Annotated in this window: 95 protein-coding genes and 2 pseudogenes (2 of these 97 running past the window's edge); 33 read left to right on the forward strand and 64 right to left on the reverse strand. The window is 74.7% G+C overall.

Going from position 1 to position 115,343, the window contains the following annotated elements; translation table 11 throughout:
* On the reverse strand, positions 1-1,617 hold the 5' portion of the coding sequence (locus OC439_RS18320) for an FAD-dependent oxidoreductase (protein WP_262014479.1). 108 nt of this gene lie to the left of the window's left edge; 1,617 of the gene's 1,725 nt are visible here — the first part of the coding sequence; the start codon lies at positions 1,615-1,617; its stop codon lies off the left edge, out of view.
* A gap of 73 nt (positions 1,618-1,690) precedes the next feature.
* On the opposite strand from OC439_RS18320, the gene OC439_RS18325 reads away from it, so the two are divergent.
* Positions 1,691-2,992, forward strand: coding sequence for a condensation domain-containing protein (locus OC439_RS18325; protein ID WP_262014480.1), 1,302 nt, complete (start codon positions 1,691-1,693; stop codon positions 2,990-2,992).
* A gap of 161 nt (positions 2,993-3,153) precedes the next feature.
* Here the strand turns inward: OC439_RS18325 and OC439_RS18330 are convergent, their stop codons facing one another.
* On the reverse strand, positions 3,154-4,533 hold the full coding sequence (locus OC439_RS18330; RefSeq protein ID WP_262014481.1) for a cytochrome P450: 1,380 nt from the start codon (positions 4,531-4,533) through the stop codon (positions 3,154-3,156).
* A gap of 267 nt (positions 4,534-4,800) precedes the next feature.
* Between OC439_RS18330 and OC439_RS18335 the strand changes: the two genes are divergently transcribed.
* Complete coding sequence (locus tag OC439_RS18335) at positions 4,801-6,258, forward strand: amidase (RefSeq protein WP_262014482.1); 1,458 nt, start codon at positions 4,801-4,803, stop codon at positions 6,256-6,258.
* On the opposite strand, the gene OC439_RS18340 is transcribed toward OC439_RS18335, so the two are convergent.
* The 16 genes from OC439_RS18340 to OC439_RS18415 form a co-directional block, all read right to left on the reverse strand.
* Positions 6,252-6,635, reverse strand: a complete 384-nt coding sequence (locus OC439_RS18340) for a hypothetical protein (RefSeq protein ID WP_262014483.1) — start codon at positions 6,633-6,635, stop codon at positions 6,252-6,254. The genes OC439_RS18335 and OC439_RS18340 overlap by 7 nt on opposite strands.
* Positions 6,632-9,046 (reverse strand): hypothetical protein, encoded by a 2,415-nt coding sequence (locus tag OC439_RS18345; protein WP_262014484.1) that lies wholly within the window; start codon positions 9,044-9,046, stop codon positions 6,632-6,634. The genes OC439_RS18340 and OC439_RS18345 overlap by 4 nt, the downstream gene beginning before the upstream one ends.
* Entirely contained in the window at positions 9,034-10,203 is a 1,170-nt protein-coding gene (locus OC439_RS18350; RefSeq protein ID WP_262014485.1) for an acyl-CoA dehydrogenase family protein, read from the reverse strand. Before OC439_RS18350 ends, OC439_RS18345 begins: the two co-directional genes overlap by 13 nt.
* A gap of 48 nt (positions 10,204-10,251) precedes the next feature.
* Complete coding sequence (locus OC439_RS18355) at positions 10,252-11,187, reverse strand: TIGR03560 family F420-dependent LLM class oxidoreductase (protein WP_262014486.1); 936 nt, start codon at positions 11,185-11,187, stop codon at positions 10,252-10,254.
* A 46-nt stretch (positions 11,188-11,233) separates the two neighbouring features.
* Positions 11,234-12,382 carry a steroid 3-ketoacyl-CoA thiolase gene (locus OC439_RS18360; RefSeq protein WP_262014487.1) on the reverse strand — a complete coding sequence of 383 codons (1,149 nt, stop codon included), beginning with the start codon at positions 12,380-12,382 and terminating at the stop codon, positions 11,234-11,236.
* Positions 12,379-13,602, reverse strand: coding sequence for a cytochrome P450 (locus tag OC439_RS18365; RefSeq protein WP_135239710.1), 1,224 nt, complete (start codon positions 13,600-13,602; stop codon positions 12,379-12,381). The genes OC439_RS18360 and OC439_RS18365 overlap by 4 nt, the downstream gene beginning before the upstream one ends.
* Entirely contained in the window at positions 13,599-14,297 is a 699-nt protein-coding gene (locus tag OC439_RS18370) for a 2-hydroxychromene-2-carboxylate isomerase (protein WP_262014488.1), read from the reverse strand. The genes OC439_RS18365 and OC439_RS18370 overlap by 4 nt, the downstream gene beginning before the upstream one ends.
* Complete coding sequence (locus OC439_RS18375; protein WP_135239708.1) at positions 14,294-15,103, reverse strand: alpha/beta fold hydrolase; 810 nt, start codon at positions 15,101-15,103, stop codon at positions 14,294-14,296. Before OC439_RS18375 ends, OC439_RS18370 begins: the two co-directional genes overlap by 4 nt.
* Entirely contained in the window at positions 15,100-16,173 is a 1,074-nt protein-coding gene (locus tag OC439_RS18380) for a beta-ketoacyl synthase N-terminal-like domain-containing protein (RefSeq protein WP_262014489.1), read from the reverse strand. Before OC439_RS18380 ends, OC439_RS18375 begins: the two co-directional genes overlap by 4 nt.
* Positions 16,170-17,387: a beta-ketoacyl-[acyl-carrier-protein] synthase family protein gene (locus tag OC439_RS18385; protein ID WP_262014490.1), complete on the reverse strand. Its 1,218-nt coding sequence runs from the start codon at positions 17,385-17,387 to the stop codon at positions 16,170-16,172. Before OC439_RS18385 ends, OC439_RS18380 begins: the two co-directional genes overlap by 4 nt.
* A gap of 4 nt (positions 17,388-17,391) precedes the next feature.
* On the reverse strand, positions 17,392-17,646 hold the full coding sequence (locus tag OC439_RS18390) for an acyl carrier protein (protein ID WP_135239705.1): 255 nt from the start codon (positions 17,644-17,646) through the stop codon (positions 17,392-17,394).
* 49 nt (positions 17,647-17,695) lie between these two features.
* Positions 17,696-18,445 carry a 3-oxoacyl-[acyl-carrier-protein] reductase gene (gene fabG / locus OC439_RS18395; RefSeq protein WP_262014491.1) on the reverse strand — a complete coding sequence of 250 codons (750 nt, stop codon included), beginning with the start codon at positions 18,443-18,445 and terminating at the stop codon, positions 17,696-17,698.
* Positions 18,442-19,464: a methyltransferase gene (locus OC439_RS18400; RefSeq protein WP_262014492.1), complete on the reverse strand. Its 1,023-nt coding sequence runs from the start codon at positions 19,462-19,464 to the stop codon at positions 18,442-18,444. Before OC439_RS18400 ends, fabG begins: the two co-directional genes overlap by 4 nt.
* A gap of 2 nt (positions 19,465-19,466) precedes the next feature.
* On the reverse strand, positions 19,467-21,170 hold the full coding sequence (locus OC439_RS18405) for a carbamoyltransferase N-terminal domain-containing protein (RefSeq protein ID WP_262014493.1): 1,704 nt from the start codon (positions 21,168-21,170) through the stop codon (positions 19,467-19,469).
* Between the two features lie 52 nt (positions 21,171-21,222).
* Positions 21,223-21,513 (reverse strand): phosphopantetheine-binding protein, encoded by a 291-nt coding sequence (locus OC439_RS18410; RefSeq protein WP_216933389.1) that lies wholly within the window; start codon positions 21,511-21,513, stop codon positions 21,223-21,225.
* A gap of 77 nt (positions 21,514-21,590) precedes the next feature.
* Positions 21,591-23,270 carry a carbamoyltransferase N-terminal domain-containing protein gene (locus OC439_RS18415; RefSeq protein WP_262014494.1) on the reverse strand — a complete coding sequence of 560 codons (1,680 nt, stop codon included), beginning with the start codon at positions 23,268-23,270 and terminating at the stop codon, positions 21,591-21,593.
* 226 nt (positions 23,271-23,496) lie between these two features.
* Between OC439_RS18415 and OC439_RS18420 the strand changes: the two genes are divergently transcribed.
* From OC439_RS18420 to OC439_RS18430, 3 genes are read left to right on the forward strand one after another with little or no spacing between them, the layout of a single operon-like run.
* Positions 23,497-25,167, forward strand: a complete 1,671-nt coding sequence (locus OC439_RS18420; protein ID WP_262014495.1) for an AMP-binding protein — start codon at positions 23,497-23,499, stop codon at positions 25,165-25,167.
* Complete coding sequence (locus OC439_RS18425; RefSeq protein ID WP_262014496.1) at positions 25,164-26,129, forward strand: FAD-dependent oxidoreductase; 966 nt, start codon at positions 25,164-25,166, stop codon at positions 26,127-26,129. The genes OC439_RS18420 and OC439_RS18425 overlap by 4 nt, the downstream gene beginning before the upstream one ends.
* A 39-nt stretch (positions 26,130-26,168) precedes the next feature.
* Positions 26,169-27,224 (forward strand): hypothetical protein, encoded by a 1,056-nt coding sequence (locus OC439_RS18430; protein WP_262014497.1) that lies wholly within the window; start codon positions 26,169-26,171, stop codon positions 27,222-27,224.
* Positions 27,225-27,266: 42 nt separating this feature from the next.
* Here OC439_RS18430 and OC439_RS18435 read toward each other — a convergent pair whose 3' ends face one another.
* The 3 genes from OC439_RS18435 to OC439_RS18445 all read right to left on the reverse strand — a co-directional run bounded on the left by OC439_RS18435 (position 27,267) and on the right by OC439_RS18445 (position 30,827).
* Entirely contained in the window at positions 27,267-28,685 is a 1,419-nt protein-coding gene (locus tag OC439_RS18435) for an aldehyde dehydrogenase family protein (protein ID WP_209310267.1), read from the reverse strand.
* A 14-nt stretch (positions 28,686-28,699) separates the two neighbouring features.
* Complete coding sequence (locus OC439_RS18440; protein ID WP_135239697.1) at positions 28,700-29,584, reverse strand: NAD-dependent epimerase/dehydratase family protein; 885 nt, start codon at positions 29,582-29,584, stop codon at positions 28,700-28,702.
* Positions 29,585-29,648: 64 nt separating this feature from the next.
* The gene (locus OC439_RS18445) at positions 29,649-30,827 is read right to left on the reverse strand and encodes a glycosyltransferase (RefSeq protein ID WP_135239696.1); all 1,179 of its coding nucleotides are present in this window, start codon (positions 30,825-30,827) and stop codon (positions 29,649-29,651) included.
* A gap of 97 nt (positions 30,828-30,924) precedes the next feature.
* Here OC439_RS18445 and OC439_RS30305 point away from each other — a divergent pair, with 97 nt between their 5' ends.
* Entirely contained in the window at positions 30,925-32,175 is a 1,251-nt protein-coding gene (locus OC439_RS30305) for a cytochrome P450 (protein WP_135239695.1), read from the forward strand.
* 80 nt (positions 32,176-32,255) lie between these two features.
* On the opposite strand, the pseudogene glyA reads toward OC439_RS30305, so the two are convergent.
* The 7 genes and pseudogenes from glyA to OC439_RS18485 form a co-directional block, all read right to left on the reverse strand.
* A pseudogene (glyA, locus tag OC439_RS18455) lies at positions 32,256-33,551 on the reverse strand (serine hydroxymethyltransferase); the annotation flags it as partial.
* Positions 33,509-34,264: a thioesterase II family protein gene (locus OC439_RS18460; protein ID WP_262014499.1), complete on the reverse strand. Its 756-nt coding sequence runs from the start codon at positions 34,262-34,264 to the stop codon at positions 33,509-33,511. The gene OC439_RS18460 and the pseudogene glyA, both read right to left, overlap by 43 nt.
* Complete coding sequence (locus tag OC439_RS18465) at positions 34,261-35,352, reverse strand: Gfo/Idh/MocA family oxidoreductase (protein WP_262014500.1); 1,092 nt, start codon at positions 35,350-35,352, stop codon at positions 34,261-34,263. The genes OC439_RS18460 and OC439_RS18465 overlap by 4 nt, the downstream gene beginning before the upstream one ends.
* On the reverse strand, positions 35,349-36,494 hold the full coding sequence (locus OC439_RS18470) for a saccharopine dehydrogenase NADP-binding domain-containing protein (RefSeq protein ID WP_262014501.1): 1,146 nt from the start codon (positions 36,492-36,494) through the stop codon (positions 35,349-35,351). The genes OC439_RS18465 and OC439_RS18470 overlap by 4 nt, the downstream gene beginning before the upstream one ends.
* Entirely contained in the window at positions 36,491-41,842 is a 5,352-nt protein-coding gene (locus tag OC439_RS18475) for a non-ribosomal peptide synthetase (RefSeq protein WP_262014502.1), read from the reverse strand. Before OC439_RS18475 ends, OC439_RS18470 begins: the two co-directional genes overlap by 4 nt.
* Positions 41,839-48,417 (reverse strand): non-ribosomal peptide synthetase, encoded by a 6,579-nt coding sequence (locus OC439_RS18480; protein ID WP_262014503.1) that lies wholly within the window; start codon positions 48,415-48,417, stop codon positions 41,839-41,841. Before OC439_RS18480 ends, OC439_RS18475 begins: the two co-directional genes overlap by 4 nt.
* 27 nt (positions 48,418-48,444) lie before the next feature.
* On the reverse strand, positions 48,445-49,416 hold the full coding sequence (locus OC439_RS18485) for a ParB/RepB/Spo0J family partition protein (protein ID WP_135243907.1): 972 nt from the start codon (positions 49,414-49,416) through the stop codon (positions 48,445-48,447).
* Between the two features lie 208 nt (positions 49,417-49,624).
* On the opposite strand from OC439_RS18485, the gene OC439_RS18490 reads away from it, so the two are divergent.
* Positions 49,625-50,827 (forward strand): cytochrome P450, encoded by a 1,203-nt coding sequence (locus OC439_RS18490; protein ID WP_262014504.1) that lies wholly within the window; start codon positions 49,625-49,627, stop codon positions 50,825-50,827.
* Between the two features lie 9 nt (positions 50,828-50,836).
* On the opposite strand, the gene OC439_RS18495 is transcribed toward OC439_RS18490, so the two are convergent.
* Both OC439_RS18495 and OC439_RS18500 read right to left on the reverse strand, forming a co-directional pair.
* Positions 50,837-52,117 (reverse strand): cytochrome P450, encoded by a 1,281-nt coding sequence (locus OC439_RS18495; RefSeq protein ID WP_262014505.1) that lies wholly within the window; start codon positions 52,115-52,117, stop codon positions 50,837-50,839.
* Positions 52,114-53,205: an LLM class flavin-dependent oxidoreductase gene (locus OC439_RS18500; protein WP_262014506.1), complete on the reverse strand. Its 1,092-nt coding sequence runs from the start codon at positions 53,203-53,205 to the stop codon at positions 52,114-52,116. Before OC439_RS18500 ends, OC439_RS18495 begins: the two co-directional genes overlap by 4 nt.
* Before the next feature lie 136 nt (positions 53,206-53,341).
* Between OC439_RS18500 and OC439_RS18505 the strand changes: the two genes are divergently transcribed.
* The 8 genes from OC439_RS18505 to OC439_RS18540 are packed head-to-tail and all read left to right on the forward strand — an operon-like array spanning position 53,342 to position 60,582.
* Entirely contained in the window at positions 53,342-54,901 is a 1,560-nt protein-coding gene (locus OC439_RS18505; protein ID WP_262014507.1) for an AMP-binding protein, read from the forward strand.
* Position 54,902: 1 nt separating this feature from the next.
* A complete protein-coding gene (locus OC439_RS18510; protein WP_262014508.1) occupies positions 54,903-56,159 on the forward strand; it encodes a CaiB/BaiF CoA transferase family protein in 1,257 nt (418 codons plus the stop codon).
* Positions 56,141-56,527, forward strand: a complete 387-nt coding sequence (locus OC439_RS18515) for a hypothetical protein (RefSeq protein ID WP_167796877.1) — start codon at positions 56,141-56,143, stop codon at positions 56,525-56,527. Before OC439_RS18510 ends, OC439_RS18515 begins: the two co-directional genes overlap by 19 nt.
* The gene (locus tag OC439_RS18520) at positions 56,524-57,012 is read left to right on the forward strand and encodes a 3-hydroxyacyl-ACP dehydratase FabZ family protein (RefSeq protein ID WP_262014509.1); all 489 of its coding nucleotides are present in this window, start codon (positions 56,524-56,526) and stop codon (positions 57,010-57,012) included. Before OC439_RS18515 ends, OC439_RS18520 begins: the two co-directional genes overlap by 4 nt.
* 6 nt (positions 57,013-57,018) lie before the next feature.
* Positions 57,019-58,125, forward strand: coding sequence for a beta-ketoacyl synthase N-terminal-like domain-containing protein (locus tag OC439_RS18525; protein WP_262014510.1), 1,107 nt, complete (start codon positions 57,019-57,021; stop codon positions 58,123-58,125).
* Positions 58,122-58,985 (forward strand): beta-ketoacyl synthase N-terminal-like domain-containing protein, encoded by an 864-nt coding sequence (locus tag OC439_RS18530; RefSeq protein WP_262014511.1) that lies wholly within the window; start codon positions 58,122-58,124, stop codon positions 58,983-58,985. The genes OC439_RS18525 and OC439_RS18530 overlap by 4 nt, the downstream gene beginning before the upstream one ends.
* A complete protein-coding gene (locus OC439_RS18535) occupies positions 58,982-59,848 on the forward strand; it encodes an acyl-CoA thioesterase (RefSeq protein WP_262014512.1) in 867 nt (288 codons plus the stop codon). The genes OC439_RS18530 and OC439_RS18535 overlap by 4 nt, the downstream gene beginning before the upstream one ends.
* Positions 59,848-60,582, forward strand: a complete 735-nt coding sequence (locus OC439_RS18540; protein WP_262014513.1) for a class II aldolase/adducin family protein — start codon at positions 59,848-59,850, stop codon at positions 60,580-60,582. The genes OC439_RS18535 and OC439_RS18540 overlap by 1 nt, the downstream gene beginning before the upstream one ends.
* Here the strand turns inward: OC439_RS18540 and OC439_RS18545 are convergent.
* Positions 60,579-61,994, reverse strand: a complete 1,416-nt coding sequence (locus tag OC439_RS18545) for an aldehyde dehydrogenase family protein (RefSeq protein ID WP_262014514.1) — start codon at positions 61,992-61,994, stop codon at positions 60,579-60,581. The genes OC439_RS18540 and OC439_RS18545 overlap by 4 nt on opposite strands.
* Positions 61,995-62,251: 257 nt before the next feature.
* On the opposite strand from OC439_RS18545, the gene OC439_RS18550 reads away from it, so the two are divergent.
* Positions 62,252-62,422, forward strand: a complete 171-nt coding sequence (locus OC439_RS18550; RefSeq protein WP_262014515.1) for a hypothetical protein — start codon at positions 62,252-62,254, stop codon at positions 62,420-62,422.
* A gap of 89 nt (positions 62,423-62,511) precedes the next feature.
* Here OC439_RS18550 and OC439_RS18555 read toward each other — a convergent pair whose 3' ends face one another.
* Together OC439_RS18555 and OC439_RS18560 are read right to left on the reverse strand one after the other, a co-directional pair.
* Positions 62,512-62,772, reverse strand: coding sequence for a hypothetical protein (locus OC439_RS18555; protein ID WP_135239679.1), 261 nt, complete (start codon positions 62,770-62,772; stop codon positions 62,512-62,514).
* Between the two features lie 19 nt (positions 62,773-62,791).
* Complete coding sequence (locus OC439_RS18560) at positions 62,792-64,576, reverse strand: N-acetylglutaminylglutamine amidotransferase (protein ID WP_262014566.1); 1,785 nt, start codon at positions 64,574-64,576, stop codon at positions 62,792-62,794.
* Between the two features lie 233 nt (positions 64,577-64,809).
* Between OC439_RS18560 and glnA the strand changes: the two genes are divergently transcribed.
* Together glnA and OC439_RS18570 are read left to right on the forward strand one after the other, a co-directional pair.
* Positions 64,810-66,234: a type I glutamate--ammonia ligase gene (gene glnA, locus OC439_RS18565; protein WP_262014516.1), complete on the forward strand. Its 1,425-nt coding sequence runs from the start codon at positions 64,810-64,812 to the stop codon at positions 66,232-66,234.
* A gap of 141 nt (positions 66,235-66,375) precedes the next feature.
* Complete coding sequence (locus OC439_RS18570) at positions 66,376-67,515, forward strand: glutamate--cysteine ligase (RefSeq protein ID WP_262014517.1); 1,140 nt, start codon at positions 66,376-66,378, stop codon at positions 67,513-67,515.
* A gap of 46 nt (positions 67,516-67,561) precedes the next feature.
* On the opposite strand, the gene OC439_RS18575 is transcribed toward OC439_RS18570, so the two are convergent.
* A complete protein-coding gene (locus tag OC439_RS18575) occupies positions 67,562-68,389 on the reverse strand; it encodes a PIG-L family deacetylase (protein ID WP_262014518.1) in 828 nt (275 codons plus the stop codon).
* 73 nt (positions 68,390-68,462) lie between these two features.
* Between OC439_RS18575 and OC439_RS18580 the strand changes: the two genes are divergently transcribed.
* Positions 68,463-69,176 (forward strand): hypothetical protein, encoded by a 714-nt coding sequence (locus tag OC439_RS18580; protein ID WP_091328560.1) that lies wholly within the window; start codon positions 68,463-68,465, stop codon positions 69,174-69,176.
* A 52-nt stretch (positions 69,177-69,228) separates the two neighbouring features.
* On the opposite strand, the gene OC439_RS18585 is transcribed toward OC439_RS18580, so the two are convergent.
* From OC439_RS18585 to OC439_RS18605, 6 genes and pseudogenes are all read right to left on the reverse strand, one after another.
* Positions 69,229-71,241, reverse strand: coding sequence for a glycosyl hydrolase family 95 catalytic domain-containing protein (locus OC439_RS18585; RefSeq protein ID WP_410054934.1), 2,013 nt, complete (start codon positions 71,239-71,241; stop codon positions 69,229-69,231).
* 124 nt (positions 71,242-71,365) lie between these two features.
* A pseudogene (locus OC439_RS30380) lies at positions 71,366-71,611 on the reverse strand (glycoside hydrolase N-terminal domain-containing protein); the annotation flags it as partial.
* Between the two features lie 152 nt (positions 71,612-71,763).
* Entirely contained in the window at positions 71,764-72,780 is a 1,017-nt protein-coding gene (locus OC439_RS18590; protein ID WP_262014519.1) for a nitroreductase, read from the reverse strand.
* Positions 72,781-72,782: 2 nt separating this feature from the next.
* Positions 72,783-73,865, reverse strand: a complete 1,083-nt coding sequence (locus OC439_RS18595) for a hypothetical protein (RefSeq protein WP_262014520.1) — start codon at positions 73,863-73,865, stop codon at positions 72,783-72,785.
* Positions 73,862-74,302, reverse strand: coding sequence for a hypothetical protein (locus OC439_RS18600; protein WP_013285846.1), 441 nt, complete (start codon positions 74,300-74,302; stop codon positions 73,862-73,864). Before OC439_RS18600 ends, OC439_RS18595 begins: the two co-directional genes overlap by 4 nt.
* 3 nt (positions 74,303-74,305) lie before the next feature.
* Positions 74,306-75,868, reverse strand: coding sequence for a phenylacetate--CoA ligase family protein (locus OC439_RS18605; RefSeq protein WP_262014521.1), 1,563 nt, complete (start codon positions 75,866-75,868; stop codon positions 74,306-74,308).
* 160 nt (positions 75,869-76,028) lie between these two features.
* Here OC439_RS18605 and OC439_RS18610 point away from each other — a divergent pair, with 160 nt between their 5' ends.
* Together OC439_RS18610 and OC439_RS18615 are read left to right on the forward strand one after the other, a co-directional pair.
* On the forward strand, positions 76,029-76,439 hold the full coding sequence (locus OC439_RS18610) for a hypothetical protein (RefSeq protein WP_262014522.1): 411 nt from the start codon (positions 76,029-76,031) through the stop codon (positions 76,437-76,439).
* A 7-nt stretch (positions 76,440-76,446) separates the two neighbouring features.
* Positions 76,447-77,490 carry a polyprenyl synthetase family protein gene (locus tag OC439_RS18615; protein ID WP_262014523.1) on the forward strand — a complete coding sequence of 348 codons (1,044 nt, stop codon included), beginning with the start codon at positions 76,447-76,449 and terminating at the stop codon, positions 77,488-77,490.
* On the opposite strand, the gene OC439_RS18620 is transcribed toward OC439_RS18615, so the two are convergent.
* From OC439_RS18620 to OC439_RS18655, 8 genes are all read right to left on the reverse strand, one after another.
* Entirely contained in the window at positions 77,487-78,458 is a 972-nt protein-coding gene (locus tag OC439_RS18620; RefSeq protein ID WP_262014524.1) for an acetylxylan esterase, read from the reverse strand. The genes OC439_RS18615 and OC439_RS18620 overlap by 4 nt on opposite strands.
* Complete coding sequence (locus OC439_RS18625; protein ID WP_262014525.1) at positions 78,449-79,138, reverse strand: N-acetylmannosamine-6-phosphate 2-epimerase; 690 nt, start codon at positions 79,136-79,138, stop codon at positions 78,449-78,451. Before OC439_RS18625 ends, OC439_RS18620 begins: the two co-directional genes overlap by 10 nt.
* A complete protein-coding gene (locus OC439_RS18630; RefSeq protein ID WP_262014526.1) occupies positions 79,135-80,064 on the reverse strand; it encodes an ROK family protein in 930 nt (309 codons plus the stop codon). Before OC439_RS18630 ends, OC439_RS18625 begins: the two co-directional genes overlap by 4 nt.
* Before the next feature lie 2 nt (positions 80,065-80,066).
* Positions 80,067-81,005, reverse strand: a complete 939-nt coding sequence (locus OC439_RS18635; RefSeq protein ID WP_262014527.1) for a dihydrodipicolinate synthase family protein — start codon at positions 81,003-81,005, stop codon at positions 80,067-80,069.
* Positions 81,002-82,069, reverse strand: coding sequence for an ABC transporter ATP-binding protein (locus tag OC439_RS18640; protein WP_262014528.1), 1,068 nt, complete (start codon positions 82,067-82,069; stop codon positions 81,002-81,004). Before OC439_RS18640 ends, OC439_RS18635 begins: the two co-directional genes overlap by 4 nt.
* Positions 82,066-84,024, reverse strand: a complete 1,959-nt coding sequence (locus tag OC439_RS18645) for a dipeptide/oligopeptide/nickel ABC transporter permease/ATP-binding protein (RefSeq protein ID WP_262014529.1) — start codon at positions 84,022-84,024, stop codon at positions 82,066-82,068. Before OC439_RS18645 ends, OC439_RS18640 begins: the two co-directional genes overlap by 4 nt.
* Positions 84,024-84,980, reverse strand: coding sequence for an ABC transporter permease (locus tag OC439_RS18650; protein WP_262014530.1), 957 nt, complete (start codon positions 84,978-84,980; stop codon positions 84,024-84,026). Before OC439_RS18650 ends, OC439_RS18645 begins: the two co-directional genes overlap by 1 nt.
* Positions 84,981-85,082: 102 nt before the next feature.
* The gene (locus OC439_RS18655; RefSeq protein ID WP_262014531.1) at positions 85,083-86,708 is read right to left on the reverse strand and encodes an ABC transporter substrate-binding protein; all 1,626 of its coding nucleotides are present in this window, start codon (positions 86,706-86,708) and stop codon (positions 85,083-85,085) included.
* Between the two features lie 138 nt (positions 86,709-86,846).
* Between OC439_RS18655 and OC439_RS18660 the strand changes: the two genes are divergently transcribed.
* From OC439_RS18660 to OC439_RS18680, 5 genes are all read left to right on the forward strand, one after another.
* Positions 86,847-87,578 carry a FadR/GntR family transcriptional regulator gene (locus OC439_RS18660; protein WP_262014532.1) on the forward strand — a complete coding sequence of 244 codons (732 nt, stop codon included), beginning with the start codon at positions 86,847-86,849 and terminating at the stop codon, positions 87,576-87,578.
* 123 nt (positions 87,579-87,701) lie between these two features.
* Positions 87,702-88,652 carry a hypothetical protein gene (locus OC439_RS18665; RefSeq protein ID WP_262014533.1) on the forward strand — a complete coding sequence of 317 codons (951 nt, stop codon included), beginning with the start codon at positions 87,702-87,704 and terminating at the stop codon, positions 88,650-88,652.
* Between the two features lie 60 nt (positions 88,653-88,712).
* Positions 88,713-89,207 (forward strand): hypothetical protein, encoded by a 495-nt coding sequence (locus tag OC439_RS18670; protein WP_262014534.1) that lies wholly within the window; start codon positions 88,713-88,715, stop codon positions 89,205-89,207.
* 120 nt (positions 89,208-89,327) lie between these two features.
* A complete protein-coding gene (locus OC439_RS18675; RefSeq protein WP_262014535.1) occupies positions 89,328-90,326 on the forward strand; it encodes an ArsR/SmtB family transcription factor in 999 nt (332 codons plus the stop codon).
* 141 nt (positions 90,327-90,467) lie between these two features.
* The gene (locus OC439_RS18680) at positions 90,468-92,222 is read left to right on the forward strand and encodes an exo-alpha-sialidase (protein ID WP_262014536.1); all 1,755 of its coding nucleotides are present in this window, start codon (positions 90,468-90,470) and stop codon (positions 92,220-92,222) included.
* 43 nt (positions 92,223-92,265) lie between these two features.
* On the opposite strand, the gene OC439_RS18685 is transcribed toward OC439_RS18680, so the two are convergent.
* From OC439_RS18685 to OC439_RS18715, 7 genes are read right to left on the reverse strand one after another with little or no spacing between them, the layout of a single operon-like run.
* Entirely contained in the window at positions 92,266-93,858 is a 1,593-nt protein-coding gene (locus tag OC439_RS18685) for an amidohydrolase (protein WP_262014537.1), read from the reverse strand.
* Positions 93,859-93,890: 32 nt separating this feature from the next.
* The gene (mnhG, locus tag OC439_RS18690; RefSeq protein ID WP_262014538.1) at positions 93,891-94,289 is read right to left on the reverse strand and encodes a monovalent cation/H(+) antiporter subunit G; all 399 of its coding nucleotides are present in this window, start codon (positions 94,287-94,289) and stop codon (positions 93,891-93,893) included.
* On the reverse strand, positions 94,286-94,549 hold the full coding sequence (locus tag OC439_RS18695; protein WP_135239653.1) for a monovalent cation/H+ antiporter complex subunit F: 264 nt from the start codon (positions 94,547-94,549) through the stop codon (positions 94,286-94,288). Before OC439_RS18695 ends, mnhG begins: the two co-directional genes overlap by 4 nt.
* Complete coding sequence (locus tag OC439_RS18700; RefSeq protein WP_262014539.1) at positions 94,546-95,145, reverse strand: Na+/H+ antiporter subunit E; 600 nt, start codon at positions 95,143-95,145, stop codon at positions 94,546-94,548. Before OC439_RS18700 ends, OC439_RS18695 begins: the two co-directional genes overlap by 4 nt.
* The gene (locus OC439_RS18705; RefSeq protein ID WP_262014540.1) at positions 95,142-96,713 is read right to left on the reverse strand and encodes a Na+/H+ antiporter subunit D; all 1,572 of its coding nucleotides are present in this window, start codon (positions 96,711-96,713) and stop codon (positions 95,142-95,144) included. The genes OC439_RS18700 and OC439_RS18705 overlap by 4 nt, the downstream gene beginning before the upstream one ends.
* Positions 96,710-97,177 (reverse strand): Na(+)/H(+) antiporter subunit C, encoded by a 468-nt coding sequence (locus OC439_RS18710; protein ID WP_262014541.1) that lies wholly within the window; start codon positions 97,175-97,177, stop codon positions 96,710-96,712. Before OC439_RS18710 ends, OC439_RS18705 begins: the two co-directional genes overlap by 4 nt.
* The gene (locus tag OC439_RS18715) at positions 97,174-100,008 is read right to left on the reverse strand and encodes a Na+/H+ antiporter subunit A (RefSeq protein WP_262014542.1); all 2,835 of its coding nucleotides are present in this window, start codon (positions 100,006-100,008) and stop codon (positions 97,174-97,176) included. Before OC439_RS18715 ends, OC439_RS18710 begins: the two co-directional genes overlap by 4 nt.
* 191 nt (positions 100,009-100,199) lie before the next feature.
* Here OC439_RS18715 and OC439_RS18720 point away from each other — a divergent pair, with 191 nt between their 5' ends.
* Positions 100,200-101,144, forward strand: a complete 945-nt coding sequence (locus tag OC439_RS18720; protein ID WP_262014567.1) for a hypothetical protein — start codon at positions 100,200-100,202, stop codon at positions 101,142-101,144.
* Positions 101,145-101,238: 94 nt separating this feature from the next.
* On the forward strand, positions 101,239-102,465 hold the full coding sequence (locus OC439_RS18725) for a PucR family transcriptional regulator (RefSeq protein ID WP_262014543.1): 1,227 nt from the start codon (positions 101,239-101,241) through the stop codon (positions 102,463-102,465).
* A 42-nt stretch (positions 102,466-102,507) separates the two neighbouring features.
* Here OC439_RS18725 and OC439_RS18730 read toward each other — a convergent pair whose 3' ends face one another.
* Positions 102,508-102,738 (reverse strand): potassium transporter TrkA, encoded by a 231-nt coding sequence (locus OC439_RS18730; RefSeq protein WP_135239647.1) that lies wholly within the window; start codon positions 102,736-102,738, stop codon positions 102,508-102,510.
* Between the two features lie 448 nt (positions 102,739-103,186).
* On the opposite strand from OC439_RS18730, the gene OC439_RS18735 reads away from it, so the two are divergent.
* Genes OC439_RS18735 through OC439_RS18745 form a run of 3 tightly spaced genes read left to right on the forward strand, consistent with a single transcriptional unit; the run spans position 103,187 to position 105,354 of the window.
* Positions 103,187-104,026, forward strand: a complete 840-nt coding sequence (locus OC439_RS18735; RefSeq protein ID WP_262014544.1) for a rod shape-determining protein — start codon at positions 103,187-103,189, stop codon at positions 104,024-104,026.
* 2 nt (positions 104,027-104,028) lie between these two features.
* Entirely contained in the window at positions 104,029-104,340 is a 312-nt protein-coding gene (locus OC439_RS18740; protein ID WP_135239645.1) for a TraR/DksA family transcriptional regulator, read from the forward strand.
* 48 nt (positions 104,341-104,388) lie between these two features.
* Positions 104,389-105,354 (forward strand): acyltransferase domain-containing protein, encoded by a 966-nt coding sequence (locus tag OC439_RS18745; protein ID WP_262014545.1) that lies wholly within the window; start codon positions 104,389-104,391, stop codon positions 105,352-105,354.
* 43 nt (positions 105,355-105,397) lie between these two features.
* Here the strand turns inward: OC439_RS18745 and OC439_RS18750 are convergent, their stop codons facing one another.
* Positions 105,398-106,009 (reverse strand): CGNR zinc finger domain-containing protein, encoded by a 612-nt coding sequence (locus tag OC439_RS18750; RefSeq protein ID WP_262014546.1) that lies wholly within the window; start codon positions 106,007-106,009, stop codon positions 105,398-105,400.
* 123 nt (positions 106,010-106,132) lie between these two features.
* Here OC439_RS18750 and OC439_RS18755 point away from each other — a divergent pair, with 123 nt between their 5' ends.
* Positions 106,133-106,669, forward strand: a complete 537-nt coding sequence (locus OC439_RS18755; protein WP_262014547.1) for a hypothetical protein — start codon at positions 106,133-106,135, stop codon at positions 106,667-106,669.
* A 29-nt stretch (positions 106,670-106,698) separates the two neighbouring features.
* Complete coding sequence (locus OC439_RS18760) at positions 106,699-108,783, forward strand: cupin-like domain-containing protein (protein WP_262014548.1); 2,085 nt, start codon at positions 106,699-106,701, stop codon at positions 108,781-108,783.
* A 48-nt stretch (positions 108,784-108,831) separates the two neighbouring features.
* Here the strand turns inward: OC439_RS18760 and OC439_RS18765 are convergent, their stop codons facing one another.
* The 7 genes from OC439_RS18765 to OC439_RS18795 all read right to left on the reverse strand — a co-directional run.
* Positions 108,832-109,017 (reverse strand): hypothetical protein, encoded by a 186-nt coding sequence (locus OC439_RS18765; RefSeq protein ID WP_262014549.1) that lies wholly within the window; start codon positions 109,015-109,017, stop codon positions 108,832-108,834.
* Between the two features lie 107 nt (positions 109,018-109,124).
* Entirely contained in the window at positions 109,125-109,670 is a 546-nt protein-coding gene (locus tag OC439_RS18770) for an adenylate kinase (RefSeq protein WP_262014550.1), read from the reverse strand.
* A gap of 49 nt (positions 109,671-109,719) precedes the next feature.
* Positions 109,720-110,943, reverse strand: a complete 1,224-nt coding sequence (locus OC439_RS18775; protein WP_262014568.1) for a multidrug effflux MFS transporter — start codon at positions 110,941-110,943, stop codon at positions 109,720-109,722.
* Between the two features lie 249 nt (positions 110,944-111,192).
* The gene (locus OC439_RS18780) at positions 111,193-112,119 is read right to left on the reverse strand and encodes a hypothetical protein (RefSeq protein ID WP_262014551.1); all 927 of its coding nucleotides are present in this window, start codon (positions 112,117-112,119) and stop codon (positions 111,193-111,195) included.
* A gap of 24 nt (positions 112,120-112,143) precedes the next feature.
* Positions 112,144-112,818, reverse strand: coding sequence for an NADPH-dependent F420 reductase (locus OC439_RS18785; protein WP_262014552.1), 675 nt, complete (start codon positions 112,816-112,818; stop codon positions 112,144-112,146).
* Positions 112,815-113,273: an acyl-CoA thioesterase gene (locus OC439_RS18790; RefSeq protein ID WP_262014553.1), complete on the reverse strand. Its 459-nt coding sequence runs from the start codon at positions 113,271-113,273 to the stop codon at positions 112,815-112,817. Before OC439_RS18790 ends, OC439_RS18785 begins: the two co-directional genes overlap by 4 nt.
* A protein-coding gene (locus OC439_RS18795) for a type I polyketide synthase (RefSeq protein WP_262014554.1) crosses the window boundary here: on the reverse strand, positions 113,270-115,343 show its final stretch. It continues 3,632 nt past the right edge of the window; the window shows 2,074 of its 5,706 coding nt (coding positions 3,633-5,706); its start codon lies beyond the right edge, outside the window; the stop codon is at positions 113,270-113,272. The genes OC439_RS18790 and OC439_RS18795 overlap by 4 nt, the downstream gene beginning before the upstream one ends.

A 115,343-nucleotide genomic window follows, 5' to 3' on the forward strand; every position in this document is an offset into this window, starting at 1 on the left:
GGCGTCGCGCAGCGCCCGTTCCGGGTCGTCGGGCCGGGACAGGGCCCGCCACACCACGTAGCCGTCCGGCCGGACCAGGACGGCGGTGTCCGGGCCGAGGTCGTAGCGGCGTGCCGCCTCGCCGGTGTGGTCGGTCAGGTCGGCGCCGAAGGCGTACACCGGCAGTGGCACGCCCAGCGCGGCGGCCTGCTTCTCGGCGGCGGCCCGCCACGGCGTGCCGGGCGAGCCGAGCAGCAGCACGTGGTCGCGGCCGAACAGGTCCAGCAGCGAGATCTCCCGGTCGCCGTGCCGGACCGGCACGTGCGGCGCGCGGCTGCCCGGCCGGGCCTGCGCCAGCTCCGGGTCCTCCAGCAGGTCGCCGTCGTCGTCGGGCTCGGTGCTGACGAACGGCGAGTGGACCCGGTAGCCCAGGTGCTCCCAGACCGGGCTCACCTCCTCGGCGAACTGCAACGTCTTGAGCTGCGGCGCCATCCGCTCGGAGAGGCGGTGCAGCTGCCGGTTGGCGGTCGACTCCCCCACCGGCCGCCGCTCGGCGTCGTAGCCGGTGAGCAGGTTCGGCCCGGCGTATCCGGCGACGACGGCGGCGATGCGCCAGGCGATGTCGTAGCCGTCCTGGATCGCCGTGGCGCCGCCCAGGCCGCCGGTCTGCGGCATGACGTGCGCGCTGTCGCCGGCCAGGAACACCCGGCCCTCGCGCATCCGGTCGGCGACCCGGTGGGCGATGACGAACGTGGACTGGTCGGTGATGGTCACCTCCAGGTCCGGCTCCACCATGGCCTTGCGGACCAGCTCCACGCAGCGCTCGTCGGTGAAGTCGTCGTCGCTCTCGCCGCGCTCGATGAAGTAGTTGATGCCGAGCAGGTGGGCGCCGGAGACACCGAACACCTCGCGGGCGTTCTCCAGGTACGCGTACAGGCCGGTGAACTCGTCGTTCTTGAAGTACGTCAGCAGCGCCTTGCGCCCGGCCAGCAGCTCGGTCAGGTCGGCGTCGAAGAGGATGGTCCGGCACCGCCACAGCTCGCCGACGCCGTGCGTGGGCAGTTCCAGCCACTCGCGGACCGGCGCCTGCCAGCCGTCGGCGGCCACCAGGTAATCGGCGGCCACCCGGTAGCGGCGCCCGGTGGGCAGGTCGACGAGGGTGGCCACCACGCCGTCGTCGTCCTCGTCGAAGGACTCAAGCCGGGTGGAGAAGCGCAGGTCGCCGCCGAGTTCCTCGGCGGTGCGGCGCAGGATCGCCTCGATCTTGGACTGCGGCAGAGCGCCGAACCCGGCCGGGGTCAGCCGGATCAGCCGCGACATGGTGTCGTCGTTGCCGGCCAGCAGGACCTCCGGGTCCGGGTCCTTCATGTCGGTGGCGATGGTGATGTGGGCCTCGTTGACGAAGTCGATGACGTCGGCGGCGAGGATCTTCTCCTCCAGGCCGGGGATCTGGCGCAGCAGCTCCATGCTGCGGTGCACGATGCCGAAGGCCTTCGGCTGCACCGAGGTGCTCGGATGGCGTTCGACGAGGGTCACCGGCACACCGCGCCAGGCCAGGAAGAGCGCCGCGGTGAGCCCGGCGTAGCCGGCGCCGACGACGATGACCCGGGTCCGGTGTTCGATCGCATCCTCAGACATGGGTTAGGACTACCACGAGTGTCCGGACCGGCAGTAGAGCGCAGATAGCAGATACGCCCATAGACTCCTCGCCATGTCGTACACGGAGATCCCGGCCTCCATCGGTCAGCGGCTGATGTGGTTCCTGGCGCACTACCGAGCCGAGACGGCGTCGGTCAACTGCCCGGCCGGCTTCCGCATCCGCGGGCCGCTCGACCCCGGCAAGCTGGCCGGCACCGTCGACATCCTGATGCGGCGGCACGAGTCGCTGCGCACCACGCTGCACCGGCGCGGGCGCGACCTGGTCCAGCGCGTCCACGAGCCCGGCCCGACCCGGGTCGAGTGGACCGAGCTGCCGGCCGGCGCGGAGGCGGAGGTCCAGCGGCAGTACGCCGAGGAGCTGCGCGCCCCGATCGCCGTCGAGCAGGCCCCGGTGCGCTGGCACGCCTGGCGGATCGGCGCCGACGACCACGTGCTCTGCGCCAACATGCACCACCTGGTCTCCGACGCCTGGTCCTGCGGGGTGCTGATCAACGACGTGATCGCGCTGCTCGGCGACGGCGCGCCGCCGGCACCGGTCGGGTGGCAGTACCGGCAGTTCTCCGCCTGGCAGCACGAGCAGAGCGCCTCCGGGCAGCTGCGCGCCGACCACGACTACTGGGCCGCCAAGCTCGACGGGATGCGGGTGCCCGACCTGCCCGCGCGGCGCCCCGGTCAGGGCGCGCCGCGCCCCGGGCTGGCGCTGCACGAGTTCGGCGACGCGGACGCGGCGGCGCTGCGCGCGTTCGCCAAGGCCGAGCGGACCACGCTGTTCCCGGTGATGCTCGGCCTCTACTACCTGCTGCTGCACACCGAGACCGGCGCCGACGATCTGGCGGTGGCCTCGCTGTTCGCCAACCGCACCCGGCCGGAGGTGCAGCTGACCGTCGGCTTCTTCGCCAACATGCTGGTGCTGCGCACCCGGCTGGCCGACGGCGGCTCGTTCCGCGACCTGCTCGCCGCGACCCGCCGTACCGTCCTGGACGCCGTCGTGCACCAGGGCGTGCCCTACCAGACGGTGCCGGTGCCGGCGCTGCGCGAGGCCGGCGGCCGGGTCAACGACGTGGTCTTCCAGATGCTGCCGGACCGGGCGCCGGACTCCTGGTCGCCGACCGCGGTGCGCAACGGGCTGGAGATCGACACGTTCCGGCCCAGCCAGGGGCTGAGCCGCTTCGGCCTGAGCCTGACCGTCATCCCCCGCGCCGACCGGTTCGACGCCCGGCTGTCCTACGCCGAGGACCAGTTCGAGCCGGCCTGGGCGCAGGACTTCGTCCGCCGCTACGCGGAGCTGGCCGGGCGCGTCCTGGCCGACCCGGACGCGCCGCTGCGCCGCCTGGTCGCCGCCGCCGGCCGCTGAGCCGCCGCCGGCCGCTGAGCCTTCGACCGCATCCGGCCGCGCCGTCGGGCGCACGGTCGCGCCGTCAGGCGCGCCCCGGGCCGTCGGGCGCGTTCCCGGGCCGACCGCCGACAGGGACGGGCCGGCCCTCGTCGAGGGCCGGCCCGGTCGATCGGTACGCCTCAGGCGCTCGCCGCCTGCCTACGCGGCTCGGCCACGACAGTCGCCCCCTCGGACGGGGTGAGCAGCACGTGCGAGGTCTTCTGCGCCTCCGGACCGGCGCCGTCGGGGCGGCGCAGGTCCATCCGCTTGATCACCTCGGGGATGACCGCCTTCATCTCGATCATGGCGAACTGCGCGCCCAGGCAGTGCCGCCGGCCGCCGCCGAACGGCAGGAACGCCGCCTTCGGCACGTCCTCGCCGAGGAAGCGGTCCGGCCGGAACTCCTCCGGCGACTCGAACGACTCCTCCCGGCCGTGCAGCAGCGGCACCGACGGCGCGACCCACCAGCCGCCCGGCACCGTGTAGCCGCCGATCTCCAGCGGGCCGGACAGCGCCCGCGGCATCACCGGCACGATCGGCCGGGTCCGCATGGTCTCCTTGATGACGGCCTCCAGGTACGTCTCGTCGCCGTCCTTGGTCTCCTCCAGCAGTCGCCGGTAGACGTCGGGGTGACGGACGAGCCGCTCGAAGACCCAGGCCATCGCCGCGGCGGTCGTCTCGTATCCCGCCTCCAGCAGCGTCATGAGCGCGTCGCGCAGCTCCAGGTCGGTCATCGGCGTGCCCTGGTCGTCCGCGGCGCGCAGCAGCTGGGACATGATGTCCTTGCGCTCGGCGTTGTCCGGCTCGGCCCGCCGCCGCCGGATCTCGTCGTAGAGGATCGCGTCGCAGTCCGCGCGCGCCTGGGTGAACCGGGCCGCCGCGCTGCCCGGGATCTTGCGGAAGATCGGCTCGATGCCGGCCCACGCCGAGCGGGACAGCACGAACGCCAGCGTCTCCATGCTGGATGCCGACGCGGTCAGCCGGGGCAGCATCTCCCGCAGCTGGGCGACCCGTTCGAGGTCGCGGATGCCGAACACGACGCGCAGGAGCACGTCCAACGCGATGGTCTGCATCTTGGGCCGGACCGGGAACGGCGTGCCGACCGGCCAGGTGGCGACCGACTCGACCGCGATGCGGCGGATCTCCTCCTGGTAGCTCTGCAGGTAGCGGGTGTGGAACGCCGACCCGATCATCTTGCGTTGCCGCAGCCACTCGTCGCCGTCGAGCACCAGGATGGAGTAGTCGCCCACCATCCGCTGCAGGAAGTCCTGCCGGGTACGGCCGGCGTTGCCGACGCTGCGGTCGGTGGCGAACACCTGGCGGGCGAGGTCCGGGTTGGCGACGTACACGATCGGCGGCATGCCGATCAGCGACACCGTGAAGATGTCGCCGTACTTGCGGTGGTTCTGGTCGAGGTAGTCGATCGGACCCCGGACGAACGACGCGGTCTGTACGAACCGCGGCGCGTTCGACCCCGGTGGAGTCTTCGAGGTGGTCGACCTGGTCGGAGCGGAAGTCATGCCAGTCTCCCCTGTGGGCAGGCGACGATCGCCACGGATGCACGCGTGGACGCTGCGGCGGCCGCCCCGTAACGAGGCCCGTTGCCCGCCCGGAGCACGCTCGCGGTGTCCCCGGCAGCGTCGCCCGCCGCGCCGCCGCCGCACAAGCGTTCAGGACGCCGCGCAACTGCGACCGGTCCGCAGTCGACCGGCCGGGCGGTACGGTGCCACGACCGTACCCAGCCCGTGCGGCCGGCGCAGTCGGCGCGGGTGCGGCCGGGAGGTGCGATGGAGGACCTGGCCACGGTGAGCGCGACCGCGTTGCTGCGCGCCCTCGACGCCGGCGCCGTGTCCAGCGCCGACCTGGTCCGGGCCCACCTGGACCGGATCGAGCGGCTCAACCCGGCCGTCAACGCGGTGGTGGCGGTGGACCGGGACCGGGCGCTCGCGGCAGCGGCAGCCGCCGACCGGGCACGCGCCGCCGGGGAGCCCCGCGGCCCGCTGCACGGCCTGCCGATGACGGTGAAGGACGTGTTCGAGACCGCCGGTCTGGTGACCACCGCGGGCGCGCCCGAGCTGGCCGGGCACCGGCCGGACCGCGACGCCGAGGCGGTCGCCCGGCTGCGCGCCGCCGGCGCCGTCGTGGTCGGCAAGACCAACGTGCCGCCGTACGCGGGCGACTTCCAGACCGACAACCCGGTGTACGGGCTGACCCGTAACCCGTGGGATCCCGGGCGTACCGCCGGCGGGTCCTCGGGCGGCTCCGCCGCCGCGCTCGCGGCCGGCCTCACCCCGCTGGAGCTGGGCAGCGACATCGCCGGGTCGATCCGGCTGCCGAGCCACTTCTGCGGCGTGTACGGGCACCTGCCGACCTTCTCGGCGGTGCCGACCCGGGGGCACATCCCCGGGCCGCCCGGCACGCTCGGCGCGTCGCCGCTGGGCGCTGTCGGCCCGATGGCCCGGCACCCGGCCGACCTCGACCTGGCGCTGGGCGTGCTGGTGGGCGACGACGCGGGCGGCGTACCGGGCGGGACGCTGCCCCCGGCGCCCCCGGCGACGCGGCGGATCAGCGGCTGCCGGATCGCGGTCTGGCTGGACAACCCGCTGATGCGCACCGACCGGGAGACGCTGCGGGTGCTCCGGGAGTTCGTGGCCCGCCTGGCCGGCGCGGGCGCGCTGGTCGAGGACCGGCTCCGGCCGCCCCGGCCGTTCTACGAGTCCTACGAGATCTACCTGGAACTGCTGCTGGGTGTGCTCAGCACCGACTTCTCCGACGCCGACTTCGCCAAGCTGGCCCGGATCGCCCGCCGGGCCCGCCCCGACGACGACCGCCCGGTGGTGCGGCTCGCCCGGGGCCTCGCCCAGCCGTACCGGGCCTGGCACCGCAGCGCCGAGCGGCAGGCGCGGTCGGCCGCCGCGTGGCAGGCGGTCTTCGAGCGGGTGGACCTGGTGATCACCCCGTCCGCGCCGCTTCCGGCGTACCCGCACCAGACCGACGCTCCCCCGCTGGCCCGGCAGCTCACAGTGGACGGCCGACCGGCGCCGTACGCCGGGCAGCTGGTGTGGGCGAGCCTGGCGAGCCTGGCCCGGCTGCCCGCCACCGCCGTGCCGGTGGGCCGTACCGCGGCCGGGCTGCCGGTCGGGGTGCAGGTGATCGGGCCGCGCTGGGGTGACCGGGGCACGCTGGCCTTCGCCGCGGCGGTGCACGAGCTGACCGGCGGCTACACGGCCCCGCCCGGCTACTGAGCCGGACGGCCGCCGTCCGCGCGGCGGACCTGGTCGCCCACCTCGACCACCGCGTACCAGCAGACGCTGCACGCGGCGCGGGCGCTGCCGTGGGCCTGCCGGAGGCGCTCGTGCGACTCGGCCCCCGGGGTGGAGCCGGCCGGCCACCGGGCCGCCACCTCGACGAGGTCGCGGGCCGCGTCGAGCACCGCCGCGAGCGCGTCGCCGAGCGGGTCGGCGCGCGGTCCGACCAGGTCGGCGACGGCGGACAGCAGCGCGTCGGCCCGTTCCACGGGGACGGGACGCGCGGCCGGGGCGGCGTCGGTGGCCGGCCGCCGGCCGTTGGCGACGGTCAGCCGGGTGCCGTTGGCCCGCGCGCCCGCCGGTTCGCCGGTCATGCCGTCACCGCGGCGCCGGGGCGGTCCGGGTCGTGTTCCCGTCCCGCCGGGACCGTCCACCGGCCGGGCGGCCGGTGGTGCCGGACGCCGCCCACGTCGATCTCCACCGGCACCGGGGACTCCACCGTCACCTCCGTGCCCACGTCGACAGTGAGCGGGCCGTGCGGCGTCGGCACCGCCCCGCGCGCCCAGTCCAGGTCACCCAGGCGCGGCGCGACCCGGGCCCGGGCGAAGCCGGGTGCCGCCGGGCCCGCGCCGAGCGTGTACAGCGGCAGGTCCCGGCTCGGCGTGGCGGACCAGCCGTGGCAGAGCGAGCCGCCCGACCAGGTCTCCGGCCAGGTGTCCGTCTCCTCCGTCAGCAGCGCCCGCCAGTCCCGGCACAGCCGGGCCACGTGCTCCGCGCCGCCGAGCGCGGCGACCGCGTCGTGCACCACGTACCGGAAGAACGGTTGTGCCGCGACCACCTGGCGGTCCACGTCCCAGTCCGGTGGCGGCGGGCCCATCGCGGCCCGCAGCGGCATGACGCCGAAGGACCACGCGCTGGTCACCCGGTCCTCCCGCGCGAGCAGGAACCGCAGCACCGCGGCCCGCGACGCGGCCGGGACGAGGCCGCCGACGACTGCCGCCGCGGCGGCGTGGTCGCTGAGGCCCGGACCGGCCACGCCGTCGTGCGCCCAGTCCCGGTAGCCGCCGCGCGCGGGGTCGAAGAAGATCCGGTACGCCTCGGCGAGGCGGCGGTGCTGCGCGCGCGCCCAGCGGGCCCGGCCGTGGTCGCCGAGCCACGCGGCCATCTCGGCGAAGTCGGTCAGGGCACGTCCCCACAGCCCGTTGAGCACCGCGCCGGCGCCGCGTCCCTGCACGCTGGCCCAGTCCAGCAGCACCCAGCCGGTGACGTCGGTGAGCAGCCCGTCGCGGGCGAACTCGGCGAACCAGCGCAGCACGCCCTCGGCCACCGGCAGCAGCGCGGCCACCTCGTCCCGGTCGCCGGCCCACCACCACAGGTTGCGTACCGACCGGATCCAGTGCAGCGACCAGTCCGGGATGGTGGTGGTGGCGCGGTGCTCGAAGTCGCAGGCCACCGCCATCGGCAGCAGCCCGTCCGGGCCGGGGACGGCGGCCAGGCGCGGATGCCAGCGGGCCAGCCGCCAGTCCGGGTTGGTGACCAGGTCCACGGCCTGGTGCACCACCGAGTCGCCGGTCCAGGCGCGCTGCTCCCGGGTCGGGCAGTCGATGTACGCGTCCTGCGCGGTCAGGTCGACGGTCCGCAGGCCGACCCGGTGGATCTCGTCCAGCAGCGGGTCGCTGCACGTGAAGAACGGGCCGGCCGGCCGTGGGCGCAGCCGTTCGGACACGGTGACGGCGTCCACCGTGACCCGGCCGGACCCGGTCAGGCGCAGCACCGCGTACCGGCCGCCGCCCGGGTCGGCGGTCTCGAACGTGTCGGCGTGCCCGCGCAGCGTGTAGGAGAACGCGGCGCTCGGCGGTGCCGGCGCGCCCTCGCCGTCCAGGCGTTCGCCGAGCGAGCCGTCTGCGACCACGCCGGCCGGGCCGGTCAGCCGCAGCGCCAGCGTGCCGGCGACGACGCGGCCGAAGTCGGCGGTGAGCACCTCCGGCGATCCGGCGTCCAGGTCGACGGTCAGGGGCAGCGTCACCGGCTCACCGGGCGTGCCGGGCCGGTGCCGCCGCAGCCCCGCCGGGGTCCTCGGCGTCACGGCCGGCGGCGCGGTGACACGCGGCGGCATCGGCCCGTACGGGTCGGTGGGCGGGACCGCCCGGCCGATGCCACCGAGGTGCAGGGCGGTGACCACGCGGGGCGCCGACCAGCCCTCGTCCGGGTGGCCGGGCCGCAGCCAGTCCGGGTCGAGCCGGCGGCCGTCGAGCACCTCCGGGCGGGCCTGGCCGAGACCGGACGGGCGCTGGCGCGTCCACGCGTCACTCACCCGGCAGCGCCAGGTCCGGTCGGTGCCGAGGACGCCGCCGGGCAGGTCGACCTCGGCGACGAGCACCCCGGCGCCGTGGCTGAACGTCGGCACCGCCGGCATCCACCAGGCGGTCGGTTCGCCGTAGAACCGCACCAGCACCCCGACGACGTTGACGCCGGGCCGCAGCGCGGGGGCCACGTCGACGGTGTCGTGGAGCAGGCGGCGCGGATGGCTGCGGGCCGGGCCGCGGGCCAGTTCCACCCCGTTGACCCACAGCACGTACCGGGAGTCGGCGGTGATCCGCATGGGCGCCCGCCCGGGCACCCGGTCGAGCGTGAACTCGCGCCGGAACAGCACCCGCCGGTCGTGGACCCGCTCGTCGACCTCCGGGATGCTCTGGAACTCGCCGGTGCGGCGGATGCCGGTGTCCTGGCACCAGATCCACCGGCCGGTCCACGGCCGGCGCCCGTCCGTCGTCACATCATCCATGGGTCCGGCACCGGCACGCCGAGCAGCGCCCGACCCACGCGGGTCTCGTGGTACTCGGAGAAGTAGCCGTGGTGGCTGCCGGCGTTGATGTCGCGCCAGCAGCGTTGCAGCGGCGACCGGTTGTAGAGGGCGCTGCCCCCGGCCAGCCGGAAGATCGAGTCGACGGCGGCGGTCCCGGCGCGCATGGCGTTGCCGGTGGCCAGCCGCACCGCGACCCGGTCGTCCATGGTCATCTCGTCGCCGGCGAGCGTACGGTCCCACGCCCGGCCCAGCGTGTCCTGCACGTACGCGTGCGCGGAGCGCAACTGCCCCTCGGCCCGCGCGACGGTCAGCTGGACCGACTGCTCCTCGGCCAGCGGGCGGCTGCCCCGCGACTTGTGCGGCGCCACGGTGACGAACTCGTCGATCGCGCGGCGGGCGATGCCCAGCGGGAACCCGGCGAACAGCACGCCCATGAGCGCGAAGAAGGACCAGCGGAAGATGGTCCCGTCCAGCTTGGCCGACTCGAAGATCGGGTTCGCGGTGTACTCCGGCGGCACCCGTACGCCGGTCATGCGCACGTCGTTGCTGCCGGTGCCGCGCAGCCCGGCGACGTCCCAGGTGTCGAGCACCTCGACGTCCGCGGCCGGGACGAAGACCAGCCGCCAGTCGGGGCGCCCGGGCGGGACGACGGCCGGCTTGTCGCCGTCCATCACCATCACGCCGTTGGCGAACCAGGAGGCGTTGCGGCAGCCGCTGTTGAACGGCCAGCGGCCGTCCACGACCAGCCCGCCGCCCGGATCCGGCGTCGCCTTGCCCAGCGGCGCGAACACGGTGGCGATGGCGCGCGGCCGGTCGGCCAGCACCGAGCGGGCGACATCCGGCTCCAGCCAGGCGACGAAGAACGTGGCGTTGAGGCTGAGGATGGTGAAGCCGACCGAGCCGTCCGCGCGGGACAGCTCGGTGATGACGTCCACCACGGCCATCGGGTCGAGTTCGAGGCCGCCGAACGCCTGCGGCAGCATCAGGTCGATCAGCCCGGCCCGGGAGATCCGGTCCAGCAGATCGGGGGGTACGCAGCCGAGGCGTTCGCCTTCGGCGGCCCGGTCCGCGATCGTCGGCGCCAGTTCCCGGGCCGCCTTGAGGGCGTCGATCGTCACGGGGGTGGTCGAGGTCATTTGACGTTCCTCCACATTCGACACGCGTGCGGATCGGCCGTCGCCGGGTCAGTCTGCCAACGCCGGTACGGCCGGAACAACGATGTGCGCCGGCACAGCGGCCGGCTGGGTGCGGCCGAGCGGCGCGACCGCCTCGGCCAGCGCCGCGAACAGCTCGAACCGGCGCTCGTCGGCGTCCGCGCCCAGGTCCACGACGGCCACGTCGACACCGAGTTCCGCGAGGTCCTGGAACCGCCGGTGCGCCGCCCGCGGGTCGGCCACGTCCTCGGCGCGCAGCGCGCCGAACGTGGTCCGCAGGATGTCGTCGTAGGGACGGCCGGCCTGCTCGCAGTTGCGCCGCAGCAGGTCCAGCTTGAGCCGCAGCATCGGCAGCCCGCCCGCCTCGAACAGGTTGCAGGCGTCGGCGTAGCGGGCGACGAGCCGCAGCACCCGCCGCTCGTGCGCGCCGCCGACCAGGATCGGCGGGCGGCGCAGCGGCGGCGGGCACAGCCGGGGCCGGTCGAGCCGGTAGTGCTCGCCGGTGAACGGGGCGGTGTCGCCGTCCCACACCTGCCGGGTCAGCCGCAGGATCTCCTCCAGCCGGGCGAAGCGCTCCGGCCACGACCCGACCGGGATGCCCATGTCCCGCTGCTCCCGCTCGTGCCAGGGCGGCCCGATGCCGAGCCAGGCCCGCCCCCCGCTGAGCACGTCCAGCGTGGCGACGGTCTTGAGCAGCACGCCCGGGTGCCGGTACGTCGCCGAGGTGGTGAGCGTGCCCAGCTCGATGCGGCTGGTCCGGGCCGCGACGAACGCCAGCGCCGTCCAGGACTCCGGCACCGGGTCGTCCTCGCCGCCGAACATGGGGATCTGGAACAGGTGGTCGTTGAGCCAGAGGCTCGCCGCGCCGGCCCGCTCGGCCCGTACGGCGAACGCGGCGAGCCGCTCGCCCAGCGCCGCCGTCCCGCCGGGACCGGTGAAGTCGCCGACGAACACTCCCATCCGCATCCTGGTGCTCCCTCCACTGCGGTCCGGCCGGGTACGTGTGTGCCCGTCAGCAGCGCTGCAGGATCGAGGCGGTGCCCTGCGAGCCGCCGCAGCACATGGTGATCAGGGCCAGCTCCGTGCCGGTGCGTTCCAGCTCGTGCAGCGCGGTCGTGACCAGCCGTGCGCCGGTGGCGCCCATCGGGTGCCCGAGCGCGATGGCCCCGCCGTTGACGTTGACCCGGTCCAGGTCCGCGCCGAGGCGCCCGGCCCAGGACAGCACCACGGCGGCGAACGCCTCGTTGACCTCGTACCTGTCGATGTCGCCGAGGCTCATCCCGGCCCGGGCGAGGATCCGGCCGGTGGCCTCCACCGGGCCGTCGAGCAGGTAGTACGGGTCGGCGCCGGTCACCACCTGGTGGGTCAGCCGGGCGCGGGCCGGCAGGCCGAGCGCCCGGGCCCGGCCGGCCGACATCCACAGCACCGCCGCGGCGCCGTCGGAGACCTGCGAGGTGGTGCCGGCGGTGTGCAGGCCGCCGTCGACAGTGGGGCGCAGCGCGGCCAGCCCTTCCGGGGTGGAGGCGCGCAGCCCTTCGTCGACTGCGACCGGTGGGCCGCCGGGCACCGGCACCGGCACGACCTCGCGGTCGAAGTGCCCGGCGGCCCAGGCCGCGGCGGCCCGCCGCTGCGAGCGCAGGCCGTACGCGTCGAGCTGGTCACGGGTGAGTCCCTGCCGTGCGGCGATCCGCTCGGCCCCGCCGAACTGCAGCCGGGGCGGGTCGTCCCACGGGTAGTCCTCGGTGCGGAAGTCGGCCGCGCCGGTGAAGTTGCTGCCCACCGGCACCCGGCTCATCGACTCCACCCCGCAGGCGATGCCGACGTCGATGGCCCCGGCGTGGATGAGCGCTGCGACCAGGTGGTTGGCCTGCTGGGCCGAGCCGCAGCTCACGTCCACCGTGGTCGCCGCGACCCGGTGGTCCAGGCCGGTGGACAGCCACGCGTTGCGGGTCACGTTGAGGCCCTGCTCGCCGACCTGGGTCACGCAGCCGCCGATGATCTGGTCGACGTCCGCGGGCGCGACGCCGGTGCGCTCCAGCACGGCCAGCAGCACGTGGCGCAGCAGGACCGCGGCGTGGACGCCGCTGAGCGCGCCCCGGCGGCGGCCGATCGGGGTGCGGACCGCCTCGACGACGACCGGGTCGCGGTCGGGCGGGGTCACCGGGGCACCAACCGCACCGGCAGGCTGGTCCGGCCGCGCAGCACGAGGCTGCGGGTCAGCACCGGCTCCCCGGCCGGCTCCACCCGGATCGCGGCGGCGAACAGCTCGTGCAGCACCGCCGCGACCTCGGCGGTGGCCAGCCGCGCGCCGAGGCAGAAGTGCGGGCCCGCGCCGAAGCCGACGTGGTCGTTGGGGCGGCGGTCCGGCCGGAACTCGTCCGGCTGGTCGAACCGGCGGCCGTCTCTGTTGGCCGCGCCCCAGACCAGCAGCACCCGGGCGTCGGCGGGCAGCGTACGTCCGTGCAGCTCCACCGGCTCGCGGGTGCCCCGCCACAGCGCCTGGACGGGGGTGTCGTAGCGGATCGCCTCGTCCACGGCGGTCGGCACCAGGCCCGGGTCGTCGCGGATGCGGTCCTGCAGCCCGGGGAAGCGCAGCAGCGCGGCCATCAGGTTGGTCAGCAGGTTCGTGGTGGTCTCGATGCCGGCGACGAGCAGGAACGCGCAGAACGCCAGCAGCTCCTGCTCGGACACCCCGGCGGAGCGGGCCGTGGCGATCGCGTCGAACAGGTTGGCCCGGCCCGGCGTGGCGCGGCGGAGCTGACGGCTGAAGTAGCGGAACATCTCGATCCCCCGGCCCACCCGGGGCGGCCCGGACGCCTGGTCGAGGTCCTTGGTGATGACTGTGGACCAGTCCCGGAACTCCTCGTGCATGTCCGCCGGAACGCCGAGCAGGTCGGCGAGCACGAGCACCGGCAGCGGCTCGGCCAGGTCGGTGAAGAAGTCGCCGCACCCGGCCTCGCTGCGTTCCCGCAGCACCCGTACGCGTTCGCGGGCCAGCGCGCGGATCCGGGGCGTCGCCGCGGTCACCGAGGCGGGGGTGAAGGCGCCCGCCACGGCGCGCCGGAAGATCTGGTGCTCGGGCGGATCGGTGGCGATGAGCACCCGCACCGACGGCGCGCCGATGCGGTAGCTGACGCCGGTCTGCGGGCCACCGGCGACCGCGAAGTCCGGGCTCATGCCGATCTTCGAGGAGAACCGGGCCGGGTCGCGGGCGATGGCGACCACGTCGTCGTACCGGGTCACCATCCACACGTCGTACTCGGGCAGGTAGCTGACCGGGTCGTGGTCGCGCAGCCGCGCGTAGGCCGGGTACGGGTCGGCCAGGACGGCGGGGTCGAACGGGTCGAACAGTCGCGCCGACTCCCGTGCGCTCGCGGTCATCCGCAGCCTCCCGCCGTGTCGGTGTCGTACGCCCCGATCCGCCGGGCCGCGCCGGCCGGGGCGGGCCGCCGCACCGGGGTGGGGTGTTCCAGCTCGGCGGCGAAGTCGTCCACCCGGTCCAGTCCCCAGAACCGGTGCCGGCCGATCCGGAAGTACGGGATGCCGAAGATGTCGTCGTGGTACGCCTGTTCCAGGCAGTCGACCGCCTCGGCCCGGATCAGCGGGTCGTCGGTGGCCCGGGCCGCCGGTCCGGGATCGAGCCCGGCCTCCCGGGCGATGCGCTCGACCGCCTCGACGGTGCAGATGTCCTCGCCGCGCTCCCAGCGGGCCGCGCACGCCGCCTCGTAGAACTGCCGGGCCCGGCCGGCGCGGCGGGCAGCCAGCCAGGCCAGGTGCGGCAGCTCCCACCACGGGTCGTCGTCGATCGGCCAGCGCATCGGCACGCCGACGCGGGCCGCCTGCCGTTTGGTGTCGTGCAGGATGTAGAGGTGCTTCGCCTTGCTCATCTGGGCGTAGTGCAGCTCCGCGCCACGTTCCCGCAGCGCCGCCTCGGTGACCGCGTCCGGGTTCCAGAACGGCACGAAGGTGACCCGGTCGTCCAGGTCCGGCACCCGCCGGCGCAGGACGGTGATCGCCAGCCAGCTGAACGGGCTGCGGAAGGAGAAGTGCACGCGCGGCTGTGTCGTCGGTGTCATCGGGCCGGCCTCTCCGCGTCGGTGCCGTACCGGGCGAACCGGTCGATCGACCGGCCGAGCCGGTGGGCGTGTCGCCGGTGGCAGAAGTGGTCGTAGTCGGGTTCGCAGGCGAGCAGGCCCAGCGGCAGCCGGTCGGTGAGCGCCCGCAGGTGGTCCCGGTTGAGCCCGGGATCGCGTTCGCCGCCGACCACCAGCACCGGGATCTCCACCGTCTGCACCGGCAGGTGGCCGCTGGCCAGGTACTGCTCGAAGACCGCCAGGAACGCGCTCGGGCCGGTGCGCTCCCACGCCCGTTCGAGCATCGATTCGAGGATGTCGGGTTCCAGTGATGTCTTGCGGGCGGTCAGCCGCGAGCGCAGCCCGTCGCTGATCTGGCGCTGGAAGATCCGCCGCGACCTGTCGAACGCGCGCCAGGTCACCGGCGCGTCGTGCGGCCGGTAGAACGGCGTGGTCAGCACCGCCGAGCGGGCCGGCGGCTGCGGGCTGGTGGCCAGCAGCTCCAGGATCGCGTTGGCGCCGAAGGAGTGCCCGACCAGGACGGTCGGTGGCGCGGGCAGCTTCGACAGCCCGGCCGCCACCCACTCCCCCGGCCGCCCGGCGTACCGCCAGGAGTAGTCGTTGCCGGCGTGCCAGGGCACGCACATCGCCAGCGTCCGCCACTGCGGGCCGAGGCTGCGGGCGAGCGCGGTCCAGCCCCGGCAGTCGTCCTCCATGCCGTGCACGAACACCGCGACCGGGCCGTCGCCGTCGGCCGCAGTGGCGTCCCGGTCGTCGGCGGTGAGGCCGTGCAGTCGCGGTGGGATCATCGCCGGCTCCGGCCCCGGACCACCGCGGCGCCGACGCCGCCCTCCGGCGTCCGCGCCACGAGCAGCGCGTACGCGCCGTCGCGGCCCGGGTCGGCGCGGTGCCGGGCGAGCACCGCGGCCAGTTCCCAGGCCGCGGTCGCCGCCTGGCAGTCCCCGACCACGTCGTCGACGTGCAGCCGCTCGGCCGGCGAGCGCCCGCCGAGCCCGTCGTCCACCGCCGCCCAGACCTCGGCGTCGTCGCGCGCGTCGCCACGCCGGCCGCAGGCGACAGTGGTCACGTCCGCGCCGTCCACGCCGGCCTCGGCCAGCGTGGCCCGGACGAGTGCGGAGAGCGCGGCGGGCCGGGACTGCCCGGCCGGGCAGAAGCCGACCCGCACGGCGAGGACGGCGCCGTCGGCCGGCCCGTCCGGTTCGCGGCGCAACACGAACGCGGCGCCGCCCTCCCCGGCGACGGTCCCGCCGGTGCGCCGCACGGTCCAGGCGGCGTGCGGGGTGAACTCCTCCACCGTGGCGGCCAGCAGCACGTCGGCACGGCCCCGGCGGAACAGGTTCGCGCTGTAGCGCAGCCCGGTCAGGAACGCCAGCGGCCCTCCGGCGACGGTGGCGTTCGGCCCGTGCAGCTTGTACCAGATGGCCGACTGGCCGGCCGCGCAGTTCATCACGGTGTTCGGGAACAGCGCCGGGTTCACCAGGTACGGCGGCTGCTGGGTGAACGTCTCCGCCGCGTAGTCCACGCTCGACTTGACGCTGCCGGCGGTGGTGCCGGTGACGATGCCGATCCGGTCCCGGTTGTCGTCGGTGACCACCAGGCCGGCGTCCTCGATGGCCCGGCCGCAGGCGACCACAGTCAGCGAGGTGCGCCGGTCGAAGAAGGCGGTGCCGCGGCGGCGCAGGTGCGCCTTGACGTCGAAACCGACCAGGGCGTGCGCCCGCGCGTCAGGTAGTTCGTCGGCGTACATGCCGGTGACCGGCACCGGCTGCGGCGCGGCCCCGAGCGCCGTGGCGAGCGCCTCCGGGCTGTCCGCGGCCGGACCCACGACGCCCCAGCCGGCGATCGTCAGCGCGGTCACGACGGCGCCCCGAGCAGGACGATGGCGTTGTTGCCGCCGAACGCGAAGCCGTTGTTCTGAGCCACCCGTACCGGCGCGGGGCGGGCCCGGTTCGGGATCGGGTCGAGCCACGACATGGCCGGGTCCGGCGACGCCCAGTTCACCGTCGGCGGCAGGAACCCCCGGGCGATGGCGACGGCGGACGCGATCGCGCCGAACGCGCTCGCCGCGCCCATGGTGTGGCCGAGCATCGACTTGATCGAGCTGACCGGCGGCACCTTCCCGTCGAACGCCTCGAACAGCGCCTCCGCCTCGGTGGCGTCGTTGGCGGCGGTGCCGGTGCCGTGCGCGCAGACGTAGTCGACGTCCGACGGGCTGATCCCGGCGTTGTCGAAGGCCAGGCGCATGCACGCGGCGATGGTCGCCGCGTTCGGCGCGACCATGTGGCTGGCGTCGCAGTTCAGCGCGTAGCCGAGCACCTCGGCGTAGGGCCGGGCACCACGCGCGGCGGCGTGGTCGGCGGACTCCAGCACCAGCATCGCGCCGCCCTCCGCGGTGACCATGCCGGAGCGGTTCAGGTCGAACGGCGCGCAGGCGGTCTCGGCGACGGCACCGAGCCGCACGAACCCGGCGTGCGCCCACCGGCACACCGAGTCGGCGCCGCCGGTGAGCATCACCTCGGCGTCGCCCGCGGCGATCGCGTCGTACGCGTAGCCGATGGCGTAGTTGCTCGCCGAGCAGGCGGTCGCCAGCGTCACCGACTCACCCGTCACGCCCAGCTCCTCGTTCACGGCGAAGGCCAGCCGCCCGGCCGGCAACCCCGCCAGCAGCGCCGGATCCACGGCGGCGAACCCGGCGTCGACCACCCGCCGGCCGAACTCCTCGGTCAGCTTCGACTCACCGCTGGTGGTGCCGACCACCACGCCGACCCGGTCCGGTGCCAGCGCACCGGCGTCGAGCGCCACGTCCAGGCCGGCGTCACGCACCGCGAGCCGGGCCGCGGCGGCCGCGAACAGGGACGAGCGGCCCCACGCCGCGACGTCGAGCCGGCGCAGCAGGTCCGCCGGGACGAAGTCGCGGACCTCACCGGCCATGGTGCGCGGGAAGCCGGTGGTGTCGAAGCTGCGGATCGGCCCGACACCCACGCGCCCCTCGCGCAGCCCCTGCTCGAAGGCGCGGGCCCCGATGCCGATGTTGGAGACCGGCCCGACGCCGGTGATCACGACACGGTTCATCGCACTAGCTGTCCCAGCCCGCGTAGGTGGCGGTGATCTCGTACACCGCCTTGAGGTTTTCCATCCCGGCCAGCTCCCGCTGCGGGATCTCCACCTTGTAGCGCTTCTCGATCCGCGCCAGCATCTCGATCGCCCGCAGCGAGTCGGCCTCGTACTCGTCCTGGAAGTCGGCGGTGTCCGTCAGCTCCGACGGCTCGACCTCGAGCACCTCCGCGACCAGCTCGCGCAGCTCCTCGAGGTGGGTTTGCTTGTCCGACATGACACTGTTCCTCTCCTGGTACGACGGTCGGTGGGGCACGGCACGGGCGTCACAGGACGATCCCGCCGTCGACGTGGAAGACCTGGGCGGTGATGTACGACGCGGCGGGCGACAGCAGGAAGGCCACCAGCGGCGCCACGTCGTCCGGTACGCCGAAGCGCCCCAGCGGGATGGCGGCGAGCGCCTTGGCGCGCGACTTCGACGGCAGCGCCGAGGTCATGTCGGTGTCGATGAACCCGGGCGCGACCACGTTGGCCCGCGACCCGTAGGGCGCCATCTCCTTGGCCAGCGAGCGGGTCAGGCCGATGATGCCGGCCTTCGCCGCCGCGTAGTTGGTCTGACCGGCGTTGCCGTAGACACCGGCGACCGAGGAGATGTTGACGATGTCGCCGGCCCGCCGCTTGAGGAAGCGGAACCCGACGGTGCGGCACAGGTTCCAGGTGCCGGTGAGGTTGACGTCCAGCACGTCCCGCCACTGGTCGGCGCGCATGAGCACGGCCGGGGCGTCCCGGGTGATGCCGGCGTTGTTGACCAGCCCGGTCAGCGGGCCGATCTTCTTCTCCGCCAGCGCCACCAGCTCCTCGACCGCGTCCGGGTCGGACACGTCGCAGGACTGGAACAGGCAGCGCACGCCGTGGGCGGCGACCTCCGCCTCGGCCGCCTCGGCGTCCTCGCCGTCGCGCCGGTAGCAGCCGGTGACGTCGTAGCCCAGACCGGCCAGGTGCACCGCGACGGCGCGGCCGATGCCCCGGGAGGCGCCGGTGACCAGGACGTGCCCGGCGGACTCGGAGCCGCTCATGCCGGCGTACCCCCTTCCCCGGCGCCCGGCCGGAACTCGACGTAGGCGAACCCGCCCGGCAGCGCCACCGGCGCGGCCGGATGCACGGCCCGCAGGCCGGCCACCGCCCCCAGCGCCGCCAGTTGCGCGGCGGTGCGCTGGCGGCCGGCGAAGAGGGTCAGCATCTTCAGGTCGGCGGCGGCCGACCACCGGTCCGGTTCGCCGGCCGGGATGTCCTCCACCACGAGCACCCGGCGGCTCACCGCGGCGCAGCGGCGCAGGATCGCCGCGGCGGTCGCGTCGTCCCAGTCGTGCAGGATGTCGAACAGCAGGTGGGTGTCGCCCTCGGGCACGGCGTCGAGGAAGCTGCCGGCGACCACGTCGCACCGGTCGGCGAGGCCCGCCTCCCGCACCGCCGCGCGCGCCCCGGCCGCCGGTCCGGGCAGGTCGAACACGGTGCCGCGCAGACCGGGGTGGGCGCCCAGGACGGCGATCATCGTGGCGCCGCGACCGCCGCCCACGTCGACCAGGTGCCGGGTGCCGTCCCAGGGCACCACGGCGGCCAGGTCGGCGGCGACGCGCCGGGACTTGCCGGCCATCAGCGCGTCGAAGGCGTCACCGCGGGCCGGGTCGGCGGCCAGGTCGTCCCAGAAGGAGCGGCCGTGGACCCGGTCGTACCCGGGTTCGCCGGTGCGCACCGCGTGCAGCAGCCCGGCCAGCGCCAGGTCCATCCGCCCGCCCGGCCCGTCCAGGTCCAGCCAGGCCCGCAGGCCCGACGGGTGGGCGGTGGCGAGCATCCGGCCGGCCGGGGTGACCGCGTACGTGCCCGGCTCGGGCTCGGTGTAGAGGCCGAGCTGGACCAGGTAGCGCAGGAGCCGGCCGAGCGCGTCCGGGTCGGCGCCGCCGGCCCGGGCAAGCGCCTTGAGCCCGGTGTGACCGTCGGCGATGTGGTCGGACAGCCGCAGCGTGGCGGCGACCCGCACGGCGAAGGGCGGGAGCATCTCGAGCATCGCCGAGATGTCGGCGCGACGGGCCACCATGGTCAGCGGTCCGCCGTGTACAGCCGGCCCCGCGACCAGACCCGCGGCACGCCGCCCCAGCGCATCGCGGAGGCGGCGTCGGGGAAGAAGCCGCGTCCGGGGTGGTTGGCGCTGGTGTTGCAGAGCACCGGGATGCCGGAGTGCCGCTCGTACGCGGTGAGCAGTTCGAACAGCAGCGGATGGGCCGGGCCGACGGTCTGCAGCCGGGCGCTGCCGTCGGCGTGCACCACCGCCGGCACGCGGTCCCGCCACCCGGGCCGGATGTGGTGCTCGAAGAGCATGTACGGGTCGGGGGTGCCGGGGTCGAACACCTCCGGCGCCCGCTCCTCCAGGCAGATCGGCGCCACCGGCCGGTACGACTCGCGCAGCTTGATCTCGTTGAGCCGGTCCTTCATCGCCGGGTCGTGCGCCGGGGCGATGATGCTGCGGTGGCCCAGGGCGCGCGGGCCCAGCTCGGCCCGGCCGTCGACCACCACGACCGGCTCGCCGGTGCGGTGCAGCAGCTCCGCGAGTTCGGCGACGCTGCACGGGCGGCCGGTCCAGCCGGGCGGGACCGGCGAGTCGACGAGGTCCGGGCCGTCGAACACCGACCAGCGCAGCGCGGCGCGGCCGGTGCGGCGGAACAGCTCCGCGCAGGCGGTGCCGATGGCCGAGCCGGCGTCGTTCGGGAACGGCGGCACCCACACGTCGCTGAAGTCGCCGCTGGCCCGCAGCCCGGAGTTCCACTTGATGTTCAGCGCGCAGCCGCCGGACAGGCAGAGCGGCTCGCCGGCCCGCACGTGGGCGGCGCCCGGGCCGGTACGCAGCCCGCGCAGCAGCAGCCGGAACAGGAACTCCTGGAACGAGGCGAGGATCGCCGCGTCCGAGAGCCGCAGCGGCGCGAGCCGGCGCCGGGCCTGATGACTCCAGAGGAACGCGCCGGTGATGCCGATCGGCAGCATCGACTCGGCCAGCTCGGTCATCACCGTGATCGCCTCCTCGCTGGCCGGGGCCAGTGAGGCGTACGCCATCGCCTTGCCGGAGACCGGCAGCAGCGCCTCCAGCTGGGCGAAGTCGCCCAGCCCGCCGAGCCGGCGGCGCTCGTCGGCGGGGACGCCGAACGGCGGGAACAGCGAGGCGAAGATCGGGTAGAGGGCACCGACGATCGGGACCACCACGCCGAGCGAGTGCAGCGCGGGCGTGGCCGGGTCGAACCGGTAGAGGGTGGCGGGCATGCCGCCGTCCCACACCAGGATCAGCGCGGCCCGGTCCGCCGCCGCGTACGGGCTGGTGCTGTAACCGGCGAACGCGTGGCCGGTGGCGTGCGGGTAGCTGGAGTAGTCGAAGGTCTTCGAGCCCAGCGGCAGGCCGCTGCCGGTGGTGCGCGGGTGGGCCGGCAGCGGGTTGCCGGGCTCGGCGATGACCGCGTAGCCGGCCAGGTCGATCATCTGCCGCCCGCCGTCGGGCAGCTCGATCTCCGCCGCGGTCCGTCCGTCGCCGGACTGCACCCAGCCGTCGACGCTGATCGCGTCGATGTCGCCGATGCCCAGGCCGTGGCGTTCCAGCTCGGCCACCACGCCGCTCAGGTCGGTGAGGCGGGCGTGGCGGCGGCGGTTGCCGACCTTCTCCTCCTCGACCGACCAGAGCAGACGGTCGCCCCGGATGAGGGCGTGCGCGCCGTCGTGGGTCAGTTTCAGCCCGCAGATGACCTCGTCGTGCTCGGACAAGTCCGCACCTCCACCGATCGTTGCCAGCCCTCACACGGTCCGAAGTGGACCGTCACTCCGTCGTGGCGGCCAGCGGCTCGGCGTCCTTGCTCTCCAGCTGCCGCACCACGTGGTTCTCGATGTCGGCGGCGGTACGGATGTTCTGCACGCTCTGCTCGTCGATCGGCGGCAGGTCGAACTCGTCCTCCAGGGCGAAGGCGAGCTCCAGGAGGGCCAGGGAGTGGTACTCCAGGTCCTCGACGAGGAGCACCTCGTCCTGGTCGCCCTTCTCCGGGTTGGGGGCCAGTTCGAGGACCAGCTCCCGCACCCGCTTCCGCGTCTGCTGCTCATTCGGAATCGGCACGGGGGCACCGTAACCCCGCCCCGAGCGCCCCCGGAAGCGTGCGCGAACTCGACCGCGGACACCCTCCGGAGGCGGGCTCAGAGGCGCTCGTAGAGCACGTCGTCGGACCACACGTACCGGGTGCGGCCCCAGGACATGGCGGTGCCCGGGTCGGGGAAGAAACCGCGTCCCGGCAGGTTCGCGCTGGTGTTGCAGAGCACCGGTACGCCGCTGAGGCGCTCGTAGGCGCGCAGCAGGTCGTGGACCACCCGGTTGCCGGCGTCGACGGTCTGCAGCCGGGCGCTGCCGTCGACGTGCACCACCGCCGGGATGCGTTCCACCCAGCCGGCCCGGACGTCGTGGTCGAAGAGCATGTACGGGTCGCGGGTGCCGGGCGCGAACACCTCCGGCGCCCGCTCCTCCAGGCAGATCGGCGCCACCGGCCGGTACCACTCCCGGCCCTTGATCTCGTTGAGCCGCTGCTGCATGTCCCGGCTGGTGGCGGGCGCGATGAGGCTGCGGTGCCCGAGCGCGCGCGGGCCCAGCTCGGCCCGCCCGGTGAGCACGACGACCACCTCGCCGCGCTCGTGCAGCAGCGCGGCCAGGTCCTCGACCGGGCACGGCCGCGACGTCCAGCCCGGCGGCACCACGCCGTCCCAGCGCAGCTCCGGCCCGGCGAACTCGCTCCACTGAAGACCGGTACGGCCGGTCGTGCGGGCCATCTCGGCGCACGCGGCGCCGATCGCCGAGCCGGCGTCGTTGGGGAACGGCGGCACCCACACCCGCGGGAAGTGCCCGCTGCTCCGCAGGCCGGAGTTCCACTTGATGTTCAGCGCGCAGCCGCCGGACAGGCACAGCGGCAGCGCCCGCAGCTCCGGGTGCCGGTCGAGCATCGCCACCATGCCGGTGACCAGGGCCCGGAACAGGTACTCCTGGAACGAGGCGAGCAGCTCGGCGTCGGTGGCGCCGAGGCCCCGGGCGAGCTGGAGCACCCGCTGGCTCCACTGGAACGAGCGCATCGGCGTGTCGACCGCGCCGAACTGCGCGGTGACGGCGCCCATCACGTCGATCACCGCCTCCACCGGTTTGCCCAGCCCGGCGTACGCCATCGCCTTGCCGGAGACCGGGAGCAGCGCCTCCATCCCGAACCGGCGGTCCGGGTCGGCGCTGCGCCGGTCGACCCGGAACGGGTCGAAGTGCGAGGCGAAGATCGGGTACAGGCCGCCGATGAACTCGTTGACCCGGCCGACGCCGCGTACCCGGGGTCCGTCCGGTTCGACCAGGTAGAGGAAGGGCGGCATCCCGCCGTCCCAGACCAGGCCGAGCGCCGCCTCGCCGCGCTGCGCGAACGGGCTGGTGCAGTAGCTGGCGAACAGGTGCCCGGTGGCGTGGGTGTAGCTGGCGAAACCGGCCGGGCCGAACCGCTGCGGCAGCGGGCCGTGCCGCGCGTCCAGGGGCCGCGCCGCGTCGGTCACCGGGTCCTCGTAGCCGGCCACGTCCAGCGGGTGCGGGCGCGCGCCGTCGAGCAGCCACACGTACGAGGTGCCGTCCCGGTCCCGGGCCCAGCCGTCGACTGCCACGCCGGTCAGCTCGCCCGCCGACAGGCCGTGCCGGCGCAGTTCGTCGTGGATCACGTCGATGTCGTGCAGTTCCGAGTGGCGGTTGTGGTTGTGGAGCTTCTCCGCCTCGGTGGAGAACAGCAGCCGACCGTCGTCGATCACGGCCACCGCGCCGTCGTGCGTGACCTTCAGTCCGCAGATCAGGGATCGTCCAGGCACCTTCGCAGCCTCCTCGCCGGGTCCGTTCAACTGGGCAGAATGCCCAGTTGCCCGCACCTGACCGGGCAGGCGTGCCAGGGACATCGCGCCCACGTCACACGTCGAGCGCATGCTCGCGCCGGGCCGGCCGGCGCCGCAAGCGTGCCCGCCGGCCGGCTCGCGCGGGCCTGCCGCCGTCGCGTGGCACCGCGTTACGCTCCGCCCACCCGTGCCCAGGAGGTCCCCGATGGACGGACAGGATCGCGCCGCGGCGGCAGGCTCGCCGCTGACCGACTGGGTGCACCGGCCGCGCCCGGACGCGGCGGTCCGCTTCGCCGGGCCCGGCGACGGGTGGGACGAGTGGAGCTACGAGCGGCTCGCCGAGGGCGCCCGCCGGGTCGCCGCCGGGCTGCGCTCGGCCGGGACCGCCGACGGCGACACGGTGGTGATCGTGGAGCCCACCGGGCCCCGGTTCATCCAGCTCTACTTCGGCGCGATGGTCGCCGGCGCGGTGCCGGTGCCGACCGCGCCGCCCGCGTTCGGCCAGGACCTGACCGGGTACGCGCGGGCGCTGGCCCACCTGGTCGGCCGGGCCGCCCCGCGCATGGTGGTGACGTCCGCCGCGCTGGCCGGGCAGCTCGCCGGGCTGGTGCCGCCGCCGGTGCCGGTGCGGGTCGACGACGACGTGATCGCCACCGCCGACCCGGGCCCGTGGCCGGGCTGGGCCCCGGCCGAGCTGGCGATGCTCCAGTTCACCTCCGGCTCGACCCGGGCGCCGCGCGGGGTCCGGGTGCCGGTGCCGGCGCTGGAGGCCAACGTGGCCGCCATCGCGCGGTGGCTGCGGATGCGGCCGGAGGATCCGACCGCGTCGTGGCTGCCGATGCACCACGACATGGGGCTGATCGGCTGCCTCATCACGCCGGTGGTGCGGCAGAGCGACCTGTGGCTGCTCTCCCCCGAGCAGTTCGTCCGATCCCCGCTGCGCTACCTGCGCTGCTTCGGCGTCCACGGCGCGCGGCTCACCGCGATGCCGACGTTCGGGCTGGAACACGTCGCGCGCAAGGTACGCCCGCAGGACCTGGACGGCATGGACTTCTCCGCCTGGCGGGCGGTCATCGTCGGCGCCGAGCGGGTCGGCGCCGGCGCGGTGGAGCGCTTCGTGCGGCTGCTGGCCCCGTACGGGCTGGACCCGCGCGCCATCCTGCCCGCGTACGGGCTGGCCGAGGCGACGCTCGCCGTCACCGGTCTGCCGCTGGACGAGCTGTGGACGTCGGTGCCGCTGGACCCGCGGCGGGTGGTGCTCGACGGGCCGGTGCCGCTGGCGCCGGAGACAGGTGGCGCGCTCGTCGGCTCCGGCCGCCCGCTGGACGGGATCCGGGTCACCGTCGTGGACCGGGACGGCCGGGAACTGCCGGAGGACCACGTCGGTGAGATCGTGGTGGACGGTCCCTGCCTCACCGACGGCTACCACAACGAGCCGCCGGACGCCGACACCGGCCGCCGGGACGGGCCGCTGGTCACCGGCGACGCCGGGTTCCTGCACGACGGCGAGCTGTTCGTGCTGGGCCGCATCGGCGACAGCGTGAAGGTGCGCGGCCGTACGCTGCTGGCCGAGGACGTGGAGGCGGCGCTGGAGTCGGCTGGCCTGCCGCGTCACCGGCAGACCGTCCTGCTGGGCATGCGCGGGGACCGGCCGACCGCGGTGGTGGTGGTCGAGCAGGCCGATCCGCTGCGGCTGGAGGCGGCGCAGGGGCTCGTCGGCCGGGTGACCGAGGGCGCCGACCTGGTGTTCGTCCGGGCCGGCGTCGGCACCATCCCGCGAACCACGAGTGGCAAGCCGAAGCGGCGTGAGCTGTGGAGAATCTTCCTGACAGGACAGCTGACCACAGCCGCCGCACACTCGGAGGATCCTTCATGACCGCACGTCCGGACGTCGTCGTCCTCGGTGCCGGTGTCACCGGTCTCAGCACCGGCATCCGGCTGGCCGAGGGAGGCGCGCGGGTGCTGATCCGTACCGCGGAACCGCCCGCGCGGACGACCTCGATGCAGGCCTCGGCGCTGGTCGGCCCGAACCTGTCACCGCCGGACGACCCGCAGCGCGCCTGGACCGACGAGACGCTGCGGGTGCTGCGCGACGAGCCGATGCCGGGCGTGACGCTGCGCGAGGGCGTACTCGCCGCCCGGCCCGCCGGTGCCACCCCGCCGTTCGTGGAGCAGACCCCGGGTTTCCGGCCGCTGGACGAGCACGAGCGCCCGGCGGGCTTCGGCACCGCGTTCACCGTCCGGCTGCCGCTCGTCGACATGCCCGTCTACCTCGCGTACCTCCAGCAGCGCTTCCTGGACGCCGGCGGCGAGCTGCGCACCGAGCCGGTGGCCTCGCTCGACGAGGCGGCGACTGTTGCGCCGGTGGTGGTCAACTGCACCGGGCTAGCCGCCCGGGCGCTGACCGGCGACGACGAGCTGTACCCGGTGCGCGGCCCGAAGATCGTGGTGCGCAACCCGGGGATCGAGCGGTTCTTCCTGGAGGCGCCGATGACGCCCACCTGGGCGTCGATCTTCCCGCACGGCGACCACGTGGTGCTCGGCGGCGCGCAGCGGCGCAGCGACGACACCACGCCCGACCCGGACGAGGAGCGGGACATCGTCGCGCGGTGCGCCGCGATCGAGCCGGCCCTGGCCGGCGCCGAGGTGCTCGCGCACACCGTCGGGCTGCGCCCCGGCCGCCCGGCCCCGCGGGTGGAGTCCGAGCGCCGGGGGGACGCGCTCGTCGTGCACAACTACGGCCACGCGGGGAACGGCGTCATGCTCTCGTGGGGATGCGCCCGCGACGCCGCCGCGCTGGCGCAGGGCGGCGGGACCACCGACCGGCCTGACGAGTGAGCCGGCGCCGCCGGGCGCCGGCCTGACCGGAGGGACACCATGTCCACTGCCACCTGGGCGTCCGGCGCCGACGCGTCGGCCCTGTTCCGCACCGCCGCGGACCGGGTCCGCGCGATCGACGTGCAGCACATCCGGGACGCGCTGTACGCACCCGGCGGCTCGTACCGGTGGCCCCGGCACCGGATCAACGAGGTGGAGCTGGAGTGGCGGCGCTGGCGGCTGCGTCACCACCTCGGACTGCGCGACGAGCCGCCGGCCTCGATCCGGCTGTACGAGCGCCTGGCCGTGTCGGCCGGGGTGCCGCCGGCCGACGTGTCACCGCTGGCCGGCGGTGGCCCGCTGGTCGACGCGACGTACGACCAGATGTTCCCGCAGGGCCCGCTGATCATCAGGGCGGTGAAGTCGCGGGTGGTGCGGCGGCCCACCGACCACGAGGTGGACGAGGAGTACGCGGCGCTGCTGCGCGAGTCCAGCGGCCGGCGCAGCGACTACCTGTCCATGCTGGACCCGTCCGGCTACTACTGGCACATGCCGGACCTGATCTCGGCGGCCACCGCGCGGGAGTGCATGAAGGACGTCGAGGTGCTGCTGGCCGCCCCGCGCGGGGAGTCCTTCGCGGGCGGGCCGCAGCCGGGCTGGGACGTCGAGCACGACGCGCTGGTGAGCCGGTCGATGAACGCGTACCTGGGCGCCGGGCCGACCCTCATCAAGATCCACGAAGATCCGGCGCTGGTCGCCGAGATCAGCGCCCGGATGGGCCGGCCCATGCACCCGACCCGGTGCACGTACCTGCGCTACGAGAAGGGCGACTACCTGGGCGTGCACACCGACCAGCCGACGTGCGAGGTGTCGCTGCTGTTCACCATCGCCGGCGACCCGGGGCCGATGCGCTCGTACCTCGACGAGACCGGCCACGACCCGGCCTGGCTGGACCGGTGGGTGCGGGAGGCGGGCAACTTCCCCGACGGCGGGCTGGACTTCGTCTACCAGCCGCGCGAAGGGCTGGCGCTGACCGGCCGGGCGGTGCCGCACGCCCGCCTGCCGCAGGCGGAACGGGCCGTCATCGGCGCGTTGTTCTACAGCGGCCTGACCTGACCCGCGCTCCGGGCGCCCCGGAGAGGGCGCCCGGACGGCGGCTCACCGGGGACGGTGACGCACCTGCGCGCCGGTGTAGCCGTGCAGCCCGGCCACGCCGCCCTCCACGCCCAGCCCGCTGCACTTCAGGCCGCCGTACGGCTGGTCCGGGGTCAGTTCGGCGTGCGAGTTGACCCACACCGTGCCCGCGTCCAGCCGCGCGGCGACGTCCCAGGCGCGCTGCGGGTCCGCCGACCACACCGAGGCGCCCAGCCCGTACGGGCCGGCGTTCGCGGCCCGGACCGCGTCGTCGAGATCGGTGTACGGCACGACGGGCAGCACCGGCCCGAACTGCTCCTGCGTCACGACCGCCAGGTCGTCGGTGGCGCCGGCAAGCACGGTGGGGGCGAAGAACCGTCCCGGGCCGGGCAGCGGCGCGCCACCGGCCGCGACCCGCGCTCCCCCGGCGGTGGCCGCCTCGACCAGCGCGGTGACCCGGCGCAACTGCGCCCCGGTGGTGAGCGGCCCCAGCTCGGTGCCCTTCACCGCGCCGTCGCCGACCCGGGTGGCCCGGGCCCGGTCGGCCAGCGCGTCGACCACGCGACCGTGCCGCGACGCCGGCACGTACAGCCGTTTCACCAGCATGCACGCCTGCCCGCTGTTGGCGAACGCCTCCCAGAACAGCTTCTCGGCGATAGCGTCCGGGTCGGCGTCGTCGAGCAGGATCGCCGGGTCGTTGCCGCCGAGTTCGAGGGTGACCCGCTTGAGCCCGGCCCCGGCGGAGGCGGCGACCCGGCGCCCGGCGGCCACCGACCCGGTGAACGACACGTGCGCCGGCACCGGATGCGCGACCATCGCCGCGCCGAGGTCGTCCCCGCCGGACACGACGTTCACCACGCCGGGCGGGAACAGTGGCGCCAGCAGCCGCCCCAGTTCCAGCACGGCCAGCGGCGCGTACGGCGAGGGCTTGAGCACGACCGTGTTGCCGGCCCGCAGCGCCGGGGCCAGCTTGGCCGCGGCGATCGCGACCGGGAAGTTCCACGGGGTGATCGCGGCGACCACGCCGAGCGGACGGCGGGCCAGCTCGACGTGCCCGCGCCGGTCGTCGCGCAGCAGCTCGGCGCCGAGGTCGAGTCCGGCGTGGTAGCGCAGCGCGCCGGCCGCGCCGTACGCCTCGGCGATCGCCATCGCCGTCGGTTTGCCCTGCTCGGCGGTGACCAGGGCGCCCAGCCGGGACGCGGCCCGCGACACCTCCTTCGCGGCGGCGAGCAGCGCGGCACGCCGGGCCTCGTCGTCGGCGGCCCAGCCGCCGGCGGCGGCGAGCGCCGCGTCCATCGCCCGGTCGAGCTGCCGGCCGGAACAGACCGGGGCGGCGCCCAGCGGCGCGCCGGTGGCCGGGTTGTCGACCGGGAGGACGGCGGCCGCCTCCTCGGCCACGCCGCCGATCGTCATCGCCGGGGCGTGCTCAGCGGTCGCGGTCATGGTGGCGTCCTCCGTCACATGCGGCCCGCGCGGCGGGCGTCCTCGATCGATGGGTAGTCGGGCCGGAAGCCCAGGTCACGGCGGGCGGCGGTGGTGTCCACGACGCAGCCCAGCGGGCCGCCCTCCTCCGCGTCGCCGGCTCCGGCGCCGCGCGCGGTGAACTCCGCGGCCAGCGGGCGCAGCAACGCCGCCGAGGCCGGCTCGTCGTCGGCCAGGTTGTACGTGTGCCCGGCGGCGGCCGGGCTGCGCAGCGCGGCGAAGATGCCGGCGCGCACGTCGGCGTGGTGCACCAGGTGCAGCCGCTCGTCGTCCGGCCGGTGCGCGGCCCAGCTCAGCGCGTCGGCGAGATGCGGGTCGCCCTCGCCGTAGGTGAACGCGACACGCAGCACGCACACCTCCAGCTCCCCGCCGGTGAACTGGCGCAGCGCCGCCTCCGCGCCGAGCTTCGCGGCCGGGAACGACGACTCCGGCGACTCCAGCAGCGGGTCTTCCTCGCGTACCGGCCGGTCGCCGGCGGGCGCGTAGACCAGGTAGCTGCTCATCTGCACGAACCGGCGCACCCCGGCGTCGAGCGCGGCACGGGCCAGCGCCGCGGTCGCGGTCCGGTTCACCTCCTCGGCGCCCGGCCCGTCCAGGCCGACGAACGCGGACGCGATGTGCACCACCGCGTCGACCCCCTCGACCGCGCTGCGGCACACGGCCGGGTCGCGCAGGTCGCCGGTGACGAGCCGGCCGCCGCCCGGCCCCGGGCCGGGGCCCCACACCAGCAGGCGCGCCTCGCCGCCGAGCCGCTTGAGGTGGGGCAGCAGCCGGGCACCGACCCGGCCGGTCGCGCCGGTGAGCAGGATCCGGCCGAGCGGCGCCGGCTCGGCGTCGACGGTCTCCACTGGTACGCGCATGGCTGTCGCCTCTCTGCGAGGGGGCCGCGCGAACACGTGCGGGCGTACGCGGCCGGGATCCGTCCTATGCGGCCGCGCGCAGCGGCCGGCGCTCCTCGGCCAGCCGCTCCAGCAGCTCGATGCCCCGCTCCACGCCGGGCATCCCGGCCATCTCCGCCTGGAGCCGGGCGGCGTTGCGCCGGTAGAGGTCGTCGTCCAGGGTGGCGCGCACCGCGTCGCGGATGCGTTCCGGTGTGGCCGCCGCCTCGTCCAGGCGGATCGCCACCCCGGCCGCGCTGAGCCGGTGGGCGTGGTACGGCTGGTCGACGGCGACCGGGACGACCACCATCGGCAGGCCGTGCCGCAGCGCGCCCACGGTGGTCAGGTAGCCGGCGTGGTGCAGCACCACGGCGGTGCGGCGCAGCACCTCGTCCTGCGGGATGTACTCGGCCAGCCGCACGTTCGGCGCGTCGATGCCGGTGGCGGTGAGGTCGACGCCGGAGCCGAGCGTCATGACCACGTCGACGTCCTCGTCGCGCAGGCCCCGCGCGGCGGCGCGGAACAGATGCGGCGTCTGGTTGAACGCGGTGCCCATGGTCATGTAGATCAGCGGCCGTGTCGCGGGGGCGGTGAGCCAGTCCGGCACCGGACCGTCCACCTGGTACAGCGGCGGCATGATCGGGTGCACCACCTCGTCCTCGGCCCGTCCGCCGAACCACAGCAGCGGATCGTCGGACAGCGGCTGCATGCTCGGCAGGTACGCGTCGAGGTAGAGGTACGGGTAGAGCCGCGTCATGCCCGGGTCGGCGGGCAGTCCGAGGCGGGTGCGGGCCTGGCTCCAGCCCGCGCCCATCGTCTGCGCCGTCACCGCCCGGGGCAGGCGCGGGAGCTGGCCGAGCGCCGCGTAGGGCACGCCCACCGCGTCGGCGGCGAGCGGCCCGGCCCACTCCAGCGACTCGTGCAGCAGCACGTCGGCGCGGGTGTCCCGGAGCACCTCGACGATGCCCGGGATGAGCGCGGCGGTGGCCATGGCCATCAGCCGCAGCCGCCGGCGCTCGTCGTCGAACGCCGACGTCCTCGGCCCGTCGGCCAGCCACGCCGGGCCGACCTCCACCACGTCCAGCCCGGCCCGGGTCACCCAGGGGCCGAGACCCCGTCCGGTGACCACCGTGACGTCGTGCCCGGCGGACCGGGCGGCGAGCGCGAGCGGGGCGATCGCATGGAAGTGCCCGACCGCGGGCTGGCAGGTCACCACGACTTTCATGAGGGCCATCCACCTCCGGATAATGGGTGACGGAGCCCTGGCCCCCGGTATTCTCGCCCAGCCGATCCGCAGGCACCACAGTCGACGGAGGCCACCGATGACCACCTCCTCCCCGCCCGGAATCGCGGCGGACTTCCTCGCCACCGTCACCGGCGCCGCGTACGCCGACGACCCGTACCCGTTCCTGCGCCGGCTGCGCGACGAGGCGCCGGCGGTACGCACCAACGCGGGCATCTGGCTGGTGTCCCGGTACGACGACGTCCGCGCCGGGCTGCGCGACCCGCGACTGAGCTGCGACCTGGGCCGGCTGACCGCGTACGACGAGTACTTCCGTACCCGGGGCATCGACGCCCGGTTCCCGCTGCCGCTCAACGCGCTCGACGCGCCGGACCACCCGCGCATCCGCTCGGCGATGAGTCACGAGTTCGTGCCGCAGGCGGTGGACGCCATGCGCCCGGCGATCGACGCGGCCGTCGCCGAGGTGGTGGGCGCGCTGCCGGACCGGGGCGAGATCGACCTCGTCGCCGACGTCGCGTACCCGGTGCCGATCGCGGTCATCGGACGCCTGTTCGGGCTGCCCCGGGCCGACTGGCCGCTGCTGGAGCGGTGGTCGCGCGCGTTCGGCGCCGCCTCCGACCCGGACGCGCTGCTCAGCGACGCGCAGCGGGACGCGGCGGCCGAGGCGACCCGGGAAGCAGGCGACTACTTCGGCCGGCTGCTGACCCGCCGCCGGCGCGAGCCGACCGGTGACCTGATGAGCAGGTGGCTGGCCGCGCAGCGCGCCGAGCGGACGATGACGCTCGCCGAGCTGCTGGTGAACGGCGTCTTCCTGCTCATCGTCGGGCACCACAACACGGTGAGCCTGATCGGCAACGGGATGCTGGCGCTGCTGCGGCACCCGGAGCAGCTCGACCGGCTCCGCGCCGACCCGGCGCTGACGACGGGCGCGGTGGACGAGCTGCTGCGCTACGACAGCCCGGTGCAGACCGCGACCCGGGTCACCACCGGGGAGCACCGGGTCGGCGACGTCACGATCCCGGCCGGGCAGCCGGTGATGCTGCTGGTCGGCTCCGCCAACCGGGACGAGCGGGCGTTCCCCGACCCGGACCGGCTCGACGTGGGCCGGCCCGGCGCGAACCGCAACCTCGGCTTCGGGCGGGGCGCGCACGCCTGCGTGGGCGGCTACCTGGCGCGGCTGGAGACCGCCGCGACGCTCACCGCGCTGCTGCGCGCCCGGCCCGGGCTGGCGCTCGCCGGTGCGCCGCGCCGGGCGGTGCCGAGCTTCAGCCTGCGGGCGCTGACCGCGCTGCCGCTGCGCGTCGACCGGGCGCCCCACTCCTCCCGGTAGCCGCGCGACGCGACCTCGGCGACCAGGCCCGGCAGCACGGCCAGGGACGGGCAGCGCGCCTGGTCGCCGGTCTCGGCCAGCTCCGCCACCGCACCGGCGACGGCCGCCACGACGGTCGTCACCAGGTCGTCGCCGACGTCCCGGAACGCCAGGTCGTTGGTGCCGAACCGCAGCCCGCTGGTCTGCCCGACCGGCCGCGGGTCGTCCGGCACCGGATTGCGGTTGGCGAGCACGCCGTGCGCCTCCAGCACGTCGCAGACGTACCGGCCGGACACCGGGGCGTGCCGCAGGTCGACGAGCACCATGTGGGTGTCGGTGCCGCCGGTGAGCACCGGTACGCCCCGGCCGGTGAGGGCGTCGGCGAGCAGCCCGGCGTAACGCACCACCCGGCCCATCGCGGCGGCGAACGCCGGCCGGGCCGCGTGGCGCAGCGCGACCGCCTTGCCGGCGATGGCACCGAAGTCGGGCGTGCCCTGGAAGCCGGGGAACACCGCCCGGTCCAGGTCGGCGGCGCGGATCCGGGACCGGGCGCCGAGCAGGGCCAGCCCGCCCCGGGGGCCGCGCAACTGCTTGTACGTGGAGGTGGTCACCACGTCGCAGTGGTCGAACGGCGACGGGTGCAGCCCGGTGGCGACCAGGCCGCTGACGTGGCTGACGTCGGCCATCAGCAGCGCGCCGGTCTCGTCCGCGGCGCGGCGGAACGCGGCGAAGTCGACCGCCCGGGGGCAGGCCGAGCCGCCGCAGATGAGCAGCCGGGGCCGGACCTCGCGGACCAGCGCGGCCACCGCGTCGGTGTCCACCAGTCCGTCCGGGCCGACCCGGTAGTGCCGGGCCCGCACCCGGCGGGAGACGCTCGCCGCGCCGGAGACGTGCGACAGGTGCCCGCCGTGGCTCAGCTCCAGCGACAGCACGGTGTCGTCCGGCCCGAGCAGCCCGTAGAGCACGGCCAGGTTCGCCGCCGAGCCGGACGCCGGCTGCACGTTCGCGTGCGCCGCGCCGAACAGCAGCTCGGCGCGGGCCCGGGCGAGCCGTTCCACCGCGTCGACGGTCTCGGCGCCGGAGTGGTAGCGCTGACCGGGGTATCCCTCGGCGGTGACGGCGCCGAAGCCCAGCGCACCGGCGGCCAGCACGGCCGGCAGCGTCGGGCTGGCCGCCGCGACCAGGTTGAGCTGCCGGCACCGCCGCTCCCGCTGCCGGTGGGCGAGTGCGACGAGCGCCGGGTCGGCGGCGGCCAGCCGGGCGAACCCCTCGCCCCCGGCGGCAGCGACGGCGGACAGCGCCGCGATCCGGTCGGTCGTGCCGGTGTCCGGCGCGCCGGTGAGCGCCTCGCTGGTCACGGCGTCGACGGCCAGGCCGCGGCGGCGGGCAGCGCCCACGCGGTACGCAGCACCTCGGCGATCAGCGCGCCCCGCTGCGGCACCAGGTAGAAGTGGTCGCCGGGGAACAGCCGGGCGGTGAACGCCCCGGTGGTCACCGACCGCCAGCCGTCCAGGGCGGCCGGGTCGACCTCCGGATCGCGGTCGCCGGAGCAGGCCAGCACCGGGCAGGTCAGCAGCGGCAGTGGCGCCGGCCGGTAGGTCTCGCTGAGCCGGTAGTCGGCCCGCAGCACCGGCAGCAGCAGCGCCCGCAACTCGTCGCTGTCGAGCACCTCCTGCCGGGTGCCGCCGGAGCGGGCGACGTCCTGCCACAGCTCGTCGCCGCTCATCAGGTGCACCGAGCGGCCCGGGTCCACCGGCGCCTGCCGGCCGGACACCACCAGCAGCACCGGCGACGGCAGGCGGCGGGCGGTCTCGAACGCGACCGCCGCGCCGAGGCTGTGCCCGAACAGGACGGTGGGCGCCGGGTCGAGGCCGGCGAGCGCGTGCGCCACCTCGGCGGCGAGGCGGCACAGGTCGGTGGCGGGCGGCTCGCCGATGCGCTCCTCCCGGCCCGGGTACTGCACGGCCAGCAGTTCCACCCCGCCGGGCAGGTGTCCGGCCCACTGCCGGAAGCCGCTCGCCCCGCCCCCGGCGTGCGGGAAGCAGACGAGCCGCGTGGCCGGCGCGGCGGGCGCGGCGTACCGCTGGAGGCAGCGGGTCAGCGGGGTCATGCCGCCTCCGGTCCCGCGGACAGGTGCCGCGCGGACAGCACCGTGGGGGTGTCCCGCCGGACCAGGTGCATCGGCCCGAGCAGATCGAGCACGTCCTGGGTGAGCCGGCCGAGCGTGAGATGGTACTGGCCCCTGGTCATCGGATCCTCGCCGTCGGTCACCGCGTCCCACAATCCCGTCAGGGCGGCCTGGACCGCCGCCGGCCACTGTCGTGTGAAGACCTCCGCGAACGTCGGCGCGGTCGCCGGACCGACCGGCTCCGCGACGCCGTAGCTCAGGTGCGCGTCGGCCAGCTCGTCGAACCCGGCCATCCGGTCCGTCGGCGGCAGGTGCGGCCGGGGGCACCACAGCACCGGCCCGTTGCTGCTGACCAGCGTCAGCGTGCCGCCCTCGGTGCCGACGGTGATCCGGTGCCACAGGTGGGCGTGGTTGTCCGGCTCGCGCGGGTCGAGGTGGTGCTGCACCCGCAGCGTGACCGGCACGCCGCCGAGCACGCCGGCGAGGCTGTGGAACGGCGCCTCGGCCGCCGGTACGCCGGGCGGCGTGACCGGCGGGGCGAACGTCCACGGACGCAGCCGGGGCAGCGCCTCGCCGAGCACGTCGAACAGCGTGTAGAGCACCTGCACGCTGGTGGCCGCGTCGACGAACAGCAGTTCCTGCCGGGCCGCGAGGTCGCGTACCGCGGCGATGAAACGGCGTACCGCGGCCACGTGGACGTGGTGGCTGTTGAGCCGGTACCGCACCCCGGAGGCGCGGGCCTGGCGCAGGCACTCCGCCAGCTCCCCCGGGTGCACCGGATGCTCCTGGAGGACGTGCACGCGGCGGCGCATCAGCTCGACCGCGAGCCGGGCGCCGGGCCCGCCGGTGGGCGCGGAACCGACCACCACGCAGGCCACGTCCACGTCGCCGGGCAGGTCCGCCACCCGGGTCCACAGCGGCACGCCGTAGCGTTCGGCGCAGGCCCGGGACCGGTCGCTGCCACGGGCGAGCACGCCGGCCAGCTCGAACGGGAACGCCGGGTCGGCGACGCCGGCCAGGTAGACCCGGCCGAACCCGGTGCCGGCGACGACCACCCGGGGGCGGGTCACAACGCGCCCTCCTCGACCGCCGACGCCGCCTCGGCGGCGGGCACGTCGAACGTCTCGAACGCGGTGAGCGCGCCGGTGCGCAGCAGCGCCTCGACCAGCCGCTCCGGGTGCAGGCCCTCGGCCGCGAAGTGCGTCCCCGGCTTCACCAGCCCGTCCAGCACCTGCCGCGCGGCCAGTGCCAGGACCGTGCCGGTGAGGGCGGACGTGTCGGTCGAGCGGGCCAGCACGGTCCGGGTGACCGGGTCGCCCGCGGCGTCCGCGCCGGACAGCTCCAGCAGCATCAGCTGGTACGGGCGGCGCGAGAACATGTCCAGGTCGGCGGCGCGGGCCAGCTCGGCGGCGGCCCGGCTCAGGTCGCTCTGCCCGGCCATCGCCCCCTGGAGGCGGCCCAGCGTGGCCATCATCGCGGCGCCGCCGTCGAAGACGGAGTTCCAGCGGACCTCGTCCAGGCCGAGTCCGGCGCCGAGCCGGCGCGCCTCGTAGCCGAGGTACGGGTGCACGCCGACCGGGTTGGGGAAGAACGGCACCAGCGCGTCCACCTGTGGTTCGGCGGCGCGGGCGACCGGCCGGCCGCCGATCCACACGGCGCGCGACTCCCGCTCGCGGTCGTGCAGGCTGAGCAGGTAGTCGACCGCGCCGGCCGGGGTGAGCCTGTCCATCACGCCGAGGTGGGCGACCAGGCGCCGGGGCCGGGTCACGCCCCGCGCCGCCAGCCAGCGGGGCAGCAGCCCGCTGAGTCCCGGCATCATCCCGGCGGTGACGAGCGCGATCCGGCCCTGCGCGGCGAGGTCGCGCCCGGCGAGGCGGTCGTACAACGGCTCGTCCCCGCCGGCGTCCACGTAGTCCGCGCCGGCGGCCAGAGCGGCCACCGCCACCCGGTCGAGCACCTGGTGCGACGCGCCGCCCGCGCAGACGACGAGCCGGCAGCCGGCGCAGAAGCGGGCCAGCGAGTCCCTGTCGTACACGTCGACAGCGACCGCCTCCCCGGCGCCGCCGAGCCGGTCGCGGACCAGCGCCGCGGCCCGGTCGGGGTTCCGGCCGCCGACGCGCAGCGGGCCGACGCCGTCGCGGTGCAGCCGGGCGGCGGCGGCGCTGCCCACCGCGCCGTACCCGCCGACCACGGCGACCGGGCCGGCGGTCACCGCGACCACCGCACGTCGACCGCGCCGAGGCACAGGTCGCGCCAGCGGGCCGGGATCGCCTCCGCCGCCGACGGCCAGCGCTCACCGTCGAACGCGAGCACGAGCGTGACGTCCCCGGCGTACGGCTCGGCGCGGTGCCGGGCCGCCGCGTCGAGGCTGTGCCGGAACATCTCGTACCGCCGCTCGGTCTCGGCCCCGGTCAGCCCGGCCCGCCCGGCGATAGCGGCGAGCCGCTCGCCGGCCGGGCGTTCGGTCTGCCGCAGCAGCACGTCGGTCACGCCGGGGGCCTCCTGCCCGGCCGGCGGATAGGTGAGCCGGCCCGGCGGCAGCACGCCGCCACCGGCCGCCTCGACGGCACGTGCCAGGTCCGCCTCGGCGGGCAGCCCGACGTCCGGCGGCGCCACGCCGAGGGCCCTGGCGAAGGCGTACTCGACGAGCAGGTCGTCGCGCAGGTCCGGGGTGAACGGCTCGGTGACGACGGCGACCAGCCGGCTGACCTCGCCGCCCTGCTCCAGCCGGCGCCGGGCCACCTCGACCGCGAGCAGGGCGCCGAAGTCCCGCCCGGCCAGCGCGAGCGGCGCGGTCCCGGCCAGCACGTCGGCGCAGGCGGAGGCGTGCCAGTCGACGAGCACCGCCGGGTCCAGGCCGAGGTACGTCTGCGGCGCGGTCACCACCAGGCCGGACCCGGCGGCGGCGAGGTCACCGGCGACCGGGGGGAGCCCGCCGGTGCCGTCGTGCACGAGCACGTCCGGCCCCGGACCGTCCAGGCCGACCAGTGCCACCGGCCCGCCCGGCCCGGTCTCACCACCGGACCGGGGCTCGGCGGCGGAACCGGCGCCGAGACCGGCCGCGAGTTCGGCGAGCGTGCACCCCTCCAGCAGGTCGCGCAGCATCTGGTCGAAGAAGGCGTCGGCGGCCGCCGGCACCGACTCGCGGATCCGGGCGACGAGCTGCGCCGCCAGCAGCGAGTCGCCGCCGAGCTGGAAGATGGTGTGGTCGCGGCCGACGGTGGGCACGCCCAGCACCTCCGCCCACGCCTTCGCCAGCGCGATCTCGACCTCGCCGGACGGCTCCGCCGACACCGGCGCGGCCCCGCCCAGCTCCGGTGCCCGCAGCAGCGCCGGCAGGGCGGCCCGGTCGACCTTGCCGTTGCCGGTCAGCGGCAGCGCGTCGACCACCCCGATCGTGCCCGGCACCATGTAGCCGGGCAGCCGCTCGCCCAGGTGCGCGGTGATCTCGGCCGGGGTGACCGGCACGCGGTCGGCCTTGAACCGCACCGCGAACACGTGCATGCCGATCCGGTCCAGGGCCTCGTCCTCGTCGGACAGGCAGACCACAGTGGAGGCGCCGGCCTCGCTGAGCAGCGCCTGCCACTGCGGCCGGGAGATGAACGTCTCGTCCTGTCCGGCCCGTACGTCCTCGAAGTCGCCGGCGGTGGCGTCGAACAGGAACTCCATCGAGGTGAGGATCTGGTAGTTGTCCCGGGTCGTCTCGATGAAGACCAGCCAGCCGCCGGGGCGCAGCATCTCCCTGAACCGTGCCAGGGCCCGGCCGGCGTGGCGGGCGTAGTGCAGCACGTTGGCGCAGAGGATCACGTCGAACGCGTTGGACTCCAGGCCCTGCGCCCGGTAGTCGGCGTTCAGGTCGTAGATGCCGTAGCCGACCCAGGGGTACGCGGCGAAGCGTTCCTGCGCGGCGTTGAGGAAGAAGGTGGAGACGTCGGTGAACAGGTAGCGCACCGGGTGGGCGGCGAGCGCCGGGATCAGGTCGATGCTGGTGCCGCCCACCCCGGCCCCCACCTCCAGCACCTGCATCGGCCGCCCGGCCGGGAAGTCGGCGGCGAGCGTGCACATCGCCTCGACGACCAGCCGGTTGACCGTGTCGCTGAGGAAGTTGCCCTGGTAGGCCGACTCCTGGATGTCCAGCCGCCCCTCGGGGAACAGCAACTGGATCGGGTCGGCGTCGTCGCGCAGCAGCTCGGGCAGCCGGGTGGTGGCGGCGCGGAAGTACTCCACCAGTTCGGGCCGGTGCCCGCCACCGGGCAGCAGCTCGTCGACCCGCGCCCAGGCCGCCGCCACGTCGTCGGCGGTCACGGGCGGTACGCCGGTGAGCCGGTCGCCGTCGCGGCGCATCATGCCGCCCGCGATCAGGCCCTTGACCCAGCGCCGGACCAGCCGGTGATGCTTCGGGGCGACGCGGGCGGCGTCGAGCACCTCCGGCAGCGTGTGCGCCGACCCGGCGGTGTGGAACAGGCCCGCGCCGCGCAGCGTGGTCACCATCGCCAGCAGCGCGGTGCGGTCCAGTTCGCGGGCGAACGCGACTGCGGCGTCGGCGTCCATCTCCCGGCGTACCTCGGCGAGCCGGCGCCGGGCGCCGTCGAGGAGCCGGGCGGTGTCGCGGACGGCGGCCTCCCGGTCCGGCTCCCGGTGTGCGGTCTCGACCACGGCGGCGAGGCGCCGGTCCAGCGGCGGCTCGCCCTCCACGAACGCGACGGCGGCACCGACCGCCGGATGCGACTGCATCGCCGCCTCGACCTCGGCCAGTTCGATCCGGTGGCCGCGGATCTTGACCTGGTCGTCCTCCCGGCCGAGGAACTCGATGACGCCGTCGGGCCGGTAGCGGCCGAGGTCGCCGGTGCGGTACCGGCGCTCGCCGCCGGGCTCGTGCACGCTGAACCGGCGGGCGGTCTGCTCCGGGTCGCCGAGGTAGCCGGCCGCGACGCCCACGCCGCCGATGTACAGCTCCCCCACCGTCCAGTCCGGGCAGTCGCGGCCGGCCTCGTCGAGCACGTGGAACGTCTGGTTGGTCAGCGGCGTGCCGTACGGGATGCTGCGCCAGTGCGGCGGGACCGCCTCGATCGGGTGGTGGATCGACCAGATCGACGCCTCCGTCGCGCCGCCGAGACTGACCAGCCGCAGCCCGGGCAGCCGACCGCGGATCTGGTCCGGCAGGGTGACCGGGATCCAGTCGCCGCTGAGCAGCGCCAGCCGCAGCGACGGCAGGTCGACGCCGGCCTCCACGGTCAGGTAGTCGGCGAGCATCTGCATCTGCGCCGGGACCGAGTTCCACAGCGTGACGCTGTGCAGCAGCATCGTGTCGACCCAGTGCGACGGGTCGGCGCGCCGGTCGTGGTCGGGCAGCACCAGCGCGCCGCCGACGGCCAGCGGGCCGAACAGGTCGTACACGGACAGGTCGAAGGCGAGGCTGGCCAGGGCCAGCACCCGGTCGTCCGGCCCGACGCCGAAGCGGGCGTTGACGTCCTCGACGGTGTTGACCGCGCCCCGGTGGTCGATCATCACGCCCTTGGGCGTGCCGGTCGAGCCGGACGTGTAGATGACGTAGGCCAGGTCCGCCGGGCCGACGACGGGCGTCAGCAGCCGCTCGTCGGGCTCGACCGGGTCCAGCCGCTCGACCAGGATCGGGGCGTCGAGACCGTCGGCGGTGGCGGCGGTGGCCAGCACGTGCCGCGCGCCGGCGCCGGACAGCAGCGCGTCGCGGCGCGCCCTTGGGCTGCGGGTGTCGATCGGCAGGTAGACGCCGCCGGCCAGCAGCGCGCCGAGCGCCGCGACCGGCTGCTCCCAGCCGGTGTGCATGACGATGGCGACGATGTCGCCGGGCACGCAGCCGCGCTCGCGCAGCGCCGCCGCCACCGCGCCGGCCCGGCCGAGCAGCTCGCCGTACGTGAGCGTGCGCTCCCCGGACAGCACCGCCGGGCGGTCCGGGGTGCGCCGGCACTGCTCGACCACGCCGCTGTGCAGCAGCCGCCCGGACAGCGGCGCCGCGGTGTCGTTGACCTCGGCGCGGCGGCGGCGCTGCCGTTCCGGCAGGTCCACCGGGGACGGCTGCGACCAGGGCGGCGCGTCGCCGGCCAGCCGCCGTACCAGGTCGCCGAACGCGGCGAACATGTCCTCCGCGACACCGTCCGGGAACACCCCCTGCCGGACGTCCCAGTGCAGTTCGAGGCCGTCGCCGCGTTCCAGCGCCTGGCAGTCGATCCACACCTGCGGGGTCTGGCTGATGCCGTAGCCGGTCTCTCCCGCCTCCGGCCCGGGCGCGGTGGTGTCGCCGAGACCGAGCGCGCTGGTGAACACCACGGGCATGAGCGCGGCGTCGGCGCCCCGGCGGCGGGCCAGCTCCCGCAGCACCGTGACGCCGCCGACCAGCCGGTGGTCGAGGTCCTGCCAGAGCCGGCGTTGCAGGGCGCCACCGCGTTCGGCGAGCGTGGTCCCCTCGGCGCCGTCGACCTCCAGCAGCACGGCCGAGGTGAAGTCGCCGACCAGCCGGTCCACCTGCGGGTGCAGCGGCAGCCGGTTGAGCATGGTCAGGTTCAGCACGAACCGCCGCCGCCGGCTCCACCGGCCGATCACCTCGGCGTACGCGGTGAGGACGGCGGCGGTCGGGCTGAGCCCGTGCGCGGCGGCGGCCTCGCGCAGCGCGGCGTACCCGGCGCCGTCGAGACGCAACTCGTGACGCCGGAACCGGACCGGGTCGCCGGCGGACTGGTCGCCGAGGACCGGCAGGTCCGGCGCGGCCGGCAGGGTGTCGATCCGGTCGAACCAGTACGCCTGGGCCCGCTCGTAGCGGCGGGTGCCGCGCAGCCGCCGCTCGGCGGCCAGGTAGTCGCGGAACGTGACGTCGAGCGGCGGCCGGACCAGATCCGGGTCGGTGTAGTGCTCCTGGAACTCGGTGAGCAGCAGCTGGATGCTGACGAAGTCGGCGATCAGGAAATCGATCGAGACGTGCAGCAGCGCGCCGTCGTCGGCGCGGGTCACCGCCAGGTCGAACAGCGGCCACTCGTGCGGTTCGTAGACCCGGTGGTCCATGGCGGCCCGGACGGCCGCGACGTGCGCCTCGACCTCCTCGGCGGGGCGCCCGCGCAGGTCGGTGGCGGCGACCCGGACCGGCGGCACCTCGGCCAGGACGCGCTGCGAGCCGTTCGCGTCGATCACCGCCCGCAGCATGTCGTGCCGGTCCACCAGCGCCTGCCAGGCGTCGCGTACCCGCTCCGGGTCCAGGTCGCGCAGCCGCACCTCGCCGTAGGCGTGACAGCCGACCCCGCCGTACGCGAACACGGTGCGCCGGCCCATCAGGTACGCGGCCTGGATGTCGGTGAGCGGGAACGGCTCGTGGCGGGCCGCCGGTTCGGGCTCGATGCGTCCCGACTCGGCCTCGGCGAGGTACGCGAGCAGCTCGGGTTTGGCGGCGAGCAGCCGGGCCCGCCGTTCCTCGGTCAGCACGCCCTGCGGCGCGCGGAAACGCAGCCGGGCGTCCTCGGCCCACAGCCGGACGCCGGCGGCCTCCAGCTCGGCCAGGATCGCGGCGGCGTCGGCACGCAGCGCTGCGGTCACAGCACACCCTCCTCGACGGCGAGTTCCACGGTGGACTGGGCGGCGACGAGGGCGGCCTGCTCGGCGACCGTCGGCGCGGTGAGCAGTTGACGCAGCGACAACTCGACCCCGAACCGGGCCCGGGACGCGGCCACCAGCCGGGTGGCGAGCAGGCTGTTGCCGCCGAGCGCGAAGAAGCTCTCCCGGCGGCCGGTGACCGGCTGGCCGAGCAGGTCGGTCCAGAGCTGCGCCACCGCCTCCTCGACCGGGTCGCTGATCCGTTCCCCGCCGGTGTGGTCGGGCCGGTCGACGATCGCCTCGACGCGTGCCCGGTCGACCTTGCCGTTGCCGGTCAGCGGCAGCTCGGCGAGGTGTTCGACGCGGGTCGGCACCATGTGCTCGGGCAGCCGGCGGGCCAGGTGCGCGCGCAGGTCGCCGGGATCGACGCCGCCGGGTGCGACCACCGCCGCGAGCAGCCGGCGCTGCCGTCCCCCGGGAGCCACAGCCACCGCCCGGGTCACCGCCGGGTGACTCTCCAGGGCCGCCTCGACCTCGCCCAGTTCGACCCGATGGCCGCGGATCTTCACCTGGTGGTCGGCGCGGCCGAGGAACTCCAGTGTGCCGTCCGGCCAGTAGCGGCCCAGGTCGCCGGTGCGATACCAGCGGCCGCCGTCGTGGCGGACGAACCGCTGGGCGGTGCGGCGTTCGTCGCCGTGGTAGCCGAGCGCGACGCCCGCCCCGCCGATCCACAGCTCACCCGGCACCCAGTCGGGCCGGTCCGCGCCGGCCGGGTCGGCGACCCGGTAGCGCTGGCCGCGCAGCGGGAAGCCGTACGGGACCGACGTCCACTCCGGGGGCACCTCGGTCACCTCGAACGCGTTGGACCAGATGGCCGCCTCGGTGGCGCCGCCGAGGGCGATCAGCCGGCAGCCGGCGGTCACCGCGTCGAGGCGCCGCCGCAGGTCCAGCCCGACCCAGTCGCCGGAGACCAGGGCCAGGCGCAGCGGCAGCGGCGGCCGGTCGCCCGCCATGGTGAGCAGCATGTCCAGCAGCGCCGGGGCCGAGTTCCAGACGGTGACCCGGTGGGTGTCGGCCAGGCGCAGCCAGGCGGCCGGGTCGGCGCGCTCGTCCTCGGCGGTGAGCACCACGGTCCCGCCTGCCGCGAGGACGCCGAACAGGTCGTAGACGGACAGGTCGAAGTCGAGGGCGCTGACCGCCAGCACCCGGTCGCCGGGGCCGACGCCGAAGCGCGTGCTGATGTCGTCGACCGTGTTCCAGGCGGCGCCGTGCGCGGTCACCACGCCCTTGGGCTCGCCGGTGGAGCCGGAGGTGAAGATGACGTACGCGGGCTGGTCGGGCGTGACGGTGACCGGTTCGGCGAGTTCGGCGGCGGCCAGCGCCCGCGCCATCGGCAGCACGGTCACGCCGTCGGGCACCGCCGACCCGGTGAGCGCGACCCGGATCCCGGCGCCCCGGTGGATCCGCTCCCGGCGCAGCTCGGGCTGGTCGGCGGCGACCGGGACGTACGCGGCGCCGGCGTGCAGGACGCCGAGCACCGCGGCGACCTGGTCCGGTCCCCGGGGCAGGGAGACGGCCACGTTGTCGCCGGGCCGCACGCCGGCGGCGACGAGCGCGCCGGCGACGCGGCGGGCCCGCCGGGCGAGTTCGCCGTAGCTCAGCGTCGCGCCGTCGCCCCAGGCCAGTGCGGTACGGCCGGGGTCGTCGCGGGCGACGGCGGCGAACCCGGCGTGCAGCAGCCGGTCGGTGACCGGTGCGCCGGTGTCGTTGACCCGGGCCCGCACCTGCGCCTGCCCGGCCGGCAGCGGCACCGGCGCGGGCCGGTCCCAGCCGGCGGTGGCGAGGTGGCGCAGCAACGCGCGGTACGCGTCGAACATCGCGTCGAGCACGCCCGGCGCGAACAGCTCCTCGACCGCGTCCCAGTTGAACAGCAGCCCGCCCTCGTGCTCGGTGACCTGGTGGTCGAGCCACACCTGCGGGGTCTGGGACAGGCCGGTGACGTACCGGCCGAACGGGGTGGTCAGGCCGAACGGGCGATCGGTGGCGGCGCTGACGCCGATGGTGCTGGTGAACACCACAGGCATGGCGACCTCCGCCGAGCCGGTGTGCCGGGCCAGTTCCTGCAGGACCGCGATGCCGGAGAAGGAGCTGTGCTCGATGTCGGCCCAGACGCGGCCCTGGAGCCGGCGGACGGCGGCGGCGAAGCTCTCCCCCGGTTCGGGCGTGTTCGCGACCAGCAGCAGCGAGGTGAAGTCACCGACGATGCGGGGGATGTCGGGGTGGGTGGCGGGCCGGTCGAACAGCGTGAGGTTCAGCGTGAAGTCCGGCGTGGCGCTCCACCGCCCGAGGACGGCCGCGAACGCGGCGGCGACCACAGTGGACGGGGTCACGCCGTGCTCGGCGGCCCGCGCGACCAGGCGCGACCACGCCTGGTCGTTCAGGCGTCCCTCCCGCCGGGTGAAGCGGGGCCGGTCGACCTGGCGGGGGTCGCGGGCCAGCGGGAGCCGCGGGCCGGGCGGCAGGTGCGGCAGCCGTTCGACCCAGTAGCGCCGGGCGGCCTCGCGGCGCTGCGGGTCGGGATCCCCGGCCACCACGCAGTCGCGGAAGGTGATCCCCAGTTCGGGCAGGGCGGCCGCCGGATCGGCGTACAGCTCGGCCAGGTCGGCCAGCACGATCATGATGCTGAGCGCGTCGAGGACCAGGAAGTCGAGGCTGAGGCCGATGCGGGTGCGGTCCGCCGAGCGGACCGCGCGGACCGCGAACATCGGCCAGGCGGCCGGGTCGTGCACCAGGTGGGCGAGGTCGTCGCGCATCCGCTCGACCGCGATCGGGTACGCGTCACCGCCGACGTCGGTGACCGTGATCCGGTAGCGCGGCACCTCGGGCAGCACCCGCTGCCGGGCGTCGTCGTCGAAGACGGCGCGCAGCATGTCGTGCCGGGCGACGACGCGGTTGAACGCCTCCTCGAACCGCTCCAGGTCGACCTGCTCGCCCTCGAACTCCCAGTACCAGTGCGAGCCGACGCCGCCGAGGGTGAACTCGGGACGCCGGCCCAGCCAGTAGGCGCGCTGGACCTCGGTGGCGTCGAACGGCTCGTACCGTCGCTCGGGGTGGGCCGCGACCGGCACGGCAGTGGCGGGCGCGGCCGGGGCGACCGGCGCGGACGCCCCGCCGAGCCGGTCCACGAACGCCCGGAGCGTCGGCGCGGCGAACAGCGTGGACAGGCGCGCGCCCGGGAAACCGGCCGCCCGCACGGCGGTGACCAGGCGGGTGGCGAGCAGGCTGTTGCCGCCGAGGGCGAAGAAGCTGTCGTCGGGGCCGACGGCAGGCCGGCCGAGCAGGTCGGCCCAGACGGCCGCGACGGCGAGTTCGGCCGGACCGGTCAGCCGGCCCGGCGCCTCGGCTGCGGGCCGGGTGTCGTCGGTGAACCGGGCGGCGAGCGCGGTCCGGTCGATCTTCGCGTTCGCGGTGAGCGGCAGCGCGTCCAGCACGTCGACGCGGTGCGGCACCATGTACGGCGGCAGCCGCTCCCCGGCGTACGCCCGCAGCGTCTGCGCGCCGACGGGCACGCCGGCCGCCGGGGTCACCGCGGCGACCAGCCGCGGTCCGGCCTCGCCGGGTACGGTCAGCGCGACCGCGCGAGCCACGCCCGGGTGCTCGCGCAGCGCCGCCTCCACGTCGCCGAGGTCGAGCCGGTGTCCCAGGATCTTCACCTGGCCGTCGAGGCGGCCGAGGAACTCCAGGCGCCCGTCGGGGTGGAAACGGGCCAGGTCACCGGTGCGGTACCAGCGCTGCCCGTCCCGCTCGACGAACCGCGCGGCGGTGCGTTCCGGGTCGCCCCGGTAGCCCGGCCCGACACCGACGCCGCCGAGCCACAGCTCGCCGGGCACGAGGTCGGGCCGGTCCCGGCCGAGCCCGTCGGCCACGCGGGTGAGCTGGTTACGCAGCGGGGCGCCGTACGGCACCGACCGCCAGTGCGCCGGCACCTCGGTCACCTCGTGCCAGGTCGAGTGGATGCCGACCTCGGTGGCGCCGCCGAGCGCGACCAGGCGGGCGCCGGGCGCCCGCGCGGTGAGCCGGTCGTACAGGTCGAGCCCCACCCAGTCGCCGCCGACGAGGGCCAGCCGCAACGGCAGGTCGCCGGCCTGCTCCGCCGCTTCGCCCTCGGCCGCCACGAGCAGCATGTCCAGCAGCGCCGGTACCGACGTCCACACCGTGACGCGGTGGCGGCGGACCAGGTCGAGCCAGTGCTCGGCGTCGCGGCGGGCGGTGTCGTCGACGCAGACCAGCGCGGCGCCGGCGGTGAGGAACGCGAAGATGTCGTACACCGACCAGTCGTGGTCCAGCGCGGACAGCGCGAGCCCCCGGTCGTCCGGGCCGATGCCCCACCTGTCGCCGATGTCCTCGATGGTGTTCATCGCCGCCCGGTGCGTCATCTCCACGCACTTCGGGCCGCCCGTCGAGCCGGACGTGTGGATGACGTACGCCAGGTCGTCGGGCCCGGCCGGCCGGAGTTCGGCGAGCGGCGGCGCGTCGGCGGCCTCCTCGACGGCGAGCACCGGCAGCCCGTGACTCCAGATCGGCTGGTCCCGGGTGGCCGTGTCGGTGAGCACGATCCGCACCCCGGCGGCCCGGTGGATCGCGGCGCGGCGCACCGGCGGCAGGTCGACGCCGACCGGGGCGAAGACGCCGCCGGCGCACAGCACGCCGAGCACCGCCTCGATCTGCGCCGGCCCCTTCGGCAGGGTCACCGCGACCGTGTCGCCCGGGTCCAGCCCGGCGGCGACGAGCCGGCCGGCGATCCGCCCGGCCCGCTCGGCGAGGTCGCCGTAGCGCACCCCGCCCCCGGCGGCGACGAGCGCGATCCGGTCCGGTTCGGCGGCGGCGTGCGCCAGGAACCCCTCGGTGAGCGTGGTCCGTCGCTGCGGGCCGGCGGTGTCGTTCGGCGCCGCCCGGCGGCGGGCGGCGGCCTCCGGCAGCAGGCTCGGCACCGGCTCGGTCCAGGCCACCGGGTCGGTGACGATCCGGTCGAGCAGCCATAGGTACGCGGCGAACATGTCGTCGAGCACGTCGGCGGGGATCAGGCCGTCGACGGCGTCCCAGTTGAGCAGCAGCCCGCCGTCGTCCTCGGTGACCTGGTGGTCCAGCCAGACCTGCGGGGCCTGGGAGATGTTCCAGCCGGCGTCGCCGAAGCAGTCGCGAACCTTGCGGCTGAACAGCTCGCCGAGGCCGAGCGCGCTGGTGAACACCACCGGCGCGAGCGCCTGCGCGCCGCGTTCGGCGGAGAGCGCGCGCAGCACCTCCAGGCCGGAGAAGTCGCTGTGCAGGGCGTCGGCGCGGACGCGGTCCTGCAGCCGGCGGCAGGCGTCGAGGAAGGTGCCCTCCCCGGTGTGCACGGCCACGATCAGCAGGTTGGTGAAGTCGCCGACCAGGTGCGCCACGTCCGGGTGCAGCGGATCCCGGTCGAACAGCGGCACGTTGAGCAGGAAGTCGGGCTCGGCGCTCCACGCGGACAGCACCTCGGTGAAGGCGGCGGCGAACACCATCGACGACGTGACACCGTGCGTCCGGGCCCGCTCGTCGAGGCGTTCGCGCCAGGCCGCGTCGAGACGGTGGAAGCGCCGGACCACCCGGTGGACCGCCAGGCGCTCGGGCGCGGTCGCCAGCGGCACCTGCGGCGCGGCGGGCATCTCCGGCAGGCGTTCGCGCCAGTAGGCGACGGCCGCCTCCCGTCCCCGGGCCGGTGCGGCGCGGCGCTCGGCGAGGTACCGGCGGTAGCTGTAGCGGATCGGCGGCAGCGCGGCGTCCGGGTCGGCGTACAGCTCGGCCAGGTCGTTGAGGATGATCCGGAAGCTCAGCGCGTCCGCGACGATCATGTCGATGTTGAGGTGCAGCCGGCTGGCGCCGCCGGGCAGCACCGAGACGCCCAGGTCGAAGACCTCGCCCCGGGCGATGTCGAAGCGCCGGTGCGAGAGGCGGTCGCGGATCTCCGCCAGCCGCGCGGTGACCGCCGGCCCGTCGAGGTCGCGCAGGTCGTGGACGGTGGCGCCGGACCACGGCGAGGAGTCGGCGACCCGCTGCCGGCCGTCGTCGAGGATCGTCACGCGCAGCATGTCGTGGCGGGCGATGAGCGCCCGGGTGGCGGCGTCGAGCCGGGCGGTGTCGATCGCGGCGCCGTCGAACTCGGCGTAGAAGTGGGTGGCCACGCCGCCCAACACGAGCTGTTCGTGCCGGCCGACCCAGTAGGCGTACTGCATCGGGGCGAGGTCGAACGGCTCTCCGGGGTCGTCCGCCGGGGCACCGGACGCGGCGGCGGGAGCGGCGGTGGCGGGTGCGGGCGCCTGGCGTGCGGTGAGCAGGTCCATCCAGCCCGCGAGCGTCGGCCGTTCCATGAGTTCGGCGTACTTGACGTCCACTCCGGCCGCCCGCCACCGGCTGGCCAGCCGCATCACCTTCAGCGAGTCGAGGCCGCAGGCGATGAGGTCGCCGTCCGAGGCGTCGAGCGCGTCGGTGTCGCCGACCGCGGCACCGATGTCGGCGCGGACCCGGTCGAGCGTCAGCTCGTGCTGCGTATCCATTTGTCCCCAATCCCACCGGTGGCGACGTCAGGCCGCCTCGTTCGCCCGCTGCCTGAGCTGGTCCGCGAACTCGAGCCACTCCTCGGCGATGCTGCGCGCGATGTCGGCGACCACGTACGTGCAGTGCGCCGGGATGGTGCCGATCAGCTCCGCGTAGCCTTGCGGCCCGGTGGCCTGGCTGTCGAGCCAGCGCAGCAGTGCACGGCCGGACTCGGTGAACCGGACGGACGGGTCGTGCCGCAGGTTCTGCAGGTTGACCGAGCGCTCCCGCATCGGTGGCCGGCGGCTCAGGCCGGCCCGGGCCGGACGCGGCTCACCCCCGCGCTGACGCAGCGGCAGCGGGTCGTCGCCGCGCTTCATCCGCTCGCGTACGTCCCGCGCGGTGGCCGGGGAGATGCCGGCGGTCTTGGCGATCTCGCGCAGCGACGCCTCCGGTTTGCGGCTGATCAGCTCGCTGGCGATGCGGCGGCCCTCGGCGCTGTTGACCGGGCGCAGCCGGCCGTCGCGGCCGAGCCGGGCGTGCACGTCGGGGGCCCCGATGTCCTGCCGGCGGATGCTCGCCACGGTCTTCGCCGCGAGCCCGGCCGCGGTCGCCACCGCCCGGTCGGACCAGTGCGGGTGCGACCGCAGGATCCGCTGGGCCGCCGCCTCGCGGTCGGCGAGCGACAGCGGCAGTCCGTGGGTGACGTTGGCCTGCACCGCGAGCACGAACGCCGCCTCGACGGTGCCGTCGAACAGGCGGGCGGCGATCTGCGTCTCGCCGCGCAGGACCGCGGCGCGCAGCCGGTGCATGCCGTCGATCACGCGCATGGTGCCGCGGTGGACCAGGATCGGCGGCAGTGGCGCGTCCGTCTCGGCAAGTGTCTGCGCGTGCAGGTCGTCCTCGCCGGCCAGCCGGGGCGAGTCGGCCGCGCGCAGGCAGGCGATCGGCAGCAGTTGCACCGGCCCGCCCTCGGTCGCCCCCGCCGGCTCCTCGTCGAGGTCCGCCACCACCGTCATGGCTGCTCCCTTGGTCACGCCGCCTCCAGGGGATGTCGTATCTAGCTTTTACGTCTCTCGTCGCGTCGCAAGAGCCGTGATACGCGAATCCTAATCAGACGGGGAAGCCGAGCACACGCCCCGGACGTGCCGGGATCGCGACAGGTCAGTGATCGCCGTCGCTGCACTATCTCGCTTTCAAGCGTCCCACCGGCGCTACGATCCCGTCGTGCGAGTGCGATACGACGCGACCGCGATCGCCGGACTGGACGACCCCTACCCCGCCTACGCGGCACTGCGGGAGGCCGGGCCGGTCGTGCCCGCCGGTCCCGGCGTGTGGGCGGTCACCGGGCACGCCGACGTCACCGCGCTGCTGGCCGACCCGCGCGTCGGACACGAGTTCCCCGACGTCGTGTACCAGGCCTCGGGCGAGCCCGACGCGGTCACCGGCTTCTTCCGGGCCACAGTGCTCAACCGGGACGCCCCCGTGCACACCGTGCTGCGCCGGGCGATGTCCCGGCTGCTCGCGCCCCGGGCCGTGGCCGGGCTGCGCGGCCGCGTCGACGAGCTGGTCGGCGAGCTGTTCACCGCGATGGACGGGGACGCCGACCTGGTCACCGGGCTGGCCGCGCCGCTGCCGGTGACCGTCGCCGCCGAACTGCTCGGCATCCCCGTCGCCGACCGCGACCTGGTGCGCCCGTACGCGATGACGCTGGCCCGGGCCTTCGGCGCAGGCATCCGGGTGGAGGGCGACCGGGACGCCACCGCCGCCGCGGTGACCTGGCTGCGCGCCTACGTGCGGGAGCTGCTGGCCGAGCGCGAGCGCCGGGGTCGCGACGACGATCCGCTGGCCGGTCTGCTCGCCACCGCCGACCCGGGCGGCGCGATCACCGCCGAGGCGCTGGTGGACAACGTGATCTTCCTGTTCTTCGCCGGCTTCGACACGACCACCAACCTCATCGCCACCGGCTGCGCCGCCCTGCTGTCCCGCCCGGACGTGCTGGCCCGGTTGCGGGCCGAGCCGGAGCTGGTGCCGAGCGCGGTCGAGGAGTTCCTGCGCTTCGACGCACCGATCCAGGCCACCGCCCGGCTGACCCGCGCCCCGATCGAGCTGTCCGGACGGCGGATCAACGCCAACCGGCTGGTCGTGCTGCTGCTCGCCGCCGCCAACCGGGACGGCAGGCGGTTCGCCCGCCCGGACGAGCTGGACATCGCCCGTACCCCGAACCCGCACGTCTCCTTCAGCGCCGGCCCGCACTTCTGCCTCGGCGCCACGCTCGCCCGGCTGGAGGGGGCGGCGGTGTTCGACCGGATCGCCCGCGGCCTGGCCGGCTTCGAGCCGGCCGGCGTCCCGGTCCGCCGCCTGCACATGAGCTTCCGGGGATACGACCACCTGCCGGCGCGTGTTCGACTGGGCGCGTTCCCCGGTTGAACACCCCCGCTACCGGACCAGGCGCACCGGCAACGACTTGATCCCGTTCATGAAGTTCGAGGCCAGCCGCTGTGTCGGGCCGACGCGGCGAAGATGCGGCAGGTGCGGGCGCAGCGCCCGCAGCAGCGCCACCGCCTCGGCCCGGGCCAGGTGCGCGCCCAGGCAGAAGTGCGGGCCCACGCCGAAGGCCAGATGGGGGTTCGGCGCCCGGTCCAGCCGCAGGCGGTCCGCGTCGGCGAACACCGCCTCGTCCCGGTTGGCCGACGCGTAGTACAGGACCACCTTGTCACCGGCCCGGATCGGCTGGCCGTCCAGTTCGGTGTCGGCGGTGGCGGTCCGGCGGAACTGCATGATCGGCGTGATCCAGCGCAGCAGCTCCTCCACCGCCACCGGCACCCGGTCCGGGTCGGCCAGCGCGTCCCGGACGGCCGGGTCGTCCGCGGCCAGCTCCAGCGCGCCGGAGACCAGATGACGGGTGGTCTCGTTGCCGGCCACCACGAGCAGCAGCCACAGGCCGCACAGCTCCGGCTCGGTCAGCGGCCGGCCGTCCACCTCGGCGGTCGCCAGCACGCTCGTCAGGTCGTCGCCCGGGTCGCGGCGGCGCGCGGCGGCGGCGTCGGCCGCGTACCCGAACGCGTCCGCCATGGCCCGCTTGAACGTCCGGACGTCGCCGCCACCGAACTCCGGATCGTCGAAGCCGACCAGGTGGTTGCTCCAGGAGAACATCAGGTTCCGGTCCTGCGGCGGCATGCCGAGCAGGTCGGCGAGGACCACCAGGGGCAGCTCGGCGGCCAGGTCGCGTACCGCGTCGACCTCACCTCGGCCGGCCGCCGCCGCCACGATCCGGGCGGCGTGCGCGTCGATGGAGTCCTGCAGCGCCCGGACCGTGCGCGGCGTGAACGCGGCGGTCAGCACCCGGCGCAGGCGGGTGTGCCCGGGCGGGTCCATGCCGGACAGCAGCTGGCGGGTGCGCTGCAGGTCGCCCCGGGTCTTCGGGTCGGCGAGGAACGGCCCGCGGGTGGCCGAGGAGAACAACGCCGGGTCGCGGGAGGCCCGCACCACGCTGGCGTACCGGGTGACCGCCCAGTATCCGTCGCCGCGGTGCAGCACCTCGCCCGCCGGTCCGTCGCCCGCGCGCCCGGACCGGCGGCGCAGGGCCGGCTCCCGTACCCAGGCCACCGGCGCCTCGGCCCGCCGCCTGGCGAACTCCCGCCACGGCGGTCCGGAGACGTACGTGGCCGGGTCGGCGAGCAGTTCCGGCGACGCGTCAGGGCTCACCGCCGCCGTCATCCGTGGGCCTCCGCCAGGATGCCGCGCTCACGCAGCAGCGGCAGCACGCCCTCGCCGAACCAGTACGCCTCCTCCAGGTGCGGCTGGCCGGACAGCAACAGGTGCTCCACGCCCAGCGCGTGCAGCTCGGCGATCCGGTCGGCGACCTGCTCGTGGCTGCCGACCAGGGCCGCCCCGGCGCCCGGCCGGAGCAGGCCGTACCCGGCCCAGACGTTCGGGTACACCTCGAGCCGGCCCTCGGCGCCGGCGCTCATCCGGGCCATCCGGCGCTGTCCCTCGGACTCGCTGCGGCGGAACCGCTCCTGGGCGGCGGCCACCGTCTTCGGGTCCATCCCGGCGATCAGCCGGTCCGCCTCGGCCCACGCCTGCTCCGGCGTGTCCCGGGTGATCACGTGGAAGCGGGTGCCGCAGGAGAGTTTGCCGCCGGCGCGTTCGCGTACCTCGCCGAGCAACGCGCCCAGCTCCGGCGGTGACTCCCCCCAGGCCAGATAGACGTCGCCGTGGCGCAGCGCGGTGTCCTGCGCGCCGGCCGACGAGCCGCCCACGAACACCGTCGGCGCGGTCCGCGGCGGGCGCGTCACCAGAGCGGCCCGGACCCGGTGGTGCGCCCCCTCGAAGTCCACCGGCTCGCCGGTCCACGCCCCGCGCAGGATGGTGAGGAACTCGTCGGCGCGTTCGTAGCGCCGGTCGTGGTCCAGCCAGTCGCCGTAGCGGCGCTGCTCGTCCGGGTCGCCGCCGACCACGACGTTGAGCATGAGCCGGTCCCCGGACAGACGCTGGAACGTGGCCACCATCTGCGCCACCAGCGTCGGCGACATCAGCCCGGGCCGCAGCGCGATCATGAACCGGATCCGCTCGGTGCGCCCGGCCAGCGCGGCCGAGACCAGCCAGGGGTCCTCGCAGAACATCCCGACCGGGATCAGCATGCCCTCGAAGCCGAGCCGCTCCGCCGCGAGCGCGACCTGGGCGAGGTAGGCGAGGTCGGGCTCCCGGCGTACCGTGCGCCGCGCGCCGGCACCCCGCGGACGCCAGCCGATGTCCCGCCCGTCGCTGTGCGACGGCAGGAACCAGTGCAGGTGCAGTGTCATCCGATCGTCCCTTCACCGGGCCGGGCACACGTTACGACTCCACACATACGAGAGTCGACAAAGGAGGCGGCCGAAACCTACGTTGCTGGGGTCACCGACGGGCCGGGTGGCACCGCCCGGGCGAGGAGGATCCGCGATGGCGCAGCTGCTGCACCCGATGGTGGCCGCCGCGCCGGACGCGGTCGCGCTCGACGACGGCTACGCGGCGCTGAGCTGGCGGGACCTCGACCAGCGGGTGAATCGCTGGTGCGACCTGCTGCACCGGGAGGGGCTGCGCCCGGGCGACCGGGTCGGCGTGCTCGCCGGGAACCGGCACGAGGTGTTCGAGCTGCTGCTCGCCTGCCTGCACGCCGGTCTGGTGATCGTGCCGATGAACTGGCACCTCACCGGCGCCGAGGTCGCGTATCTGCTCTCCGACTCCGGATGCCGGGCGCTGGTCACCGACACCGAGCGCCTCCCGGCGGCCCGGGACGCGTGGCAGCGCAACGACCGCCGCCCCGGACTGCGCGTCGTGCTCGGCGACGAGCCGGTGGACGGGTTCGCCGCCGCCGAGCCGCTGCTCGCACACGCCGCCGCCGCCGAGCCGCCGGAGACGGGCAGCGGCGCCACCGGCCTCTACACCTCCGGCACCACGGGAGCGCCGAAGGCGGTGGTCAGCCGGCTGTTCCGCCAGGGCGAGCCGCTGCCCCGGCTGCGCGGACGCCTGAACCGGCTGTGCACGGTGCTGGGCATGCCGGCGGACGGGGTGAACCTGCTGTGCGGCCCCTGGTACCACTCCGGCCAGCTGTTCTTCTCGCTGCTGCCGCTGATCCGCGGGTTCCGGCTGGTCACCCGGCCCCGGTTCGACCCGGCCGCGACGCTGCGGCTGATCGACGACGAGGGCGTCACCATGACGCACCTGGTGCCGACCCAGTTCGTGCGGCTGCTGCGGCTGGACCCCGCGGTACGGGCCGCGTTCGGCGGCGCCACGCTGCGGCGCGTCTGGCACGGGGCGGCGCCCTGCCCGGTGGACGTGAAACGGCAGATGATCGCCTGGTGGGGCCCGGTGCTCAGCGAGTACTACGCGGCCACCGAGGCGGGTATCGCCACGATCATCCACGCCGAGGACTGGCTGGCGCACCCGGGCAGCGTCGGCCGGCCGCTGCCGCGCACCGAGATCGTGGTGGTCGGCGCCGACGACATGCCGCTGCCGGCCGGGCACGAGGGCCGGGTCTACCTGCACCGCCCGGACGGCTTCGAGTACCGCGACGCACCGGAGAAGACCCGGGCGGCGCACCGCGCCGACGGCAGCTTCACCTACGGCGACCGCGGCTACCTGGACGCCGCCGGCTATCTCTACCTGACCGGCCGCGCCGACGACATGATCCTGTCCGGCGGGGTGAACGTGTACCCGGCCGAGGTCGAGGCCGTCCTGCTGCGCCACCCCGCGGTCCGCGACGCGGTCGTCTTCGGCGTGCCGGACGAGGAGTTCGGGCAGCAGGTCCGGGCCGTGGTCGAGGTGGACACCCACGCGCTCACCGACGACCTGACCACCGCGCTGGACCGGCACTGCCGCCGCGAACTGGCCGGGTTCAAGGTGCCGCGCTCCTACGAGCTGTCCACCGCGCTGCCCCGGGAGGACTCCGGGAAGGTGCGGCGGCAGGCGCTGCACCGCAGCTCGGCACACCGATCGCAGATACCAGACAGCTGGCGGTGAGATGGACAAGGCCGGTTTCTACCGCGAGGCACGTCACGACGTGGACGGGCCGCTGCACGGCGTACGCGTGCTGGAGATCAGCAAGGTGTGGGCCGGGCCGATGACCGGCGCGGTCCTGGCAGACCTGGGCTGCGAGGTGATCCGGATCGAGATGCCCGGCAACCGGGAGGGCCGGATGCCGCCGGACATCCCCGGCACCGGACTGTCCTGGTTCCGGGAGACGGTGCACCGCAACAAGCGCAGCGTGTCGCTGGACCTGCGCAGGGAACCGGCCCGGGAGGCGTTCCTGCGGCTGGTGGTCACCGCCGACGTGGTGGTGGAGAACTACCGGCCGGGCACGCTCGACGGATGGGGCGTCGGCTACGCGCAGTGCCGGCGCGTCAATCCCGACATCGTCTTCGTCTCCATCTCCGGCTGGGGCCAGTACGGCCCGCGCGCCACCGACGCCGGTTTCGACCCGATCGCGCAGGCAGCGGCGGGCTGGATGGGCCTCAACGGCGAGCCGGACGGCACACCGATGAAGGCGCCGTCCTTCCTCGCCGACGACCTGGCCGGGCTGCACGGCGCGATCGGCGCGCTGGCCGCGCTGCGCCACCGCGACCGCACCGGCGAGGGCCAGCACGTCGACGTGTCACTGCTGGACGCGTTGCTCGCCAACAGCGGCGGCTACCTGACGCTCGGCGCGACCGGCGTGCCGCTGCGCCGCTGGGGCGACCAGGCCGACTTCGTCGTGCCGGCCGGCACGTACCGCTGCCGGGACGGCTGGCTCTACCTGGCGGTCGCGCTCGACAAGCACTGGCGCTCGCTCGCCGCGGCGATGGACCGGCCGGAGCTGGCCCGGGCCCCGGGCTTCGCCACGAACGAGGAGCGCCGCGCCCGCCGCGACGAGGTCAACGTGCTGGTCGGTGCGTGGTGCGAGGCGCGGACCGTCGCCGAGGCGGCGGCCGGGCTCGCCGCCGCGGGCATCCCGGCCGAGCCGGTACGCGACTTCGCCGACGCCGCCGCCGACCCGCACGTCCGGGAACGCGACATGGTGCAGACCGTCCCGCTGTGCAACGGCACCACGGGCCCGCTGACCGGCCCGGCCGCCAAGTTCTCCCGGACACCGACCCGGGTGCGGCACGGCGCGCCGGCCGTCGGCGCGGACACCGAGGCGCTGCTCACCGAGGCCGGCGTCGACCGGGCGGAGCTCGCGCGGCTGCGCGCGTGCGGCGCCACCGACCGACAGGAGGCCCCGGCGTGTACCCGCCCCCGCTGAGCCCGTTCGACAGCATCGAGATCGAACGCTCCGGTCACGGGGTGCGCATCCGCACCCGCACCGTCGTCGAGCCGGACGGCCCGTACCTGTCCGGTCACTTCCCCGGCCGGCCGATCCTGCCCGGGGTGTTCCTTGTCGACACGCTGCTGCGCGCCGTCTGCGCCGGGGTGGACGGCGCGCGCCTGACCGTGCTGCGCTCGGCCCGGTTCACCGCGCCCGTGCTGGCGCCGGGCGAGTTCACCATGCGGGTCGAGGTGACAGGTGACCCGGCGACCGGACCGCTCACCGCCCGCGCCCGCTGCCACCGGGGCGACGGGGAGCAGTGCGCCCGCCTGGAGGCGCAGTTCGACGCCGGGCGGTATCGGTGAGCGCGCCGGTCGGGCAGGAGGCGATCCGCGGGCTGCTGCCGCAACGGTTCCCGCTGCTGCTCGTGGACCGGGTGGTGGAGGTCCGGCCGGACGGGATCGTGGCCGAGAAGGCGGTCACCGCCGCCGAGTGGTGCTACGCGGGCCTGGACGAGACCGCACCTCCCGAGGCGTACGCGTATCCGGTGGCGCTGCTGCTGGAGTCGTTCGGCCAGGCCGCCGCGCTCGCCTGGTTCCTGCGCGCGGGCGCCGGCGTGCCGGGGCCGGGCAGCGGGCTGCTGCCGCTGTTCGTCGGCGTGCGTGAACTGCGGCTGTCCGGCGCCGCGTACCCGGGGGACGTGCTGCGCCACGACGTACGGCTGGACAAGGTCGTCGACGGCGCGGCCGTCGCGTCGGGCACCGTCACGGTCGGCGGGCGGACCACGGCGGTGATCGGTGAGCTGATCGCCGCCGTCCGGCCCGGCGCCGCGCTCGCGGAGCTGGGGTAGGCCGCGATGCCGGTGGAGATCGCGGCGAGCGCGGTGCGGACCTGCTTCGGCGACGGTGACGCCACGTTCGCCGCGCTGCTCGGCGGCCGGTGCGGGGTGGCGCCGCTGTCCGGCTACGACCCGGCCGCCGTGCACGTGCGCCACGGCTACCCGATCCCGGACGGCTCCGGCGGCGAGTTGTGGCCCGCCGCCGGCTGGCTGCGCGACTGCGTCCGGCGGGCGCTCGCCGACGCGGCGCTCGACCCGGCCCGGCACCGCGTCGCGGCGCTTGTCGGCACCGGGCTGCGCGAGCTGCGCGCGGTCGAGCGGGCGGTGGCCGACCGGGCGCCGTTCCGCGCGGGCGGGCTGCACTTCCGGTCCGCCGTCGCGGACGCCGGCGTGCCCGGCGCGGTCACCGTCGCGAACGCGTGCAGCGCGGGCGGGCACGTCCTCGCGCTCGCGCAGGACATGATCGAACTCGGTGAGGCCGACGCCGTCGTCGTCGCGGCCACCGACGCGATGACCGAGTCGATGCTCGCGATGATCGGCCGGGTCGCCGACGAGCCCGCCGACCGGGTACGCCCCTTCGACCGGGACCGGGCCGGCGTGCTGCTGGGCGAGGGGGCCGCCGCCCTCGTGGTGACCCGGGCCGGGCTGGCACCACGCGTGCTGGCCCGGGTGGTCGCCACCGGACTGTCCTGCGACGCGTACCACGAGACCGCGCCGTCGGCCGAGGGTGTGCGCCGGGCCATGGACGACGCGTACGCCCGGGGTGCCCGGGAGCCGGCCGACGCGGGCCTGGTGGTGGCGCACGGCACGGGCACGACACTCAACGACCCGACGGAGGCGGCGGCGCTCGTGGCGCTGGGCGGCCCCACCACCGTCACCGGCCTCAAGGGCGCGATCGGGCACACCTCCGGCACCGCCGCGCTGCACGGCCTCGACGTCGCCGTCCGCTGCCTGCGCGCCGGGGTGGTACCGCCGATCGCCGGGTTGCGCACGCCGCTGCCCGAGGCCGAGGGCCTCGACCTGGTCCGCGACCGTCCGGCCCGGACTCGGGCGACGCTGGCGCAGGTGAACGCGTTCGGCTTCGGCGGGGTCAACGCGGTGACGCTCGTCGAGGCCGCCCGATGACCGCCTCCGGAACGGCGGCGGCACTCACCGCCTGGTACGCGTACCTGCCCGGGCCGGACGCGCCGCCGGCGGAGCGGGCCCGGACCGTCCTCGGGCGCAAGGGACTGCTGTACAAGGAGACGGCGACCCGGCTGGCCCTGTGCGCGGTGCACCGGGCGCTCGGCCGGGCCGACGGCGACGGCACCCCGCCGGATCGGGTGGACCCGCGCACTGCGGTGGTGGCCAGCAGCAACCTGGGCAACGTCGGCACCGTCGCCGGGATCGTCACCACCGCCCGCGCCGACGGCTGGCGGGCGGTGTCCCCGCTGTCCGCGCCGAACGCCTCCCCCAACGTGGTGGCCAGCTCGGTGGCGATCTGGTTCGGCTTCGGCGGCCCGTGCCTGATGTGCTGCTCCGGCGCCACGTCCGGCCTGGACGCGCTCGCCGCCGGGCTGCGGCTGCTGGCGGCGGGCCGGGCCGACCGGGTGGTGGTGGTCGGCGCCGAGCCGGACGACGACATCGCCGTCGCGCTGCACGCGACCCGCCCGGGCTGCCCGGGTCCGCTGCGGGCCGGCGCCGCCTGCCTGGTGCTGGAGCCGCTCGACCGGGTGCCCGCGCCGCACCTGGTGGTCGGTCCGGTGCGGACGGTGCCCGGTGACCCGCCGGACGGCCACGGCACCGGCGGCGAGGGCGGCCACTACGGTGCCGACGGCCTGGTTCCGGTCGCGCTGGCGGCGGACGCCCTGCGCGCGCCCGGCGGGCCGGCGGTCGTGGAGGTCCGCTGTGGCGACGACGAGGACGGGTTCCGCGCGGTCACGGTACGCGCCGCGCCGGACCCCGGGTCCGCACCCCGATCCGACAGTCGAGAGGAGACCCGGTGACCGCGGTCCTGCCGGACGAGACCACCACCGTGGCGCTGCGCCCCCGCTTCGAGGGCGCCAACATCCGTACCTGGGTGGGGTTCAAACACTTCATGTACCTGGCCGAGGAGGCGGTGCTCGCCTGGTTCCGCGAGCGTGGCGCCGGGCCGTCGCGGCTGTACCACGAGCACGGCCTCGGCCTGGTGATCGCCGACGCCTCGGTGCAGTTGCCGGCGGTGCTCGACGTGGACGACGAGGTGACCGCCGAGGCGCGGCATCGCGGCGGCGGTGAGTTCGCGGTACGGCTCACCGCGCGCGGTGTGCCGGTGCTGCGCGGCCGGGTCCGCGCGGCGCTGGTCCGGACCGGTCCGGCCGTCGACGTCGCGGTCCCCGGTGACGTGCCGGTCGTGGCCGAGGTCCGGGCGGGCGATCCCGCACCCGTCGCCGACGCGGCCGGTACGCCGTTCGAGTGGCGGTGGCGGGCGCCGTACTTCTACTGCCAGTACTCGCAGCCGGTGCAGCACTCCGGCTACGTACGCGCGGTCGAGGAGGTGGTGGACCGGTTCCTGGCGGCGCGCGGCATCTCCGTCGGCCGGATGCTCGACGTGCGCGGCTGGATCCCGGTCGTGTCCCGCGCTTCCGTGCGGGTCCTCGCCGCCGCGCGGATGGAGGAGGAGATCGAGACCACGTTCACCGTCACCGACGTGCTGCGCGGGACCATGTTCGACGCCGACGTCCGCTTCGCCGTGCGGCGTGACGGCGAGCGGGTGCCGGTGGCCCACGCCCGCATCCTGCACGGGTACGCGATCAGCCGCGGCCCGGACGCGGGACGGCTGGCCGAGTTCGACGACGAGGTCGTCGCCGCGCTGCTCGGGACGGCGTGATGGGGGCCCGGAGCGTCGCGGAGGAGCGGCTGCGCCGCAAGCAGCGCCTCGCGGCGGCGTTGCGGCTGTTCCACAGGTACGGCTTCGACGAGGGCGCCGGCGGTCACCTCACCGTCCGCGACCCGGGCGAGCCGCACCGGTTCTGGATCAACCCGTTCGGCCGGTCGTTCGGCCGGCTGCGCGTGAGCGACCTGCTGCTGGTGGACTCCGACGGCACCGTCGTGGACGGCGAGGGCACGATCAACCCGGCCGGCTACGCCATCCACAGCCGCATCCACGCGGTCCGCCCGGACGTCGTGGCGGCCGCGCACAGCCACAGCGTGTACGGGCGCGCGTTCGCCACGCTGGGCCGGCTGCTCGACCCGCTGACCCAGGACGCGTGCGCGTTCTACGAGGACCACGGCCTGCACGACGGCTACTCCGGGGTGGTCCTCGACCGCGACGAGGCGGACCGGATCGCCAAGGCGCTCGGCCCCGGCAAGGCGGTCATCCTGCGTAACCACGGCCTGCTGACCGTGGGCGGCAGCGTGGACGAGGCCGCCTGGTGGTTCTTCAGCATGGACCGCTGCTGCCGGATCCAGCTCGCGGCGGAGGCGGCCGGCACGCCGGTGCCGATCGCGCCCGCCGAGGCCCGTCTCACCCGGGCCACCATCGGCACCCCGGGGCTGGGCCGGCTGAACTTCCGCCCGATGTACGAGGACGTCGTGCACGCCGAACCGGACCTGCTCGACTAGGGCTGGTCATCCGAGGGCGGCCGGACCAGGACGTGCGGCTGGGTGTACCCGGCCAGTCCCCAGTGTCCGTTCTCGACCCCGGGGCCGCTGTCCTTCCGCCCGCCGAACGGCAGGTCGGGCCGGACCCCGGCGGCGTGCGCGTTCACCGACACCTGGCCCACGTCCAGGCGGGCGGCCACCGCGGCGGCCCGGTCCGGGTCCGCCGACCAGACCGAGGCGGTCAGGCCGAACGGTGTCGCGTCGGCCCGGGTGAGCGCCTCCTCGACGTCGTCGAACGCCAGCACCGGCAGCACCGGCCCGAACTGCTCCTCGGTGACGACCCGGTCGGTGTCGGACACCCCGGACAGGACGGTGGGCGGATGGAAGTGACCGGGCCCGTCGGCGGCTCGACCACCGGCGGCCACCGTCGCGCCGCCGGCGACGGCCGCGCGGACGAGCCCTGCCACGTACTCCTGCTGGGCCCGGGTCGTCACCGGGCCGAGCCGGACACCGGGGTCGGCGCCGGGGCCCATCGGGACGGTGGCGGCGCGGTCGGCGAGCGCCTCGACGAGCGCGTCGTGCACCGGCCGGGCCACGTACACCCGCTTGACCGCCATGCACATCTGGCCGCTGTTGGCGAAGGCCGCCCAGAACAGGTCGTCGGCGATCCGCGCCGGGTCGGCGTCGTCGAGCACCAACGCGGCGTCGTTGCCGCCGAGTTCGAGCGTGACCCGCCGGAGCCGGGTGGCGGCCTCCGCCGCTACTCGCCGGCCGGTCGCTGTCGACCCGGTGAAGGTGATCTTCCTGGGTACGGGGTGGGCGCACAGCCACGCCCCGAGCGGGTCCGGCCCGGTCACCACGTTGAGCACGCCGGGTGGCAGCAGGTCACGCAGCAGTTCGCCGAGGGCGAGCGTGGCGAGCGGGGTGTGCGGGGAGGGCTTCAGCACCACGGTGTTGCCCGCCCGCAACGCCGGAGCGATCTTCCAGGCGGCGAGCGCTAGCGGATAGTTCCACGGCGTGACGGCGGCGACGACGCCGAGGGGCCGCGCGGTGACGATCGCGGTGTCGCGTCGCCCGTCGACGATCTGTGGTCCGGTCTCGATGCCCGCGAAGTAGTGCAGCCACGCGGCGGCGGCGCGTACCTCGGTGGTCGCCTCGGCCAGCGGCTTGCCCTGCTCGGCGGTGACCAGCGCGGCGAGGTCGGCGACGGCGCCGAGGACCGCCCGGGCCGCGGCGCGCAGCGCGCCGCGCCGCGCCTCGCCGTCGTGAGCCCACCCCGGGTACGCGGCGGTCGCCGCGGCCATCGCCCGGTCGAGCAGTTCGGGCGGGCAGGCCGGGGCGGTGGCGAACACCGCGCCGGTGGCCGGGTCGACGACGTCGAAGGTTCCGGCGCCGGCGGCCGGGCGGCCGTCGACGGTCATCGTCAGCGCCACGGCTGCCCCTCCGTCGCTGGTGCCTGCGGCTGGCAGCGTATCCGCGGGTGTGTGGGGTGGGCAGCGTGCACGTTGTCCCGCCGCGGCGCTCCGCCCATCATGAGAGTCGGACCGGTCCGTGCACTCCCCCGTCCGTCGCACGCGTGGGGGCCGGCCCGGGGCCGTCGCGCGGAAACCCGCTCCCGGCGCCCGTCCGGCGCTTAGCGTGGGACGAGGGGCGGCCTGCGGGAGGCGCCGGTGAGCGGAGGGAGAACGCGGTGACGGAGCCGGAGGAGGAGCAGGAGAAGACCCGCAAGACCGATCGGGTGCTGTTCTCGCCCGACGGCGATCCGCACCACACGCTCGCCGAGGCGCCCCAGCCGGACGAGCACCTGCCGCCCACAGTCACCCGCGACGGCCGAACGGACGTCCTCGACGACGAGCAGTGAGCACACCGTCCCGCCCGGCCCGCCGGCCGGGCGGGACGCGCCGCGGTCGGACCGGCGGATCACCGTCACGCAGCCAGGACGTGTCGCGGTCAGACCGGCGGGATGCCGGAGCGGCCGATGTCCGACATGTCGTCGCCGATCTCGGTGCGGGTGCCGGCCACCGGCCCGGCGCCGGCCTCGGTGCGGTCCTCCACGCAGGCGTCGCCCAGGCCGTGCATCAGCTCGCCCACCACGGCGAGCGCCGAGCCCTTGTCCGGGCAGGGCGCCCCGGTGGCGAGCAGCTGACCGTCGCCGCCGACGACGGTGAACCCCACACTGCCGTCGGCCTCGCTCTCGATGACGAACTTCACAGTGCTCCTCCCGCCCCGCTCAGCTCACGCCGTGCGTCTGCAACCACAGCTCCAGCAGGCCCAGTTGCCACAGCTTGTTGCTGCCGGCGGCGGCCTGGGCCCGGTCCGGCTCGGCCAGCAGCTCGTCGACGTACGCCCGGCGGAACAGCCCGCGCCGGCGCGCCTCGGGCGCACCCAGCGCCTCGACCACCAACTCTCGCACGGGACCGTCGACGTTGCGCAGCGCCGGTACCGGGAAGTAGCCCTTGGGCCGGTCGATGACCTCGGCCGGCAGCACCTCGCGGGCCACCTCCTTGAGCACGCCCTTGCCGCCCTGGGCCAGCTTGTGCTCCGGCGGGCACGCCGCGGCGAGCGTGACCAGGTCCTGGTCGAGGAAGGGCGTACGCACCTCCAGCCCCCACGCCATGCTCATGCTGTCCACCCGCTTCACCGGGTCGTCGGGCAGCATCAGGTGGGTGTCCAGGCGCAGCACCGCGTCCACGGCGGTCTGCGCGCCCGGCGCGGCCAGGTCCGCGGCGACCAGCTCGCCGCTGGCGTCACCGTCGCAGGCGTACGCCGGTTCGACCACCTCGGTCAGCTCGGCGTGGTCGCGGTCGAAGAACGCGGCGGTGAACTCGGCCGCCGCGTCCTCGCGGGCCGCGTCGGCAAGCCGGTGGTGGTAGCCGTAGCCGGCGAACACCTCGTCGGCGCCCTGGCCGGACTGCGCCACCTTCACGTGCCGGGCGACCTGCTCGGAGAGCAGGTGGAACGCCACCACGTCGTGGCTGCCCATCGGTTCGGTCATTGCCGCCACGGTGGCGCGTACGGCCGGGCCGAGGTCGCCGTCGGCGAGCCTGATGCGGTGGTGGTCGGTGCCGAACGTGCGGGCCACCAGGTCGGAGTAGTGGAACTCGTCGCCGGTCTCGTCGCCGCGGCTGTCGAAGCCGATGCTGAACGTCTGGAGGTGGTGCTGTCCGGCGCCGTCCAGCAGCGCCACGATCATGCTGGAGTCGAGGCCACCGGAGAGCAGCACCCCGACCGGCACGTCCGCGACCAGCCGGCGGCGTACGGCGGTGCGCAGCGCGTCCCCGACGGCGGCCCGCCAGTCGGCGGCGTCCATGCCCTCGTGGGCCGGGTCGCGCCGGTACTCGGGCCGCCAGTAGACGCGCTCGCGGCCGCGCCCGTCGGCCTCGATCACCCGGACCGTGGCCGGGGGCAGCTTGCGGATGCCGCGCAGGATCGTGCGCGGCGCCGGCACGATGGAGTGCCAGGACAGGTAGTGGTGCAGCGCGACCGGGTCGATGCCGGTGTCGACGTCACCGCCGGCCAGCAGCGCCGGCAGCGTGGAGGCGAACCGGAGCCGGCCGGGCGACTCGGCGAGGTAGAGCGGCTTGATGCCGAGCCGGTCACGGGCCAGCACGAGGCGGCGCCGCCGCCGGTCCACCAGCGCAACCGCGAACATGCCGACCAGGTGGTCGACGAACCGCTCCCCCCACTGCGCGTACGCCACCAGGATCACCTCGGTGTCGCTGGTGCTGTGGAAGGTGTGCCCGGCCGCGCGCAGCTCGTCGCGCAGCTCCGGGTAGTTGTAGACGCAGCCGTTGAAGACCAGGGCCAGGCCGAGGTCGTCGCGGACCATCGGCTGGGCGCCGGCCTCGGACAGGTCGATCACTGTCAGCCGGCGGTGCCCGAGGGTGATCCAGCCGTCACTCCACGCGCCCTCGCCGTCCGGCCCGCGTGAGCGCATGGCGGCGGTCATCCGGGTCACCGCGTCGGCGTCGGGGGTGGCCCCGTCGAATCTGGCCTCACCGCTGATCCCGCACATCTCAGCGTCCACCGGTCAGTCGCGGAGCACCCACCATGCCAACCTCCCGCCACGTCGTCTCCCGGGCGGTCCGCCGGGTACGGCGACTACCCGGCCTGTGGCGAAGGAAACCCGGATGGGCTGTTGGCGAGCCGGGCACGGCGCGCCGTCGTACGGTGGCGGTACGGGCCATGTCCCCGGGCGGTCCGGCCACGGGACGTGGCCAGGATCAACGACGCCTGCCAGGAGGACGTGTGTTCGCCAATTCCGAGGAACTCCTGCGATACCTCACCGACGAGGACGTGAAGTTCGTCGACGTACGTTTCTGTGACCTGCCCGGCGTGATGCAGCACTTCAACCTGCCGGTCGAGTCGTTCGACGACAGCGTCTTCACCGACGGCCTCGCCTTCGACGGCTCGTCGATCCGTGGTTTCCAGTCGATCCACGAGTCGGACATGCTGCTGCTGCCGGACGTGGCGACCGCGTTCGTGGACCCGTTCCGCACGCAGAAGACCGTCGCGTTGAACTTCTTCGTCCACGACCCGTTCACCCGCGAGGCGTACTCCCGCGACCCGCGCAACGTGGCGAAGAAGGCCGAGGCGTACCTCGCCGCCAGCGGCATCGCCGACACCGCGTACTTCGGCGCCGAGGCGGAGTTCTACATCTTCGACTCCATCCGCCACGAGACCTCGGCGCACCAGTCGTTCTACTACATCGACTCGATCGAGGGCGCCTGGAACACCGGCCGGGTCGAGGAGGGCGGCAACCGCGGCTACAAGACCGCCTACAAGGGCGGCTACTTCCCGGTGCCGCCGGTGGACCACTACGCCGACCTGCGCGACAGCATGGTCCGCCGGATGGTGGACGCCGGTTTCACCGTGGAGCGTTCGCACCACGAGGTGGGCACCGGTGGGCAGTCCGAGATCAACTACAAGTTCTCGACGCTGCTGCACTCCGCCGACGAGCTTCAGCTCTTCAAGTACCTGATCAAGAACGAGGCGTGGGCGCACGGCAAGACCGCGACGTTCATGCCCAAGCCGGTGTTCGGTGACAACGGTTCCGGCATGCACACCCACCAGAGCCTGTGGCGTGGCGGCGAGCCGCTGTTCTACGACGAGACCGGCTACGCCGGCCTGTCCGACACCGCCCGCTGGTACATCGGCGGCCTGCTGCACCACGCACCCTCGCTGCTCGCCTTCACCAACCCGACCATCAACTCCTACCGCCGTCTCGTCCCCGGCTTCGAGGCCCCGGTGAACCTGGTCTACTCGCAGCGCAACCGCTCCGCCTGCACCCGCATCCCGGTCACCGGCAGCAACCCCAAGGCCAAGCGCGTCGAGTTCCGCGTCCCCGACCCGTCCAGCAACCCGTACCTGGCCTTCTCCGCCATGCTCATGGCCGGTCTCGACGGCATCAAGAACAAGATCGAGCCGCCGGCGCCGATCGACAAGGACCTCTACGACCTGCCCCCGGAGGAGTGGGGCGACGTCAAGCAGGTCCCGGGTTCGCTGCCCGAGGCGCTGGCGGCGCTGGAGACCGACCACGACTACCTGCTCGACGGCAACGTCTTCACCGCCGACCTGATCTCCACCTGGGTCGACTGGAAGAACGCGAACGAGGTCGACCCGGTCCGGCTGCGGCCCACTCCGCACGAGTTCGCGCTCTACTTCGACTGCTGAGCCGTACCGCCACCGCCCCCGCCACCCGCGGGGGCGGTGGTCGGTGGAAACGGCCTCGGGCCGGCCCCCGCCCTCGTACCGTCGAGACATGACTCCGCCTCACGTCGACACGCCGACCGCTCCGTGCCGGTGGAGCCGTCGGTGAGGCCGCGGCCCACCACCACCGCCACCACCCCGCAGATCCCCACCGTCCTGACCCTCGGGGTGGAAGAGGAGTTCCTGCTGCTGGACCCGGCCACCGGCGAGAGCATGCCGGTCGCCGACCGGGTACGCGGCGCGCTCTCCGGCACCGCCCGCGAGCAGAGCCGGCAGGAGTTCCGGCACAGCATGGTCGAGATGGTGACGCCGGTCAGCCCCGATCTCGGAGAGCTGCGGGAGCACCTGGTCACGCTGCGCCGGGCGGCCGCGCGGGCGGCCGATGCGGCCGGGGCGCGACTGGTCGCCGTCGGCGCCACCCCGGTCTGCGAGGCTCACCGCACGGTGCCCGACGAGCAGCGCTACCACGCCATGTCCCGCCGGTTCGGCCCGGTGGCCCACGACCCGGCGGTCTGCGGCTGCCACGTCCACGTCGGCGTCCCGGACCGGGAACTCGCCGTACAGGTCTGCAACCACCTGCGTCAGTGGCTGCCGGTGGTACAGGCGCTCACCACCAATTCGCCGCTGCACGACGGACGGGACACCGGCCACGCGAGTTGGCGCTCGATGCAGCTGGAACGGTGGCCGAGCATCGGGCCGACACCGCACTTCGACTCCGCCGCCGACTACGACGCCACGGTGGCGGACCTGATCACCGCCGGGATCATGCTCGACGCCGCGATGGTCTACTGGTACGCCCGCCCGTCCGCGTCGTACCCGACTGTGGAGGTGCGGGTCGGCGACGTGTGTCCCACCGTCGACGACACGGTGCTGGTCGCCGGGCTGGTCCGGGCGCTCGTGGCCACCCTGATCGACGACGTCCGCGCCGGCGTGCCGGCACCCCGCATCCGGGACTGCCTGGTCGCCGCCGCGCACTGGCGGGCCGCCCACGACGGCGTCGACGGCGAGCTCGTCGACCTGCGCACCGGGCGGCCCCGGCCCGCCTGGGACCTCGTCGACGACATGCTCGGCATCGTCACGCCCGCGCTGACCCGCCACGGCGACCTGGACCTGGTAGGCCGCCAGATGGAGCGGGTGCGCCGCGAGGGCACCGGCGCCACCCGGCAACGTCAGGTCATGGCCGACACCGGCGGCGACATCCGCGTGGTACTCGCGCACTTGGCCGCGCAGACCGTCGCGGCCTGAGATGAGCGGCCCGGCCGACGACACGCCGGACCGGGCCCGCGCCCGGTCAGCGCAGCCCGGCGAACAGGTCGTCCTCCGGCGTCGGCGCGCCGGTGGTGTCCCGCACGCGCACGAACGTCTCCATGCCCATCAGCTCGGTGAACCGCTCCTGCCCGAGGCGCAGGAAGAAGATGTTCTCCGCCTGGCTGGCGTGCGCGGCGAGCGAGGCGAACTTCTGCCCGCCGTATCCGCTGGTGTCGACCCAGGTGGTGATCTCGTCGTCCGGCAGGCCCAGCGCCGGCATCTCGTCGGTCGCCTCCGGCTCGGGGAACTCCACCCCGATCTCCCGCATGATCGTGCCGAACTGCTGGAACGCGCTGCGCGGCACGGTGGTCCAGTAGACCTTGGCCGGGATGCCGGTCTGCTCGACGGCGGCCATCGTGATGCGGTGGGCCTGGATGTGGTCCGGGTGGCCGTAGAAGCCGTTCTCGTCGTAGGTGACCACCACGTCGGGGCGGTAGCGCCGGATCAGCTCGGCCAGCCGGCCGGCCGCCTCGGACACCGGCGTGTTCCAGAACGCGCCGGGCGCCTCGTTCGTCGCCCAGCCCATCATCCCGGAGTCGCCGTAGTCGAGCGTCTCCAGGTGGGTGACCTTCAGCGCCTCGCAGCTCGCGGCCAGCTCGGCGCGGCGCATCTCGACCACGGCCTGCGGGTCGTGCCCGGGGTCGCCCGGTTTGATCCCGCCGGGACCGTCGCCGCACCCCCCGTCGGTGCACGTCACGAGCACCGTGGTGACGCCCTCGGCCGCGTAGCGCGCCAGGACGCCGCCGGTGCTCGTCGCCTCGTCGTCGGGGTGCGCGTGCACCGCCATCAGGGTCAGGGATCGATCGGTCACCCCGTCACCATACGAGCATCGGCCGACGAACTAGCATTGCCCGGTCCGCAGACGGCGACGGAAGCGAGGCGCGATGGGTTGGCTCCAGCGGTTGCTCGGTGGCGGACGGGTCGAACTGGACCCCGCACGTCAGCAGGAGCTGCTGCGGGACGTACGGCGGTCCTACGGCGCGCACGCCCGCCTCCGGTTCCCGGAGCAGGCGGACGCGATCACCCGGCTGCTGTCCGATGACGACGGTCTCGTGGTGGCCGCCGGGATCGTCTGCGAGGCCGCCGACCAGGCGCACGCCGACCTCCAGGGGCAGGCGCAGGAGGTGTTCCGGCGTACCGGGCGGCGGCTGCTGGTGCACCGCCGCAACTACCGGCCCCTGTGGAAGGAGGCCGGGCCCGCGCTGCGCTGGCCGCTCGGCGCGCTGCCAAGCGGGCTGCACCCGTACGCGCAGGTCAGCGCCGCCGTGGCGGTGGTCGGCGGGCGGGCCGACCGGCTGGACCGGGTGACCGACCCGCAGCCGTTCGTGACGCGCCTGTTCGAGGTGCTCGACCTGACCACCGCGGGCTGGGAGTTCGGCCGGGTGCGTGTGGACACCGACAGCGCGACGCTCGTGGAGCGGCTGATGGGCACCGGCGCGCGGGTGCTCGCGACGATGGACGACCCGCCCCGGCTGCCTCCGGCGGTGCGGGAGATGATGCGCCGCAACCACCGCATCGCCGTGTACGACCCGGCCGGTCCCCGGGTGGTCGGCGAGCTGAACCTGGGCGCGCGGCTGCGCGAGACGCTGCTGGCCTGACCGGCGGTACGCCCCACCCTGGCCGGGTGGCCGCGGCGGGGCGCGCCGGTGCTCAGGTGGTCGTGCAGGTGAGGTTCGCCGGCGGGTTGTTGGTGCCGCCCGCCGAGCCGATGAAGCCGAACGTGGTGGAGCCGCCGGCCGGCACCGAGCCGTTGTAGTCGACGTTGCGCACTGTCACGTTCGCGCCGTTCTGGGTGTGCGTACCGCTCCAGATCTGGTTGATCACCTGCCCGTTCGGGAACGTCCAGGACACCGTCCAGCCGCGGATCGCGGTGGCGCCGGCGGTCACCGTGACCTCGGCCTGGAAGCCGCCCGACCAGGAGCCGGTGATCGCGTACGTGGCACGCGCACCGGACGGCGCCGGGGAGCTGGTGGTCGGGGTCGGCGTCGGAGTCGGAGTCGGAGTCGGAGTGGGTGACGGCGTGGACGTCAACGTAGACGTCGGCGAGGGTGTCACGCCGGGCCGGGCCGCGCGGTAGGTGTGCCCGGCGCGGACGGTGAGCGCGACGACGTCGGACTCCGGCCGGGTGGTGGCGGGTGTGCTGCCGTCGGTGACGTCGGTGAGGGTGAAGCTCCCGGTGAACAGCCGGGACCGCAGGCGCAGCGTGCCGTCGCGGTCGGCGCGGACGGTGATCTCGTCGGCCTGGCCGCTGCTCCAGGTCAGCGCCACCGTGTAGCCGCCCCGGCCGCGCAGGCCCGCGACCTGCCCGGCGGGCCAGGCGCTGGGAAGCGCGGGCAGCAGGTGCAGCTCGCCGGTGTGGCTGTGCAGCAGCATCTCGGCGATGCCGGAGGTGGCCCCGAAGTTGCCGTCGATCTGGAACGGCGGGTGCAGGTCGAACATGTTCGGCGCGAGCCGGTCGGTGCGGACCAGGTCGCGCAGGAGCTTGTGGGCGCGGGCGCCGTCCTCCAGCCGGGCCCAGAAATTGATCTTCCAGGCGAGGGACCAGCCGGTCCCGTCGTCGCCCCGCAGCTCCAGCGTCCTGCGGGCGGCCTCGTACAGCGCCGGGGTGCCGCGCCTGGTGATCTGGTTGCTGGGATGCAGCCCGTACAGGTGCGAGACGTGCCGGTGGGTGCGTTCGGTCTCGACCCAGTCGGCGAGCCACTCCTGCACGTTGCCCCGGGAACCGACGCGGCTCGGCGGCAGCCGGTCCTTGGCGGTGCGCACCTGGGACCGGAAGGTGGCGTCGACGCCGAGCACCTCGCTCGCCCGGGCCGCGGCGTCGAACAGGTCACGCAGGATCTGGTTGTCCATCGTCGGGCCGGCGCAGACGCTGGCGTTGGCGTGGTGCGCCAGCTCCGGCGAGTTCGACGGGTTCGTCACCAGGTAGCCGAGCGTCGGGTGGGCGACCAGCGTGTCGAGGAAGAACTGGGCCGCGCCCTTGAGGGCCGGGTAGTTGGCCTGCAGGAATCCGCTGTCGCCGGTGAACAGGTAGTGGTCCCAGATGAGCGTGCTCAGCCAGGCCCCGCCAGTCTGCCACATGCCCCAGAACGCGCCGTCCACCACCGATGCGCCCCGCCAGGCGTCGGTGTTGTGGTGGGTGACCCAGCCGCCGGCGCCGTACTGCGCCTGGGCGACCCGCGCGCCGGTCACGGTGAGGTCCTTGACCATGTCGAAGACCGGCAGGAGGCACTCGGACAGGTTCGTGGTGTCGGCCGGCCAGTAGTTCATCGGCAGATTGGCGTTCACCGTGTACTTCGAGTCCCAGGACGGCGTCAGCGAGTCGTTCCAGATGCCCTGGAGGTTCGCCGGCTGGGTGCCCGGCCGCGACGACGAGATCAGCAGGTACCGCCCGAACTGGAACAGCAGCGCGGCGAACTGCGGGTCGTTCGTGCTCGCGTGCTGCGCGATCCGTACGTCGGTGGGCTGGTCGGCGGCGGCGGTGCGGCCCAGGTCGAGCGTGACCCGGCCGAACAGCGCCTGGTAGTCGGCGCGGTGGCGGGTGCGGAGCTGGTCGACGTCGACGCTCCTGGCGGCAGCGAGCCGGTTGCGGGCGATGCCCTGGTAGTCGCCGTTGACGGTGCGGTAGTCGACGTAGCTGGTGCCGATCGAGACCAGGACCGTCACGCTGGTGGCACCTGACACCCGCAGCGTGCCGCCGGAGCTGCTGACCGTGCCGCCGGTGACCCGCGCCCCTGGTGTTCGCCGAGTCGTACGGGCCCCCGGCCCAGACGGTGTCCTCGTTGAGCTGGAGCCGTTCGGTGTCGACGTTGCCGAACACCATCGCGCCGAGCCGCCCGTTGCCGATCGGCAGGGCGCGCAGCCAGTCGGTGCCGGCCGGTTCGTCGTACCAGAGTGCCAGGTCGTTCGCGGCCAGCACCTGTGGTGGCGCCGCCGAGCCGGCGCGCGCGGTCGCGCTCCAAGCGGCCGGCACCAGCGCGGCACCGGCACCCGCCGCCGTGGCCTTGATGATGTTTCGTCGTGTCACTTCGGACATGGTTGCTCCCAACCGCGCAGATCAGAGACGGGCCCGGGTGCGCGGCGGCGCTGTTATCGCTAACAGCACACACGCGCGCACCCGGACGCCGCATTCCTGCCACTACGCGCCCAGGGCTCCCGACCGGGCGACACATCAGCCAACATGGACTCTCATGGATGAAGTGACACCGCGTCAAGGGATGTTACCGCTAACAGTTCCGATCCGTGCTCCACTCGCCGGGCCGAACGGGGCGCGGGGGCGGCCGGCCGGCCCACCCGGGCCACGTGCACGATCCGCTCCGGCGCCACGTCCAGCAGCGCGCCGAGCGCGTCCCGGGTGGCGGCCACGTCGACGAGCTGACTGAGCGGGTGGGCGGCCAGCCCGGCCGTGTGCAGCGTCAGCCACATCCGCATCAGCACCCGTCCGAACTCGACCTGCCCGGCCGCGTCCAGACCGGGCGGCGCGACGAGCGCCAGCACCCCGCCGCCCTGCGCCAGCGGATCACCGCCCGCGGCGGCGAGCAGCCGGGGCAGCCCCAGCGGGCGCAACGCCGGGTACGCCGCGAGCGCCGCCCGCAGCCCGGTGGCCGTGGCCCGGCCCAGCCCGAGGCACCTGTCACTGAGCCCGTCGGCCCGGTAGCGCGGGCCCGACCGGTCCAGACGCAGCCAGCGGCGCAGCTCCGCGACCACCGCCGGGTCGGCGTACACCTGCCGGTCGGCCGTGCGCAGCAGCGCGCGCAGCCGCCCGGCCGCCGGCACCGCGCGGACCGCGCCACCGGCCCGGCGGGCGACCGCGTCCACGGCGGCGACCACGTCGGCGTCCGGACCGCCGGTGAACCGGCCCCGGTGGGTACGCCGATCCCACACGTCGGCGGTGCGGAACGGCGTCCGGTACGGCTGCCGTGCCGGCCGCAGCCGCCCCACCCGCCGGTCGGACTCGTCGTGGTCGGCGGCCCAGTCCAGCCGCAGCCCCGCGTCGGCGGCGACGATCAGGCAGGTCTCCACGAACGCGCCCAGCGACAGCCGCAGGTCCCGGCCGGTCGGGTCGCCCGCGGGCAGGGCGTCGGCCGGATCCCAGCCGACGGTGATCGCCCAGCGCTCGTAGCGCAGCCGCCACGGCTGGGTGTTGTGTGCGCTCGGGGCCCGCCAGCACAGCGGCTCCAGCGCGTGGAACGCGGCGAGGTCCATGGTCACCGCTCCCTGGCGTAGAACGTGTAGCCGTGCAGCGGGCGTCCGCCGAGACGCCGGTACTGGGCCGCGGACGCCGGGTTGTCCCGCCCGACGTACGTGCTGCGCAGCGCCGTGTAGCCGCCGTCGTGCAGGTTGCGGTGCAGGTGCTCCGACAGCAGCCGCTGGTAGCCGCGCCCCTGGAACTCCGGCACCACACCCTTGACGATCAGCACCGCCTCCCGCCGGTACCGGCGCCGGGTCGCCAGCAGCCGCAGCTGGTTGACCGGGTTCAGATCGCCGCGCACCGCGACCAGGAAGTCGCTGATGTCCGGCACGCAGAGCACGAACGCCACCGGCCGCCCGTCGCGGGTCAGGTAGAGCAGCAGCGAGGAGTCCAGCAGGTACGCCAGCCCGTCGGTCTGCCGCCGCAGCTGGGCCGCCGAGATCGGCGTGTAGTAGCCGAGCTGGGCGAAGGAGGCGTTGAGCATCCCCCGCAGCAGGTCGAGCTGCTCGTCGAGCCGCCGGGTGCTCCCCCGGTGCAGCTCCAGCCGCACGCCGTCGGGCTGCATGCCGAGCGCGGGCGGCGGCCCGGCCGGCGGCGGCACCGGGCAGATCCAGGTGTCGGAGACGAACCGCCCGGCGAACCCGTTCTCCTCGTACGCGTCCGGGTAGTACGGCGGGTTCCACGCGCTGTCCACGAAACCCCGGTCGGCGTACCCGGAGGTGATCACGCCACCGGCCTGGTTGGGCAGCAGCGCCACCGGCCCGAACAGCAGGTCCCGGCCGGGCGTGGCGTGCGTGGTGATCGCGTCGAACAGCGGCCCGGCGGCGGACGCGGTGAACTCGGTGAGCCCGAACAGCTGGCACCGGCGGCCCAGCTTCGCGTCGAGGTCCGCGTCGGTGTGCAGCGTGGTCCGCCCGGCCACGGCGCCGGTGGTGTCACGCAGCACGTACATCGGCACGCCGTCGCGCCACCAGCGGCGGATCTGCTGCCGGGGCGTCGGCACGTACCGGGGCTCGTCCGCGTACAGCCGATCGGTGAGCGCGAGGAAGTCGCGCAGGCCGCGCCGGCCGGTCACGCGCTCGAACCGGTGGCCGGTCACCGGCGCACCGCCGGTCCGGTCGTCTCCGCGCCCAGCGGCGTGAACCGCTCGATGTGGCCCATCGCGCCGTCCTCGGCCCGCCACGCGCCGTTTGAGTAGCCGTCCGGGGAGGCGGTGTAGAGCCGGATGAACCCGGCGGTGGCGTTGCGGTCCCCGTCGGTCAGCCACATCATCAGCTTGCGGTGGTGCCGCGTGCGGGCGAAGCGCAGCAGCGCGTCCCGGTCGGTGAAGAACGCGATCGTGCCGAGCGTCAGCGGGAACTGCCAGTAGACGGTGTGCCAGCAGTAGCCGGACATCCGGCGCATGTCCCGCACCATCCGGATCCAGTCGGGGGCCAGGCGCAGCAGCACCAGCGGGTTCGCGTACCGGGTGCCGCCGATGAACATGGCACCGGCGCGGGCCTGGGCCGGGGCGCGGGAGAAGTCACGGGTACGCATCGTTCACCTCACCAGGTAGACATTCTTGATCTTCTGCATGTCGGCGAACGGGCCGCCGTCCGGTTCGTGCAGCTCGACCCGCAGGTCACCGGCGGTCGGGTCCTCCACCAGGGACTGCGCGAAGTCCCGCGACACCGAGGTCAGGTGCGCGCGTACCCCGTCGCGGCAGGCGTCGGCGAGTGCCGCGCGGGCCGCGGTGTCCAGCGGGCGGCGCAGCTCGACGTGGATCACCGGCCGGGTCTCCAGCGCCGCGTCCTCGTGCAGCGTCAGGCAGAACCTGTTGATCTCGGCGGCGTACGGGTTGCCGGTGTACAGGCCGTACTCGACGTCCTGCGGGTAGAGGTTCGCGCCCAGGTAGGACACGGTGGAGTCGCTGCGGCCGAACAGCAGCAGCAGCGGCAGCGTCATCCGCTCCTCGGCCACCGCGGTACGGAACTCGGCGCGGCGTACCGGGTCGGCGTACGCCAGCTCGACGATCCGCCGGTACGGCACCAGCACCGCCTCGTCGCCCACGTTGTAGCGCAGCCGCGGCTGGAGCACGTGCGGGCTCGTGACGGTGCAGAGCAGTTCCCGCCGCTCGTTGGTCTCCAGGTAGGTGGCGAACGGGTTGTACTGGAACACCATCGGCAGCCGCTGCTCGCCGCGGCCGAGCAGTTCCGCGCGCAGTCCCGCGTCGGTGCGCAGCCGTCGCCGCAGCCACACCGTGAACCGGGTCTCCGCGCCGATGCCGATGGTCAGGTCCGACGCCCCGTACGCCGACCGCACCCGCACGAACCGCTGTTCCAGGTAGTCGCGCAGCGCCTCGGTCATGCCCTCGCCGCCGCAGCTGGCGAAGATCCGGTACCGCGACCACTGGAAGTCCTCGGCGTCGAGCCGGTCCCGCAGGTGCTTGAGGAACGGTGGGTACGCGGTCACCAGGTAGTCGTGGCCGGGACCGAACTCGCGCAGCGTGTCGACGATCTTCCCGAGGTCGGGGCCGGTGTTCTTCACGGTGGCGATCCGGGCCATCGCCGAGCCGGTGGTGGTGCCGGTCGCCCAGGCGCCCATCGAGTACGCGTTGATGACGAACGGGCGGCGCATCGGGAACGCCAGTCCGGTGTAGCCGGCGATGTCCCGGTGCACCCCCCGCAGCTCCCGCTCGCCGCGCGGCCAGTTGAACGGCCGCCCGGACGATCCGGCCGACTCGTCGACCACCACGCCCCGCTCCGGCATCCGCCCGCCGAGGCACCGGGCGGAGGAGTCGTACGCCATGACGTACCCGCGCTTGTCGGTCTCCGGGAAGTCCCGCAGCCGGCGGCGCGGGCCGCCCGGGCGGGCCCGCAGGAACGCCTGGTAGGCGGGCACCCGCCGGGCGGCCCGCACGCAGGTCGACCGCGCGTTCGCGGCGGCGAGCCGGTCCAGGACCGGGTGGTGGCGCCGGGCCAGCCAGCGCCAGCCGGCGGGGTGGTGGGCGACGAGCCGGGCCAGCGCGGCGACCGCGCGGCCGGCGGGGGCCAGCGCGGCCTCGGCGGGCAGCGGCGTGTCGACGGTACGTGCAGCGGCGTGTCGGTGCAGCGTCTCGGCCATGACAAGCATCCTGTCGACGCCGCGACGCCGGCACATGAGCGACGAGACGGTACTGCGCTGAGTACCCGTACCCAGTGGAAGACCACCCGGCCTGGACACGCTCAGTCACCATGGCGACACTCGTCTGGTGCGTCGTCCCTGGTCCGGTGACACTTCGCCCATGACAGACGGCAAGCGTGAGCGCGCGAACGAGCGCTTCGAGAAGGTGGCCGAGGAGACCTCGGAGACCGTGACCCACGCGGCCACGGTGCTGGAGGAGGAACTCGCGGCGGGGCTGGCCGGCGCGCGCCGGCTCGAGGAGAAACTGACCGAGAGCCGGCGCGTGGACCCGGAGGCGTTCGACGAACTCGTCGCCCGGGTCCGCACCGACGGGCACGCCCTGATCGACACCGTGGTCGGGCAGTTGAAGACGGCCGACGACCAGCGCGGTGAGGTGATCCGGCGGTACACGTCGGACGCGCACGACGCGCTGGACACCGTACTCAATCTGGCGCGGCTGGCCCCGGAGGTCGCAAACGGGCTCGCGGACCGGCTGGCGTCGCCGGCCCCGAAGCGGCCGGCGGACCGGTAGCCGCGCGATGGCGCCGACCACCGGGGTGGCCGGCGGGCACGTGGAACGGATGCTGGAGCGCTATCGCGGGCTCGCCCTCGGCGCGCTGCTCGACGACGTGCCCGACGGCGGCCCGCGCTACCTCTACGACCTGGTCGCGGAGTACCCCCGGCGCTGGGGCAAGGGGCTGCGCGCCGCGCTGTGCCTTGCCACGTGCCGGGCGTTCGGCGGCGGCGACGCGGTGGGCCTCAACGCCGCCGTGACGGTGGAGCTGTTCCACAACGCCTTCCTCATCCACGACGACATCCAGGACGAGAGCGAGCAGCGGCGCGGCGGGCGGACACTGCACGCCGAGTACGGCGTGGGCGTGGCGCTGAACGTCGGCAACATGACGAACCTGCTGGCGTTGCGGCGGCTGGCCGCGAACCGGGCGGCCCTCGGCTCCGGGATCGCCTGGCGGCTGTTCACCGAGACCGAGCTGATGATGCGCCACTCGCTGGAAGGGCAGGCCATCGAGATCGGCTGGATCCGCGACAACGTGTGCGACCTGGACGCCGACGACTACTACCGGATGTGCCTGAAGAAGACCTCCTGGTACACGTGCATCTACCCGTGCCGCACCGGGATCCTCGTGGCGACCGGCCGGGAGAACGCCGTCGACGTGCTCGATCGGTACGGCTGGTACCTGGGTGCGGCGTTCCAGATCCAGGACGACGCGCTGAACCTGACCGGCGACTACGCCCGGTACGGCAAGGAGATCGCCGGTGACCTGTGGGAGGGCAAACGCACGCTGATCCTGATCGACTTCATGCGGCGGTGCACCCCGGAGGAACGCGAGCGGCTCGTGCGGTTGCTGAGCCGGACCCGGGCGGAGCGCACCGACGCCGAGGTGCGCTGGCTGCACGGGCGGCTGCTCGCGTACGACTGTGTGGAGTCGGCGCGGCGCAGCGCCCGGGATCTCGCGCTCGCGGCCCGCCGCGAGGGTGAGCGGGCGCTGGGCGCCGCCGCCGACACCGAGGACGGCCGTTTCCTGCTGGAGCTGACCGACTACGTGGTGGAACGCGCCCGCTAGGCGCCCAGGATCCCGCGCAGCCAGGTGAGCTGTTCGCGCTGGTGCGCCGCCTCGCCGCCCTCGTGGTCGTTGAACTCGTACACCCGCACGTCCTTGTCGCCGCCGTAGCGGTGGTAGGCGGCGAAGCAGGTCGACGGCGGGCAGACCTGGTCCCGCAGCGCGATGGAGAACAGCGCGGGCGCTGTGGCGCGCGGCGCGAGCACGGCGGCGTCCAGGTAGGACAGCGTGCGGAACACCTGGTCGGCGCGGTCGCGGTGCAGCGCGAGGTACTCGACGACCTCGGCGTACGGGCTGTCCGGGCCGGCGACACGCACGCCCCGGCGGATGTCGCACAGGAACGGCACGTCCGGCATGACCGCCACGACGTCCGGGCACAACGCGGCGGCGGCCAGGGCCAGGCCGCCGCCCTGGCTGAAGCCGGTCACCGCCACCCGCGCCGGGTCGACGGCCGGGTGCCGCCGGGCGGCCTCGGCGAAACGCACCGCGTCGGTGATCAGCCGCCGGTAGTAGTGGTCGGCCGGATCGTCGACGCCCCGGGTGAGGAAGCCGGGCACGGTGCCGGCCGGGTAGGGGTGCGGGTCGGGCGTGCCACCGGTGGCGGCGCTCCAGCCCTGACCCCGGCTGTCCATGATCAGGTGCGCGAAGCCCGCCGCGGCCCAGAACAGCTTCTCGTGCGGCAGGCCGCGGCCCCGGCCGTAGCCGAGGTACTCGACCACGCAGGGCAGCGGCCCGTCGGCCCCGGCCGGCAGGTGCAGCCATCCGTGCACCGGCTCGCCGCCGAAACCGGGGATCGTGGCCGCGTACGTCCGGATCTGGGTCAAACCGGTGCCGACCGGCTCGTAGACCGCCGCCTCCGGGTCGCCGCCGCCGTCGAGCGTGCGCGCCCAGAACGCGTCCAGGTCCGCCGGCACGTCCAGCTCCGGCCGGTACGCCAGGCAGCCGGCCAGGTCGAGGTCGGTCAGCGGCACGACGCGGCCTCCCGGACGGCGGAGGCGAACCAGCCGGTGATGGTGCTCGGGTGGGTGATGGCGGTGCCGACCACCACCGTCCACGCGCCCGCCCGCAGCGCCTGCGCGGCCTGCTCCGGGGTGTGGATGCGGCCCTCGGCGACCACCGGGACGTCGACCGCGGCGGCGAGCCGGGCGACCAGGTCCAGGTCCGGCCCGTCGCCCTTCGTGGTGTACGCGGTGTAGCCGGCAAGCGTGGTGCCGACCAGGTCGGCGCCCGCGGCGGCGGCAGCGATGCCCTCGTCGAACGTGGAGCAGTCCGCCATCACCAGCGCGCCGGTGCGCTCGTGCACGGCGGCGATCGTCTCGGCGAGCGTCCGGCCGTCGGGCCGGGGCCGGGACGTGCCGTCGAGCGCGACGACGTGCGCCCCGGCGTCGGCGACGGCGAGCGCGTGCTCCAGCGTCGGGGTGATGAAGACGTCGTCGTCACCGTCCTTCCAGAGCCCGATCAGCGGCAGGTCCACCGCCGCGCGGATGGCCGCGATGTCCGCCAGTCCCTGCGCGCGGATGCCGGCGGCGCCGCCGCGTGCGGTGGCGAGCGCGACCCGGCGCATGGTGTCCGGGTCGCGCATGGGCTCACCCGGGTACGCCTGGCAGGAGACGACCAGGCGATGACGGAGCTGGTCGACGAGCGTGTTCATGAGACCTTCCAGGCGAGCGAGGCGGCACCGAGCAGCGGCGCGTCGGGGCCGAGGGCGGAGGCGAGGACCGGAACGCCGGCCAGGGCGGGCAGCGTCTCGGCGGGCACCGCGTCGCGCAGCGCCCGCCACCACGGCTCGCCGAGGCCGGTGACGCCGCCGCCGATCACCACTGCGGCGGGGTCGAGCACGTTTACCAGGCCGCCGACGGCGGAGCCGACAGCCGCGCCGCCGAGCCGGACGACCTCCCGGGCCGTCTCGTCGCCGTCCGCGGCGAGCGCGGCGACGGCCCGCAGGTCGGCCACCGGCCGGCCGGTACGCCGGACGTACTCGGCGGCCAGCGCGGGCCCGGCGGCGATCGCCTCCAGGTGTCCGCGCCCGCCGCACGTGCAGGCAAGCGTTCCGGCGTACGGGGACGGCTGGTGCCCGGCGTGCCCGGCGGCGCTGTGCGCACCGGCGAGCACCGAGTCGCCGAGGACGAACGACGCCCCGACGCCGGTGCCTACGGCGACGTAGAGCACTGTGTCGTACCCGGCCGCGACGCCGTGACGCGCCTCGCCCAGCGCGTGGGCGTGCACGTCGTTGACCACCGTGACCGGCACGTCCAGGCGCCGGCTCAGGTCGCCGCGCAGGTTCGTGCCGGTCCACCCGGTCAGCACGTCGGTGGCGGACAGCACCAGGCCGGAGCCGCTGTCGATGACGCCGGCGCTGCCCACGCCGAGCGCCCGTACGACACCCGGCGCGTCCGCCCGCAGCTTCTCGACCAGGCCGGCGGCGGTGTCGAGCACCGCGGCGGCGCCGGAGCGGCCAGGTGTCGGCGCGGTGCGCCGGCCGACGATCTCTCCCCCGGCGGTGACCAGGGCGGCGGTGGTCTTGGTGCCGCCGATGTCGAGCGCGGCGACCAGACCGGTCGTGCTCACCTCGGGCATGGTCAGAGCAGCCCGGCCAGTTCCAGCTGGGTACGCACGCGGCCCGTCTCGGCGGCGTCCAGCGGCCGCAGCGGCAGCGACACCGCGTTGCCCGCGATGACGCCGAGCAGGGACAGTGCGGTCTTGAACGCGCCCACGCCCCGGGTGGCGCCTGCCGAGGTGGCCGGGTCGGCCGCGTCGACGATGCGGAACAGGCGGGTCAGGCGATCCTGCTCCCGGCGGGCCGCGGCCCAGTCACCGGCCACGCACGCGCGGTGCAGCCGCACGTATCCGGCCGGGTCCACGTTGCCCAGTCCGGGCACCGAGCCGGAGCCGCCCGCGAGCATCATCGCGTCGACCACCACCTCGTGGCCGGTGAGCAGGCTGAAGTCGCGCTCCGGCGCGTGTTCGGCGACGGCGAGCGCCAGCTGGCGGAAGGCGACGTCGTCGCCGCTGGAGTCCTTGACGCCCGCCAGCACGCCGTCGGCGGCGAGCCGGGTCAGCAGGTCGACGGAGAGCTTGCTGTGCACGCAGACCGGGATGTCGTACGCCAGCAGGGGAAGCTCGACCGCCGCGGCGACCGCGCGGAAGTGCCGCTCGATCTCGTGCGGGCCGACGATGGCGTAGAACGGCGCGGTCACGACCAGGCCGTCCGCGCCCAGCCGGGTGGACGCCTCGGCGCGCTCCACGACCCGGCGGGTGGTGGGTTCGATGCAGCCGGCGATGACCGGCACGGCGCCGCCGGCGGTCTTGACGATGGTCTCCAGGGCCAGGTCCCGCTGCCGGTCGGTGAGGAAGACCGTCTCGCCGGAGCTGCCGAGCGCGAAGATGCCGTCGACGCCGGCGTCGAGCAGCCACTCGACCAGCCGTTCCAGCGAGTGGACGTCGACCTCGCCCTCATCGGTCAGGGGGGTCACGGCCGGCGGCACGACTCCGGCGAACCGCGGGGCTGGGGTGGTCACAGGTTCTCCTCGACAGACTCAGTTGTGGTGCGGCCGGTCGCCGAGGTGGCGAGCGCGACCAGTTCGGTGTTCGCGGTTCCGGCGGGCACCGGGTGGTGGCAGCGGAACTCGTGGCCCTCACCCTCGGCGGGGCGCGGCGCCGGCATGTCCACGGCGCAGCCGTCGGTGGCCGCCCAGCAGCGGGTCCGGAACGGGCAGCCGCTCGGCGGCCGGGTGGCCGACGGGACCGGACCGACGAGCGGAATGGGCTCGATCGGTGAGAGCAGGCCCGGCGTGGCCGAGAACAAGGCCCTGGTGTACGGGTGCCGGCCGCCCTCGGGCAGCAGGGCGGCTGGCGTCTGCTCGACGATGCGGCCCAGGTACATGGTGACGACCCGGTCGCTGACCCGTTTGACGGTCTGGATGTCGTGCGACACCAGCACCATCGCCAGCCCGAGCCGGTCCTTGAGGTCCAGCAGCAGGTTGAGGATCTGGGCCCGTACCGACACGTCGAGCGCGCTCGTCGGCTCGTCGGCGATGACGAGACCCGGTTCCAGGGCCAGTGCCCGGGCGATGGACACCCGCTGGCGCTGGCCGCCGGAGAGCTGGCTGGGCAGCACGTCGGCGACCGAGCGGGGCAGGCCCACCAGGGCCATCAGCTCGGTCACCCGCTGCTCGCGCTGCTGCCGGGTGCCCCGGCGGTGCACGTCGAGCGGGTCGCGCAGGATGTCGCGTACCGGCATGCGGCGGTTCAGCGAGGTGGCCGGGTCCTGGAAGATCATGCCGACGCCCGCGCCGATGTGCTCGCGCCGCTCGGCGGCGCTCATCGACCACACGTCCTTGCCGGCGAACGACACCGTGCCGGCGGTCGGCCGTTGCAGGCCGACGAGCACCTTGGCCAGCGTCGACTTGCCGCAGCCGGACTCGCCCACGATGCCGACCGTCTCGCCGGCCCGGATGACCAGGTCGGCGCCGGTGAGCGCGTAGACCTTCTCCCGGCTGAACATGCCGCCGCCGCGCGAGGCGTGCACCACGTGCACGTCGCTCAGTTCGGCGATCGGCCGGTGCTCGGCGGTGGCGCTCATCGGGCCGGCTCCTTCTCGCTGACGGTGACGGCGGGGTGGTGGCAGGCGTACCCGTGGCTGTCCGTGCCCTCCAGGGCGGGCGCGGTGTCCCGGCAGATCTCGGTCGCCATCGGGCAGCGGTCGGAGAACCGGCAGCCCTTCGGGAAGTCGGCGGGTGACGGGACCACGCCGCGGATCTGGGTGAGCCGTTCCGCGCCGGTCTCCAGGGACAGGACGGAACCGAGCAGCCCGCGGGCGTAGTGGTGGGCGGGCGCCTCCATCACGTCGGCGGTCACGCCGGTCTCCACGATCTGCCCGCCGTACATCACCACGACCCGGTCGCAGACGTCGCTGACCAGGGCGAGGTCGTGGCTGACCAGGATGAGGGCGAAGCCGAGCCGCTCGCGCAGGTCCAGCAGCAGCTTCATCACCTGGGCCTGCACGGTGACGTCGAGCGCGGTGGTCGGCTCGTCCGCGATGATCAGCTTCGGGTCGCGGGACAGCGCCATGGCGATCACCACGCGCTGCCGCTGCCCGCCGGACAGCTCGTGCGGGTACGCGGCGAGCGTGCGCTGCGGGTCCAGCCCGACCAGCCGCATGAGTTCCTCGGCCGAGCGGGTGCCGCCGCGGCGGATCATCTGGGCGAGCTGGGCGCCGACGCGCAGCGCCGGGTTCAGCGCCGACAGCGCGTCCTGGTAGACCATGGCGATCTCGCGCCCCATCAGGGCACGGCGGCCCTTGGCGTTCAGCTTCAGCAGGTTCGTGTCCTGGAAGCGGATCTCGCCACGTACCCGGGCGCCCTGCGGCAGCAGGCCCATCACGGCCAGGACGCTCAGCGACTTGCCCGAGCCGGACTCCCCCACCAGGCCGACGACCTCGCCGGGGCGGACGTCGAAGGAGAGCCCGTCGACGATGTCCACGCCGCGGTGGCGGCCCTCGAAGCCGATGGACAGGTCGCTGACCTGAAGGACCGGCTTGCCCTGCGGCAGCGGGCGGGCGCGTTCGCGCAGCCGCCGCGCCGCCTCGGCGAGGCCCGGCAGCTCGACCACCTCGCCGGTGCCGGGCTTCGCCTGCTCCAGCGCGTCGCCGCTGGTGGTGGACGTGGCGCGGCGCGCCGCCGGGGCGGCCCACGCGTCGGACATGCCCTCGGAGAGCACGTTGAGCGCCAGCACGGTGAGCAGGATCAGCAGACCGGGGAAGAACGTGGCCCACCAGCCGCCGATCTGCACCATTTCCTTGCCGAACGCGATCACCGAACCCCACGAGGAGGCCGCCTCCTGCGGGGCGAGGCCGCCGCCGATGAAGGACAGCGACGCCTCGAAGACGATCGCGTCGGCCACCATGACGGTGACGAAGACGAGGATCGGGGCGGCGCAGTTGCGCAGGACGTGCCGCCAGAGGATGTGCGGCCGCCGGGCGCCGATGATGCGCTCGGCGGCCACGTAGTCCTCGCCGTACTGGGACAGCACGTTGGCGCGGACGATGCGCGCGACCGACGGGGTGAACACGAAGCCGATCGCGATCACGAGGACCAGCAGGCTGTTCTTGCCGAACGAGATGATCAGCAGCGCGGAGAGCACGATCGCCGGGAACGCCATGACCACGTCGAGGCAGCGCATGATGACCTCGTCGACGGCGGTGCGGCTGCTGCCGGCGATCGCGCCGAGGATCGCGCCGAGGACCAACGCGATACCGGCCGCGCCGAAGCCGACGATCAGGGAGCGCCGGGTGCCGGCGACCAGCCGGGAGAAGACGTCGCGGCCGAGCTTGTCCAGGCCGAACCAGAAGTCGCCGTTCGGGCCGGTCAGCGCCGGTCCGAGCCCGGTCTGGGTGGGGTCGTGACGCAGCAGCAGCGGGGCGAGCACGCCGACGACGACGATGAGCGCGACGAAACCGAGCGCGAACCGGGCCGCGAGACCGAGCCGGGCGAAGGCCATGCCGGGGCGGGACAGCCGCGTGGTGAGGGACCGGCGCATCAGTGGCCTCCGCGCAGTCGGGGGTTGGCGAAGAGGTAGAGGATGTCGACGACCAGGTTCACCAGCACGAAGCCGAGCGCGATGGTCAGCACGGTGCCCTGGGCCAGCGCGGTGTCGTTCTGCTGGACGGCGCTCATGATCTGGGTGCCCATGCCGGGCAGCGAGAAGATCGCCTCGATGACGACGGTGCCGCCGATGAGGTAGCCGATCCGCAGGCCGAGCGCGGTGAGCGGGTTGACCAGCGCGTTGCGGAGCACGTTGCGGCCGACCACCACGCGCGGCGGCAGTCCGGCGCCGATCGCCGTGCGGACGTAGTCCTTGTCGAGTTCCTCGACCATCGACGTGCGGACGATGCGGGCCAGCGAGCAGCCGACGGGTACGGCCAGCGCCAGCGCCGGCATGGCCAGCGACTGCAACCACAGACCGACCGAGTCGGCGGGGTTGACGTAGCCGCCGGTCGGGAAGATCGGGCGGCGGACCGAGAACTCCTGGATGAACAGCAGGGCCAGCCAGAACGAGGGCGTGGCGATGCCGGCCATGGAGACGATCCGGATGACCTGGTCGGGCCAGCGGTCCCGGTACAGGGCAGCCGGGATGCCGAGCGCCAGCGCGATGACCAGCGCGCCGACGACGCCGAGCGCGGTGAGCTGGATGGTCAGCGGCAGCGCCATGGCGATCTTCTCGGCGACCGGGACCGACGGCGGGAACGTCATGCCGAGGTCGCCGCGGACGAGGTCGCCGAGGAAGTGCAGGTAGCGCAGCGGCAGCGGGTCGTTCAGGCCGTTGGCGGCGCGGAACGCCTCGACCTGCGCCGGCGTGGCCTGGTCACCGAGGACTGACAACGCCGGGTCGATCGGGGAGAACTGCATGATCACGAAGACGAAGAGCGTGATGCCCAGCACCAGGGGGATCAGCGTCAGGAATCGTCGTGCGACCAGGTTCAGGACGGTCAGCATGGATTCTCTTTCTCGTGGCGGGGCGCCGGGACGCCCCGCCCGGCCGCACGAGTCATGTGGGCCGGGCGGGACGCCTGCGGGGCCGGAACCCCGAGCGTGGGCTCAGCCGGTCCGGCCGGTGCCCAGGAAGTACAGGCCGGTGGTGGAGGCGCCGGAGAAGCCGTCCACCTTGGCCGGGTCGTACGCGGTGACGACCTTGGTGTGCAGGATCGGGTACAGCGGCACCTGGTCCGCCGCCATGTCCAGGGCCTGCTTCCACAGCGCCTTGCGGGCCGTCTCGTCGGAGGTCTGCGCGGCCTTGTCCAGCAGGTCGCCCATGGCCTTGCGGTCGGCGTCGCTCCAGCGGTAGCGCTGGCCCGGCCAGGTCTCGCCGAAGTAGTACCAGCGCATCAGCAGGTCGGTGTCGACGCCGAAGACGCTCGGGTCACCGGTGGCCATGAGCACCCGGAAGGTGTCCTTGGGGACGATGTCGCCGTAGATGGCCGAGGACGGCACGGTGTTGAGCGTGGCGTTGACGCCGATCTTCTTCCACTGCTCGATGACCAGCGGGGCGACGTCCTTGACCACCGAACTGTCGGTGGTGTCGAGCCGGAACGACAGGTTGGTGACGCCGGCCTCCTGGAGCAGGGCCTTGGCCTTGTCCGGGTTGTAGTCGTAGACGGTGGCGGCCTTCTGGTAGGCCTTGTTGCCCTCGTCGAGGTAGCTGGTCGCCGGGCTGCCGTAGCCGTTGAGCGCGGTCTTGATGACCGCGTCCTTGTCGATGGCGTAGTGCAGGGCCTGGCGCACCCGCTTGTCGCTGAACGGCGCGGCGGCGTTGTTGAACATGAGGAAGACCTGGTTGAAGGCCTGCTTCACGTCGATCGTGTACTTGTCCTTGAGCGAGTCCACGTTCAGGTACGGCACGGCCTCGATGGCCTGCACCCGGCCGCCCTGCAGGTCCGACACGCGGGCCGACGCCTCGGTGGTGGTGTTCCACGTCATCGTCTCGACCTTGGCGGCGCGCGGGCCGTTGTAGTTCGCGTTCTTGCTCAGCTTGATGCCGGATTCCTTTGACGCGCTGTCCACCTTGAACGGGCCGGAGCCGATCGGGGCGGTGTCGAACGCCTTGGCCGCGGCCGCGTCACCGGTCTTCGCCTTGGGGACGATCTTGATGACCGAGATCCGCTCGCTGAACAGCGCGAACGGGTACTTCAGCGTGAACTCGACGGTCGTCGCGTCCTTGGCGGTGACGGTGTCCAGGAACGACACGAAGCCCTGCATCAGCGGCGGCGCCTTCGGGTCCGCGGGCTTGAGCACGCGGGTGAAGGACCAGGCAACGTCCTCGGCGGTGACCGGGGCGCCGTCGGAGAACTTCGCCCCGTCACGCAGCGTCACGGTGTAGGTCCGGCCGTCGGCCCCGGGGGTCGGGTCGCTCTTGGCCAGGGCGTTGTAGGGTTCCCGCGTGATCGGGTCGAGGTCGACGAGGCCCTCGAAGACGTGCTGGTTGACCGCTGTCGCCACGGCCGAGGAGGCGTTGCTGGGATCGAAACCGCTGGAGAGCGTGAAGGCCAGCGTGGCCTCGATGGACGTGCCCCCCTTTCCGTCGCCCACGGCGTTGGTCGAGGCGGGACCGCCACTGCAGGCCGCCAGCGCGACCGCGAGGCCGCCCGCGAGGGAGGCGACGGTCAGGGAGCGGACGCGGCCGCGCAGTGCGCGCCGGCTCCTCGACGGCTTACCGGTGGTGCTCACGTAGCTGCCTCCATAGGCTCTTCATGCGCTCGCGTGACCGCTCGCGCTCGGGGATGTGAAGCATAAGGTGTATGACGTCTGACGTCTGATGCCGGTAGGGTGAGGGTGTCAGATTCGGGAACGAAGGGCAAGGGGCAGATGACGACCATTGACGCCAGTCCGCTACGCGGCGCCGAGCGGCCGAGCCCTCGCCGGCAGGAGGTCGCCACCAGGATCAAGGAGTACATCCTGCGCAACCGCCTCAAGCCGGGAAACCTCCTGCCCACCGAGACGGAACTGTGCGAGGCGGTCGGCGCCAGCCGCTCCAGCGTCCGCGAAGCAGTGAAGATCCTCTCCGCGCTCGACATCGTCGAGGTACGCCACGGCCACGGCACGTTCGTCGGCCGCATGTCCCTCAACGCCCTGGTGGAGAGCCTGACGTTCCGGGGCCTGCTCAGCGGTGAGGACGACCACCGCGTCCTGGCCCAGGTCGTCGACGTCCGACAGACGCTGGAGCAGGGACTGGCCACCACCGTCATCGACGCCCTGGACGAGCAGCACCGCTCGGAGCTGTCCGCGCTCGCCGACGAGATGCACAGCCGCGCCGCCCGCGGCGAGGACTTCCTCGACGTCGACCGCGCGTTCCACCTGAAGCTGATGGAACCCCTCGGCAACGACCTGCTGGTCCAGCTCACCGAGGCGTTCTGGCAGGTGCAGGCAATCGTCGCGCCCACGCTGCAGACCGAGCCGGAGGACCGGGTCATCACCGCCCAGCGGCACCAGGCGATCGTCGCCGCCCTCACCGCCGCCGACGCGGCGGCGCTGCGCTCGGCGGTCGCCGAGCACTACGCGCCCATCCGGGCGAGCATCGCCCGCGCCGCACAGACCTGATCCGCCGTACGCCGGGACCTGTCGTTCGAGCCTGATCGAAGGTCTCTGTCCCGGCGCACGCCCCGCACCGAAGCTGTCTTCTGACGGGCGCACCGGGCGCCCCGGGCGGCCGAGGGGCATGTCATGGCGGTGGTGTCGCGTCGCGCGCGGTCCTGGTGGTACGCCGTCGCGGTCCCCGCCGCCCTCGCGGCGGCGGTGGCCGGGGCGCTGGGCGCCCGCCCGGACATCGCGCCGCCGTCCAAGGGTCACGGGCTGCCCGCAGCGAGCACGGCCGCCGTGCCGCCGGTCCCGCCCACCTCCGTAACGCCCGCCGAGGTGCGGTACGCCGCCACGCAGGTACTCATCCGCGACTGCATGCAGCGGCGCGGGTTCCGCTACTGGCCGGTGCCCCGGCAGCCGGTGCCCGAGCTGCGCGAGTTCCCGTACGTCCTCGACGACGTCTCCTACGCCCGCCGGTACGGATACGGCGGCGCCCTGGAACGCCGGCTCCAGGAGGCGATTGCGGCCGACCCGAACGCGCGGTACGTCCGGGACCTGCCCCCGGAGCGCGGCGCCGCCGCCGTACGCGCGGTGAACGGCGACCCCGGCGAGCCCGACGCCCTGCGCGCGACGCTGCCGGCCGGCGGCGTGCTACGCCGCAGCAGTCACAGCTGCACCTCCGAGGCGGAGCGGCAGCTCTATCGCGACCTGCCCGCCTGGTACCGCGTCACCAGGATCACCGACAACCTGGCCGGACTGCGCGTCGGCCGGGTGCTCGCCGACCCCCGCTACGCCGACGGTGTGACCGCGTGGCGGCGGTGCATGCGCGCCGCCGGGCACGACGTCGCCGACCCGGCGTCGGCCCGCGCGTCGGTGCCCGAGCCGGCGTCCGGCGCCGCGTCACCCGGTGAGATCGGGCTGGCGGAGGCGGAGGCGACCTGCGCGACCCGGACCGGGTTCGGCCGGCTCGCCCGGCGGCTCGACGCCGAGCATCGGGGCGCCCTCGACAGGCGGTTCCACACCGAGGTCGCCGAACGGCTCCGCCTGGAGGCCGACGCGCTGCCGCGGGCACGCGCCGTGCTGGCCGCCGGCTGAACCACCCCCACGACGTCCGTGGCGGCCCGCCGCGGAAGGACCCGACCGGAGGGAAACACCATGAGAGCACTACGGTCCGTGCTGGCCACAGTGGCCGCGGCGGCAGCCGCGCTGGCCTTCACCGCCACCGCCGCCCAGGCCGCACCCCGGCCGACCCCGCACGCGGACGCGACGCAGCGTGCCGCCGCGGGCAGCGGTTACCTGTACGTCAGCCAGGACGCCAACTGGGCCGGCCGGTGGTGCTGGTGGTACAACGCCGACAACAACTGGGACACGATCAACACGGCGGAGAACGCCAACTGCGACTACAACAACCGGGCCAGCATGCGCAACCTGGCGTCCTCGGCCTGGAACGACTCGAATGGCGGCCGGCCGGTCGCCCTCTACATCCACCCCGACTACACCGGCGCGTACGCCTGTCTCGGCGCCGGCGAGGTGTGGGACAACCTCACCCAGCACACCTTCAACTGGGGCTCCACGCGGGGCGGCTACGGGGAGACCACGAACGACAACATCGCCTCCCACCGGTGGCGTACGAGCTGCAGCGCGGGCTGAGCCGGGACAGGGCGGGGCGGCAGCCGTGCGGCTGCCGCCCCGCCGCGTCCATTCCAGCGATATATGTCAATGTCGTGGACGAGACTGAAGACGGCAGCACACCTCGGAACACTGTGCGTCATGGGGACGCTACGCATCCACTTCACAGCCGGGGACCTCAGCCGCACCCGGCTGGCGGTCCGGCCGGATCCCCTGTGGGAGATCGTCTGCAGCCTGCACCGCCTCCAGACCCGGGCCGGCTACGCGGGTTACGCCCGGTGGCACCGGCAGATCCGTCCGGGCCTGGAGCGGGCCGGCCTCGTCCCGGTCGTGCGCGAGCGGCTCCTGCCCGTCGTGCCGCTCAAGCGGTACTTCCCCGACTTCCTCACCCCCGGCCCGGTCACCGACCTCGACGAGGGGATCGACCGGGTAGTCGGCACCCCGGCCCGGCGGATCCGCACCGAACTGGGGCGGATGGTGACGCCCGTCGACGGCGCGTGGATGAGCGACCTGGCCGCCGGCCGGCTCGCCGCCCGGCACGGCCTCGGCGACGCGCTGCGCGCCTACTTCCGGGTCGCGCTCGCACCGTACTGGGCTCAGATCACCTCTGCCGTCTCCGGCGACCGGGCCCTGCGCGGTGCCTGGATCCTCGACGACGGCGCCGGGCGGATCCTCGACGACCTGAGCCCGGAGACCTCCTGGGATCCGCCGGTGCTGTCCGTGCACGGCTACCCGGAGGACCGGGACATGCATCTCGACGGTCGGGGCATCACGCTGGTCCCGTCGTACTTCTGCTGGCACGCGCCGATCACGCTGGCCGACCCCGAACTGCCGCCGACGCTCGTCTACCCGGCACGCCGGCAGCGACCGGAACCGGCGCCGCCGGCCGGTCCGCAACGCCGGCTCGGACCGCTGCTCGGCCACACCCGGGTGGCGGTGCTGCGCGCCGCCGCGGCCGGCGCCACCACCGGCGAACTGGCCCGGCGTGCCCGCATCTCGCCGGCCACCACCAGCCACCACACCACCATCCTGCGCGAGGCCGGGCTGATCACCAGTCAGCGGCACGGCAACCTGGTGCTGCACCGGCTCACCGCGATGGGCGAGGCGCTGCTCGGCGAGACGCACGGGCCGGACCGCTGACGACCGTCCATGCCGGACGGTCGACGTCGACGGGAACCGATCCTTGACGGGCCGGGGTGAACCCACCTAGCGTGCAGACATCGGACATCTGACGTCGGATAGATCGGCCGATTCCCCCTCCCCCGTCCCGGAAGGAACCACGTGTCCCCTCGCCGCGCCATACCGCGCCGCGCAACCGTCCTCGCGGCGGCCGCCCTCACCCTGCTCTCCGTACTGCCCGCCACCGCCGCCCAGGCCGCCGCCCCCGCCGGTGTGACAGCCACCGTCGGCGCCGACTGCACCGCCGGCCGGCTGCTGCTCGACCTCGACAACCGCAGCGCCACGACGCAGACCTACACCGTCACCTGGCCCGGTCGCTCCGGCTCGCCGTGGACCCGCACGGTCGCCGCCGGTGGCAACGCCGAGCTGTACTGGACGCTGTCCCCCGGCACGCCGTACACGCTACGCACGACGACCCCGACCGGTCTGGACGAGACCACCGGCGGCATCTTCCACTGCGGCACCGGCATGTCCGCGCTGGCCGGCTTCGACTGCACGAACGGCCGCCTCCAACTCGCGCTGGAGAACCGCACCACGACGGCCCGGGACTTCACCGTCACCTGGCCCGGACGCACCGGCTCACCGTGGACCCGCACCGTCGCCGCCGGCGGCAACCACCTGCACTACTGGACCGTCGGCGCCGGCACCCCGTACACGCTGCGGGTCACCGCGCCCGGCTTCGACACCACGCTGCGCGGCACCACCTCCTGCGACCTCACCGCCGGCAGCCCGCAGCTCGCCACCACCACGCTGCTGACCACGCAGACCGTGATCCGCGGCCTCAACGGCGCGAACGGCCGCTACGACGGCACAGTCGCCTCGGTCCGCATCCCCGGCCTGGCCGTCACTGGCAGCGGCACCGTCATCGCCGTGGCCGACGCCCGGGTCAACGGCTCGTACGACCTCGGCGGCGGCACCAACAACATCCAGATCGTGATGATCCGCAGCACCGACGGCGGACGCAGCTTCGAGCAGCCCCGCGTCATCCACGCGCCGCCCACCACCAGCGAGGGCGTCGGCGACCCCAGCCTGCTCGTGGACCGCGCCACCGGCGTCGTCTACTGCTTCTTCACCTACTCCCCCCGGCCCGGCATCAGCTTCTGGTCCGGCGGCTCCGGCCTGAACACCGCCGACGACCCGAACAGCATGCACCTGCGCTACATCACCAGCCGGGACGACGGCGCCACCTGGAGCGCCCCGGTCGAGCTGAACCCGGCCATCAAGGACCCCACCTGGCGGCAGGTGTTCTTCTCCTCCGGCCACGGCATCCAGACCAGCACCGGCCGCCTGATCCAGCCGATCGCGTACCGGGACTCCGCGGGCACCAGCCACGCCGCGAACATCTACAGCGACGACCACGGCGCGACCTGGCGGCGCGGCGGATCCGCCGGCGGGAACATCAACGAGAGCAAGGCGATCGAACGCGGCACCGGCGCAGTGGTGCAGAACATGCGGCACAACTCGACCCGCAGCCGCTTCTACGCCACCTCCACCGACGGCGCCACGACGTTCGGCCCGGCGACGGCGAGCGCCGTGCTGACCGACCCGCTCTGCAACGCCGACGAGATGTCCTACCTGCGCCCGGCCGAGGTCGGCGCGAACCGCGCGCCGGTACGCACCCGCACGGCGCTGTTCAGCAACAACGCGCACCCGACCGCGCGCAACGACCTCACCGTCCGGCTGTCCACCGACGACGGCGCGACCTGGCCGGCGCGGGCGCTGGTCAAGCCCGGCGGCGCCGGTTACTCGACGATGGCGGTCCTGGCCGACGGCACTGTCGGCAACCTGTACGAGGTGGGCGACACCGGCGGCATCTACTTCGCCCGGTTCAGCCTCGACTGGGTGAAGGGCGCCTGAGCGCCGTGTCCCGCCCGGACAGCGGCGTCCGGGCGGGACACGGTCAGCGCTGCCAGCGGACCACGCCACCGACCACCGTGATCGCCACGGTCAGGTCCCGCAGCCGCGCCGGTTCGACCCGGTACGGGTCGGTGGGCAGCACGATGAAGTCGGCGAGCATGCCGGGACGCAACCGGCCCTTCAGGTGCTCCTCGTAGGAGGCGTACGCGCCGGCCTCGGTGAAGCAGCGCAACGCGGCGTCCAGGTCGAGCCGCTCGTGCGGGTCGACGCCGCCGGGCGGGGTGCCGCCGGGCTGCTGCCGGGTCACCGCGGCGTGGATGCCGAAGAACGGGTCGGGGTCCTCCACCGGGGCGTCCGACCCGAACGCCACAGTCGCCCCGGCGTCGAGCAGGCTGCGCCAGGCGTACGACGCCAGGCCCCGGCCGGCGAGCATCCGGGTGGTCAGCGGGATGTCGCTGGTGCAGTGCGTGGGCTGCATCGAGGCGATCACGCCGTGACGGGCGAGCAGCGGCACGTCGTCCGGCAGCAGGTGCTGGGTGTGCTCGATCCGGTGCCGCAGCCGTGCCACCGCGCCGGGCTCCGCCGACTCACGCCAGCGCGCGTACGCCCGCAGCACCATCCGGTTCGCCGCGTCGCCGATGGCGTGCGCCGCCACCGCGATCCCGGCCGCGGCGGCGGTCGCCACCAGCCGCTCGAACTCCTCGGCCGGGGTGACGGCGATGCCGTGGTTGCCGGGCTCGCCGTCGTACGGCTCGGTCATCAGGCAGGTGTGTGAGCCGAGCGCGCCGTCGGTGAAGATCTTCACCGGGCCGGTGCTCAGCCAGCGGTCCCCGTCGCCGGTGGCCCAGCCGGCGTCGATCGCCTCGTCCAGGGCGGTGGCGGGGATCGTCTTGTGCACCCGCAGCGGCAGCTCGCCGCGGGCGTACAGCGTCTCGTAGGCGGCGCGGGCGTCCTGCCCGTCGAGGTCGTGGATGCCGGTCAGGCCGGCGGAGAGCAGCCGGGGCAGGTGGGCGCGCAGCTGCGCCACCAGGTCACCGGCGTGTGGGGAGCGCACCACCGCGTACGCCGCGTCGGCCGCCGCCTCGCGCAGGATGCCGGTCGGCTCGCCGTGCTCGTCCCGCGCGATCTGCCCGCCGGGCGGGTCGGAGGTGGTGGCGTCGATGCCGAGGCGGGCCAGGGCGGCGGTGTTCACCCAGATGGTGTGGCCGTCGATGCTCGGTAGCGCCGCCGGCCGGTCCGGGCAGACCCGGTCCAGGTCGGTGCGGGCCGGCTGCACGGGCCGGGTCCATCTGTTGCTGTCCCACCCGCCGCCGAGCAGCCAGGCGTCCGGCGGCAGAGTGGCGGCGTGTCCCGCGATCCGGGTCAGCGCCTCGTCGAGGCTCGCCGTGCCGCGCAGGTCCACCTGGTTCAGCCCGCGCACGTAGGACGCCGCGTGGATGTGGCTGTCGATCAGCCCGGGCAGCACGGCCATCCCGCCGAGGTCGACCCGCCGTGCGCCGCCGCCGGCCCGGTCCCGGCAGTCGGCGAGGTCACCGACGGCGACGATCCGCTCGCCGCGGACCACCATCGCCTCGGCGTACGGGCGGTCCGGGTCGAGGGTGTGGATGCGGGCGTTCTCGTAGACCGTGCCGCTCATGGGCTCCCCTGCCTCGGCGCTCGTACGGAGTGTCAGGACGTGCGGACCGGCGACGTCTCCTCCGGCTCACCGGCCCGGTCCGCGCGGATCCGGTCGATGTGGTCGGCCAGCTCGTCGGTGATCAGCAGGTCCCGCCGGATGTCGTCGTGCGGGTACGCGGTCCGCCCCACCATGTGCGCCGCCACCGGGGCGGTCGCGAGCTGGAACAGGCCCACCAGGACCAGCGTGGTGATGTCCACCCCGGTACGCAGCCGCAGCGCGCAGCCGAACAGCACCAGTAGCAGCCCGAGCACCTGGGGCTTGGCCGCCGCGTGCATCCGCGACAGCACGTCCGGGAAGCGGACCAGCGCGATGCCGGCGGCGAGGCAGAGCAGCGCGCCGGCGATCAGGCAGACGCTGGCGACGATGTCCAGGATCGCGTCGGCGGTCACTTCGTGCTTCTCCGGGACGCGAACCGGGCGACGCTCACCGATCCGACGAAACCGACGAGGGCGAGGACGACGAGGACCGGCAGCGCGGTGGCGTCCCGGCTGTAGGCCGCCTCGGTGGCGATGGCCGCGACCGCGACGGCGAGCAGCACGTCGGTGGCGACGGCCCGGTCGAGGATGGACGGCCCGCGGATGATGCGGACGAGGGTGAGTCCACCGGCCGCGACGAGCAGCGCGGTGACGATCACGGCGACGACGGTCACGTCGGTGCTCCTTCCAGTTCGACCGAACCGGCGGGTTCGGCCTCGTCGTGGCGGATCCGGTCGCGTTCCTCGGCCGAGCCGACGGCGGCGACGATGCGCGCCTCCAGCTCCAGCACGCTGCGCCGGAACCGTTCCACCTCGTCGGGGCTCCGGATCCCGATGACGTGCACGTAGAGCGTCCCGGTACTCCGGTCGGCCTCCAGGATGAGGCTGCCCGGCACCAGCGACAGCGCCTCGGCGTTGAGGGTCAGGTTGAGGTCGGTGTTCACCCGCAGGCGCACCGCGATGATCGCCGAGTGCGGGTGCCCGGAACGGAAGGCCAGCCAGGCCACCTGGGCGGACGCGACCACCAGGTCGTACAGGAAGCGGATCACGAACCGCAGCAGCGGTACCGGCCGGATCCGGCCGGCGAACGTGACAGGGGGCAGCGGGAAGACCACCAGCAGCACCGCCGCGACCACGAGTCCGCTGATCACGTTGGCCCAGCTGAAGGTGCCCCACAACAGCACCCAGACGGTCACCAGGCCGGTCACCGCGATGGCCCGGTTGCGCCAGCGGTCACGGCGGGTCAGTGGCGCTTTCGGCTGACTGGTCACGGCGGTCCCTCCGGGAACACGGCCTCGACGTACGGGGCACGGCGCAACAGGTCGTCGGCGGCGTCGGTACTGATGTCGAACAGCGGTCCGGCCACCACCGTCAACGCCAGGCCGAGCACCACGAGCGCGGCGGTGGACACGGTCATCAGCCGGGGCAGCACCGCACCGGCCGGCGACGAGCCGTCGTGCGGCTGCTCGGCGCCGTCGGTGCGGGCCGCCTGCTCGGCGTCGCCGGGCTCCGGCATGTCCGCGTGCGGCGCCCGCCAGAAGGCGAGGTTCCACACCCGGGCGATGGCGTAGAGCGTGAGCAGGCTGGTGAGCAGTCCCCCGGCGACGAGCGACCAGGCCAGGAACCCGCCGTCGTCGACGCCGGCCTGGACCAGCCCGAGCTTGCCGAGGAACCCGGAGAACGGTGGTATGCCGGCCAGGTTCAGCGCGGGCACGAAGAACAGCACCGCCAGCAGTGGTGACAGCCGGGCCAGGCCGCCGAGGCGGTCCAGCGCGGTGCTGCCGCCGCGTCGTTCGACCAGGCCGGCGGCGAGGAACAGCGTGGTCTGGATGGTGATGTGGTGCACCACGTAGAAGATCGCCGCGGACAGGCCGAGCGGGGTGGTCAGGCCGACCCCGAACAGCATGTACCCGATGTGGCTGACCAGCGTGAACGACAGCAGCCGTTTGATGTCCGACTGCGCGACCGCGCCGAGGATGCCCACCACCATGGTCAGCGCCGCTATCACCATGAGCAGGTCGGCGGTGCGGCCACCGGGGAACAGCAGCGTCTCGGTACGGATGATCGCGTACACGCCGACCTTGGTGAGCAGGCCGGCGAAGACCGCCGTCACCGGCGCGGGCGCGGTGGGATAGCTGTCCGGCAGCCACGCGGACAGCGGGAACACCGCCGCCTTGATGCCGAAGGCGAGCAGCAGCATGCCCTGGAGCACCATGCGGATGTCGTCGGGCAGCGCGTCCAGTCGGTCGGCGAGCTGCGCCAGGTTCAGCGTGCCGGTGGCGGAGTAGACCAGGCCGATCGCCACCAGGAAGATCAGCGACGAGAGCAGGCTGACCACGACGTACGTGGTGCCGGCCCGGATCCGCGTCTCGGTGCTGCCCAGCGTCAGCAGCACGTAGCTCGCCACCAGGAGGATCTCGAAGCCGACGTAGAGGTTGAACAGGTCGCCGGAGAGGAAGGCGTTGCAGACGCCCGCGGTCAGCACCAGATAGGTCGGGTGGTAGACCGACAGCGGCGTCTCCTCGTTGCCGTCGGCCATGCCCTGCCCGATGGAGTAGACGAGCACGCACAGGGTGACCGAGGCGGACACCACGAGCATCAGCGCGGCCAGCTGGTCGGCGACGAGCACGATGCCCATCGGCGCCACCCAGCCGCCCACCTCCACCACGAGCGGGCCGTCCAGCGAGGAGCGGACCAGGAGCATCGCGGCCACCGCGACGGTGGCGGTGAGCACGATGATGCTGACCCACCGCTGGGCGCGGGCCCGGCGGGCGAGCAGCAGGGTGAGGGCGGCGCCGAGCAGCGGCATCACCACCGGCAGCGGGACGAGCCAGGTCATCGGACGGCCTCCGCCTCGCCGGCGGCGAGCACCCGGCCCTCGGGGCCGCCGTCGGCGGCGTCGACGGTGTCCGAGTCCGAGGTGCCCGGGCCCTCGTCCCGGTCGGCCAGCTCCATGATCCGGCGGTCCTCGACGTCGTCCTGCACCTCGTCGTGCCCGTTGAGGTGCCAGCTCCGGTAGGCCAGCGCGAGCAGGAACGCGGTCATGCCGAGCGTGATCACGATCGCGGTCAGCACCATCGCCTGGGGCAGCGGGTCGGACATGTCCTCCTGGGCGGTGGTGCCGACGATCGGTGGGCCGCCGGCCCGGCCGCCGGTGAGCAGCAGCAGGTTGGCGCCGTTGCCGAGCAGGATGACCCCCATCAGGACGCGGGTGAGGCTGCGTTCCAGCAGCAGGGTGACGCCGGTGGCGAACAGGACGCCGATGACCACGACGTAGACCAGGTTGGGGATGTTCGGGCTCACACCAGCTCCTCTTCCCGTACGCCGGCCGGTTCGGTCTCCTGTTCGTCGACCTCCTCCTGGCGGTCCATCTCGGCGCCCAGGCTGCGCAGGATGTCCAGGACGAGGCCGACCACGATGAGGTAGACGCCGACGTCGAAGAAGACCGACGTCACGAAGTGCACGTGGCCCAGCAGCGGCAGGTGGAAGTCGAGCGTCGCGCTCTGCAGGAACTCGCCGCCCAGCAGCATCGCGGCCACGCCGGTGCCGACCGCGACGAACAGGCCCGCGCCGAGCACCAGGCCGGCGTCGACGGGTGCGGCGCCGTTGAGTTCGGTACGTCCGCCCGCCAGGTATCGCACGGCGAGTCCCAGCCCGGCGACCAGCCCGGCGGCGAAGCCGCCACCGGGGGCGTTGTGGCCGGAGAAGAGCAGGTAGATCGAGAACAGCAGGATGGCGTGGAAGAGCAGGCGGGTGACCACCTGGAGGATCACCGACTGCTGCCGGGAGGTCGCGCCGCTGGTCAGCCAGCGCGGGCGCGACGACTGCTGCCGGCCGGCGCCGGGGATGCCGCTGCGCAGGTCCAGCGCGCGGGAGCGGCGGAAGATCAGGCTGGCCACGCCGGTGGCGGCCACCACCAGCACGGCGATCTCGCCCATCGTGTCCCAGGCGCGGATGTCGACGAGGGTCACGTTGACGACGTTCTTGCCGCCGCCGTAGGAGACGGCCTCGTCCGGGAAGCCGACCGAGATCGGCGTGGCGGTCCGGCTGCCCGCCGCCACGTACGCCATCCCGGCGGTGACCACGCCGACGGCGACGCCGAGCGCGACCCGGAACCGCCGGGTGGCGCGGATCGGGCGGGCCGAGAACCGGCGCGGCAGGCGGCGCAGCACCAGCACGAACATCACGATCGTGACGGTCTCCACCAGGAACTGGGTGAGCGCGAGGTCGGGCGCGCCGTGCAGGATGAACATCAGCGCCGTGCCGTAGCCGGTCACGCCGACCAGGATCATCGCGGTCAGCCGGCGGCGGGCGCGCGCGGCCACCAGCGCCGCGACCACGATGACCGCGCCGGCGACCGCCTGCAACGGGGTGTCCCAGAGCTGGAACCGGCTGGCCCACGGCGCGCCGGCGAGCACCGCGCCACCGGGCAGCACGACCAGCACCAGCAGGATGACGCCGAGGTAGAACGGCAGCGAGCCGCGCTGGGTGGCGCCGGTCAACTCGACCGCCGCGCGGTCGACCGCGCCGGCCAGCCGGTCGTAGCCGGTGGCGCCGTCGAACGGCAGCCGCGGCAGGTACGGCCGGCGCCGGTGCAGCAGCAGGAACAGCCCGAGACCGGCGGTCACCGCCAGCGCCGACAGGCCCAGCGCCGGGGTCAGGCCGTGCCAGAGGGCCAGGTGGTAGCCGGGGTCGGCGGTCGGGAACTGATCGGCGTACGGGGCCAGCACCCGGTCCACCGCCGGGGCGAGCACGCCGACCGCGAGACCGGCGAGGGCGAGCACCGCCGCCGGGCCGATGAACGCCGGCTCGATCCGGTGCGGCCGGGTCTCCGCGACGCCGGGCTTGGCGGCGAACGCGCCCCACAGGAACCGCGCGGTGTACGCGACGGTCAGCGCCGAGCCGGCCACCACGCCGGCGAGCACGACCAGTTCGGTCGTGCCACCGTGCAGGAACGCCTCGAGCGCGGCCTCCTTGGCCACGAAGCCGATCAGCGGCGGAAGGCCCGCCATCGAGGCGGCCGCGAGTCCGGCGACCGCCGCCAGCACCGGCGCGCGCCGGCCCAGCCCGCTGAGCTCGCGCAGGTCGCGGGTGCCGGTGACGTGGTCGACGACGCCGACGACGAGGAACAGTGTGGCTTTGAACAGGGCGTGCGCCAGCAGCATCGCGGCGCCGGCCAGCGCGGTGTCCCGGGTGCCCGCGCCGAGGATCACCATGAGCAGGCCGAGCTGGCTCACCGTGCCGTACGCCAGCAGCAGCTTCAGGTCGACCTGCCGCAGCGCCGTCCAGCCGCCGAGGAACAGCGTGATCAGGCCGCCGGCCAGCAGGACGCCGCGCCACACGGTGGTCTGGCCCACGGCGGGGCCCATCAGCGCGGCCAGGAACACGCCCGCTTTGACCATCGCGGCGGCGTGCAGGTACGCGCTGACCGGCGTGGGCGCCGCCATCGCGCGCGGCAGCCAGAAGCTGAACGGGAAGATCGCCGACTTGCTGGTCACGCCGAGCAGGACGAGCACCAGCGCGACGGTGAGGTAGCCGCCCTCGGGCAGGTTCCCGGCGATCTCCGACCACCGGTACGAGCCGGCGTGCTGGCCGAGCATCACGAACCCGGCGAGCATCGCCAGGCCGCCCAGCGTGGTCACCAGCAGCGCCTGCATCGCCGCGCGGCGGCTGGCCCGCTTGGTCGGGTCGCTGCCGATCAGCAGGTACGAGAAGACGGTGGTGAGTTCCCAGAACACGTACAGCAGCAACAGGTCGTCGGAGACGACCAGGCCGAGCATCGCGCCGGCGAACGCGACGAACACCGCGGCGAACCGGCCGAGGCCGGGATCGTCGGAGCGGAAGTAGCGCGCGCTGTAGGCCAGCACGAGGGCGCCGACTCCACCCACGAGCAGCACCAGCAGCCAGGACAGCGTGCCCATGCGCAGCGCGAGTTCCAGGCCGAGCTGCGGCACCCAGGTGACGGTCTCGACGACGGGCCGGCCCGCGCGGACCGGTTCGGTGCGGGTCACCGCCCAGATCAGGGCCGCCGCCGGGACGGCCGCCAGCAGGTAGAGAGCCCGCCGACCGAGGAGGCGTACCAGCACGGGGGCGGTCACGGCTGCGAACGCATGGACCGCCACCAGAACCAGCACACACACTCCTCAAGATCGACCTGCGGTAGGTCAACCCTAACCGGCCAGGCCGCGCGACGGTATGTCGAGAGAATCACGCGAACGTGTCGTGTCGGCTCCGCTGTGTTTCGGGTAAGGAGTGAGGTTTGGTCTGCCCGGTACACCGGTCGGCGTCCGGCCGGTCCCCCGATAGGGTGGTCGGCGTGCTGCCGATGCGAGCCGCCCTGGCGGGCACCACCGGGAACGCGATGCTGATGGGCCTCGCCGAGGTCAGCACGCCACTCGGCTGGGTGCTGCTGCCGGGCCTGCTCGGCGTCTCGGCCCGCCCCCGGGTCGCGGCGCTGGTGTCGGCGTGGGCGGGCGTGCTGGTCGCGCTGTCCGTCGTCGTACCGGTGATCCCCGGCCACCGCAGTGATCCGCAGGCGCTGCTCGCCTCGGCGGCCGGCCTGGCCGTGGTGCCGGTCCTGGCCTGGGCCCGCCGCCGGACGCGGACCGCTACGGTGACGCGCGCCGCCGCGCCGCCGGACGTCGCCGTGTTCACCGTGCCGGCCGGGCCGGGAAGCGCCGCGCTGGCGATCTGCGGCAGGGCCGGCGAGATCGGCGCCGCCGTACCGGTCCGCGGTGGCGGGCTGCGCGTCCTGCTCGGCACCGTCACCGGCGCCGCGCTGGACACGCCCGCCGGGCGCCGGGCGATCGAGCAGGCGTTCCGCCGGGCCGCCGCCGGACCGCAGCGCACCGTGCCGTACCTGGCCGGCGCACTCGACCGGGTGGTCCGCGACCTCGCCCCGGCGGGGCACCTGCGTGCCACGATCGTGGAGGTGGACCGTGCCGGATCGGTCCGCGCGATGCGGTGCGGATCACCGGATCTCGTCGTCACCGCCGGGGACCGCGCCGAACCCGCAGGAGTGCCGGCCGGGCCGGCGATCGGGTCCACCGAGCCGGGCGAGCACGCCGTACCCGGCCCGGTCACCGGCCGCCGGATCGCCGTCGTCGGCACCGGCTTCACCGACACGCACGGCGAGCACTGGCTGCGCGTACTCGATCAGGTGGCTGCCGCGGACGACCCGGCGCGGGCCGCGGAGCTGCTGACCCGCGGGCCCCGGGGCGGGCCGCGCACCGGCCCGGCGCTGGTGATCGACCCGTCGTCGCGGGCGTGACACAGGCGGCGCGCGCGGGCCGGTCGCCGGACGGCCCGCCTAGGCTGATGCGATGGGCCGGCGTCCGGTGCCGGCCCCACCCGGGGGGACCGCGATGACCGACAGCGCCCGCCGTCCGGCGCCGGTCGCGGGCGGCGAGGACGAGCAGTGGCTGGCCGAGGTGGCCCGCGCGGCGGGCGCCGACGCCGGTGGCGTGCCGGTGGAGTTGCTCGGCGACTACCTGCGGCTGCTGACCGACGCGGCGGTGACCGGCCGCCGCCCGCGCCGCGCCGAACTCGACGCGGTCGGCGCGCTGGGCCGGCGCGCCGCCGAGCAGGGGATCTCCGCCGGCCGCGCGGTACGTCTCTACCTGTCCGCGGCGCGGCGCGTGTGGCGGCAGCTGCCGCACCTGGACCGGTCCGACGACAGCGAGGCGGTCCGCGCCGCCGCCGACGCCGTCCTGCACGTGGTCGACACCGCGGTGGCCACCCTCGCCGAGGGGTACGCGGTGGCCCGCCGGGAACTGGTCCGGCGGGAGGAGTCGCTGCGCCGGGAACTCGTCGACGACCTGCTGCGCGGCGACTCCGACCTGGGCGGGCTGGTGGAGCGGGCCGAGCCGTTCGGCCTGGACCTGGCCCGGGTGCACCAGGTCGCGCTGGCCGCGCCCGGCCGTCGGCTGCCGGACACCGAGGCGGCGATCAGCGCGTTGGAGCGGGTCATCTTCGACCGGCTCGGTGACCGGGACGTACTGGTGGCCACGAAGGAGGGGCTGCTCGTGGTGATCGCCCCGGCGGATCCCGTGACCGCCGACCAGGGCCGCGGCGCCGGCGCGACCGGCAACCTCGGCGCGTTGATGCACGGTGAGCTGGACCGCCTGGTGCGGGGCCGGCCGTGGCAGGTGGCGGTGGGCCGTCCGCACCCGGGCGTCTACGGCATCGCCCGCTCGTACGAGGAGGCCCGGGAGGCGCTCACCACGGCGCGGCGCCTGCACAGCGAGGCATCCGTGATCGACGCGCACGACCTGCTGATCTACCGGGTGCTGCTGCGCGACCAGCCCGCCATGGTCGACCTGGTACGGGCGGTGCTGACGCCGCTGGCCCAGGCGCGTGGCGGCGCCGAGCCGCTGCTGGACACGCTCACCGAGTACTTCGCCTGCGGCGAGGTGTCGACCGAGGCCGCCCGCCGGCTGCACGTGTCGGTGCGCACCGTCACCTACCGGCTGGCCCGGATCCGGGCGCTGAGCGGCTACGACCCCGCCGACGCGCGGGACCGGTTCACGCTGCACGCCGCCGTGCTCGGCGCGCGGGCACTGGACTGGCCGCGCCGGCCGCTGCCGGCGTAGGGCCGACGCCGGCCCGGGCCCGCCGCCGGTGTGACAGGCGGCTCAGGCCGGTACGGCGACCAGCTCCGGGAAGCCGAGCAGGTTGGCCAGGGCCGACGCCTCGTCACGGGTGAGCGTGAGCGTGACCATGCGGTCCGGGTCGTCCGGGTCGTCGTGGACGACGTCGCGCCGGCCGCCCACCTGGTAGTCGATCACCCCGATGCGACGGCCCTCCTCGGTGACCAGCGTGTGCCGGACCCCGATGCCGGGGAGGTTCGTACGTTCGATGATCACGGGGACCTCCTTCGCACGCGGCCGCCGGGGACCGGCCGGAGCCGGCCGGAGCTACGGCGACGCGGTGGACGTTCGAGCTGAGCTCGCGTTCTCCATGTGTCAACCATAGCCAGGGGGTATGGGCGGATCCGGGTTCCGGCGACCGGCAATCATTGCGCCCTTTGTTGGCCGGTGGCGCGCAGTGCCGCGCGTGACGTTCCCGGCGACGCTGGAGGTCCGAGGCGGTACCCGAGCAGCGAGGAGGTGGTGAGCATGACCCGCACGTCGATGGCTCCGCCACCGGTGTTCGCCGGTCTCCTCGCGTCCCGATCTGCGAGCGGCGACCAGAAGCGCGTCTGAGCCCCCGGCCGCCGGCGTCGTCGAGTGAATCCGACGCCCGCGGCCCCGGCCACGCCCCTCCCCCGCACGTCCACCGCCCGTTGGGCACCCTGATCCGAAAGAGGTCGGTATGCCGCACCCTGTCACCGCCATTCGCCCACCGGCCCGTACCGGCATGCTGATCGGCCGCTCCCACGGCAGCCGCCCGCCGGTCACCGTCGACGCGGCGCCGATCGCCGTGGACCTCGGCAGCAGCCTGCTGCGGATCTGGCTCGGACCGGGCCGGACGCTGAGCGTCCCGCTCGGCCACGGCCTGCGCAGCCCGGTCGTGCGGCGCGGCCGGATCATCGACGGCCCGGCCTGCGTCTCCGAGCTGCGGCGGATCCTGCGCGACCACCGCACCCCGGTCCCGGTCGGGGCGCTGGTCGTGGCCTGCCGTCCGGTGCTCGCCGCGCCGGCCGAGCAGGAGGCGACCCGCCGGGTGCTCACCGCTGTGCTCGCGCCGTCCCGGCTGCTGTTCCTCGACAGCGTCCGGGCGGGTGCCATCGGCGCCGGCGCCGCCGCCGGCACCCTGCTGGTCGCCGACATCGGCGCCCAGCTCACCGAGGTGGCGCTGCTGGAGGACGGCCGGGTGGTCGCCGCCCGCCGGGCCGACGTCGGCACGCGGGACCTCAACCACGCGACGACCGCCGCCATGCTCGCCGACACCACCGCCCGGCTGGTACGCGAGCTGCGGCAGGACGCGACGCTACGGCCCCTGGTCCGCGACGCGCTGGCCCGTGGCCCGATCGTCATCGGTGACGGCGCCACCCGGCCCGACGTGACCGCCCGGCTGGTCGCCACGCTCGGCGCGACGGTGCACCGGGCCGCGTCACCCCGTACCGCCGCGCTGACCGGTGCCGGCATGGCCGCCATCTCGGCCCTGCGACACCCGCACGACACCCCGCGCCGCCCGGAAAGGAGCGCCTGATCATGACGCACGCCCTCAACCGCACCGACACGCTGCGTGAACTGCTGGACCGGCAGTTCGGCGAGTACACCGACCAGCTCACCGAGCTGACGCTGCACACGCGGCAGCCCGACTACGGCGGCCACGACCCGGACACGCTGCGCCGGCTCGTCGAGACCGCCCGGCAGGGCATCGCGGACACCGCCCAGGCGCTGAAGCGGATGTCCGAGGGCACGTACGGCGTCTGCGAGCGGTGCGGGCAGGACATCCCGACCGCCCGCCTGGAGATCCTGCCCTCGGCCCGCTTCTGCGTGCCGTGCCAGCAACGCCGCTGAGCACGCACGGGGCTGTCGGGGCAGGCGCCGGCCGGTAGCGTCACCGCCATGGATGTCGATGACGTCGCCGGCCGGCTCGGCGTGCCCGCCGTGGAGGTCGACCGGGTGCACCGGCTCGCCGGTGACCTGCCATCCGCGCCGCTGCCCGGCCGGGCGGACGCACCAGCCCTGCTGGCCCGGCTCGCGGTACGCCCCGACGACGCCGCCGAGATCCTCGCGGGCTGGCCGGAACCGGGGTCACCACTGTGGACCCCGGAGCTGCGCTGGCTGCTCGACCGCTCGATCGCCCTGGTCCGCGCCGACCTCGGCGGCCACGCCTGGCTGCCGCCGGGCCCGGCGCTGCCCCGCGAGCGGGGTCCGGCCTGGCGGCACCTCTACGTCTACGCGTACCTCGCACTCGTCGACGTGGTCCGGGCCTACCACCGCGACCACGGCGTCCCGGACGACGTGTCCTGGGCGACGCTCGCCGACCTGGGCAACAACCTCGCCGTCGACCGGCGGATGAACGGCGAGGGCTGGCCGGTCATGCAGTGCTGGCTGACGCTGCACGCGCGCGGCGGCATCTACGAGCTGGGCCGGCTCCAGCACCAGCGCGGCGACGCCGAGGCGATCGAACTGCACATCCCGGACTCCGGACCGCTGATCCCGGAGGCGGTCGACGCGTCGCTGGAGCGGGCCCGCGCGTTCTTCCCGCGCCACTTCCCCGGCGAGCGCTACACCGCGTTCTCCTGCGGTTCCTGGCTGCTCGACCCGCAGTTGCGCGAATACCTGCCGGAGGACTCCAACATCGTCCGGTTCCAGCGGCGGTTCACGCTGGAGCCCTACCAGGACCTGCCCGGGCTGGACGGCGACACGGAGGTGCTGCGGTTCGTGTTCCGCACCCTGGAGACGCCGCTGGACCGGCTGCCGCGCCGTACCGTGCTCCAGCGCGCCGTGATCGACCACCTCCGGGCCGGTCGCCACTGGCAGTGGCGCCGGGGCCGCTTCCCGATCGCCGGGCCGGACGGGCGGTAGCCGCGCCGGGCCGGCGTGACCGGCTGTCGGCCGGGTGCGGTGGTCAGTCCGGGTGGCGGCGGGCGGCGTAGGCCCGCACCTTGGCGCGGTTGCCGCACGTGGCCATGCTGCACCAGCGGCGCCGCCCCCGGGGGTCCAGGAACAGCCAGCCGCAGTCGGCGGCCGGGCAGGCTCGCACCTCGGTGCGGGCCGCCGAGGTGAGCAGATCGGCGGCGGCCCGGGCACCCGCCAGCAACGGCAGTCGCAGCCCGGCGTCCTCGGGCAGCGTCCAGTGGGCGATCCCGTCCCGGCCCGGCTCCAGGACGGCCGCCGCAGCGGCCTCCCGTGCCGGCCCGGCGACCCGCCGGAAGGCCGCGGTGTCGTCGGGGTCGAGCAGCACGTCGTGCAGCGCGGTGCGCAGCGCCCGGGTCACCGCCAGCACCTCGTCCCCGGCGGACGGCCGGCGGCGGCCCGCCTCCCGCAGCCGGCCTACTGTGGCCGGGGCGAGCAGCCCGACGTGACCGGCCCACACCGCGAGCCGGTCGTAGTCGCGCAGCCAATCCCGTTCCGGGCTCGGGGGCGCGGCCCAGCCCGCCCAGGTGTTGCAGAGCTCCAGCGCGGGATGGCCGCTGACCGGGATCGGCATCGGATAGCCCTCGACGTTCACCCAGTGCATGCCGACAGTGTGCCTTGACTCGGCCGCGCTAACCAGTCAGTGTCATCACACCGGTTAATCATCGTCTACTGGTTAGGTGATGCCATGCGCCCCGGAAAGACAGTCAGTCGGTTCCTACTCGGCATGCTCGTCGCGTCCGCGGCCCTCGTGGCCGCTCCACCCGCTCCGCTGCTCGCGCACGGCGACGCCTCCGCGGCCGCCCGGCCGAGCGGTCGGCCCGAGCCCTGGCGTCCGTCGATCCAGGAGGACTGGACCGGCCCGGCGGGCCGCTATTGCTCCTTCCCGCTCCAGGTCCGCGTCGTCTCCCAGGACGTCCGGGTCCGGGTGCTCGCCCGGTACGCCACCGGCGCCGTCCGGCGCGAGGAGTACGCCGGGCCGCTGACCGTCGACTTCGTCGACGCCGACACCGGACGGGCCGTGCGCCGCGACGCGGGCGGCTCCGGCCTGCTCGAGTACCGGCCTGACGGCGGGTGGCTGCGCTACACCATCGTCGGGCCGGCCGGATTCGGCTTCCGCCCCGGAGACCACTACCGACGTGGCTACTACATCCTCGACGGACTGCACGTGATCTCGGTCGATCCGGACGGCACCCGTGCGCTGACGCTCGGAATCGGGCGGCAGGACGACATCTGCGTGGCGCTCGGCGACCGGGCCGCCTGACCCGGCTGCCCGCGACGGTGGTGGGTGGGATGACCGACGTACGGCTGTCCGTGCTCGGGCCGCTGGTCGCGCGCCGCGACGGCGCGGACGTGCCGCTCGGCGGCCGGCGGCAACGCATGGTGCTCGCCACGCTGCTGGTCGCGCGGGGGCGGATGCTGCCCGCCGAGCGGCTGCGGGACCTGGTCTGGAGCGACGGCCGGCGGACGGCCGGAGCGGCGACCCTGCACGGCTACGTGGCCGCGCTGCGGCGGGCGCTCGAACCGGACCGGCCGCCGCGCTCACCGGGCCGGGTGCTGCGCCGCGAGGGCCCCGGGTACGCCCTGCGGGTGCCGCCCGGGCAGGTCGACGCGGAACGGTTCGCCGCGCTCGTCGCGCACGGCGTCACCCTGCTGGACCGGGGTCACGCCGCCGCGGCCCTGGCCGGTCTGACCGGTGCGCTCGGGTTGTGGCGCGGGCCGGCGTACGCCGATCTGGCGGAAGCCCCGTTCGCGCTGCCGGAGATCGCCCGCCTGGAGGGAATGCGGGCCGCCGCCGCCGAGTCGCGGCTGGCCGCCCTGCTTGCGCTGGGGCGGCACACCGAGATCCTCGGCGAACTGGAGGCGCTCGTGCTGTTGCAGCCGTTGCGGGAGCGCGGCTGGGAGATGCTGGCGATCGCGCTGTACCGGGCCGGCCGGCAGGGCGACGCGCTCGCAGTGGTACGCCGCGCGCGGACGCGGCTCGCCCGCGACCTCGGGGTCGACCCGGGATGCGGGCTGCTGCGCCTGGAGACGGCGATCCTCCGTCAGGACGCCTCACTCGACCTCGCGTCCGGCCCGGCCGCGCCGCCGCAGTCGCGACGTGACGGCGGTGATCCCAGTGGGATCCCAGTCGACGCCGGCACCGTCGGCGGCACGACCATCCAACGTGAAGGGGGACGGCATGCGCGGGCTGCGACCGATGACCGAGGCGGAACCGGAGTTCGAGGTCAACGTCAAGAACAACTACGTCGACTGCGTCGATCTGCCGACCGCACGTACCCGGCAGCGGCTGCCGCTGCCCGAGGGAACCGCCGCCGCCGAGCCGGCCGGCGCGGACCGGGACCGGTCGCCGGAGTCCCGGTGACCCGAGCGGCCGGGCTCGCGCCCCGGTGGCGGGCGTGGACCGCCGAGAACCTGGCCCTCGGCGTACCGGCCGACGAGGTCCGGGAGGCGCTGCTGGCGGCCGGGTTGCCCGTGCCGGAGGTCGACGAGGAACTGGCCCGCGCGCCCGGGCACCCGTACTTCCGGGCCTGCGTACGCCTGGCCAGGGAGTACGCCTGGACGGAGTCCCTGCTCGACCTCTACGGCGATCTCCGCTCGGCGCAACTGGCCGGCGGGCTGGAGCGGCGCTCCGGCCTGTCCCCCGCCGAGTTCTTCGACAGGTACTACGTCGCCAACCGCCCGGTGATCCTGGCCGGCGCGGTCGACGACTGGCCGGCGCGGCGGGAGTGGACGACGGCCCGGCTGCGGGACCGGCTCGGCGCCGTCGAGGTCGAGGTGATGACCGGGCGGGACAGCAACCCGGAGCACGGCTGGCAGCACGACGCGCACCGGACCCGGATGACGTTCGCCGACTACCTCACGATGGTCGAGACGGGCGGGGAGACGAACGACCACTACATGGTCGCGCGCAACGACAACTGGCAGCACGGTCTCAAGCCGCTGGCCCAGGACATCAGGCCGGTGCCGGGGATCATCGATCCGGCTCTGCTGCCGGAGACGGTGACCCTGCTGCTGGGGCCGGCCGGCACTGTCACCGCCCTGCACCACGACAACATGAACATCCTGCTGTGCCAGGTGACGGGCCGCAAGCACGTCCGTCTGGTGCCGTCCTACCAGCGCGGGCGGGTCTATCCCCGGGGCGGGACGTACAGCCGGGTCGACGCCGCGCGGCCCGATCTCGACCAGCACCCGCTGTACGAGCGGGCCACCGTCCTGTCGGAGGTGCTGGAGCCGGGTGACGCACTGTTCGTGCCGGCCGGGTGGTGGCACTGGGTACGGGCCCTGGACGTCAGCGCCACGGTGAGCCTGCACCACTTCCAGGTGCCCGCGGGCAATCACTACCTGCACCCGCCGCTGGTGTGCGGCGAGCCCTGACGGCGGCGGATGCCGGGAACGCCGATACCGGCGCCCCCGGCATCCGGTCTATCCCTTGTCCCGCTCCGGTGGCGGGTCCGGGATCTCGTCCGCGGCCAGTCCGGGTGGTCCGGTCGGTGGCGGGTCGCGTACGTCGGCGCGGTACCGCACCGCCGGTGGTTCACCGGCCGACGGCACCGGGCCGACGGTGAGGGCGGTGGCGGCCAGCATCGTGACGATCAGCAACCTCCGCATGCGTCACCTCCTCTCCTCGTCGCCGTCCGGGGCGCCACCGGGCGGCGGGCCCGGCGGCCAGCCTCCGCCCGCCCACTGGGATCCGGCTGGGAACGCGGCGACGCCGGTCAGCCGCCCGGCGGACGGACCGGCGCGCGCCCGGCCAGCCAGTCGTCGAGCGCGGCCTGGTCGTCGAACAGCAGCACCGGCGGCCCGGCCGGGTCGGCCGCCCAGGCCCGCAGGCGACGGCGTGCCCGGCCGAACCCGGTCAGGTGCCACACCAGGATCGAGTCCCGGGACAGCACGCTGCGCAGCGTCTCCCGGTTGCCGTTGCAGATCAGCTCCCCGCCGGCCAGCCGCCGCCGCGTGCGCCGCAGCAGCCGCCGGAACGAGACCCCGCGCGGGTAGTCCAGGCCGATCACCAGGTCGGCGCGGCCGAGGACCACGTCCCGCCAGCCGTGGTACGCGCCGTCGAGGATCCACCTGTCGCGCCGGCAGATCGCCTCGATCCGGCGACGCTGCTCGGCCACCGGCACCTCGACCCAGCCCGGCTCCCACAGCAGGTCGTCGACCGGATACCAGGGCAGGCCGAACCGCTGCGCCAGATGCGCGGCGAGCGTCGACTTGCCGGAGCCGTGGATCCCCTCGACCAGGATGCGGGCCGGGGCGGTCATGGCAGCAGCGTAGGCACCGCGCGCACCCGGCGCGATCCGGGCGGCCGGGTCAGTGCGCGACAGCGACCGCCGGTGCCGCCTCCAGGCCGGCGAGCTGGGACGGCCGGACGACGACCAGCAGCACCACCAGCGCCGCCACCATGCCGCCGGCCACCACCAGCGCCATCGCCACCGCGCCGGTGCCGAGCACGCCCACCAGCGGCGCGGCCACCGCGCCCACGCCGAACTGCACGGCGCCGAGCAGGGCCGAGGCGGTGCCGGCCGCCTCCCCGTGTCGGGACAGCGCCAGCGCCGGGGCGTTCGGCATGGCCAGGCCCGCCGCAGCCAGCACCAGCCACAGCGACACCAGCAGGGCGGGCAGCCCACCGAAGCCGGTCGCGGCGAACACCACCAGGGCCAGCCCGGCCACCGTTCCCGCCGCCAGCGAGGTCACCAGGATCCACTGCGACGGGTAGCGGCGCAGCAGCCGCACGTTGTACTGGGTGGCGCCGATCAGGCCGATCGCGCCCGCGCCGAACGCCAGGCCGAACTGCTGCTCGTCGAGCCCGTACCCGTCCTGCAGCACGAACGACGACCCCGCGACGTACGCGAACAGCGCCGCCATGGCGAGCCCGGCGACCAGGACCAGGCCGACGAAGACCCGGTCCCGCAGCAGCCCGCCGTACGTCCGCACGGTCGCGACGACTCCGCCGCGCCGGCGCCGGGCCGGCGGCAGCGTCTCGGGCAGGGCGAGGGTGGCCAGCACGACGAGCAGCACCCCGAACACGGCCAGGACCACGAACACGCCGCGCCAGTCGGTCCACCGCAGCACGCCGCCGCCCAGCGTCGGGGCGAGGACCGGGGCCGCGCCCATCACCAGCAGCAGCCGGGACAGCAGGGTGGCGAACGCCGCGCCGCTGAACAGGTCACGCACCACCGCCATCGCCACCACGGCGGTCGCGGCGACGCCGAGGCCCTGCACGACGCGCAGGACGCCGAGGACGGCGACGTTCGGGGCGATCACGCACAGCGCCGACGCCACGATGTGCAGCAGGAGGCCGGCGATCAGCGGGCGGCGCCGTCCGACCGCGTCCGACAGCGGCCCGATCAGCAGCTGCCCGACGGCGAGCCCGGCGAGCGTGCCGGTGAGCGTCAACTGGACCGCCGCCGACGTGGTGGCGAAGTCCGTGACGATCGCGGGCAGCGCGGGCAGGTACATGTCGATCGTCAGCGGACCCACGGCGATCAGCGAGCCGAGGACCAGCACGAGCTTCAGCCGCTGGCCTCGGCTCATCAGGTCACCAGGGGTGGGCGTCGGGGCGGCATCGGTCGTCTGGGGCGTCCCGGCCCGGTCGTGCGACCGGGCGCGGGAGGGTGCGGCACTCACACACTGAGTCAAATGCGCCCCCGGTGATCACATTCCCGTCTCGGCGAGAGGTAACGCAGGTCACCCGCCTACCGACCGGTGCGGCACGCCGCCGGACAGGGACCGGCCCCGCTGCCGGTGCCGGCTGAGCCGGCACCGGCAGCGGGGCGGCAGGGCTCAGTTCCAGGGAGCGGTCGGGAACCAGCCCACGCCGAAGAGGGCCGGCACCCGTACGTCCCAGTAGACGATGAGGAACACGCCGACGAGCACCAGCGCGACGCCCGACAGCACGGTGCCGCGCCGGCTCGGGGCGGTGAGCAGGCGCCCGCCGGTCAGCCTCGACGCGATCACCACGACGAGGACCATCACCAGCATGTTGCCGAGCGTCTGCAGGCCGAAGACGGCCGCGCCGTACGCCGGGTTGTCGTCGGCCACCGCGTAGAGGAAGAGCTTGTGGAAGAGCGGGAACGGGCGGCCGATCAGGAAGGCGCCGATGATGACGCCCATCGCGACCAGGCGGGCCCGCGGCCGGCCGGCGAACGGATCCGGAACCAGCTTCAACGCCGCCAGGCCGAGGTAGAGCAGGGCCAGGCCGGCCAGCCCGAAGACGACGGACGCCTGCACGAGCCGCACCGGTACGCCGCCGGCCGTGGTCGCGGTGGACAGCTGCGGCAGGCGGTCCCCGAGCAGCACGCCCACGGCGCCGTAGGTCAGCGCGACAGCCATGCTGCCGGCGGTGAGCCAGCCCAGCGGGGCGAGCAGCCCGCGCAGTCCAGACCTCGTCGTCTCCCTGGTGACCTGCGGGACCATCCCGAACGCGGCGACGTTGCAGGCGGTGAACGTGCCGGCGAGGCCGGACACGAAGGCGAAGGCGAGCCCGGCGACGGAGCCGCCGATCGCCGTCGCCTTGGCGTCGTGACCCAGGAGCGAGTTGGCGATGTTGTCGCCGATCACCGAGTCGACGAAGGTGAAGGACCAGGCGACGGCGAGCAGCACCCCGGCCACCGCGCCCGCCACGGCGAAGCCGAGGGCCGTGGCGGTGCGGCCCTGCGGTGTCGCGTCGACGGTGACTACCGGGACTGCTTCCCGGTCGGCTACGGACATGGTTCCTCCTCGATGGGTGATCGGTTACGGGAGACGCACACCCGGCACCGCGGGTGTGTGGAGCGACCGCACCGGGCCGTCCGGGCCGCAGATGTGCAGCCCGATCCGCCCGTGTACGCCGTGGCGCTGGTTGACGGCCTGGAGGAGCATGGCCAGCGACTCCAACTCCCGGGCGTGTTCGAGCCCGCCGACATCGATCGGCGCGAAGCCGAGCCGGGACAGCAGCGCACCGGCGACCTCCTTGGCCCCGGCGTCGTCGCCGGCCAGCGGCAGGGAGACCGGCAGCCCTCCGCAGAGCGGCTCGCCGACCATCGCCGCGGGCACGGTGTTCAGCGCCTTGACGACATGCCAGCCGGGGGGTGCCGCCGCCGCGATCAGGCGGGCCCCCGACGAGCCGGGCGGCACCTCCTCGCCGCCGAGGGCCGGATTGGTGACGTCCAGGAGCGGACGGCCCCGGCCCGGCACCGGGATCTCGGTCAGCACCCGGCAGGCCGGACCGAGCGGAACGGCGAGCACGACGAGGGAGGCCCGTTCGAGGACGACGCGGATGTCGGCGGCGAACGCCCCCCGTACGCCGGCGGTGGCGGCGGCCGCCGCCCCGGGTGTCCGTCCGGCGAGCAGCACGCTGCAGCGCGCGGCGGCGACCGCCCGGGTGACGGCGACGCCCATCCGCCCGCAGCCGATGACGCCGACTGTCATCGGACCCACACCCCCGCCGCGGGACGGCGGTAGACGGCGAGCGCGGCCGCCAGGTCGGCCGGCACCGGGGCGGGCTGCAACTGGCCGTCGACCCGCTCCATCACGGCCACCGTCTGCCGGCCCCGCGCGATCAGCTCGGCGGGAGCGCCGTCCGGGCGGACCCGGCGATAGTCGAAGCCCATCGTGATGCGATTGCCGTTGAGCTCGACGAGCGACATCTCGATCTCGACCGTGTCGAAGGCGTGGCTCTCGGCGTAGAAGTCGACCGACATCGACACGGTGACCAGCGCCAGCCCGTCCGACAGGGCGGCGAGCACGGAGGGCGCCTGCTCGGCGAGGAAGTGCTCCCGGCAGTGCCCCTGCCAGTGGGCGTAGTGGGCGAAGTAGACGTTTCCCACCAGGTTCGTCTCGTCGAACGTCACCCGGTGCCGGTAGCGGTAGACCGGGGCGCTCATGCCGGCGTCCCCACGCACACCGCCACCTGCCGCGCGTCCCCGGCCGTCCGCAGCAGCACGCTGCTCAGCACGTGGTCGCCGCTGCGCAGGCCGAGCGTGCCGGACGGCTCCCGGCCGGTGAACACCAGCGGCGCCGAGGGCCCGAGCCCGAGCTTGCGGGTCACCTCGATCGCCGTCCACACGCGGACGGCCGCGACGGCCTCGTCCTCCCCGGACTCGGCGGCCAGCCGCACGGCGAGGGCCCGGTGCCGTTCCTCCAGCGGCGGCGGGCGGTCGTCCACACGTTCCCAGTCGACGCCGACCGGGCCCGGGGCCACCGTCACGAGCACGAGGTCGTCGAGGTGGCTGGCCGAGACGCCACCGCCGCCCGGCGCCGTGACCCGACCGTCACCGGCGTGCCGTGCGCCTGCGGGCTCGCCCAGCGCGCCGCCGTCGAGCCAGTCGGCCAACCGGACGGTGGGTCCGCCGTCGCCGCGCGTCGCGGGGAGCACCGCGGCGTCGATGCCGGGATGCCGGTGCCGCAGCCGCCGGGCCACTGCCGGACCGGCGAGGAACGCCGGCATCTCGGACCAGCCGATCTCGGCCACCGCGCGCAGGACCAGCCCCGTCCACTCCTCGACCGGGCGTCCCGACTCGTCGGTCACCAGCACGTCGTAGACGAACTCGGCACCGTCCTCCGCGCGCTGCCGGGCGGTGACGGTGAGCACGCCGGACGGCCGGTGCCACACGCTGATCCGCTCGACGGAGACCGGAAGCACGCGCCGGTCCGGGACACAGCCCTGCAGCCCGTGCAGCACGGCGTCACGGGCGCCCGGGTCGCCGAGCCGCAGCGACGCGTCGAGGTACATGCCGAACCACGCGGTGCCGGGTTCGGCGCGGACCGAGAACACGCACCGGTACGCGCTCAGCGCGTGATATCCGCGCACCCGCCGGAACGCGGGCCCGTGGAAGTAGAGGCCGCCGTAGAGGCCCGTCGCCGGCAGGCCCGGCTCCCCGAGCCGCACGGCCGGCGCCGGCACCGCCGGATCGGGTGCCGGCACGGCGCCGGTGGTCACGACCGCCGCGAAGTGGTCCACCGCGAAGCCGGTGTCGTCGCTGCGCAGCGCGGTCTCCACCCGGCCGTCGTCGTGGACCAGCGCCGCGACCCGGATGTCGCGCCGGTCGGTCACCGTCACCGGCCGTTCGAGCCGTACGCCGGTGAGGCGCACCGGTGTCCCCGGCGCCCCGGTGAGCGCTGTGGCGGCCTGCGTCATCGCCTCCAGCCCCAGCACGGCGGGCAGCAGCGGGACGCCGTCGACGACGTGGTCGGACAGGTAGGGGTCGGTGCCGGCGGTCAGGGTGGCGCCGAGGACGCTCTCCACCCCCGGCGTCAGCGCCAGCACCCGCTCGGCGAACCGCCCGCTGGTGCGGTCGTCGTCGCGGTAGCGCAGGGTCGGTCCGGCGGGCAGCCGGCCGGCGGCCAGCACGCACGGCCCGGTGTCCGGCGCCGCCAGCAGGCGCAACAGCAGGTCGGTGCCGGCCGGGACGCTGATCGGCTCGAGCCCGTCGCGCACCAGCGCGTCGAGGACGCCGAGGCGGACCCCCATACCGACGCCGGACCAGGCCGACCACTGCACCGTCAGCCAACGGGTGCCGGGCCGCTCCCGCGTCAGTTCCGCGCAGCGCCGGGCGAGCCACTCGTTGGCTACGGCGTACTCCGACTGGCCGGTCAACCCGGTGCGCCCGATGACGGATCCGAAGGCGACGGCGAAGCGCAGATCGTCGCCGAGGGCCGCGACCAGGTGGTCGAAGCCGTCGGCCTTCGGTGCCAGCGTCGCGCGGAGACCCTCGACGGTCACGTCCTCGATCCGCCGCGGCGTGTTGTGGCCGGCGGCGTGCAGCAGCCCGCGTACCGGTCCGTACCGCTCCTGGACAGCGGTGACGGCGGCGGTGACGGCGGGCCCGTCGCTGACGTCGACGGCGTGGTAGCCGGCGGTGATCCCGAGCGCGGTCAGCCGGTCCAGACCGTCCCGGACCTCCGGGTCCGTGCCGGGGCTGCGCCCGAAGAGCACCGCCGTGGCGCCGGTGGCC

It is taken from the genome of Micromonospora sp. Mcm103, assembly GCF_024519755.1.
GTDB lineage: Bacteria > Actinomycetota > Actinomycetes > Mycobacteriales > Micromonosporaceae > Micromonospora > Micromonospora aurantiaca.

Bases quoted from the DNA above. Each gene is read 5' to 3' on its own strand.
- OC439_RS18345 (WP_262014484.1), bottom strand. From the start codon at position 9,046: ATGGATGATGTGACGACGGACGGGCGCCGGCCGTGGACCGGCCGGTGG.
- OC439_RS18530 (WP_262014511.1), top strand. From the start codon at position 58,122: ATGACCGCCTCCGGAACGGCGGCGGCACTCACCGCCTGGTACGCGTAC.
- OC439_RS18785 (WP_262014552.1), bottom strand. From the start codon at position 112,818: ATGACAGTCGGCGTCATCGGCTGCGGGCGGATGGGCGTCGCCGTCACC.
- OC439_RS18420 (WP_262014495.1), top strand. From the start codon at position 23,497: ATGGACGGACAGGATCGCGCCGCGGCGGCAGGCTCGCCGCTGACCGAC.
- OC439_RS18340 (WP_262014483.1), bottom strand. From the start codon at position 6,635: ATGACCGGCGAACCGGCGGGCGCGCGGGCCAACGGCACCCGGCTGACC.
- OC439_RS18705 (WP_262014540.1), bottom strand. From the start codon at position 96,713: ATGACCTGGCTCGTCCCGCTGCCGGTGGTGATGCCGCTGCTCGGCGCC.
- OC439_RS18610 (WP_262014522.1), top strand. From the start codon at position 76,029: ATGACAGACGGCAAGCGTGAGCGCGCGAACGAGCGCTTCGAGAAGGTG.
- OC439_RS30305 (WP_135239695.1), top strand. From the start codon at position 30,925: ATGACCACCTCCTCCCCGCCCGGAATCGCGGCGGACTTCCTCGCCACC.
- OC439_RS18440 (WP_135239697.1), bottom strand. From the start codon at position 29,584: ATGCGCGTACCAGTGGAGACCGTCGACGCCGAGCCGGCGCCGCTCGGC.
- OC439_RS18740 (WP_135239645.1), top strand. From the start codon at position 104,029: ATGACGCACGCCCTCAACCGCACCGACACGCTGCGTGAACTGCTGGAC.
- OC439_RS18665 (WP_262014533.1), top strand. From the start codon at position 87,702: ATGGCGGTGGTGTCGCGTCGCGCGCGGTCCTGGTGGTACGCCGTCGCG.
- OC439_RS18435 (WP_209310267.1), bottom strand. From the start codon at position 28,685: ATGACCGCGACCGCTGAGCACGCCCCGGCGATGACGATCGGCGGCGTG.
- OC439_RS18400 (WP_262014492.1), bottom strand. From the start codon at position 19,464: ATGGTGGCCCGTCGCGCCGACATCTCGGCGATGCTCGAGATGCTCCCG.
- OC439_RS18390 (WP_135239705.1), bottom strand. From the start codon at position 17,646: ATGTCGGACAAGCAAACCCACCTCGAGGAGCTGCGCGAGCTGGTCGCG.
- OC439_RS18625 (WP_262014525.1), bottom strand. From the start codon at position 79,138: ATGAACACGCTCGTCGACCAGCTCCGTCATCGCCTGGTCGTCTCCTGC.
- OC439_RS18670 (WP_262014534.1), top strand. From the start codon at position 88,713: ATGAGAGCACTACGGTCCGTGCTGGCCACAGTGGCCGCGGCGGCAGCC.
- OC439_RS18335 (WP_262014482.1), top strand. From the start codon at position 4,801: ATGGAGGACCTGGCCACGGTGAGCGCGACCGCGTTGCTGCGCGCCCTC.
- OC439_RS18780 (WP_262014551.1), bottom strand. From the start codon at position 112,119: ATGTCCGTAGCCGACCGGGAAGCAGTCCCGGTAGTCACCGTCGACGCG.
- OC439_RS18385 (WP_262014490.1), bottom strand. From the start codon at position 17,387: ATGAACCGTGTCGTGATCACCGGCGTCGGGCCGGTCTCCAACATCGGC.
- OC439_RS18725 (WP_262014543.1), top strand. From the start codon at position 101,239: ATGACCGACAGCGCCCGCCGTCCGGCGCCGGTCGCGGGCGGCGAGGAC.
- OC439_RS18365 (WP_135239710.1), bottom strand. From the start codon at position 13,602: ATGACCGCGAGCGCACGGGAGTCGGCGCGACTGTTCGACCCGTTCGAC.
- OC439_RS18330 (WP_262014481.1), bottom strand. From the start codon at position 4,533: ATGACTTCCGCTCCGACCAGGTCGACCACCTCGAAGACTCCACCGGGG.
- OC439_RS18660 (WP_262014532.1), top strand. From the start codon at position 86,847: ATGACGACCATTGACGCCAGTCCGCTACGCGGCGCCGAGCGGCCGAGC.
- OC439_RS18675 (WP_262014535.1), top strand. From the start codon at position 89,328: ATGGGGACGCTACGCATCCACTTCACAGCCGGGGACCTCAGCCGCACC.
- OC439_RS18425 (WP_262014496.1), top strand. From the start codon at position 25,164: ATGACCGCACGTCCGGACGTCGTCGTCCTCGGTGCCGGTGTCACCGGT.
- fabG (WP_262014491.1), bottom strand. From the start codon at position 18,445: ATGAGCGGCTCCGAGTCCGCCGGGCACGTCCTGGTCACCGGCGCCTCC.
- OC439_RS18720 (WP_262014567.1), top strand. From the start codon at position 100,200: ATGCGAGCCGCCCTGGCGGGCACCACCGGGAACGCGATGCTGATGGGC.
- OC439_RS18760 (WP_262014548.1), top strand. From the start codon at position 106,699: ATGACCGACGTACGGCTGTCCGTGCTCGGGCCGCTGGTCGCGCGCCGC.
- OC439_RS18745 (WP_262014545.1), top strand. From the start codon at position 104,389: ATGGATGTCGATGACGTCGCCGGCCGGCTCGGCGTGCCCGCCGTGGAG.
- OC439_RS18600 (WP_013285846.1), bottom strand. From the start codon at position 74,302: ATGCGTACCCGTGACTTCTCCCGCGCCCCGGCCCAGGCCCGCGCCGGT.
- OC439_RS18605 (WP_262014521.1), bottom strand. From the start codon at position 75,868: ATGGCCGAGACGCTGCACCGACACGCCGCTGCACGTACCGTCGACACG.
- OC439_RS18615 (WP_262014523.1), top strand. From the start codon at position 76,447: ATGGCGCCGACCACCGGGGTGGCCGGCGGGCACGTGGAACGGATGCTG.
- OC439_RS18480 (WP_262014503.1), bottom strand. From the start codon at position 48,417: ATGGATACGCAGCACGAGCTGACGCTCGACCGGGTCCGCGCCGACATC.
- OC439_RS18505 (WP_262014507.1), top strand. From the start codon at position 53,342: ATGGCGCAGCTGCTGCACCCGATGGTGGCCGCCGCGCCGGACGCGGTC.
- OC439_RS18755 (WP_262014547.1), top strand. From the start codon at position 106,133: ATGCTCGTCGCGTCCGCGGCCCTCGTGGCCGCTCCACCCGCTCCGCTG.
- OC439_RS18525 (WP_262014510.1), top strand. From the start codon at position 57,019: ATGCCGGTGGAGATCGCGGCGAGCGCGGTGCGGACCTGCTTCGGCGAC.
- OC439_RS18540 (WP_262014513.1), top strand. From the start codon at position 59,848: ATGGGGGCCCGGAGCGTCGCGGAGGAGCGGCTGCGCCGCAAGCAGCGC.
- OC439_RS18375 (WP_135239708.1), bottom strand. From the start codon at position 15,103: ATGATCCCACCGCGACTGCACGGCCTCACCGCCGACGACCGGGACGCC.
- OC439_RS18350 (WP_262014485.1), bottom strand. From the start codon at position 10,203: ATGACCTCGACCACCCCCGTGACGATCGACGCCCTCAAGGCGGCCCGG.
- OC439_RS18640 (WP_262014528.1), bottom strand. From the start codon at position 82,069: ATGAGCGCCACCGCCGAGCACCGGCCGATCGCCGAACTGAGCGACGTG.
- OC439_RS18650 (WP_262014530.1), bottom strand. From the start codon at position 84,980: ATGCTGACCGTCCTGAACCTGGTCGCACGACGATTCCTGACGCTGATC.
- OC439_RS18750 (WP_262014546.1), bottom strand. From the start codon at position 106,009: ATGCACTGGGTGAACGTCGAGGGCTATCCGATGCCGATCCCGGTCAGC.
- OC439_RS18445 (WP_135239696.1), bottom strand. From the start codon at position 30,827: ATGAAAGTCGTGGTGACCTGCCAGCCCGCGGTCGGGCACTTCCATGCG.
- OC439_RS18355 (WP_262014486.1), bottom strand. From the start codon at position 11,187: ATGCGGATGGGAGTGTTCGTCGGCGACTTCACCGGTCCCGGCGGGACG.
- OC439_RS18370 (WP_262014488.1), bottom strand. From the start codon at position 14,297: ATGACACCGACGACACAGCCGCGCGTGCACTTCTCCTTCCGCAGCCCG.
- OC439_RS18630 (WP_262014526.1), bottom strand. From the start codon at position 80,064: ATGCCCGAGGTGAGCACGACCGGTCTGGTCGCCGCGCTCGACATCGGC.
- OC439_RS18645 (WP_262014529.1), bottom strand. From the start codon at position 84,024: ATGCGCCGGTCCCTCACCACGCGGCTGTCCCGCCCCGGCATGGCCTTC.
- OC439_RS18685 (WP_262014537.1), bottom strand. From the start codon at position 93,858: ATGAGCGGCACGGTCTACGAGAACGCCCGCATCCACACCCTCGACCCG.
- OC439_RS18325 (WP_262014480.1), top strand. From the start codon at position 1,691: ATGTCGTACACGGAGATCCCGGCCTCCATCGGTCAGCGGCTGATGTGG.
- OC439_RS18560 (WP_262014566.1), bottom strand. From the start codon at position 64,576: ATGTGCGGGATCAGCGGTGAGGCCAGATTCGACGGGGCCACCCCCGAC.
- OC439_RS18510 (WP_262014508.1), top strand. From the start codon at position 54,903: ATGGACAAGGCCGGTTTCTACCGCGAGGCACGTCACGACGTGGACGGG.
- OC439_RS18765 (WP_262014549.1), bottom strand. From the start codon at position 109,017: ATGCGGAGGTTGCTGATCGTCACGATGCTGGCCGCCACCGCCCTCACC.
- OC439_RS18485 (WP_135243907.1), bottom strand. From the start codon at position 49,416: ATGACGGTGGTGGCGGACCTCGACGAGGAGCCGGCGGGGGCGACCGAG.
- OC439_RS18495 (WP_262014505.1), bottom strand. From the start codon at position 52,117: ATGACGGCGGCGGTGAGCCCTGACGCGTCGCCGGAACTGCTCGCCGAC.
- OC439_RS18590 (WP_262014519.1), bottom strand. From the start codon at position 72,780: ATGGACCTCGCCGCGTTCCACGCGCTGGAGCCGCTGTGCTGGCGGGCC.
- OC439_RS18735 (WP_262014544.1), top strand. From the start codon at position 103,187: ATGCCGCACCCTGTCACCGCCATTCGCCCACCGGCCCGTACCGGCATG.
- OC439_RS18460 (WP_262014499.1), bottom strand. From the start codon at position 34,264: ATGACCCCGCTGACCCGCTGCCTCCAGCGGTACGCCGCGCCCGCCGCG.
- OC439_RS18430 (WP_262014497.1), top strand. From the start codon at position 26,169: ATGTCCACTGCCACCTGGGCGTCCGGCGCCGACGCGTCGGCCCTGTTC.
- OC439_RS18770 (WP_262014550.1), bottom strand. From the start codon at position 109,670: ATGACCGCCCCGGCCCGCATCCTGGTCGAGGGGATCCACGGCTCCGGC.
- OC439_RS18790 (WP_262014553.1), bottom strand. From the start codon at position 113,273: ATGAGCGCCCCGGTCTACCGCTACCGGCACCGGGTGACGTTCGACGAG.
- OC439_RS18500 (WP_262014506.1), bottom strand. From the start codon at position 53,205: ATGACACTGCACCTGCACTGGTTCCTGCCGTCGCACAGCGACGGGCGG.
- OC439_RS18580 (WP_091328560.1), top strand. From the start codon at position 68,463: ATGGGTTGGCTCCAGCGGTTGCTCGGTGGCGGACGGGTCGAACTGGAC.
- OC439_RS18775 (WP_262014568.1), bottom strand. From the start codon at position 110,943: ATGAGCCGAGGCCAGCGGCTGAAGCTCGTGCTGGTCCTCGGCTCGCTG.